This is a genomic window from Thermocaproicibacter melissae (assembly GCF_024498295.1).
GTDB lineage: Bacteria > Bacillota > Clostridia > Oscillospirales > Acutalibacteraceae > Thermocaproicibacter > Thermocaproicibacter melissae.
Genome location: NZ_CP101827.1, coordinates 1,823,163 through 1,938,505, shown reverse-complemented (window position 1 = coordinate 1,938,505; position 115,343 = coordinate 1,823,163). Strand labels below are relative to the sequence as shown.

Annotated in this window: 115 protein-coding genes, 3 tRNA genes, 2 other RNA genes and 3 pseudogenes (2 of these 123 cut by a window edge); 72 read left to right on the top strand and 51 right to left on the bottom strand. The window is 46.8% G+C overall.

The genetic code is table 11. The features are described 5' to 3' along the window. From NOG13_RS09365 to NOG13_RS09320, 10 genes are all read right to left on the bottom strand, one after another. Window positions 1–39, bottom strand: the beginning of a protein-coding gene (locus NOG13_RS09365) for an ADP-ribosylglycohydrolase family protein (RefSeq protein ID WP_283110274.1). The gene continues 816 nt to the left of window position 1, outside the view; the window shows 39 of its 855 coding nt (coding positions 1–39); its start codon is at window positions 37–39; the stop codon falls past the left edge of the window. A 107-nt stretch (window positions 40–146) separates the two neighbouring features. Beyond that, a complete protein-coding gene (locus NOG13_RS09360; RefSeq protein WP_283110273.1) occupies window positions 147–764 on the bottom strand; it encodes a CPBP family intramembrane glutamic endopeptidase in 618 nt (205 codons plus the stop codon). 130 nt (window positions 765–894) lie between these two features. Further along, entirely contained in the window at window positions 895–1,539 is a 645-nt protein-coding gene (locus NOG13_RS09355; RefSeq protein ID WP_283110272.1) for an ABC-2 transporter permease, read from the bottom strand. Beyond that, window positions 1,536–2,396, bottom strand: a complete 861-nt coding sequence (locus NOG13_RS09350; RefSeq protein WP_283111190.1) for an ABC transporter ATP-binding protein — start codon at window positions 2,394–2,396, stop codon at window positions 1,536–1,538. Before NOG13_RS09350 ends, NOG13_RS09355 begins: the two co-directional genes overlap by 4 nt. 2 nt (window positions 2,397–2,398) lie before the next feature. Further along, window positions 2,399–2,776 carry a GntR family transcriptional regulator gene (locus NOG13_RS09345; RefSeq protein ID WP_283110271.1) on the bottom strand — a complete coding sequence of 126 codons (378 nt, stop codon included), beginning with the start codon at window positions 2,774–2,776 and terminating at the stop codon, window positions 2,399–2,401. A 135-nt stretch (window positions 2,777–2,911) separates the two neighbouring features. Then, entirely contained in the window at window positions 2,912–3,337 is a 426-nt protein-coding gene (locus tag NOG13_RS09340) for a PHP domain-containing protein (protein ID WP_283110270.1), read from the bottom strand. After that, window positions 3,330–3,923 (bottom strand): DUF1287 domain-containing protein, encoded by a 594-nt coding sequence (locus NOG13_RS09335; RefSeq protein WP_283110269.1) that lies wholly within the window; start codon window positions 3,921–3,923, stop codon window positions 3,330–3,332. Before NOG13_RS09335 ends, NOG13_RS09340 begins: the two co-directional genes overlap by 8 nt. A 115-nt stretch (window positions 3,924–4,038) precedes the next feature. Further along, entirely contained in the window at window positions 4,039–4,527 is a 489-nt protein-coding gene (locus NOG13_RS09330; protein WP_283110268.1) for a hypothetical protein, read from the bottom strand. A gap of 341 nt (window positions 4,528–4,868) precedes the next feature. Then, window positions 4,869–5,705 (bottom strand): sugar phosphate isomerase/epimerase family protein, encoded by an 837-nt coding sequence (locus NOG13_RS09325; protein ID WP_283110267.1) that lies wholly within the window; start codon window positions 5,703–5,705, stop codon window positions 4,869–4,871. Window positions 5,706–5,738: 33 nt separating this feature from the next. Then, the gene (locus tag NOG13_RS09320) at window positions 5,739–6,635 is read right to left on the bottom strand and encodes an alpha-hydroxy acid oxidase (protein ID WP_283110266.1); all 897 of its coding nucleotides are present in this window, start codon (window positions 6,633–6,635) and stop codon (window positions 5,739–5,741) included. Window positions 6,636–6,914: 279 nt separating this feature from the next. On the opposite strand from NOG13_RS09320, the gene NOG13_RS09315 reads away from it, so the two are divergent. From NOG13_RS09315 to NOG13_RS09300, 4 genes are all read left to right on the top strand, one after another. Next, complete coding sequence (locus NOG13_RS09315) at window positions 6,915–7,496, top strand: NAD(P)H-dependent oxidoreductase (RefSeq protein WP_283110265.1); 582 nt, start codon at window positions 6,915–6,917, stop codon at window positions 7,494–7,496. 480 nt (window positions 7,497–7,976) lie between these two features. Continuing rightward, a complete protein-coding gene (locus tag NOG13_RS09310) occupies window positions 7,977–9,023 on the top strand; it encodes a nucleotidyltransferase family protein (protein ID WP_283110264.1) in 1,047 nt (348 codons plus the stop codon). A gap of 50 nt (window positions 9,024–9,073) precedes the next feature. Next, window positions 9,074–10,234, top strand: coding sequence for a glycosyltransferase family 4 protein (locus NOG13_RS09305; RefSeq protein WP_283110263.1), 1,161 nt, complete (start codon window positions 9,074–9,076; stop codon window positions 10,232–10,234). Then, a complete protein-coding gene (locus tag NOG13_RS09300; protein WP_283110262.1) occupies window positions 10,234–11,274 on the top strand; it encodes a glycosyltransferase in 1,041 nt (346 codons plus the stop codon). Before NOG13_RS09305 ends, NOG13_RS09300 begins: the two co-directional genes overlap by 1 nt. A gap of 60 nt (window positions 11,275–11,334) precedes the next feature. Here NOG13_RS09300 and NOG13_RS09295 read toward each other — a convergent pair whose 3' ends face one another. The 14 genes from NOG13_RS09295 to NOG13_RS09230 all read right to left on the bottom strand — a co-directional run bounded on the left by NOG13_RS09295 (window position 11,335) and on the right by NOG13_RS09230 (window position 22,594). Further along, a complete protein-coding gene (locus tag NOG13_RS09295; protein WP_283110261.1) occupies window positions 11,335–11,853 on the bottom strand; it encodes a GNAT family N-acetyltransferase in 519 nt (172 codons plus the stop codon). Between the two features lie 51 nt (window positions 11,854–11,904). Beyond that, window positions 11,905–12,060, bottom strand: a complete 156-nt coding sequence (locus tag NOG13_RS09290; protein WP_283110260.1) for a hypothetical protein — start codon at window positions 12,058–12,060, stop codon at window positions 11,905–11,907. A 187-nt stretch (window positions 12,061–12,247) separates the two neighbouring features. Next, window positions 12,248–12,601 carry a hypothetical protein gene (locus tag NOG13_RS09285; RefSeq protein ID WP_283110259.1) on the bottom strand — a complete coding sequence of 118 codons (354 nt, stop codon included), beginning with the start codon at window positions 12,599–12,601 and terminating at the stop codon, window positions 12,248–12,250. A gap of 327 nt (window positions 12,602–12,928) precedes the next feature. Continuing rightward, window positions 12,929–14,023: a glycerol dehydrogenase gene (locus tag NOG13_RS09280; RefSeq protein WP_283110258.1), complete on the bottom strand. Its 1,095-nt coding sequence runs from the start codon at window positions 14,021–14,023 to the stop codon at window positions 12,929–12,931. A gap of 214 nt (window positions 14,024–14,237) precedes the next feature. Continuing rightward, complete coding sequence (locus NOG13_RS09275; protein ID WP_283110257.1) at window positions 14,238–14,900, bottom strand: HAD family hydrolase; 663 nt, start codon at window positions 14,898–14,900, stop codon at window positions 14,238–14,240. Between the two features lie 486 nt (window positions 14,901–15,386). Then, a complete protein-coding gene (locus NOG13_RS09270; RefSeq protein WP_283110256.1) occupies window positions 15,387–15,776 on the bottom strand; it encodes an arsenate reductase ArsC in 390 nt (129 codons plus the stop codon). 9 nt (window positions 15,777–15,785) lie between these two features. Next, entirely contained in the window at window positions 15,786–17,522 is a 1,737-nt protein-coding gene (gene arsA / locus NOG13_RS09265; protein WP_283110255.1) for an arsenical pump-driving ATPase, read from the bottom strand. A 1-nt stretch (window position 17,523) separates the two neighbouring features. Further along, window positions 17,524–17,919, bottom strand: a complete 396-nt coding sequence (gene arsD, locus NOG13_RS09260) for an arsenite efflux transporter metallochaperone ArsD (protein WP_017551002.1) — start codon at window positions 17,917–17,919, stop codon at window positions 17,524–17,526. Between the two features lie 46 nt (window positions 17,920–17,965). Further along, window positions 17,966–19,024 carry an ACR3 family arsenite efflux transporter gene (gene arsB / locus NOG13_RS09255; protein WP_283110254.1) on the bottom strand — a complete coding sequence of 353 codons (1,059 nt, stop codon included), beginning with the start codon at window positions 19,022–19,024 and terminating at the stop codon, window positions 17,966–17,968. After that, window positions 19,021–19,572, bottom strand: a complete 552-nt coding sequence (locus NOG13_RS09250; protein WP_283110253.1) for a DUF2703 domain-containing protein — start codon at window positions 19,570–19,572, stop codon at window positions 19,021–19,023. The genes arsB and NOG13_RS09250 overlap by 4 nt, the downstream gene beginning before the upstream one ends. Further along, window positions 19,559–19,894 carry an ArsR/SmtB family transcription factor gene (locus NOG13_RS09245; protein WP_028845449.1) on the bottom strand — a complete coding sequence of 112 codons (336 nt, stop codon included), beginning with the start codon at window positions 19,892–19,894 and terminating at the stop codon, window positions 19,559–19,561. Before NOG13_RS09245 ends, NOG13_RS09250 begins: the two co-directional genes overlap by 14 nt. A 185-nt stretch (window positions 19,895–20,079) precedes the next feature. Next, window positions 20,080–20,523, bottom strand: coding sequence for a hypothetical protein (locus NOG13_RS09240; protein WP_283110252.1), 444 nt, complete (start codon window positions 20,521–20,523; stop codon window positions 20,080–20,082). A 284-nt stretch (window positions 20,524–20,807) separates the two neighbouring features. Beyond that, window positions 20,808–21,176 carry a hypothetical protein gene (locus NOG13_RS09235; RefSeq protein ID WP_283110251.1) on the bottom strand — a complete coding sequence of 123 codons (369 nt, stop codon included), beginning with the start codon at window positions 21,174–21,176 and terminating at the stop codon, window positions 20,808–20,810. 230 nt (window positions 21,177–21,406) lie between these two features. Next, window positions 21,407–22,594, bottom strand: a complete 1,188-nt coding sequence (locus NOG13_RS09230) for an IS256 family transposase (protein WP_135661204.1) — start codon at window positions 22,592–22,594, stop codon at window positions 21,407–21,409. A 54-nt stretch (window positions 22,595–22,648) separates the two neighbouring features. On the opposite strand from NOG13_RS09230, the gene NOG13_RS09225 reads away from it, so the two are divergent. From NOG13_RS09225 to NOG13_RS09210, 4 genes are all read left to right on the top strand, one after another. Then, complete coding sequence (locus NOG13_RS09225; RefSeq protein ID WP_283110250.1) at window positions 22,649–23,455, top strand: DMT family transporter; 807 nt, start codon at window positions 22,649–22,651, stop codon at window positions 23,453–23,455. Window positions 23,456–23,487: 32 nt separating this feature from the next. Continuing rightward, window positions 23,488–23,652 (top strand): hypothetical protein, encoded by a 165-nt coding sequence (locus NOG13_RS09220; protein WP_428849323.1) that lies wholly within the window; start codon window positions 23,488–23,490, stop codon window positions 23,650–23,652. A gap of 88 nt (window positions 23,653–23,740) precedes the next feature. After that, the gene (locus NOG13_RS09215) at window positions 23,741–24,928 is read left to right on the top strand and encodes an IS256 family transposase (RefSeq protein WP_135661204.1); all 1,188 of its coding nucleotides are present in this window, start codon (window positions 23,741–23,743) and stop codon (window positions 24,926–24,928) included. Window positions 24,929–25,183: 255 nt separating this feature from the next. Continuing rightward, complete coding sequence (locus tag NOG13_RS09210) at window positions 25,184–25,654, top strand: helix-turn-helix domain-containing protein (protein WP_283110249.1); 471 nt, start codon at window positions 25,184–25,186, stop codon at window positions 25,652–25,654. Between the two features lie 343 nt (window positions 25,655–25,997). On the opposite strand, the gene NOG13_RS09205 is transcribed toward NOG13_RS09210, so the two are convergent. The 3 genes from NOG13_RS09205 to NOG13_RS09195 form a co-directional block, all read right to left on the bottom strand. Beyond that, window positions 25,998–28,505 (bottom strand): DEAD/DEAH box helicase, encoded by a 2,508-nt coding sequence (locus tag NOG13_RS09205; protein ID WP_283110248.1) that lies wholly within the window; start codon window positions 28,503–28,505, stop codon window positions 25,998–26,000. After that, window positions 28,506–30,551, bottom strand: coding sequence for a site-specific DNA-methyltransferase (locus NOG13_RS09200; RefSeq protein WP_283111189.1), 2,046 nt, complete (start codon window positions 30,549–30,551; stop codon window positions 28,506–28,508). It abuts the gene before it with no gap. Between the two features lie 171 nt (window positions 30,552–30,722). Further along, window positions 30,723–31,055, bottom strand: coding sequence for a response regulator (locus NOG13_RS09195; protein ID WP_283110247.1), 333 nt, complete (start codon window positions 31,053–31,055; stop codon window positions 30,723–30,725). 315 nt (window positions 31,056–31,370) lie between these two features. Here NOG13_RS09195 and NOG13_RS09190 point away from each other — a divergent pair, with 315 nt between their 5' ends. The 5 genes from NOG13_RS09190 (at window position 31,371) to NOG13_RS09170 (ending at window position 35,530) form a co-directional block, all read left to right on the top strand. Further along, entirely contained in the window at window positions 31,371–31,595 is a 225-nt protein-coding gene (locus NOG13_RS09190) for a hypothetical protein (protein WP_283110246.1), read from the top strand. A gap of 2 nt (window positions 31,596–31,597) precedes the next feature. Beyond that, complete coding sequence (locus NOG13_RS09185) at window positions 31,598–31,789, top strand: hypothetical protein (protein ID WP_283110245.1); 192 nt, start codon at window positions 31,598–31,600, stop codon at window positions 31,787–31,789. Further along, window positions 31,782–32,228 carry a glycoside hydrolase family 66 protein gene (locus NOG13_RS09180; RefSeq protein WP_283110244.1) on the top strand — a complete coding sequence of 149 codons (447 nt, stop codon included), beginning with the start codon at window positions 31,782–31,784 and terminating at the stop codon, window positions 32,226–32,228. Before NOG13_RS09185 ends, NOG13_RS09180 begins: the two co-directional genes overlap by 8 nt. A gap of 10 nt (window positions 32,229–32,238) precedes the next feature. After that, window positions 32,239–33,921: a glycoside hydrolase family 13 protein gene (locus NOG13_RS09175; RefSeq protein ID WP_283110243.1), complete on the top strand. Its 1,683-nt coding sequence runs from the start codon at window positions 32,239–32,241 to the stop codon at window positions 33,919–33,921. A 70-nt stretch (window positions 33,922–33,991) separates the two neighbouring features. Further along, window positions 33,992–35,530 (top strand): alpha-amylase family glycosyl hydrolase, encoded by a 1,539-nt coding sequence (locus NOG13_RS09170; protein ID WP_283110242.1) that lies wholly within the window; start codon window positions 33,992–33,994, stop codon window positions 35,528–35,530. A gap of 142 nt (window positions 35,531–35,672) precedes the next feature. Here the strand turns inward: NOG13_RS09170 and NOG13_RS09165 are convergent, their stop codons facing one another. Next, a complete protein-coding gene (locus NOG13_RS09165; RefSeq protein WP_428849322.1) occupies window positions 35,673–36,074 on the bottom strand; it encodes a transposase in 402 nt (133 codons plus the stop codon). Between the two features lie 24 nt (window positions 36,075–36,098). On the opposite strand from NOG13_RS09165, the gene NOG13_RS09160 reads away from it, so the two are divergent. Then, window positions 36,099–37,289: an IS256 family transposase gene (locus NOG13_RS09160; RefSeq protein WP_283110241.1), complete on the top strand. Its 1,191-nt coding sequence runs from the start codon at window positions 36,099–36,101 to the stop codon at window positions 37,287–37,289. Between the two features lie 433 nt (window positions 37,290–37,722). Here the strand turns inward: NOG13_RS09160 and rlmD are convergent, their stop codons facing one another. The 3 genes from rlmD to spoIVB form a co-directional block, all read right to left on the bottom strand. Continuing rightward, window positions 37,723–39,090 carry a 23S rRNA (uracil(1939)-C(5))-methyltransferase RlmD gene (gene rlmD, locus NOG13_RS09155; RefSeq protein ID WP_283110240.1) on the bottom strand — a complete coding sequence of 456 codons (1,368 nt, stop codon included), beginning with the start codon at window positions 39,088–39,090 and terminating at the stop codon, window positions 37,723–37,725. A 512-nt stretch (window positions 39,091–39,602) separates the two neighbouring features. Then, entirely contained in the window at window positions 39,603–40,379 is a 777-nt protein-coding gene (gene spo0A / locus NOG13_RS09150; RefSeq protein WP_283110239.1) for a sporulation transcription factor Spo0A, read from the bottom strand. Between the two features lie 117 nt (window positions 40,380–40,496). Next, the gene (gene spoIVB, locus NOG13_RS09145) at window positions 40,497–41,729 is read right to left on the bottom strand and encodes a SpoIVB peptidase (RefSeq protein ID WP_283110238.1); all 1,233 of its coding nucleotides are present in this window, start codon (window positions 41,727–41,729) and stop codon (window positions 40,497–40,499) included. Window positions 41,730–42,157: 428 nt separating this feature from the next. On the opposite strand from spoIVB, the gene NOG13_RS09140 reads away from it, so the two are divergent. The 10 genes from NOG13_RS09140 (at window position 42,158) to NOG13_RS09095 (ending at window position 49,885) form a co-directional block, all read left to right on the top strand. Then, window positions 42,158–43,012, top strand: a complete 855-nt coding sequence (locus tag NOG13_RS09140; protein WP_283110237.1) for a pyridoxamine kinase — start codon at window positions 42,158–42,160, stop codon at window positions 43,010–43,012. 95 nt (window positions 43,013–43,107) lie between these two features. Next, a complete protein-coding gene (locus NOG13_RS09135) occupies window positions 43,108–43,242 on the top strand; it encodes a hypothetical protein (protein ID WP_283110236.1) in 135 nt (44 codons plus the stop codon). A gap of 12 nt (window positions 43,243–43,254) precedes the next feature. Beyond that, window positions 43,255–43,407, top strand: coding sequence for a hypothetical protein (locus tag NOG13_RS09130; RefSeq protein WP_283110235.1), 153 nt, complete (start codon window positions 43,255–43,257; stop codon window positions 43,405–43,407). 164 nt (window positions 43,408–43,571) lie between these two features. Continuing rightward, on the top strand, window positions 43,572–44,042 hold the full coding sequence (locus NOG13_RS09125) for a helix-turn-helix transcriptional regulator (RefSeq protein WP_283110234.1): 471 nt from the start codon (window positions 43,572–43,574) through the stop codon (window positions 44,040–44,042). A 111-nt stretch (window positions 44,043–44,153) separates the two neighbouring features. Continuing rightward, entirely contained in the window at window positions 44,154–44,897 is a 744-nt protein-coding gene (gene sufC, locus NOG13_RS09120) for a Fe-S cluster assembly ATPase SufC (RefSeq protein WP_283110233.1), read from the top strand. A gap of 20 nt (window positions 44,898–44,917) precedes the next feature. Beyond that, window positions 44,918–46,330, top strand: coding sequence for a Fe-S cluster assembly protein SufB (gene sufB, locus NOG13_RS09115; RefSeq protein WP_283110232.1), 1,413 nt, complete (start codon window positions 44,918–44,920; stop codon window positions 46,328–46,330). 11 nt (window positions 46,331–46,341) lie between these two features. Next, entirely contained in the window at window positions 46,342–47,439 is a 1,098-nt protein-coding gene (locus NOG13_RS09110) for a SufB/SufD family protein (RefSeq protein ID WP_283110231.1), read from the top strand. Window positions 47,440–47,464: 25 nt separating this feature from the next. Beyond that, window positions 47,465–48,649 (top strand): aminotransferase class V-fold PLP-dependent enzyme, encoded by a 1,185-nt coding sequence (locus NOG13_RS09105; protein WP_416201411.1) that lies wholly within the window; start codon window positions 47,465–47,467, stop codon window positions 48,647–48,649. Further along, window positions 48,639–49,076, top strand: coding sequence for a Fe-S cluster assembly sulfur transfer protein SufU (gene sufU, locus NOG13_RS09100; protein WP_283110229.1), 438 nt, complete (start codon window positions 48,639–48,641; stop codon window positions 49,074–49,076). The genes NOG13_RS09105 and sufU overlap by 11 nt, the downstream gene beginning before the upstream one ends. Continuing rightward, window positions 49,073–49,885: an alpha/beta hydrolase gene (locus tag NOG13_RS09095; protein WP_283110228.1), complete on the top strand. Its 813-nt coding sequence runs from the start codon at window positions 49,073–49,075 to the stop codon at window positions 49,883–49,885. Before sufU ends, NOG13_RS09095 begins: the two co-directional genes overlap by 4 nt. 178 nt (window positions 49,886–50,063) lie before the next feature. On the opposite strand, the gene NOG13_RS09090 is transcribed toward NOG13_RS09095, so the two are convergent. Next, a complete protein-coding gene (locus tag NOG13_RS09090; RefSeq protein WP_283110227.1) occupies window positions 50,064–51,611 on the bottom strand; it encodes a carboxylesterase/lipase family protein in 1,548 nt (515 codons plus the stop codon). 317 nt (window positions 51,612–51,928) lie between these two features. Here NOG13_RS09090 and NOG13_RS09085 point away from each other — a divergent pair, with 317 nt between their 5' ends. From NOG13_RS09085 to NOG13_RS09065, 5 genes are all read left to right on the top strand, one after another. Continuing rightward, a complete protein-coding gene (locus NOG13_RS09085) occupies window positions 51,929–53,164 on the top strand; it encodes an MFS transporter (RefSeq protein ID WP_283110226.1) in 1,236 nt (411 codons plus the stop codon). After that, window positions 53,157–54,692, top strand: coding sequence for a carboxylesterase/lipase family protein (locus NOG13_RS09080; RefSeq protein ID WP_283110225.1), 1,536 nt, complete (start codon window positions 53,157–53,159; stop codon window positions 54,690–54,692). Before NOG13_RS09085 ends, NOG13_RS09080 begins: the two co-directional genes overlap by 8 nt. A gap of 19 nt (window positions 54,693–54,711) precedes the next feature. Next, window positions 54,712–55,515: an alpha/beta hydrolase gene (locus tag NOG13_RS09075; protein ID WP_283110224.1), complete on the top strand. Its 804-nt coding sequence runs from the start codon at window positions 54,712–54,714 to the stop codon at window positions 55,513–55,515. Then, entirely contained in the window at window positions 55,515–56,336 is an 822-nt protein-coding gene (locus NOG13_RS09070; RefSeq protein WP_283110223.1) for an alpha/beta hydrolase, read from the top strand. The genes NOG13_RS09075 and NOG13_RS09070 overlap by 1 nt, the downstream gene beginning before the upstream one ends. A 74-nt stretch (window positions 56,337–56,410) precedes the next feature. Continuing rightward, window positions 56,411–57,940 carry a carboxylesterase/lipase family protein gene (locus NOG13_RS09065; RefSeq protein WP_283110222.1) on the top strand — a complete coding sequence of 510 codons (1,530 nt, stop codon included), beginning with the start codon at window positions 56,411–56,413 and terminating at the stop codon, window positions 57,938–57,940. A gap of 105 nt (window positions 57,941–58,045) precedes the next feature. Here NOG13_RS09065 and NOG13_RS09060 read toward each other — a convergent pair whose 3' ends face one another. The 5 genes from NOG13_RS09060 to chvE all read right to left on the bottom strand — a co-directional run bounded on the left by NOG13_RS09060 (window position 58,046) and on the right by chvE (window position 63,730). Next, complete coding sequence (locus NOG13_RS09060; protein WP_283110221.1) at window positions 58,046–59,179, bottom strand: glycerate kinase family protein; 1,134 nt, start codon at window positions 59,177–59,179, stop codon at window positions 58,046–58,048. 239 nt (window positions 59,180–59,418) lie between these two features. After that, the gene (locus NOG13_RS09055) at window positions 59,419–59,742 is read right to left on the bottom strand and encodes a hypothetical protein (protein WP_283110220.1); all 324 of its coding nucleotides are present in this window, start codon (window positions 59,740–59,742) and stop codon (window positions 59,419–59,421) included. A 44-nt stretch (window positions 59,743–59,786) separates the two neighbouring features. Continuing rightward, window positions 59,787–60,965, bottom strand: a complete 1,179-nt coding sequence (gene mmsB / locus NOG13_RS09050) for a multiple monosaccharide ABC transporter permease (RefSeq protein ID WP_283110219.1) — start codon at window positions 60,963–60,965, stop codon at window positions 59,787–59,789. Next, window positions 60,965–62,503 carry a multiple monosaccharide ABC transporter ATP-binding protein gene (gene mmsA / locus NOG13_RS09045; RefSeq protein WP_283110218.1) on the bottom strand — a complete coding sequence of 513 codons (1,539 nt, stop codon included), beginning with the start codon at window positions 62,501–62,503 and terminating at the stop codon, window positions 60,965–60,967. Before mmsA ends, mmsB begins: the two co-directional genes overlap by 1 nt. Before the next feature lie 111 nt (window positions 62,504–62,614). Next, window positions 62,615–63,730 (bottom strand): multiple monosaccharide ABC transporter substrate-binding protein, encoded by a 1,116-nt coding sequence (gene chvE / locus NOG13_RS09040; protein WP_346347656.1) that lies wholly within the window; start codon window positions 63,728–63,730, stop codon window positions 62,615–62,617. A gap of 304 nt (window positions 63,731–64,034) precedes the next feature. On the opposite strand from chvE, the gene NOG13_RS09035 reads away from it, so the two are divergent. From NOG13_RS09035 to NOG13_RS09020, 4 genes are read left to right on the top strand one after another with little or no spacing between them, the layout of a single operon-like run. Then, window positions 64,035–65,018 carry a sugar ABC transporter substrate-binding protein gene (locus tag NOG13_RS09035; RefSeq protein WP_283110217.1) on the top strand — a complete coding sequence of 328 codons (984 nt, stop codon included), beginning with the start codon at window positions 64,035–64,037 and terminating at the stop codon, window positions 65,016–65,018. Between the two features lie 21 nt (window positions 65,019–65,039). Next, window positions 65,040–66,575, top strand: a complete 1,536-nt coding sequence (locus NOG13_RS09030; protein WP_283110216.1) for a sensor histidine kinase — start codon at window positions 65,040–65,042, stop codon at window positions 66,573–66,575. Then, complete coding sequence (locus NOG13_RS09025; RefSeq protein WP_283110215.1) at window positions 66,568–68,184, top strand: response regulator; 1,617 nt, start codon at window positions 66,568–66,570, stop codon at window positions 68,182–68,184. Before NOG13_RS09030 ends, NOG13_RS09025 begins: the two co-directional genes overlap by 8 nt. Window positions 68,185–68,188: 4 nt before the next feature. Next, window positions 68,189–69,247, top strand: coding sequence for a sugar ABC transporter substrate-binding protein (locus NOG13_RS09020; protein WP_283110214.1), 1,059 nt, complete (start codon window positions 68,189–68,191; stop codon window positions 69,245–69,247). Window positions 69,248–69,374: 127 nt separating this feature from the next. Here the strand turns inward: NOG13_RS09020 and NOG13_RS09015 are convergent. The 3 genes from NOG13_RS09015 to NOG13_RS09005 all read right to left on the bottom strand — a co-directional run bounded on the left by NOG13_RS09015 (window position 69,375) and on the right by NOG13_RS09005 (window position 72,082). Beyond that, window positions 69,375–69,451 (bottom strand) — tRNA-Arg (locus NOG13_RS09015). A gap of 98 nt (window positions 69,452–69,549) precedes the next feature. Beyond that, window positions 69,550–70,812, bottom strand: coding sequence for a peptidoglycan-binding protein (locus NOG13_RS09010; RefSeq protein ID WP_283110213.1), 1,263 nt, complete (start codon window positions 70,810–70,812; stop codon window positions 69,550–69,552). Next, complete coding sequence (locus NOG13_RS09005) at window positions 70,805–72,082, bottom strand: ATP-binding protein (protein WP_283110212.1); 1,278 nt, start codon at window positions 72,080–72,082, stop codon at window positions 70,805–70,807. Before NOG13_RS09005 ends, NOG13_RS09010 begins: the two co-directional genes overlap by 8 nt. Window positions 72,083–72,326: 244 nt before the next feature. On the opposite strand from NOG13_RS09005, the gene NOG13_RS09000 reads away from it, so the two are divergent. The 4 genes and pseudogenes from NOG13_RS09000 to NOG13_RS08985 all read left to right on the top strand — a co-directional run bounded on the left by NOG13_RS09000 (window position 72,327) and on the right by NOG13_RS08985 (window position 75,284). Further along, complete coding sequence (locus NOG13_RS09000) at window positions 72,327–73,151, top strand: DUF6612 family protein (protein WP_283110211.1); 825 nt, start codon at window positions 72,327–72,329, stop codon at window positions 73,149–73,151. Window positions 73,152–73,265: 114 nt separating this feature from the next. Beyond that, window positions 73,266–73,354 (top strand) — tRNA-Ser (locus NOG13_RS08995). A 411-nt stretch (window positions 73,355–73,765) separates the two neighbouring features. Beyond that, window positions 73,766–73,891: pseudogene (locus NOG13_RS08990) on the top strand (helix-turn-helix domain-containing protein); the annotation flags it as partial. Window positions 73,892–74,576: 685 nt separating this feature from the next. Beyond that, window positions 74,577–75,284: a DUF1361 domain-containing protein gene (locus tag NOG13_RS08985; protein ID WP_283109952.1), complete on the top strand. Its 708-nt coding sequence runs from the start codon at window positions 74,577–74,579 to the stop codon at window positions 75,282–75,284. Between the two features lie 37 nt (window positions 75,285–75,321). On the opposite strand, the gene NOG13_RS08980 is transcribed toward NOG13_RS08985, so the two are convergent. Then, window positions 75,322–75,531: a hypothetical protein gene (locus NOG13_RS08980; RefSeq protein WP_283110210.1), complete on the bottom strand. Its 210-nt coding sequence runs from the start codon at window positions 75,529–75,531 to the stop codon at window positions 75,322–75,324. 272 nt (window positions 75,532–75,803) lie between these two features. On the opposite strand from NOG13_RS08980, the gene NOG13_RS08975 reads away from it, so the two are divergent. After that, a complete protein-coding gene (locus NOG13_RS08975; protein WP_283110209.1) occupies window positions 75,804–76,283 on the top strand; it encodes a DUF2975 domain-containing protein in 480 nt (159 codons plus the stop codon). Between the two features lie 11 nt (window positions 76,284–76,294). After that, entirely contained in the window at window positions 76,295–76,516 is a 222-nt protein-coding gene (locus tag NOG13_RS08970; protein ID WP_283110208.1) for a helix-turn-helix domain-containing protein, read from the top strand. A gap of 57 nt (window positions 76,517–76,573) precedes the next feature. Here the strand turns inward: NOG13_RS08970 and NOG13_RS08965 are convergent, their stop codons facing one another. Together NOG13_RS08965 and NOG13_RS08960 are read right to left on the bottom strand one after the other, a co-directional pair. Further along, window positions 76,574–76,903, bottom strand: coding sequence for a cupin domain-containing protein (locus NOG13_RS08965; RefSeq protein ID WP_283110207.1), 330 nt, complete (start codon window positions 76,901–76,903; stop codon window positions 76,574–76,576). 153 nt (window positions 76,904–77,056) lie between these two features. After that, window positions 77,057–77,623 (bottom strand): uracil-DNA glycosylase, encoded by a 567-nt coding sequence (locus NOG13_RS08960; RefSeq protein WP_283110206.1) that lies wholly within the window; start codon window positions 77,621–77,623, stop codon window positions 77,057–77,059. 421 nt (window positions 77,624–78,044) lie between these two features. Between NOG13_RS08960 and ffs the strand changes: the two genes are divergently transcribed. The 11 genes from ffs to NOG13_RS08905 all read left to right on the top strand — a co-directional run bounded on the left by ffs (window position 78,045) and on the right by NOG13_RS08905 (window position 87,762). Then, window positions 78,045–78,143: signal recognition particle sRNA small type (gene ffs / locus NOG13_RS08955), an RNA gene on the top strand. Between the two features lie 97 nt (window positions 78,144–78,240). After that, window positions 78,241–79,845 (top strand): DNA polymerase III subunit gamma/tau, encoded by a 1,605-nt coding sequence (gene dnaX / locus NOG13_RS08950; RefSeq protein WP_283111187.1) that lies wholly within the window; start codon window positions 78,241–78,243, stop codon window positions 79,843–79,845. 15 nt (window positions 79,846–79,860) lie between these two features. After that, window positions 79,861–80,208: a YbaB/EbfC family nucleoid-associated protein gene (locus tag NOG13_RS08945; protein WP_283110205.1), complete on the top strand. Its 348-nt coding sequence runs from the start codon at window positions 79,861–79,863 to the stop codon at window positions 80,206–80,208. Between the two features lies 1 nt (window position 80,209). After that, on the top strand, window positions 80,210–80,812 hold the full coding sequence (gene recR, locus NOG13_RS08940; protein WP_283110204.1) for a recombination mediator RecR: 603 nt from the start codon (window positions 80,210–80,212) through the stop codon (window positions 80,810–80,812). Window positions 80,813–80,833: 21 nt separating this feature from the next. Continuing rightward, on the top strand, window positions 80,834–81,298 hold the full coding sequence (gene smpB / locus NOG13_RS08935) for an SsrA-binding protein SmpB (protein WP_283110203.1): 465 nt from the start codon (window positions 80,834–80,836) through the stop codon (window positions 81,296–81,298). A 4-nt stretch (window positions 81,299–81,302) separates the two neighbouring features. Then, window positions 81,303–81,662, top strand: a transfer-messenger RNA (tmRNA) gene (ssrA, locus tag NOG13_RS08930). Window positions 81,663–82,025: 363 nt separating this feature from the next. Next, window positions 82,026–83,213 (top strand): IS256 family transposase, encoded by a 1,188-nt coding sequence (locus NOG13_RS08925; protein WP_135661204.1) that lies wholly within the window; start codon window positions 82,026–82,028, stop codon window positions 83,211–83,213. A 278-nt stretch (window positions 83,214–83,491) separates the two neighbouring features. Beyond that, on the top strand, window positions 83,492–84,550 hold the full coding sequence (locus NOG13_RS08920) for an LCP family protein (RefSeq protein ID WP_283110202.1): 1,059 nt from the start codon (window positions 83,492–83,494) through the stop codon (window positions 84,548–84,550). Between the two features lie 556 nt (window positions 84,551–85,106). Beyond that, a complete protein-coding gene (locus NOG13_RS08915) occupies window positions 85,107–85,856 on the top strand; it encodes a hypothetical protein (protein WP_283110201.1) in 750 nt (249 codons plus the stop codon). A gap of 77 nt (window positions 85,857–85,933) precedes the next feature. After that, complete coding sequence (locus NOG13_RS08910; RefSeq protein WP_283110200.1) at window positions 85,934–86,812, top strand: carbon-nitrogen hydrolase family protein; 879 nt, start codon at window positions 85,934–85,936, stop codon at window positions 86,810–86,812. 50 nt (window positions 86,813–86,862) lie between these two features. After that, window positions 86,863–87,762: an alpha/beta hydrolase gene (locus NOG13_RS08905; protein WP_283110199.1), complete on the top strand. Its 900-nt coding sequence runs from the start codon at window positions 86,863–86,865 to the stop codon at window positions 87,760–87,762. 281 nt (window positions 87,763–88,043) lie between these two features. Here NOG13_RS08905 and NOG13_RS08900 read toward each other — a convergent pair. Continuing rightward, window positions 88,044–88,580, bottom strand: a pseudogene (locus NOG13_RS08900) (manganese catalase family protein); the annotation flags it as partial. Further along, entirely contained in the window at window positions 88,570–89,991 is a 1,422-nt protein-coding gene (locus NOG13_RS08895; protein WP_283110198.1) for a recombinase family protein, read from the bottom strand. The gene NOG13_RS08895 and the pseudogene NOG13_RS08900, both read right to left, overlap by 11 nt. 110 nt (window positions 89,992–90,101) lie before the next feature. Here NOG13_RS08895 and NOG13_RS08890 point away from each other — a divergent pair, with 110 nt between their 5' ends. The 3 genes from NOG13_RS08890 (at window position 90,102) to NOG13_RS08880 (ending at window position 92,505) form a co-directional block, all read left to right on the top strand. After that, window positions 90,102–90,335, top strand: a complete 234-nt coding sequence (locus NOG13_RS08890; RefSeq protein ID WP_283110197.1) for a hypothetical protein — start codon at window positions 90,102–90,104, stop codon at window positions 90,333–90,335. Between the two features lie 87 nt (window positions 90,336–90,422). Then, a complete protein-coding gene (locus NOG13_RS08885; protein WP_428849330.1) occupies window positions 90,423–90,890 on the top strand; it encodes a cupin domain-containing protein in 468 nt (155 codons plus the stop codon). A gap of 229 nt (window positions 90,891–91,119) precedes the next feature. Further along, on the top strand, window positions 91,120–92,505 hold the full coding sequence (locus NOG13_RS08880; RefSeq protein ID WP_283110196.1) for a LysM peptidoglycan-binding domain-containing protein: 1,386 nt from the start codon (window positions 91,120–91,122) through the stop codon (window positions 92,503–92,505). 69 nt (window positions 92,506–92,574) lie between these two features. Here the strand turns inward: NOG13_RS08880 and NOG13_RS08875 are convergent. The 3 genes and pseudogenes from NOG13_RS08875 to NOG13_RS08865 all read right to left on the bottom strand — a co-directional run. Next, a pseudogene (locus NOG13_RS08875) lies at window positions 92,575–92,670 on the bottom strand (manganese catalase family protein); the annotation flags it as partial. A gap of 17 nt (window positions 92,671–92,687) precedes the next feature. Then, window positions 92,688–92,927, bottom strand: a complete 240-nt coding sequence (locus tag NOG13_RS08870) for a spore coat protein CotJB (RefSeq protein WP_283110195.1) — start codon at window positions 92,925–92,927, stop codon at window positions 92,688–92,690. Beyond that, window positions 92,924–93,133, bottom strand: coding sequence for a spore coat associated protein CotJA (locus tag NOG13_RS08865; RefSeq protein ID WP_283110194.1), 210 nt, complete (start codon window positions 93,131–93,133; stop codon window positions 92,924–92,926). Before NOG13_RS08865 ends, NOG13_RS08870 begins: the two co-directional genes overlap by 4 nt. 217 nt (window positions 93,134–93,350) lie before the next feature. On the opposite strand from NOG13_RS08865, the gene NOG13_RS08860 reads away from it, so the two are divergent. Further along, window positions 93,351–93,426, top strand: a tRNA-Pro gene (locus NOG13_RS08860). A 308-nt stretch (window positions 93,427–93,734) separates the two neighbouring features. Here NOG13_RS08860 and NOG13_RS08855 read toward each other — a convergent pair. The 3 genes from NOG13_RS08855 to metF are packed head-to-tail and all read right to left on the bottom strand — an operon-like array spanning window position 93,735 to window position 97,622. Further along, window positions 93,735–96,110 (bottom strand): homocysteine S-methyltransferase family protein, encoded by a 2,376-nt coding sequence (locus tag NOG13_RS08855; protein WP_283110193.1) that lies wholly within the window; start codon window positions 96,108–96,110, stop codon window positions 93,735–93,737. Next, window positions 96,107–96,757, bottom strand: coding sequence for a vitamin B12 dependent-methionine synthase activation domain-containing protein (locus NOG13_RS08850; protein WP_283110192.1), 651 nt, complete (start codon window positions 96,755–96,757; stop codon window positions 96,107–96,109). The genes NOG13_RS08855 and NOG13_RS08850 overlap by 4 nt, the downstream gene beginning before the upstream one ends. Before the next feature lies 1 nt (window position 96,758). Continuing rightward, window positions 96,759–97,622, bottom strand: a complete 864-nt coding sequence (gene metF / locus NOG13_RS08845; RefSeq protein ID WP_283110191.1) for a methylenetetrahydrofolate reductase [NAD(P)H] — start codon at window positions 97,620–97,622, stop codon at window positions 96,759–96,761. Between the two features lie 480 nt (window positions 97,623–98,102). On the opposite strand from metF, the gene NOG13_RS08840 reads away from it, so the two are divergent. From NOG13_RS08840 to NOG13_RS08755, 18 genes are all read left to right on the top strand, one after another. Next, a complete protein-coding gene (locus NOG13_RS08840; protein ID WP_283110190.1) occupies window positions 98,103–98,498 on the top strand; it encodes a DUF4430 domain-containing protein in 396 nt (131 codons plus the stop codon). Beyond that, window positions 98,495–99,022: a hypothetical protein gene (locus NOG13_RS08835; RefSeq protein ID WP_283110189.1), complete on the top strand. Its 528-nt coding sequence runs from the start codon at window positions 98,495–98,497 to the stop codon at window positions 99,020–99,022. Before NOG13_RS08840 ends, NOG13_RS08835 begins: the two co-directional genes overlap by 4 nt. Window positions 99,023–99,072: 50 nt before the next feature. Further along, entirely contained in the window at window positions 99,073–99,957 is an 885-nt protein-coding gene (locus tag NOG13_RS08830) for a DMT family transporter (RefSeq protein ID WP_283110188.1), read from the top strand. Between the two features lie 449 nt (window positions 99,958–100,406). Then, window positions 100,407–101,543: a hypothetical protein gene (locus NOG13_RS08825; RefSeq protein WP_283110187.1), complete on the top strand. Its 1,137-nt coding sequence runs from the start codon at window positions 100,407–100,409 to the stop codon at window positions 101,541–101,543. Beyond that, window positions 101,524–101,778: a TIGR04197 family type VII secretion effector gene (locus NOG13_RS08820; protein ID WP_283110186.1), complete on the top strand. Its 255-nt coding sequence runs from the start codon at window positions 101,524–101,526 to the stop codon at window positions 101,776–101,778. The genes NOG13_RS08825 and NOG13_RS08820 overlap by 20 nt, the downstream gene beginning before the upstream one ends. Window positions 101,779–101,789: 11 nt before the next feature. Further along, window positions 101,790–103,202, top strand: a complete 1,413-nt coding sequence (locus NOG13_RS08815) for a T7SS effector LXG polymorphic toxin (RefSeq protein ID WP_283110185.1) — start codon at window positions 101,790–101,792, stop codon at window positions 103,200–103,202. A gap of 27 nt (window positions 103,203–103,229) precedes the next feature. Continuing rightward, window positions 103,230–104,147, top strand: a complete 918-nt coding sequence (locus NOG13_RS08810) for a hypothetical protein (RefSeq protein ID WP_283110184.1) — start codon at window positions 103,230–103,232, stop codon at window positions 104,145–104,147. Window positions 104,148–104,179: 32 nt separating this feature from the next. After that, the gene (locus tag NOG13_RS08805) at window positions 104,180–104,725 is read left to right on the top strand and encodes a hypothetical protein (RefSeq protein ID WP_283110183.1); all 546 of its coding nucleotides are present in this window, start codon (window positions 104,180–104,182) and stop codon (window positions 104,723–104,725) included. Between the two features lie 24 nt (window positions 104,726–104,749). Further along, the gene (locus NOG13_RS08800; RefSeq protein ID WP_283110182.1) at window positions 104,750–105,169 is read left to right on the top strand and encodes a DUF5082 family protein; all 420 of its coding nucleotides are present in this window, start codon (window positions 104,750–104,752) and stop codon (window positions 105,167–105,169) included. 40 nt (window positions 105,170–105,209) lie between these two features. Then, window positions 105,210–105,659 carry a hypothetical protein gene (locus NOG13_RS08795; protein ID WP_283110181.1) on the top strand — a complete coding sequence of 150 codons (450 nt, stop codon included), beginning with the start codon at window positions 105,210–105,212 and terminating at the stop codon, window positions 105,657–105,659. Between the two features lie 195 nt (window positions 105,660–105,854). Beyond that, window positions 105,855–106,148, top strand: coding sequence for a WXG100 family type VII secretion target (locus NOG13_RS08790; protein WP_283110180.1), 294 nt, complete (start codon window positions 105,855–105,857; stop codon window positions 106,146–106,148). A gap of 712 nt (window positions 106,149–106,860) precedes the next feature. Further along, on the top strand, window positions 106,861–107,214 hold the full coding sequence (locus NOG13_RS08785; protein WP_283110179.1) for a hypothetical protein: 354 nt from the start codon (window positions 106,861–106,863) through the stop codon (window positions 107,212–107,214). A gap of 401 nt (window positions 107,215–107,615) precedes the next feature. After that, complete coding sequence (locus tag NOG13_RS08780) at window positions 107,616–108,725, top strand: FHA domain-containing protein (RefSeq protein WP_283110178.1); 1,110 nt, start codon at window positions 107,616–107,618, stop codon at window positions 108,723–108,725. A gap of 17 nt (window positions 108,726–108,742) precedes the next feature. Beyond that, window positions 108,743–109,507, top strand: a complete 765-nt coding sequence (locus NOG13_RS08775) for a PP2C family protein-serine/threonine phosphatase (RefSeq protein WP_283110177.1) — start codon at window positions 108,743–108,745, stop codon at window positions 109,505–109,507. Between the two features lie 19 nt (window positions 109,508–109,526). Further along, window positions 109,527–111,215 carry a serine/threonine protein kinase gene (locus tag NOG13_RS08770; RefSeq protein WP_283110176.1) on the top strand — a complete coding sequence of 563 codons (1,689 nt, stop codon included), beginning with the start codon at window positions 109,527–109,529 and terminating at the stop codon, window positions 111,213–111,215. Window position 111,216: 1 nt separating this feature from the next. Further along, the gene (locus tag NOG13_RS08765) at window positions 111,217–111,756 is read left to right on the top strand and encodes a hypothetical protein (RefSeq protein WP_283110175.1); all 540 of its coding nucleotides are present in this window, start codon (window positions 111,217–111,219) and stop codon (window positions 111,754–111,756) included. Beyond that, a complete protein-coding gene (locus NOG13_RS08760; protein ID WP_283110174.1) occupies window positions 111,753–112,241 on the top strand; it encodes a DUF1295 domain-containing protein in 489 nt (162 codons plus the stop codon). The genes NOG13_RS08765 and NOG13_RS08760 overlap by 4 nt, the downstream gene beginning before the upstream one ends. Then, a protein-coding gene (locus NOG13_RS08755) for a hypothetical protein (RefSeq protein ID WP_283110173.1) crosses the window boundary here: on the top strand, window positions 112,228–115,343 show its 5' portion. It continues 2,866 nt past the right edge of the window; 3,116 of the gene's 5,982 nt are visible here — the first part of the coding sequence; its start codon is at window positions 112,228–112,230; its stop codon lies beyond the right edge, outside the window. Before NOG13_RS08760 ends, NOG13_RS08755 begins: the two co-directional genes overlap by 14 nt.

The following is a 115,343-nucleotide window of genomic DNA, read 5'->3' as shown; positions in this document are numbered from 1 at the left end:
GACAGAACCAACAATGTCGCCGATTATTGCGCCAAGCATGATGTTCAGCCTCCCTTATATGCCGCCATTTGTTTCAATACATCCTCCGCAATTGCAGGCTTCTTTGTAGGAACATCCTGTGCAATGCAAATCGCATCTTGCGTGTACTAAGCACACAGAATGATGTTAGCCCCGTTTCCGATTAGGTTTACAATGAAATGCGCAGCCATCATCACTTCGATGTTTTTGTGCCTAAGATATGCCAGCCCGAAGGCTATTCCCAAAATCGTATATGCAGCAATGCCGAATGGAGCGATGGCGTGTTCTGCCGCAAAAAGAACGGAACTAAAAAGCAAAGTCAATACGGTGATTCCAATGCCATGCCCTTCAACGATTAAATATTTTCGATAAAACATCTCCTCGGCAAGCGGTGGAAAGAAGATGGTTTGAACCGCAAAAAGGAATACCTTAAAGGGTGTGTCGAACTTGAGCTTAATTGCACCAACCGGAATCTTTGGAAATGCATGCTGCAATGCTAACATGAGAAAGTACCCTATGCAGAGGATGAGAATTGTTAAAAATACGTCTTTCCAAAACTTTTTCTGCTTGACCTGCCCTGCAATTCTGGTGAAGGAATACTCACCTCTGAAGGCAAAATATAAGGTCAGCAGAAGGTAGAAACAGAAATTCAGATATATGGTGTCAGCCTTTGAGAAGATAACTGCCGCAAGGAAAGCAGATTCAATGATTAGAGGGATGATGTTCTTTCGGAGATATCCAATCATGAACACACCTCTGTTCTTGTCATTTACAAATAATGGGTTTTGTACAATTCTATCACTATCCTATGAGATTGACAATTCCAAATAGTAGCAACAAAAAATTCGGAGGGTAAGGAATAACCCTCCGAATCGTTTAAAGATCTTTTTTCAAAAAAATTCGGTAGCTGATTTGGAACATTCCGTAACACCAGACGAATGCGATAATGGGGGAGCAGCATAGCAGAATGTAGAAATGTTGTTCTGTGAATTGCACTCCCGCCATAACGAGAAGCTTATAGATTCCCGCAACGATAAAGGTTGGAATGAAATACGACACTAACATCATCAGACGGCCTTTTTCCGCGCCGAATTTGAATAAAAGCGGAATTGATAGGGCACCGAAGATAATTGAAATTACCAATGCCGCCAGAGTAATCGTCAGCAGCTCTCGGATTCCTGCAGAATCAAGGGTAATTTTATTCGCTGCAACCCCGCAGATGGACCCAATTATCAATCCGAACAGGCTTCCGACTGCACAGAAAATTATCAGCACAATAAACTTTGCAGCGACGATATCTTTTTTGGAGACAGGCATTATCACCGCATACCGCGTCCAGTTGGAATTATCGTCAAATGCGAATGTTGTTATAATCATGGCGCTGCATAGAATCGCGCAGATAAAGATGTATCCGGATACCTGAAAAGAAGAAATAAAGCAGGCAAATAACACGAGAAGGAACAGCATGGATTTTGCATTGTGGCCGATATTATATAAGTCTTTCAAAATCAAGCTTTTCATTTGGGCTGCTCTCCTTTCACATACAGAAGCATAATATCGTCAATGGTTGCATCATCCACGACAGCGGTTTTGTATTTCCGTCTGGCAGTTTCCTTATCAGCGACGAGCACATTCCATTGATAGTCGTCTTTGCGGTAGGTGAGGATATCGCCTTTATCAATCTGGTCGAAAAGGTCTGTGTTGCAGCGAATGATGCCATAATTGTATCGCAGTTCGTCTTTTGTTTTGCAAAAGAGGAGTTTGCCATGATGGATAAAGGTAATATAATCCGCGACTTTCTCTAAGTCGGTGGAAATATGAGAGGACATTAAAATGGAGTGATTTTCGTCCTGCACAAATTCCAGAAAGACGTCGAGAATGTCGTCGCGCATCACGGGGTCAAGACCACTGGTGGCTTCGTCCAAAATCAGCAGTTTGGGCTTGTGGGAAAGTGCTGCGGCGATGCACAGCTTCATTTTCATCCCTTTGGAAAGCGCCTTGATTTCTTTGCCGCTCGGAATCTGGAAGCGTTCCAGATAGTTTTCGTACAGGCGGTCGTCCCACTGCTGATAGGCAGCCTTGAAAATTTTCCCGACGTTGGCGGGAGTCAGTGTTTCGTAGAAATTGATTCCGTCAAATACAACGCCGATGTCCTCTTTTAACTGTTTCGATGAGGATAATTGCTTCCCCCAGAAGGTAACTTTGCCGCCGTCTTTATGAATCAAGTCGAGAATCGCGTTGATGGTCGTGCTTTTTCCGGCACCGTTCTCGCCAATCAGCCCCATGATGGTACCTTTGGGAACAGAAAAGGAAACATGGTCCAACTTAAAACCGGGGTATTGCTTCGTTAGGTTTTCTACCTGTAAAATGGCCTCCAACATTAATCCACCTCTTGATAAAACATCGTTAATAGTTCAATCAGCTTTTCCAGCGATATTCCACTTGTCCGTGCAATATCGGCGGCTTTCTCTAAATGCTCTTCCGCCAATCGCTGCTGTTCTTCCTGATAAAAGTCTTTCTTCAGTGCCGAAACAAAGCTGCCGCGGCCGATTGTCGTTTCAATAAAGCCGTCGCGCTGCAAATCTTCATACGCTTTTTGAACGGTGATGACGCTTACATGAATGGACTTTGCCAGCGCCCGCATTGAGGGGATGGGGTCGCCGGGTTTTAGTTCGCCGCTCATTATCATGGCTTTTATCTGTGAGGTTATCTGCTCATAGATCGGCTTGCTTGTGTTGCTGCTTATGATGATTTCCACGATGGCCCTCCTTTGTTAAACAGTGTACTTATAGTACATATACATTATATTCAATTAAAACGCTTTTTCAAGATGTTTGAAAAATTTTTTTGCAAAAAGAAAGGGAGCCGCTTTTATTTGGCTCCCATAGAATTGTTATGTAGGAAATTGGAATTTGTCATTTTCCGTTAACTTGAGAAGCTTTACCCAGAGTTCAAAATCTTTGTGTGCGGCTTCAAGCCTTGCCGGGGTATGTGCATCGGAACCGAGGTAGAACTTGCAGCCGCACTCTTTCGCAATCCGGTATGGCCGAAGAATGATGTCAAGTTCTTGCTCGTTATATCGGTGAATCGGTGCGTTCAGTTCAATCCCAATTCCGACTTCTGCCGCTTTCTTGAATAAATCGGTATAAACGGCGTCCGATATTCCGCCGAACAGTTTTAAGTGATTGCTCCATTGGTTCTCGTCATATCCGGCTGCGAGCGGACATGTGATATGGGCCAGCCCCATTTTGTGAAACGGATAGTGCTGCTCCAGCAGATGAAAGGAACGGTTCACTACCAGTTCTCGCCGCTTATCCATGCTGTCCCATTCTTCGTCGGTAATGGTGAAACCGCGCATGTGCAGATGTGTCGTCGGAACGATGATGAAATCGAACAAGTCGAAATTTTCTTCCGCAAGTAATGTCCCCGCCCTGCCACTGCTCAATCTCGGAAGTATCCGTTGTGAGCTTGATGGCTGTATGCGCGAAATATACTTTCAGGTTTCTTACCCGCCGGAAATCAATATTGGCGTCCGGCACATCGATGTGATAATCCTCAGGATTGCTTGTAATGTCTTCCTGAACCAGTTTCATAAGGTCATATCCGGCGCTGCGTAAGGCGTTTGCGACCACATCGGTGCATACGCCGTATCCGTCGTTCGGGTAACCCGTTTGATAATATTTGCTTTGATATTTTGGCTTTGTGGCAACATAGCTTAATGCGCCTTGCAGGATATCCACTTGGTCATCGATGCCGTCGTTGTCTTTATCGACGGAACTATGCAGCTGTTCAATATGCCCTGCATATTGATTCGGTATCCGTTCGGGACGAAAGCGCAGGCAAATCAGAATGATACTCGTGACGCAAACACATACGGCAATTATAATCAGTATCTTCTTTTTCATCGATTCGCCCCTTTTCCATCGGACGATATTTCTCACGGCTGCGGCATGTGTTTGGTGCGGCAGTCTGTTCAAAAAGAACGAGGTCTAGGTAAGCGCAACGTCTTTGTGTGGTAATTTACTTATTGTGGTTCAGCGCGTCTACGACAATTTCAATTCCTTTTTTGGCGAAGTTAATCTTCCTTTCGCTGAATACTGCTCCGGCCTTTGAAAGTGAGACTTTTGCAATACAGAACTGGTCATCCTCGGAGGGTTCCGGATTTCCCATCAAGGTTGTCCAGCTGACATCGACATCTTCTTTTGCTATTGGCTTATCATAATCCAGCGTATATTGCATATCTTCCGAAAGCGCGGAATTTGAACTGGCTTTGACGGTGATTTTGTTATTATCATCTTGGTATATTTTAATGTAGTAATAGACCACGCCTTGCGAAGATGTAACATATGCTTCATTCGGGGACACGGTTTCCTCATAAATCAGCTTTGCGTTTATCGTTGGGATCAAATTTGAACCTTTCTCTGCGCTTTTCGACGAACAAGCGGCGAAAATTAACAGGAAACTCAAAAAAATCGCAGCAAGCGGAATGTTTTTCTGTTTGATATTCATTTTCTTGGCTCCTTGATTTTCTTTCATTGTTTTGGAGAGATGTTATAAATCACCTGTTGCCGGAATTGCTGTTCTGAGCGAAACGTTTCCGCTGTGCAACGGAATACAAGGGCCGCTGGTTCATTTCATTCCATACTCTCTCAAGTCGTCTCCCTAGGGAGAACTGCAGTGGTTTTGTTGCTTTGCTTACGTTTGCTGAATATGGATTCAATATATTTCAGAATGAAATCTTTTTCAATAACTTTATGATTAATCCTCACAACAAGAAAAAGGGTTTCCGACTTCTCTGGCAAAACAGAGATTCGGAAACCCTCTCTTATATGTTATTGCGCCAGCAAAAATTAGTCTGTTTTCACGCCGGCTAAAGCGGCCTGTTCCCTTACATAAGACGCCGCCTGCATGTAGCTTTCAAAATCGGGCAGATGTTCCACAAATAATGTTGTATCCGGCCCCAATGACTCGCAGAGTCTTGCAACCTTTTGATAATTTATGATTCCTTTCCCCGGCATGGTTTCATGGATTAGTGTTGTGTAGGCATTCTCCATGATGACGTCTTTGCCGTGGATGCTCTTAATGTAAGGTCCGAGTTTCTGAAAGCATTCCTCAATGAATTCGTCGCAGAAGAGATAACGTTTGGGGCAGTTAATCATGTTGACATAGTCCAAATGTACGGCAAACGCTTTCCTGTCGACGTCATGTATCAATTGAAGGTATTGGTCCGGAGAGTCGGGTACCATCCAGGGCAGACTCTCAACCGTGTAAAAGGTTCTCGTGGGCTTTACGCTGTCGATAATTTCCCGAATTGAATCAACAACCAAAGCATAAGTGTCCTCAGCGTAATTTTCCCGATAACCGCCGTCCCAAATTTCACCCCTGCTTCCCGGTACGTTGACACAGCAGTTTGCGCCCAGTTCGTCTGCCAGTGCAAGCTGATTTTTGGCGTACTCCATCGCCGCCTTCCGTTCCGCATCATCAAGGGCGAGAACGTTTTTCCACACGCCGACTTCTCCAATGACGAGGTCGTGTTCCTTGGCGCATTTTAAGTAAGCCTGCTTCTCTTCTTTGCTTGCACGATAGTCAATTGGCGCCAAAACCGCCCGGTATCCCAATTCCTTTACGAATTGATACCATTCTTCCGGGTTGCTGTAGGGCTTTTCAATTGCTCCGCCGATTCTCAAAATGATCTCTCCTTTTTATTAACAATAAGTGGATTACCAGCCGTTTCTTTGCCAGATTACGGATGGGTCAATACTCTTTAAGTCTTTCGAGCAGGTTTTTGCCATTACTCCAGCCAGTTCTTCCGTCATCTTAAGGATCTGGTTTTTTACGCCTTCTGCGCCGTCTGTTTTGAGCGGCTCCATAATCGCTCTGCCGACACAAACGGCGTCAGCCCCCAGCGCAAGCGCTTTGAATACATCCATTCCGCTCACAATACCGCAGTCAACAATGATGGGGATTCGGTGATTGACGACTTTTGTAATCTTCGGCAGGATGTACAGCGGAGGAACGGCGTAATTCATAATTCCGTGATGATGGGAAACAACGATTCCCTTTGCTCCGGCTTCTAGGGCTTTATAGGCATCCTGCTCACTCAGAACACCTTTGATAATGAAAGGTACTTTTGAATATTTAATAAATTCCTTTATCTCCGCGAGCGATTTCGATTTCATCTTCTCGCCCATAACGACGTCATATTGTCCGTTTGCGGCAAAGGAATGGTCTACGTCCATGCCAAGAGCCATGACCCCGCAGCGTTCCGCATGTTCGATTCTCCGAAAAATATAGTCGTTGTCGGCATACGGCTTAATGATGTTTATGGTGCGGGCACCGGTAGCCGTTATCGCCGCAATTTCCGCTTCGTCTCCCATGCCTGCCCAGGCAACAGCGTTTGCCGCATGGGCACCTTTGGCCATTTCCACCATTCCGTTTTCCCGTATCTTACCCAAATGTGACAGAGCTGCCGTCATAATGGGCGTATCAAAGGTTTCCCCATATAATTCAAACTTTGTGGAAGGGATAACCGAATCGATATGCCTCATTTCCACGAGCAATGAGTCAAAATAGTCTCTTGTTATCTGGTCGGAATCCCATGGCTTGCTGTGTTCCATATTCGGTACTCCTCTCTTTTTATGCATAAACCATTGAAATGGCTGCCTGCTTAGGTTTATTATTGTAACAATTTGCTATGGAAATCACAATACTTTTCCATGTTTTTTTATACCGGCGAAACAGGCTGATACAGAAAAAATGCCCTCGATAAGAAAATTCCTATTGAGGGCATATACGCTTGACAGGAATATGGCACACAGAATTTCGATTCTTGTAAATAATTAAGAAGAATGTATAATAATTACAATCAAAACAGCTCGATTTGGAGGTGAAAGATTATGAAAACGGTTATCGTTTACAATCACCCGTACAAGAAGAGTTTCTGCCACGCTTTGCTGGAATCTGCAAAGGAAGGAGCAATCCGTGCGGGGCAAGAAGTCGATGTAATTGATCTTGACGCTGACAAATTTAATCCGGTCATGAGTGCGGAGGACCTCAACGGCTTTGTTCATCATCAAATGGTGGACCCGCAGGCGAAAGATTATTTCCGCAGAATCCGAGACGCGAATCACATGGTTCTCATCTTCCCAATTTGGTGGGAACTCATGCCGGCCATGATGAAAGGATTCATAGATAAGGTCGTTTTCCCCGGCAGTTTCTATGACCAGTCTGCCAGCGGTGACATGTCGACTCTTCTGCCGAACCTGAAGATTACATTAGTTACGACCATGAACACACCGGCAGAGTTATACAAGAACGTTTACGGAGATGCAATCTATAAGGCAGTTGTTAAGGGTACCTTTGAAAAATTAGGGATAAAGGATGTCAAATGGGTCTGCTTCAATATGGTCAAGGACAGCACAGCGGAGAAACGCAAACAATGGCTTGAACAAATCGCACAAATTGTTGCAGAGAGATAAAATCGGAAGGAAAATGAAAGGCATGTGCCATGGGCACATGCCTATTTTCGTTTGGCTATCCAACAAATTTATATTCATTCATTTACACGGTTTATAATCTTCATCGCATCCTGAGTGCCAAATGTTCGGCGGATGACACTCTCTGCATATCTTTTGATTAATTCAGTATTCTTGCAGAACGAAAAGATGCGTAATACCCTCGTTTGATTAAACCAGACAGTCTTGACAGGGCGAGCGGGCTTTTGCGGATCCTGCCGATTGTTAGTGTGCCGTGCAGCGGCCGCGGCTGAATTCTTGACAAAAGTAGAGTTCTTTTATAAAATAATATTAGCACTCATTTACATAGAGTGCTAAAAAGTGCGTTTTTTCTTTCATCTTTTGATATATATTAGTGACGTTAACGTTATTGGTATCTATCTGAAGCGAAGGAAGAGAAACGCATTTTTTCATTCTGCAAAAAATTCTAGAGGAGGAATGCATATGAAAGCATTATTTTTAGCAGGTGGATTTGGAAGCCGGTTAAGACCCATTACAAACTACTTGCCTAAACCAATGGTGCCGGTTATGGGCAAGCCTCTACTCGAACGAAATATTGAGAGATTAAAGCAGTATGGCGTGGATGAGATTGTTTTGAGCACATGCTACAAACCCAAAATCATTGAGAAATATTTTAAGGACGGTAAAAATTTCGGGGTAAAGATCAGCTATATTACGGAAGACCAGCCTTTGGGGACAGCAGGTGCAATTAAAAACGCACAGAAGTTCTTTGATGACACTTTTTTAGTGTTTAATGCAGATATCTTAAGCGATATTGATATTTCCGACATGATACGGTTCCATAAGGAGAAGAAGGCTGTGGCAACCATAGCGGCAACGCAGGTTGAGGATACTTCGGCCTATGGGGTCATCGAATATGACGAAAATGGCTACATTACCGCATTCAAGGAAAAGCCGAAACCCGAAGAAACCACTTCAAACCTGATTAATGCGGGAGTTTATATTTTTGAACCGGAGGTCTTAAATGAAATTCCTGCCGGAAGGGCGGTGTCCGTTGAACGGGAAACATATCCGCTCCTTCTGCAAAAGGGTGCCAGTATGGCGGTGTATAACCGCTGCTCCTATTGGCTGGATTTGGGTACTCCTGCAAAATATCTGCAGGCTCATAAAGATATTCTGGCTGGGTTATTCCATATTGGAAATTGCGATTTTCGCAGAAATCCACTCTATATCAGCAAAACGGCCAAAATCAGCCGCGGCGTAAAAATCATGGAGCCGGCTTACATCGGCGACCATGTGCAGATTGACGCCCATTCCGTCATAGGCCCCGGCACGGTTTTGTGCGATCATTCTTCCGTTGGCAAAGAGGCCCAGATTGTCGGAAGCGTGGTGTGGGACCATGTACAAGTCGAAAGCGGAGCTTCCGTTGTCAACTCGGTGGTTATGTCGAATTGCACCGTCAATCAAAACAGCAGAGAGCGCAATACCATTTTGACAGGAACCCTCAGCCAACCGATTGCGGCTGTATGAATGGGGTTCTTTAGAAGTTTGATATCACGACTACAGGAGGTATATTAAGAATGAGAAACGTGGCTTTTTTAAGCACTTATCCTTCAAGAGAATGTGGCATTGCAACCTTCACCCAAGACTTGGTACGGGAACTTGACAAGATAAAGCGATTGAATCAGCCCAAAGTAATCGCTGTAAGCGACGACAATTATACTTACAGTGACCGAGTCATTATGGAGCTCCGGCAGCACGACAGACAAAGCTATGTCAGCACAGCCCAAGCCATCAATCATTCGGATATCGACCTCCTTATGATCGAGCATGAGTACGGCATATACGGCGGAGAATCGGGGGAGTACATTCTGGACCTTGCAGATAACCTGGAGATTCCGTTTATTACCACGCTTCATACCGTGCTTCCGAACCCCACTGCAAAGCAGAAGGAAATTTTGGAGCATCTGGGCAAAAAGAGCACTCAGGTTGTTACGATGGCGGAGAATACAAAGCCCATTCTTCAAAGCGTCTATAACATCGACGCTTCAAAGATAAAAGTGATTCATCACGGAGTGCCGTCCAGGGCATTTGAATCACAAGATGTGCTGAAGGCAAAGCATGGCCTTGCAGGGAAAAGCGTTGTCAGTACCTTTGGACTGTTAAGCCCCGGAAAGGGTTTGGAATATGGAATCGAAGCCATTGCCAAGGTTGCAAAGAAGCATCTGGACATTGTTTACCTTATCCTCGGACAGACGCATCCTTGCGTCAAGAAAGAGTCCGGTGAAGCATACCGCGAAAAGCTGATGAACATGGTGGAAACCCTTGGCATCAAGGACCATGTGCGGTTCGTGGACAAATACCTTACCAAGGACGAAATCATTTATTATCTGCAGCTGTCGGATATTTACATGACGCCCTATCTTGGCAAGGATCAGGCGGTCAGTGGAACCTTGGCCTACGCTGTGGGATATGGCAAAGCAATTGTATCGACCCCCTACAGCTACGCCAAGGAGATGCTCGCAGGCGGCAGGGGACTTTTGGCGGAATTCTGCGATGCGGATTCGCTTGCGAAGGCGATTGCGTATATTCTTGAAAACCCCAAAGCCAAAAAAGAAATGGAAGCCAGAACGCTGAAAGTCGGCAGGACAATGATGTGGGAAAATATTGCAAAACAGTATGCAGACCTTTTTTTCAATACATTCGCTAATATCAATCTTGCAGACAGTATGGTGATATAATGGATTCAGCTTGCAATGACTTATTCAAGGACGACTATATCTTCCGGATGACGGACGATACAGGAATGTTCCAGCATTCCAAATACGCCTTGCCCGATCCGAATCATGGTTATACCACAGATGACAACGCCAGGGCTTTGATTATGGCGCTGATGCTCTATGAACGATATGGAAAAGAGAAATATCTTGACCTTGTCTACCGCTATGCGACGTTCTTGCTGAGTGCGCAAACCCGTAACGGAAAGTTCCGCAACTTTATGCGGTACGATAGAAATTGGCTTGAGAAGGAAGGTTCCGAGGACTGCTTCGGGCGATGCCTGTGGGCTTTGGGATTTGCCCTTTCTCACCCGTGCACGCCCAAGGGCGTCAAGGAGAGCCTTTCCTACATAATGCAGAAGGCAATACCTCATGTGTCCGCTCTGCATTTTCTCCGCTCCAAAGCATATTCCATTCTCGGCCTTGCCAGCCTTGAAAGCGACGACGCAAAAAGAATCGTTTCGGAAACTGCTGAGTCCCTGTGCAGTCAATATGACGGGTGCAAGGACGGGGAATGGAAGTGGTTTGAGGACACGGTTACATACTGCAATCATGTGCTCCCTTGGTCTCTGATAGAGGCCTATAAGGTTACCGGGAAAGACAAATTTCTTCAGACAGCCGAGGAAAGCCTTGATTTTCTGAGCAAGGTAACCTTTAGAGAAGGGTACTTCAAGCCGGTCGGGTGCAACGGCTGGTTTGTAAAAGGGAAGACCCCGGCAGAATTTGATGAACAGCCGGTAGAGGCCTGCGAAGGGGTATTCACCTATTTGGCGACCTATGAGGCAACCGGCAGCCGCAGCTACCTGCAAAAGGCAAAACAATGCTATGAATGGTACCGAGGATTCAATTCCAAGAAAACAAGCCTTATTGATAGCGAATCAGGCGGCTGCTACGACGGACTTAAGGAAAACGGCTTAAACCGAAATATTGGGGCGGAAAGCCTTGTTTCTTATGTTATGGCTTTCTTGAAAATTTCCAGCATAGCGGGCGAGGAAACCAATTGATGCAAACAAAGGATTCCTGCAATCGGTGTTACCGAAAGGCAGGAATCCTTTGTTTTTGTGTCATGAATCAATTTGGCTGTCTCTTGTTATAGCATAGACCTTCGTCATTTCATTTTCGCTGTCACGGTATTCCTCGACCAGAGACATCCCAATGGATTGAGCAGTTGCGCAGGAAGCGATATTATCCGCTTTCATGTAGGAGTATAAAACACGGAACGGCGTGTTCTGGAAGGCCCAGTCACGGACGGCGGATGCAGCTTCTTTCGCATACCCATTGTGCTGCATATCGGCGCGGATATGATATCCAATTTCAGGGCGAATGAAGTTGTTGATATTCTGCATGGTAAGACCACAGTCGCCAATCATTTCTCCTGTTTCTTTTAGGCAAACGGCCCATAAGCCGAATCCAAATACCCGGTACCGCTCCTTGTTTTTTGCAATCCAGTTGCGGACACGGGTTTCGTCCAACTTATATGGATAGTGCCGCATGATATCAGAATCGCCTAGCACAGCATATAAAGAATCAAAATCGTCGTCGGTTAGCTCTCGCAGAACCAGTCGTTTTGTATGCATTACCATTTGTATACCTCATTAACTATTTTATATTTTGTATATATGTCGTTTATTGTTTTATTTTGTTATTTCAATAGCAGCATCCAGTATATTTGCATCAATGGTTACGCCATAAGATTCAGGATCGATCACCGCACCTAATTTGATTGGCGTTTTTCCATCGTTTATCTTTTTTGTTGTTTCAAGAAAAGATGTAAAAGTGAAGAAACTCATATCCTTCGCCCTTCCTATTTTTTATGAAATTCATTATAACTTTTACAGTAGGGAATTATTTTCTTATCTTAAATAAAAATATTTTTCACTTTCCAAAGTTTCACGCAAAAAGATACCCTAGATATGTTGTTACACATATCTAGGGTATTCATGAGATTATTTTTTCCGGCGTGCCGGTTGATGATTATTATTCCCCTAACAAATCTGCTTTGTACTCCAATACTTTCAGGCCGGCCGTACATGCAGGGCAGTCACACCATTTTGCGCCTTTTGCCTTAATTTCCACAGCATGGGAATAGATTTTGTTTGCCATTTCTTCGCCGAATTTTTCTTTTGCCTTATCGCTTCCGAACAGACTGATAACGGAATCAATATCGGTGACGGCATCTTCCAGCGCCGAAACGTATTTTTTGGACGCTTCAGCTTCCTTTTCCGTGCCGACGGCATCGAGCCACTGCTGTGCTGCAGTTCTCAATCCTTCGTAGCAGTGTGTAGCCAGTAATTCCTTAGTCCTCTCAATGATAATTTCCTGATTTTTCATAGTATCATTCCTTTCCTAATTAAAAGCGGTTTCTTCGACTGGCGAACCGCTTAAGTGCTTGATGATTCGAAGGAACTTATCAATAATATACTATATATTCTTCAGGAAAACAAACAGGAATTCTTATCTCATAATTTTTTTGATAAGGCACCAAATTCATTCTTGTCGTTTTTCCCCTTGCCGAATCATCCCCTCACGGGTAAAACCGCACTTTTCAAGCACCTTCCATGATCCGATATTTCGCGATACTTCAAGCGCAGTAAAACAAAACCCGCAGATTCTATACAGAATCTGCGGGTTCCATCGGCATAGCAGCGCCGAGAATTCTTATTTGAAATATTCCTGTCCCAGCAAGTCGGCTGCCAGCAATGCGTCGTACAGCTGGTCCGGTGTGACGTCTCCTGCCATATTATGAATGGATTCGCCCGGAGCACAGGCCTTTTCCGCTGCAATGTGGACACGTTCCACATCGGTTACTCCGACTTCCTTCAAAGTAACCGGAAGACCTACGCTGTAGCAGAAATCCATAACTTCCTTGATTTCTTCCTTCGGAGCATTCTCAAGGATTAGCTGAGCGATTGTGCCGAATGCTACCAGAGAACCGTGCATGGTCTTTTCACATTCGAGCAAAGCCGTAAATCCATTATAGACGGAGTGTGCAACAGCAAGACCACCGTTATCGGCACCGACACCGCTTAAGTAGGTATTTGCTTCAATGATGGCTTCCAGTGCCGGCGTCACCAAATGTTTTTCACAAGCCAGCTTCGCCTGATATCCGCATTTTAGCAGCGTTTTATAGCACAGCTCGCAAAGTGCCATGGAGGAGAGGGTAACTCCGCCGTTTTCAAGGCTGGGGGAATCGGTCCTTAAGCATGCTCTGGCTTCAAAATAAGTTCCGAGCGCGTCGCCCATTCCAGCCACCAAAAACTTAGTCGGTGCATTTGCAATGATTTCACTGTCGACAATGACAGCTTCCGGATTCCTCGGATAGAACAAATAGGAATTAAAAGTTCCGTCATCGTTATAGATTACGGAAAGACCGGTGCAGGGAGCATCTGTGGCGCAAACGGTAGGAATGATGGCAACCGGACGCTTTTCATAATAGGCAGTTGCCTTGGCCGTATCAATCGCCGAACCGCCGCCGACACCGACAACGACCTGAATGTTTTTATCGCGTACGATTTTTCTCATTTTGTCGATTTCGCCGTTGGAGCTGATTCCGCCGAAAATTTCAAAATACAGCTTGCAGTCTGTACCTTCAAAGCTTTTTTCAATCTTGTCCTTGCAGTTTTTATAGCCGCTGTTGCTGCAAATGAACAGATAGGACGACCCCAGATCCTTTGTCTCGTCGTAAAATTTATACAAGGCGCCCTTTCCCTGTACATACTTTAACGGTGCTCGGAACAATTTCATAACTGCCATAAAATACCTACTTTCTTAATTGTTTGTTATTTATCTATCAATCTTAGACAATATTATATCGAATTTGTACGATATTCGCAATGGTACCCATTGCCAATCAGACTAGAAATGATATATGCAGGAAGACGTTTGGGTGCATCATTCGTATTGAATGGATGAACCAAATCAATAAAAGAAAGATGCACCGGGATTTCAATTCCCGGTGTATCTTATTTTAGATCTCATTATCTCTGGTCTGAAAAAATCCAATTACATCGTATAATGAGTCAAATACTGCGGCTGCTTTCATTTGATGGTTCATATCCGGTTTCTTGATGTCTGGAATACAAATAACAGGTATACCTGCATTTACCGATGCCTCGATGCCTGATTCGCTGTCTTCTAGGACAAAACAGTCATGAATGTCTACTTGGAGCTTTTCAACAGCCTTCAAAAACACATCCGGATTCGGTTTGCTTCTTGTAATATCTTCCGCAAAAACGAACTCGTCGAACAAATCATAGATGCAATGGTCTTTCAGAATTTTAACAGCCCTGTCCTTCGTACTTGATGTTGCAATGGCAGTCTTATACCCATTCTCTTTCAGAAAATGCAGTAAGTCTATGGCCCCTTTTTTCAGATTGACGCCTTCTGCAAGAATTTCCTTTTCTTTATTTAGCACCTTCTCCATGCCTTCTTCCAGACCCCATGGAAGTTTATAGGTGCTAATTAAATTCCTTACATTGTTTCTTTCTGTTTTACCACTGTAATTTTGAGCATAGTCCTGTATCGTCATTTCATAACCATATGGATTGAGCAATTCCTTATACACTCGATAGGAAATAATTTCGGTATCAACCAATAGACCGTCAAAATCAAATATGACTGCTTTTCTCATCTTCTCCTCCGCTGATTAAATTTTATTCCAAGATTAGAACGTTTCTTTGCAAAATACTTGATATATACAAATTTTACTACGTTTTTCCACTCTCATCTCTTTTCAACGACTTCTCTTTTAATAATAAAATAAAGGTTTCCGGACATTTTTATCTCTCCGCAGAATAGCCGAGAGAGTAGATTTTTGTCCGGAAACCTTATCTTTACATTTAAGTTTTCTATTTATCGATTCTTAACATCAGACATTAACGTCAACGACCCTTTGGGTTGAGTAGATAAGCTGGACGCTTACACCCTTGACATCAATACCACGCACTCAAATGGTTTGTGTTGATTGAATTGATGTCTATGGGCCATTTTGACAACCATTTGTTCATGAGAACATGTCAATGGGTTTTTCGGTCATTTTTGAAAAACCGCCGTTTGCGGGAACATGTCAATTAACAATAACGCCAACCACTGAATGTGCAATTGGCATTAATTAATTTTATGTCAGTTTCTTCTTCAATTCAATTATTCGGGCTTCAATTATTGAAATAACTTTTTTAAATTCCTCATCACTCTTACCCGTAGGATCATCCAGTCCCCAATCCTCTCTATGCTTGCAGGGAAGGTAAGGGCATTCCACATTGCATCCCATTGTAATAACAATATCTACCGGCGGGATATCATCAAGCAACTTTGGATATTGGTTTTTCTCCATATCTATATCATAAAGCTCTTTCATTAAACGAACGGCATCCTGATTGATCTGTGGCTTCGTTTCAGTTCCTGCCGAATAGCTTTCAAAAGTATCACTAGCAAGATGCCGTCCCAGTGCCTCTGCAATTTGACTGCGACAAGAATTATGAACGCAAATAAAAGCGACTTTTATCATTTTACTCTCCTACAGCGCCAATAAGCGTTCACCCTTGATATCCTCAGGACTCCATGAAATCAGTGCGAACTTCCCATTTGCATGTTCATTGATGCGGTTGAGCCATTCTATTTCACCAGCTGCCTTAGCCTTCAGTATGTGATTTGTCGTATCCGTGCCATAAAGTGACTGATTGACCACCCACCACTTAGCGGCGATGCCCGCGCGCTTTAAATCATCTTCAAGACGGAGAGCCTCATAAACGGGAGTCGCTTCCGGTAGGGTCACAATAATGACCTCGGTTTCGTCTGATTTCAGTCGTGGTAACAGTCGTGCCACCGATTCAGGTATTTCTCCCTTAGTACGTTGTATTTCGTGATTATAACTCTGTGTGGACTCCAACAGGAGCAGGGTGTGACCTGTAGGAGCAGTGTCTATAACTACCACCTGATCGTCTGCCATGTCAACTAATTCCGCAAATGCACGGAAAACAGCGATCTCCTGTGTGCAGGGTGAGCGAAGATCTTCTTCGATATAGGCAATATCCTCGTCACTCATACCGGATGCGCGTGCCTTGGAGAGCACCTCTTGCTGATACTTTTTAAGCTCCTTAGCTTCATCAATATGGCTCATGGATATACCGCTTGTTTCGTCTATCACAAATTTTAAATGTGCAGCCGGGTCAGTAGTGGTAAGGTGGACTTTCTTTCCTCGCTTTGCAAGTCCTAACGCAACAGCAGCCGCAACGGTGGTCTTGCCTACACCGCCTTTTCCCATCGTAAATATTACACGCTTGCCTTCTGCTGCTAATTCATCTATCACATCGCTGAGCGAAGGAATATGGTCAGTATTCAACTTTCGCGGCTCAGTAGGGACATAGTCGGTGGTAAGCAAAGCACGCACATTTTCCAAACCAGTGACATTATACGAGCGTAAAGGTACCATATAGATTGGAAACGCTTTTAAGGCTTCCGGCATATTAGATATAGCTGCCTGCTGTTTTTCGTAAAGGCTGGAAGAAAGAGCATCAGTATGCTCCATCAATAATCCATTGATAACCAGCATCTGATTGTTAACACCTAACGCAAACAATTCATTGGAAGCACGTTCCGCTTCTTTAAATGGTGCAGTTTCCGGTCTGGTAACAAGTATTAATGTAGTCTGACTGCCGTCCGACAATGTTTCCACAGCTTGCTGATAAATCGATTTTTTGCTCTCTAAACCTGATAGTTGACCGAGGCAGGATGCGCCATGCGTGCTTTCACTTATGAACCTGCTCCAAGCAGAAGGAAGCTGAAGCATTCGTAGGGTATGGCCAGTAGGAGCAGTATCAAAAATAACATGATCGTATTCCTGCTGAACCTTTTCGTCTGTTATGAAATTAGAGAACTCGTTGAATGCTGCTATTTCTATTGTGCAGGAGCCAGAAAGCTGCTCCTCCATATTTGCGATAACAGAAGCGGGCAACTTGCCTCGATAAGGCGCGATTACGCTCTCCCGATACTCAGCTGCGGCCTGTATAGGGTCGAGGTTAGCCACATATAGATTAGGCACACCGGGGATAGGCGTACCTTTGTTGGTCAGTTCCATCGAGAACACGTCTTGAAGATTGGAAGCCGGGTCGGTGCTGATGAGCAACACACGCTTGCCTTTATCCGCAAGAGAAACAGCGGTGGCACAGGCGATGCTGGTTTTGCCAACGCCACCCTTGCCGGTATAGAAAAGATATTTCGTTAAATGGATGTTTTGTGGATCAAATAAATTCATTTTAACAGCAACCTCCCTTGCAATTACAGCCGCCAGAATTTTTCTTAGAAACCTTCACCTTGACGGACGTGCTCTTCACTCCCAACACATCTCCGGGAAGATCAAGCAGCTTGGTGAACTCTTCATTGGTAGGGTAGCGGCCAGTAATAACAATCTCATCATCAACCATAACTACCGGTAATCCCTCTGTTCCTTTTTCATTGATATAGGCATTGATGGTCTTATTTTTGATAAATTCAGCAGGTGCACTGTTAAGGTTGAAGCGATCAACAATTACACCATGTTTTTTTAACGTATCAAGCACTGTAGAGATACGCAAAAGTTCAGGGTCTACTCCCACGCCACAGAGTCCGGTTGGGCAGCACATCGCAGGTTCAAATATTTTCATTTTTTTCATGAAGAACAACTCCTTTTATATAGATGATTTTTCAGCTGAAGCAATATTAATCACTCCTTTCCGCAGGGAACCAGTGCCTTGTATTATTCGCTATCTTCACTAATATCAACATAACAGGTACTTCCGTCAGAACCCCTACAATGGTGGCAAGTGCAGCCGGACTTTGTGTTCCAAATAATGAAATCGCGACGGCAACTGCCAGTTCAAAAAAGTTTGAGGCACCAATCATACCGGCAGGCGCTGCTATCTCATGGGGCAGTTTTATAGCCTTGCTTGCCAGGTATGCAATGAAAAAGACTAGGAAAGTCTGAAGAATCAACGGTATGGCAATCAAAACAATATGCAGTGGATTATTCAGAATTACATCGCCCTGGAATGAAAAGATTATTATTAATGTCAGCAATAGACCTATGGTCGTGATATTTCCGAACTTCGGTATGAAACTCTTTTCAAAATACTCGGGACCACGCTTTTTTGTGATGGTATTACGGGTGATTATTCCGCCAGCCAGCGGGATAACAACAAACAATACTACGGACAAAATAAGAGTGTCCCAAGGTATGGTGACACCGCCAACACCCAGAAGAAACGCAACTATGGGTGTGAAAGCGAAGAGGATGATAATATCATTTGTTGCCACCTGCACAACGGTATAAGCCGCGTTGCCACGGGTCAAATAACTCCATACAAATACCATTGCTGTACACGGTGCCGCTCCGAGAAGTATTGCGCCCGCAAGATAGTCTTTCGCAAGGTCTGAGGGGATAAAGGCCTTGAAAATGACGAAGAAAAACAGCCACGCGATGCCGAACATGGTAAAAGGCTTTATCAGCCAGTTGGTTATCCATGTAACAAAAAGCCCCTTAGGATTTTTCCCAACATTTTTAATGCTTTGAAAATCCACCTTCAGCATCATCGGATATATCATAAGCCAGATTAGAATCGCCATAGGTATTGATACGTTCGCGTATTCAAAACGTCCCAAAAATGCCGGGATTCCGGGCAAAAACTTACCAATCAGGATACCTGCTGCCATGCAAAGAAGCACCCAAACCGTTAAGTATTTTTCAAAGAAACCGATTCCTTGTGTTTTTTCTCTGCTCATATCGTATTACCGCCTTTCTCACGCCGTTCAGCTTCATCCTTGTGTTCCTTGGCTATAAAATATGTTTCCAGATTTTCAGGAAGCTGATAAGCTTTGCGCTCAGGCTCACGTTGCCCAGCGTTATATACCTCACGCAGGATGGCGTCCACAATTAATTCCTTTGGAGGGGACGTGTATTCGACTCCATTATATACCCATACACGGCAGTCAACATTATCTCCGCAAAGCGTTCCACAATCCTCACAAAGTGATTCTCTAAGTTCTACTGCGATGTCATTTCCATTCACGCGGATAGTCGGCGAACTGATAAACTGATACTTTATCGCCAACTCCTTCGTTGCAATATTTACTTTATTTACCTTAACTTCATATCCCGCCGCATTAAGCACCACGGCCACGCTGGAAACTGCTTCATCCAGTGCTTTTTCTGTGTCCTGGCATCTACCGCAAACGGTCGTATCCAGATACAGAAAATCTATGTTGATCGGTTTTTTCGGCTGCGGCTGGCAACAGTTATCGGAAGAACAACAACATTTACTCATTTTCATTACACCCCTTACAACAAATTGAGTTATCTTTGCAAATACAATTTTCCTTATTGGAAGTGATAGCACAGAAAAACTGTTTTGTTTTGCTGATAGTATCATCATCCAGAGAGTAATACGTCCATTTACCTTCTTCTCGCGCTTTTACAATCCCACATTCACACAGGATTTTCATGTGATGAGAAAGTGTGGATTGGGACATTTCAAATTTCTCCAGAATATTGCAGGCACAAAGTTCCCCGCAGGAAAGCATATCTACAATCATCGCTCTTTTGGGATCTCCCAACGCTTTAAACACTTTCGTGTTATCCAAGTAGTAATCCATAACATCACCTCAAATCTAAAAACTTCGATATGATATATTATATGCGTCAAATCGAAAAATGTCAATATGATATATGAATTTAAAATAAAATATTTCATTAACATTTTTATCGGAGCTGTTTCTTCATTTAAATAGAGAAGCATCCGCTAATTACGGATGCTTAATAACCATGTATATAAGCCTTTTTAATCCTCATTTAGATCCACTAAATTATCCTCAAAAACGAACAAGTTTTGAATTGGAATTTGTTCGCGCAAATAATATGTCAGATCAGTATCACCAACCGTCACTCCACCACAAAGTGCTCCCTTAAAATTAAGAGATTTGCCGTCCGTATCTGTAATTTCCATTTCCCAAGTTCCAATATCAGTAGCATCACAAGTCAATTGGTCACTTTCTATATACTGTGAGAAAAGCTCCAATATTTTCTTTACTGCGGATTTCCCTATATTAAACTGTTGCTTTCTAGAAATCTCGAACCGACCAAAACCATTTCCATACTTATATCCTGTAAACCATATTCTGCCACTAGCAGATATAGTCAAATGCTGTTCCACTTCGTCATCAGGAAGTGGTTCTGGACCAAAGCATATATTATTTGATATAATTCTTACTGTTTGTATTTGCAATCGGAACACCCCCTGTGCTATTCCCTTTTTAATACTGGCAAGACAGTCTCTAAATATTGCTGCCAATATCCTTCGTCATCGCCTACCATATCATGAAGCCAATAATACATAAACAGAATTTCAAATTCTTGCTTTCTGCCTTTTATAAAGGGCTTTTTCGGTATTCTTCTGTAATATACTCTTCAATACTCAGCATTTGCTCACCTCCAAAAATAGCACTGACTTATCTAATAAGGAATTAAATTCCCAACTTATGGCTGCTTGATGAATAGCTCTTTTATTAATCAGTCACTTTTCTCAATACTGTTCATTATCTCTTTCATACTGTCAATTAAATAGTCCGTTTCAGGATCTGATGCTTCGTTGTTTTCTAGTAAGCTGGTTATATAGGATTTAATAATATCTTTTGATTTTACAAAGCTGATGTTTCCAGGCAAATTGCTGAGTATCAATTGAGCGTCTATAAATGCGCCCATACTATTAATAACTTGATTCATTAATTTTTCTGCTTGTTCGATGTTCCCGTTTTTCATTGCTTCTTTTGCAGCAATACTAAGGCTACGGATGTCTTCTCCCCATATTGCATATCTTGATGGAGTTGCCTTGCAGTCTTCATCACATGAGTCAAAAATCGCTCTTTCTAGTCTGTCCATGCACATTCTTTCACTGTCGTGTTCTTTTACTCTTGTGATTACTACGGAAGCATTTCTGTTAGCTTCAAGTATTTGGGGAGGTATGTATGTTGTCGTAAAAGTAGTTGTTGCAGTCATAGCACCATTAGAACTTGTATGGATGCGTTATCTTATCGCACTTGTTGCGTTAGTATTCATTGGATTTGGCTATGTCAAGAGAAGTTCGCAATTTGGGGACTCCACGAAATGAATTAAGCTGCGCTTAGCAGAAGTGTCTGAATCGATTTGGGATTCAAATATGCTCTGGAAACGGACCAGTCTTCAGCGTATTCCATGAGATATGTTGTAACCAACCGCAGATAGGAATCTTTGTTTGGGAATATCCCGACGACGTTGGTTCTGCGCCGGATTTCCTTGTTCAGCCGTTCCAGCATATTGGTCGATGAGATTTTACGGGCATCAAGCTCGGGGAATGCATAGAAAGCCAGTGAGTCCTCCAGCCCGTCTTCCAGAAGCTCGATTGCTTTGGGAAACCGCTTCCCATATTGCTCCGACAACTGTTTTGCGCGCTGTCGCGCTAATTGGACGGAAGGCGCCAGCCAGATTTCTTTCAGTTGGACCGCAAAGGATTCTTTTTCTTTCTGCGGTATATGGGCCAGAATATTTCGCATGAAATGCACTTTGCAGCGTTGCCAGGATGCGCCGGGAAAACTTTCTCGGATGGCGGCAATCAGCCCTTTGTTCGCATCGGAAACCACCAGCAGCGGTGTTTTCAAGCCGCGATCCAAAAGACTTTGAAACAACTGGGAATAGCTCTCTTTGGATTCGTCCAGCATCGGCTCCACGGCGAGAATGTCCCTGTGCCCTTGCTCGTTGACGCCGCAGACAACCATCACCGCCATGCTGACGACACGGCCATCCATACGGACTTTTTCGTACAGGGCATCCGTCCAAATGACAGGATAACGAGTATCCGTCAGAGAACGGTTGCGAAATTCCTGTACCTGTTCATTGAGCCCTTTTGTCATCTCACTGACCTGACTGCGGGAGAGGTTCTCTATCCCCAGACTGTGAGCCAACTTTTCCATCTTCCGTGTGGACACGCCCTGCACGAATGCCTCCTGAATAACCTGTACCAGCGCCGCCTCGCTGCGTTTGCGTTCAGTGACAAAGAACGGGATATATCCATGGCTGCGCAGCTTTGGCACCATGAGATACATCGTCCCTACGCGAGTATCCAGCCTCCGGGGACGATATCCGCAGCGGTAGTCACTTCGAGACGGATTGTGCGCATTCTTTTCCGCCCCCACAAGGCCGGAAACCTCCGCCTCCATCAGTTGAGCGCAGAGCCATTCCAGCATACTGAGCATCGGGTCGGGCTCCGCCATACATTTCAGTAGCAATTCCGTAAGATCTGTGTTATTCTTTCCTTGAGTCATTGGGACCAACTCCTTTTTGAATGTCTTGACACCATTCATTTTAAAGGAGTCCCAATGGCTTTTCTATACTTTCTCGAAATTGCGAACTTTATTGTACTCTATCTTGGATTTGTCACTAAACAAAAATGGAAAATTAAAAGGAAACATATAGGGATAATAATTGCAATTTCGATTGTAGGATATGTCATTTCTATTGTTACTCAAGAAACAGGTACCATGCTTTCTAGTGCACAAATGGGAGCTATTATCACTGCTACTACACCTGCATTTATGGTTGTGTTTGCTAGTTTAATTCTTAAAGAACGTCTAACTTTTAAGAAAGCTATTTCTGTATGCTTAGCGACTATTGGTGTCATTATTATCGTTGGAATTGATGATATTAACATGTCTAGTATGCTAGGAGGCATCTCGCTTATTATAGCTGCATTAACATGGGCATTAATGTCCGTTATTATAAAATGCTTGCCTAGTGATTATTCGCAAATTGTGATAAATACCTATGCTACTTTAATTGCTTTTGTTGTTCTAACTCCTTTTGTTATCACAAGATTACCTAAATTAAACATTAATGAATTAACAAGCCCTACCATATGGGGAGGATTGTTATATTTAGGGATAGTATCAACAGCTATTGCATTTCTATTGTGGAATCGTGGTCTACAAATGCTAAATGCCTCTGGTGGAGGAGTTTTCTTCTTTTTCCAACCTGTTGTTGGAACATTATTAGGTTGGTTGATACTAGGTGAAACCATTAGTTTCACATTTTGGTTTGGTTCTTTCTTGATTCTTCTAGGAGTATTAATTGTAATAAAAGATAGGCAAGAAGAACAGTATCAAACTCAATCCAATCTCAATATGTAAAAGAATATACTCAAATTGGTGGAGGAATTAAAATGGCAACTTTTGACGATTTTCAAAAAATAGATATGCGTGTCGGAGAAATTATTAGAGCAGAAGCGTTCCCTAAAGCAAGAAAACCAGCATATAAATTATGGGTTGACTTTGGAGAAGAAATAGGGATTAAACAAAGTAGTGCTCAAATAGATAGAGTACAATAAAGTTCGCAATTTCGAGAAGGTATAGAAAAGCCATTGGGACTCCTTTAAAATGAATGGTGTCAAGACATTCAAAAAGGAGTTGGTCCCAATGACTCAAGGAAAGAATAACACAGATCTTACGGAATTGCTACTGAAATGTATGGCGGAGCCCGACCCGATGCTCAGTATGCTGGAATGGCTCTGCGCTCAACTGATGGAGGCGGAGGTTTCCGGCCTTGTGGGGGCGGAAAAGAATGCGCACAATCCGTCTCGAAGTGACTACCGCTGCGGATATCGTCCCCGGAGGCTGGATACTCGCGTAGGGACGATGTATCTCATGGTGCCAAAGCTGCGCAGCCATGGATATATCCCGTTCTTTGTCACTGAACGCAAACGCAGCGAGGCGGCGCTGGTACAGGTTATTCAGGAGGCATTCGTGCAGGGCGTGTCCACACGGAAGATGGAAAAGTTGGCTCACAGTCTGGGGATAGAGAACCTCTCCCGCAGTCAGGTCAGTGAGATGACAAAAGGGCTCAATGAACAGGTACAGGAATTTCGCAACCGTTCTCTGACGGATACTCGTTATCCTGTCATTTGGACGGATGCCCTGTACGAAAAAGTCCGTATGGATGGCCGTGTCGTCAGCATGGCGGTGATGGTTGTCTGCGGCGTCAACGAGCAAGGGCACAGGGACATTCTCGCCGTGGAGCCGATGCTGGACGAATCCAAAGAGAGCTATTCCCAGTTGTTTCAAAGTCTTTTGGATCGCGGCTTGAAAACACCGCTGCTGGTGGTTTCCGATGCGAACAAAGGGCTGATTGCCGCCATCCGAGAAAGTTTTCCCGGCGCATCCTGGCAACGCTGCAAAGTGCATTTCATGCGAAATATTCTGGCCCATATACCGCAGAAAGAAAAAGAATCCTTTGCGGTCCAACTGAAAGAAATCTGGCTGGCGCCTTCCGTCCAATTAGCGCGACAGCGCGCAAAACAGTTGTCGGAGCAATATGGGAAGCGGTTTCCCAAAGCAATCGAGCTTCTGGAAGACGGGCTGGAGGACTCACTGGCTTTCTATGCATTCCCCGAGCTTGATGCCCGTAAAATCTCATCGACCAATATGCTGGAACGGCTGAACAAGGAAATCCGGCGCAGAACCAACGTCGTCGGGATATTCCCAAACAAAGATTCCTATCTGCGGTTGGTTACAACATATCTCATGGAATACGCTGAAGACTGGTCCGTTTCCAGAGCATATTTGAATCCCAAATCGATTCAGACACTTCTGCTAAGCGCAGCTTAATTCATTTCGTGGAGTCCCCAAATTGCGAACTTCTCTTGACATAGCCTTTTTGTATTATGATATAATATGTTGTAACAATCGAGAAAAAGCATTGCAATTTTTTAGATTTTAGTTTGAATCACATAATATTTTGTCAAAGGGGCGGGATTTATGTTTGAGTTTAAAATAACTTTAAATGATACTCACCTTATGTCCTGTTCATTTGGTGCCCTTAAAAGGATAATACAATTAAACAGATGTCGGAGGTATTGAATTATGAAACAGGAAGATATAGGTGCTTTCATTAGGATGATGCGGAAAGAAAAAGGCATGACACAGGAGCAGCTTGCTGAAATGCTTGGTGTCAGTCAGAGGTCCGTTTCTCGTTGGGAAAACGGGAAAACAATGCCTGACCTTTCTTTGTACGAGCCATTGTGTAAGGCGCTTGATGTGCAAGTATCTGAACTGCTGTATGCTAAAAAAATGTCCGATGAAGAAAAAACAGAGCACGGGGAAAAAACAGCATTGAGCCTGCTCACTACAAAGTCACAGCTCGAGACATTTGCAATTTTTACGGAAGTGTTGATTGTTGTAGGGATTATTATTTCGATAACGCTTACTAAAGTTCTTGCTGATACTGTTCCGGAAATGATAATTACACTCGTTTGCGGATGGTTTGTTTGGGGAATCGGTTTAGTGCTAAGAGTAAAAATACGAAAAGCTATTCTTAAACTTGAAGAGAGTTAATTTCCCGTTTGCAGGGCACTGTAAACAATGGAGAAAACGATAGATAATTTCACACATACAAAACGGAACAGAAAATGAGCAGTTAAGACGTCTTAACACATGTTGAGTGCGTCACATTGATGTCAAGGGTTAAGAAATAAAGAACTAAAAAGCTTGTAAATAAAGGGTTTCCAGACATTTAGCTTTTCTCGAGGCCGATCTGCTGGATGTGGCAATGTCAGGAAACCCTTATTTTTATTGTTTGCGGGAACATATCAACCGTCGCGAAAATTAATAGTTGAGTTACCAGATTAGATAACCCCCTTTTTTATAGGGGGTTGAGGATACGGGATGGATGTATAATTTAATCTTCTCGCTCAGCATCCGTATCAAAAATTCTATCAAGTTCCTCGTTTGATGTAATGCCACGAACTTTATTTCTAACAGCTACTTTTGCCATATCAAGTCTATAGAAATGTTCACGACCGTCTAATCCTTTCTTTTGCCGGATAAGTTGAATTCTTCCAAATTTATCCCAATGTTTCTCTGCGAATTTTGCTAGGCCAACTGCCTTGGGACAATTGTCCTTACGGCTGGGGTCGTGTGGTTCTAGAATATCAAAAATGTAACCTTGTGCATCAGCTCTCACTACCACTAAATCAGGAAACATAGAAGTGATAACACCGCCGACCTCATATGGGATTTCAAGTGACCACTTTTTACGATCAAGATTACGTAACCAGCAAACGGCACCGTTTTTTAGTTCTTCTTCAATAACTCCCTTTTCCCATGGGTTTAGTGATGCTTGGAATGTTCCATCCTCAGAACAATAGAGGTGTCGATCAATTTTTATACTGTTATCTGAAACTGAAAAATCGATTGAATCTGGCAATACCCAAGGAATAGCTATTGGTTGAACGGAAGCATTTATTAATCTTTCATAGATGTTTTTTCGAGCCTCATTTAATCTTGCAATAGAGCGTTTATTATTCTCATATAGACTAATAAATTTCTCTTCTGCAAAGGCGTTTATTCGCTCCATAGCAGCAGTATCACTTGTAAGCACAATGACTTCAATCTTTACTTCGATATGGTCTCGGGTACTGTGGCGAATCCAATACTCCTTATGTAAGCCTTCTCCCAATATCCTTCCAGCTTGTTCAAAATGTCGAGAAATGTCAAATTCGGTAACAGTCATGGTTTGTGTAGCTTCATCAAATGAATAAGCATTTTCTCCATAGTCAAATGTTAGCGTATTAACAGCAAATCCAGTGATTGAAGCAACTCGACCATCAAAGTCACCACTTTCTTTTATGCGAGCAATTTCTTCGTCCATTTTTGATAAAACTGCATTTTTAACGGCTTTTTGTGCTTCCAAATCAATACCATCCATTGTTAATGCTCTAGAAAGCTGTATTAATAACTTAAGCGGTGCTTGCTTGCGGGATGAATCCAGGCGGTATGTAATGAGCTTATCCATTGAATCAAACACATCAGAATAAGCGAGGTTGCGCCCGAGTGTTATAAGCTCTTTATTTGTACCAGTTTCAGTGGGCATAACCGATTCACTATCATGTAGAGCATTAACAACATTTTTTACTGTATCTTTATCAAAGTATGGAAGAAACAGACTTACATTATTAAGTTCAGCATCGGAGGCAATTCTTCTTGCCAAAGGAGTGCGAATCATACGCCCCAAAAGCTGTGCTATGTAGGTATAGTCCTGCGCGCTACGAAATGACATCATTGTTTCAGCACGAGGACAGTCCCAACCTGTGGAAAGGTTCATTTTAAAGAATACAACTTTCACATTTTCTTCGTCTTCGATTCTAGAAGCTTCAATTTGATGAATTTCAACGTCACGCACTTTGATCGTACCATAATCATTAAAGGTATGTACCACTTCACCGGGCAATAACTTGCGTCCCATTGCCTCTTCCAACAAATCGATGCAAATCCCTAAATCGGTACGGGTTATTTCTCGTTCATTACCATCCTCAACTTGGACGACAAGGATAGGGTTTACCATTTTCTCATTTTCATGTTCACAGTAAGCTTTCCAGTGAGCACATTTTTTAAGCCAATTTTCGACTGCACCTTTGAACATTGTCATATCGGCACCAAGTTGGATATCTGGGTAATGAATAATGATTCTGTCCTTTAAAAGCCCCGATTCACGTACTTGTTCAGGCGGAACAATAACTTTTTGTACTGTCGAAGTAGTCCCAGCAATTAAGTTATCAAATCTCTGGGGTGTTGCGGTCACGCCGATAACTAAAGGCATAATACAAAGTCCATCTTCTTCGCTACCTTTGATGAATTTTTGCATGATGGATTGTGCTTTATTTTCTGCTTGAGCAGATGTATAAGTCCCTCTATGTGCTTCATCAATGACCACATAGAACTGTTTGGGAATGCGTTTAGCTGTATTTGTGAGTGTTTCCCAAATTGTATATTGCCTTGTATCGGACTTAGTTGTTAATAACTTGTCAGAACCGAGTTTTTGTGTGTTAATAAAATAAATACATCCACCCTCCAAATACTCGGCATTAAAGTTTGAATCTACAGTTACTAAGTCCCGTACACGAATTTTGTCTGATTTGCTTTCAATTTTTAATCGCGTTTGCTCGTTAAGTTCTGGCGAATCGGAAAGCCAAACAAACACTGAATTCGGATCGCCGATATTATCTGAACCTCCATATAGGATTTCTTCAAAAAGTGCAGTCATAATTATAGTTTTTCCAGAACCCGTAGGTGCGGAAAACGATATTACCTGAGGGTCTTTTTCGCTCCACATTAAATGAGCTTTATTAATTTTCTCATGCAATTCTGCAAGAGCCGTTTCCTGAAATGGAAATAAAGTAACTCTCATTTATGAATCCCTCCTACTTCCCAACACAAAGTTATCAATGTAATCGCGGTATAGTTGGTATGTATTTTTTATTTTTATGCCATCAGTCATTTCGCGGAAAGCTTCCTCCGAGTTTGTTACAAAATATACCACTTTAATATTATTTTCTTCTGAAATCTTTTTTGCAAACTCAGCATACTTTGTTTCATCAACCAGAACTGCAAAGCCGTTTTGAGGAAGAATTAACATATCTGGTTCTTCATCGCTGTTTATTTCTGGCCTCCGGCCGATAGCACCGGATTTTAGCCAAAGCAATGGTAATATTTCGCGGAATTGTTGGCCTAGTGATACACTGTTTTTATCTAAAAAACCTAGTTTAAAATACTCAACATTTGCAGGAAAACCATCGCTCATGGGACGTTTAACTTGCAATGTTACATTCATTGGACCGAGCAAGTTTGATACCTGTGCTTTAATTTCCTTGAAAGTGGCAGCAGATTTTACCACTATATAAAAGTCTGTGATGTGGTCCTGATCTTCTAAAGCTTCCAGCCATTCATTGACAGCATTTACATCAAACAAAATCGTCGCCGAATGTTTATCCGAAACAATGAATTTACTATCTGCTTTGACTAATGATTGTGGTAATTGTTGTTTGCCATCCTTATCGCGGAGCAAAGAAACAAGCTGTTTTTTGGCAGCAGTTGTTAGTTCTGTGGGATTATCTATGAAGCCAAGTTGATAGAATGAACGCTCGACTTCTTTTGATACTATCTGGTTTGTGAAATATTCTCCAGATAGAATTGTACCGTCATCGCGTTTTCCAAGTATGCTATATTTAGTTCTAGGCCAAGTAACTGAGCGACATATACCATGTTTTTCCCATTCGGGGTCGCCAGGTTGATAACCTTGTTCGCGCAAAATTTTTGATTCTGCCTCTGATACCTCGTTATTCGTTACTAATATACAGCGACGATTTCCATTATCTTCTATGTTTAGCAGATTTACTGCATGGAGTGTTGTTCCGCTACCAGCAAAGAAATCTACAATAAGGGCATTTTTATTATTGCCTACAATTGCTGCAATCGCATCCTTTGTGGAATAGAGTGATTTTGGGAAAGAAAATGCTCTTGATTGTCCAAGTATATTTGAAACTAGGTCGGAGCCATATGCCCCCGCATCATGCATACTTCTATGCCAGACAGTCATAATCTGTTTTGATTGTAAATTTGCAAATTCCACTTCAACAACATTTCTAACTTCATCGCGTCCAGTAATAATAATTTCACCGTTCTCTATTTGTTGTTGATATTTCTGACTAAGGTAAGATATGCCCCATGTCTTTCGTTTTGGATCATATTTTCCAAGCTTAGCATAGCCTTTTTCTATAAGGTTGTTAAGTGTAGAATTACTTAGCATCCAGCGCCCCTCAGACAAATCACTTCTTATAGGCCAAACGACATCATAGCCTTCAATTTTTGCATCTAAATCTGGTTTTTCTGGATATGGTAATGGTTCAAGGGCCTTAATTAATTTATTTTTTTCTACATCAATTAAAACCGGGTAAAACTGGTTTTTACTATCTTCACGACGAGAATCTGCTCCGGAACGCAATAGCCCCTTCCAACGCGGTTTTATAGAAGGTTTTTTTATCTCCCCTAACAAAGGATCGGAACCTGCTATTACATAAGCGTAGGGCATAAAGCAAAAAATAGCATATTCTTCGACTCTTGAAAATCTACCTTGCGTTACTCCTTTTGGATTAATTACAATGGTTACCATTTGGATATATGCTTCAGGGAAAAGTTCTTCAAGCAAAGTTCGAAGATGATGAACCTCATGTTCATCGATTGTAACTATCAATACACCAGTATCTGGATTCAATATTCTTTTCGCAATTTTAAGTCTTCTTTGCATCATGGAAAGCCATTTGCTGTGCCTCCAGTTATCAGAGGAATCTACATAGTCATTGTTATATTTCCAATCTTTCGCTCCTGTGTTGTACGGGGGGTCGATGTAGATGCAGTCTACTTTTTTTGGATACAAATATTCTAATAACTGGATCATATTGATCAATTATTTGCTGCAAACGCTCAATTTCCTGATTCATCTCTTCGCCTAAAATTTCTCTAATTTTCTCATGAAAATATTCAATCTTTTCAAATGCTGCTATATTAGCATTTGGGAAAAAGTGTAACAATGAATCAAATTCACTTGCGATTTCGGCCTTACTATCAGCTATATTGCTCGTAATAGCATTAAGCCTGTAATTTCTGCCTGGGTTTCTCTTTTATGTATTGTGTTAATAATAGTCAATATTGACTTATAAAATTCATTTTCATTGATTGGTTTTAGGATATAATTAACCGCACGAAGCGAAAGAGCGGTTTTAACATATTCGAAATGATCATATCCGCTAAAGAAAAGAATTTCTATATCAGGATAAATATCACGGGCTTTTGTAGCCAGTTCCATTCCGTTAATAAAAGGCATTTTGATGTCCGTAAGAAGTATATCTACAGGCTTTTCTTTCAGTATGTCCAATGCTGCCTTCCCATTATCTGCCTGCAATGTATGTTTAATTTATATTTTTTTATTAAAAAAAGGATAACTTCACGTTCGCTTTTTTCATCATCAACAATTAATATAGTATACATAAAATCCCCTGCCTGATGTTTTTCTAGTTATAGTATATAATTTTTACATTTTATAGACAAATAAATAAAAAAATTCAGGGAAAAAGTATTCTAAATGTGGAAATTGTATCATTTACGGAAATTAAATTTACCCATATACTAAAAAAGAATTAAATAATGATAATCAATGGCCATTGATTAGTATGAGGAAAAATTGCAATTAAGTCAAGACTGTAAAGTGTAAGGATAATTGGAAGGAGGAAAACATGATGAAAGCATTAAAAAAATATTTGTTATATTGCTGGCAACTGTAATGACCATATCTTTGGCAGCCTGCAAAAAAGACAATGAAAGTCAGAAGGAAAGCGATACATCAAAATCTGACAGCACTGGTTCCATAAATATTACTGATAGTGAGGATAATTCAAATGCATCAGTAGATCCTTTTGGAGCCTATGAGAATGAAATACTGTAACAATGGGAAGACAGACCCTTCAAAACCCGAAATTGCCGGAAGGGGATACATATGAGGATAATGCCTATACCCGTTGGGTGAAAAATGAACTTAATATTAAAATCGTAGATGAATTCGAAGCCAATGGGGATGATTATGACAGACAGGTATCATTAGCAATATCATCAGGTGATCTTCCTGATATTAATGGATGAAGAATTGCAGAATAAAATGAAAGATATGGCCGATTTTATTGTGGCATATGAAAATATATTGAGGGACGGACAGCGGACAACTGATAATATGGTAGATATAGAAGGATTTGCCCATAGTTCTGACGGAATATCCAATACCATCTGGACCTATACCAGAGCAGATGCTCAATATGAAATACTCCATTTAGTTAATTTATTAGGTACCGATAACCAATGGAGGGATGAACGGGGCAAAAAAGAGGCTCCTACCGAGGTCAGCGACATTAAAGTAAAATATTATACAGATAAAAAAATCAGTAATGTTTTTATCGCATCTCCTGATATCAATGACTGCAAAAGCGAAAGACTGGATTTTGAAGAGGGAGAGGACGGCAACGGAACGTATATACAGTTTACTGTATCTGGTTTAAAATACTGGGATATGATATATATGAAATGAGGAGGTTAAAGTGAAACAAACAAGCGATACATACAAGTGGTGGAAAAACGCAGTGATATATCAAATCTATCCGAAAAGCTTTCAGGACAGTAATGGCGATGGTATCGGTGATATTCCGGGAATAATAACAAGGCTGGATTATTTGAAGAAGCTTGGTATAGATGCAATCTGGCTTTCACCGGTATATCGTTCTCCGCAATATGATAATGGCTATGATATTTCCGATTATAAAGATATCGACCCCATGTTTGGCACAATGAATGACATGGAAAATCTTATTAAAGAAGCAAAAAAAAGAAATATACGCATAATTATGGATTTGGTTCTTAATCATACTTCGGACGAACATTATTGGTTTCAGGAAGCTAAAAAAAGCAGGTCAAATCCCTATCATGATTATTATGTGTGGAGAAACGGCGTTGAAGGAACCCCTCCCAACGATATGAAATCTACTTTTGGAGGTTCTGCATGGACATGGGTACCTGAAGTACAGCAATATTATTTTCATCAATTTTCTGAAAAGCAACCCGATTTAAACTGGGATAACCCTAAAGTACGCCGGGAAATTTACGATATGATACTCTGGTGGATGAATAAGGGGGTCGAGGGCTTTCGGCTGGATGTAATCGATCAGATAGCGAAAGAACCGGATCATAAAATAACGGTTAATGGACCGAAATTACATGAATATATAAGGGAATTATCGAAAGAGACATTTCAAAAAGGAAAAGACATCATAACAGTAGGTGAAGCCTGGGGAGCCGATCCGGAACGTGCGAAGATGTACAGTAATCCTGATAACAGCGAATTTTCCATGGTATTTCAGTTTGAGCATATTTGCCTGGATCAGCAGGAAGGAAAATCAAAATGGGATTTGGCACCGTTAGATTTGGTCAAATTAAAAAATGTTTTGGCAAAATGGCAGAAAGAATTGTACCAGACCGGCTGGAACAGCCTTTTCTGGAATAATCACGATCTGCCGAGAATTGTTTCAAGATGGGGAAATGACGGCAAGTATCGTGTAGAATCAGCAAAAATGCTTGCAACAATACTTTATGGTCTGCAGGGAACTCCCTATATTTATCAGGGAGAAGAACTTGGAATGACAAATGTGCGTTATAATATCGAAGATTACCGTGATATAGAAACACTGAACTTATATAAAGAACGGACAGAAAATGGATATTCAGTTCAGGAAGTAATGAATTCCATTTATGCAAAAGGGCGTGACAATGCCAGAACACCGATGCAATGGGATGACAGCGAGAACGCCGGATTTACAATAGGAATTCCGTGGATTAAAGTAAATCCGAATTATAAATATATTAATGCCCGGAATGAGATGAAAGATGAAAAATCTGTATTTAATTACTACAGAAAGTTAATTCAGTTAAGAAAATCAAACGATATATTTATAAAAGGCAGATTTGAGCTTTTATTTGAAAAACATCCCGAATTGTTCATATATACAAGAACGTGGAATGAACATACCCTATTAGTTGTTGCAAATTTTTACGGCAGAAGAGTACAATTTTACCTGCCACCAGAGTATGCTGATACCGGAAATTGCCTTATTAGTAACTATGAGGAGCATGAAACGGGATATTTACAACCGTATGAGGCGGCCATGTATTTAATTAATGATAATTACAAAATAATCCGTTCAAAGTTGTTAAATCATAATAACTTTTAAAATGTATATTGTAATGACGGCGCATAAAAAATTTTAAAAATACATTACATGGTAGTTAGGAGGAAATTTAATGAGCAAACATCCCGACTGGTTAGATAACGCTGTATTTTATGAGATTTATCCGCAGTCTTTCTTTGACAGTAACGGTGACGGTATTGGTGATATTCCGGGTATAATCAATAAACTGGATTACATTGCAGATTTAGGCTGCAATGCCATATGGATGAATCCCTGTTTTGTATCGCCTTTTCTTGATGCCGGTTATGACGTGGCTGATTATTACAAAGTGGCGCCACGCTATGGGACAAATGACGATTTAATCAGACTGTTTGAAGAGGTACATAAACGCAGGATGCATATTATTCTTGATCTGGTACCGGGACACACGTCATGGGAACATCCATGGTTCAAGGCTTCGATGAAGGCTGCAAGAAATGAATATACCGATCGGTATATATGGACCGATGACCTTTGGGATAGCCTGACCGGTTATGGTTTCCTTCGCGGCATATCTGAAAGAGAAGGTTCTGTTATAGTGAATTTCTTTTCCCATCAGCCTGCACTGAATTATGGCTTTTATAAACCCGAAAAGCCGTGGCAGCAGCCCATGGATGCAGAAGGGCCACAAAAGACCCTGCAGGCTATGATGGATGTAATGCGTTTTTGGCTTTCCCGTGGCTGCGACGGATTTAGAGTGGACATGGCGGGCTCTCTGGTCAAGAACGATCAGGAAGGAAAGGGCAATATTGCCTTGTGGCAGAAGGTTAGAGCTTTTCTTGATGAAGAGTTTCCGGAAGCCGCAATAATTTCGGAATGGGGAGAACCGGACAAATCGCTTCGGGGAGGATTTCATATGGATTTTCTGCTTCATTTCGGCCCTTCCCATTATAACGATTTATTCCGCTGCGATGAGCCTTATTTTTCCGCCCGGGGAAAAGGTAATGCGGCTGCCTTTGTTGAAAAATACATGGAATACTATAACAAATCAAAGGATAGAGGACTTATTTGCATTCCTTCGGGAAATCATGACATGGACCGTCTGGCAAGATCATTACACGGTGATGAGCTTAAAATAGCCTTCGCTTTCCTTCTTACCATGCCTGGCGCACCTTACATATATTATGGTGACGAGATCGGCATGCGTTATGTGGAAGGGCTGAATTCTGTTGAAGGCGGTTATAAGCGAACCGGTTCCCGTTCTCCCATGCAGTGGGATGACAGCAAAAACGCCGGTTTTTCCACTGCTCCGGAAGAAAAACTTTATATACCGCTTGACAATGCAGCGGACCGTCCCACTGCCGCTGCCCAGATGGCGGATCCGAATTCCCTCAGAAGCGAGGTAAAAAGGCTTATTAACATGCGAATGCAACATCCTGCCCTGCAAAATTACAGTGAAATTAAGTTTGTTCATACAGGTTATCCTTTGATGTATACCCGTTCTTCCGGTGACGAGACCTTGCTGGTTATTCTTAATCCTTCGGCTGAGGAACATAAGGTGGATTGTTGTAAGGCACTGGGCACCTGTATTTATCAATTAAACGGTTCCGCAAGGTATGAAGATAACGGCATTGTTGTCCCGGCTCAGTCCGCCAGTGTATTTGTGATTTGAGACGGGATGATTATAAACATATATAATTGAGTTTTCATTTTATGAGGGTTATGCTGCAGCATAATCCTTTTTATTTTATGTACAGCGTTTTTTGTAGGCTATGTCAAGAGAAGTTCGCAATTTGGGGACTCCACGAAATGAATTAAGCTGCGCTTAGCAGAAGTGTCTGAATCGATTTGGGATTCAAATATGCTCTGGAAACGGACCAGTCTTCAGCGTATTCCATGAGATATGTTGTAACCAACCGCAGATAGGAATCTTTGTTTGGGAATATCCCGACGACGTTGGTTCTGCGCCGGATTTCCTTGTTCAGCCGTTCCAGCATATTGGTCGATGAGATTTTACGGGCATCAAGCTCGGGGAATGCATAGAAAGCCAGTGAGTCCTCCAGCCCGTCTTCCAGAAGCTCGATTGCTTTGGGAAACCGCTTCCCATATTGCTCCGACAACTGTTTTGGATAACGTATAATAAGTTTCGCAAAATTAATTGAAGCAAAAAAGTAGACATAGTCGATTGCCGTCGGTAAAATAAAGTTACCATACAAAATCTACCAAGGAGGCAATAAACTATGTCTGATAATATTATACAACTAAACGAAGACCTGATAAAGAATAATCTTAAAGATCTTGTCCGTAGTAGTGTGGAAGAAACACTGAATGCACTACTCGACCATGAAGCTGATGAGCTTGTTAATGCCGAGCGATATGAACGCTCTGGCGACCGAAAGGGGTATCGCTCCGGCCATTATGAGCGAAACTTTTCTACGACATCCGGAAATGTAAAACTCAGGGTTCCAAAGCTGAAGGGTATCCAGTTTGAGACAGCCATTATTGAACGCTACAAACGGCGGGAATGCTCTGTAGAAGAAGCGCTGATTGAGATGTATCTCGCAGGTGTTTCAGTACGCCGTGTGGAAGATATCACTGAGGCTCTCTGGGGTACAAAGGTGTCTCCGGGAACAATTAGTAATCTTAACAAAAAAGCCTATGGACATATTGAACAATGGCGTCAACGTCCTCTTTTAGAGGAGTATCCGTACGTTTATGTTGATGGTATTTATCTCAAGCGCAGTTGGGGTGGCGAAATACAGAATGTGTCTGTACTCGTTGCCATTGGCGTAAACCGTCATGGATATCGAGAAATCATTGGCGCTGCGGAAGGTATGAAGGAAGATAAAGAAAGTTGGAAAAACTTCTTTGTCGGCCTAAAAGAACGCGGATTAAAGGGCGTTCGCCTTATTATTGGAGATAAGTGTCTTGGAATGTTAGAAACCATTCCAGAAGTCTTCCCCGATGCCAAATATCAACGTTGTACCGTTCACTTTTATCGCAATATCTTTCGTGTTACACCGAAAAACAAAATGCGCTCAGTCACGTTAATGCTCAAAGCAATTCATGCCCAGGAAAGTAAAGAAGCTGCCCGCGAAAAAGCTGCTTCAGTTGCAGCTAAACTTCGTGAAATGAAATTGTCTGCGGCAGCTAAAAAGGTCGAAGAAAGTGTTGATGAAACTCTAACTTACATGGACTTTCCAACAGAGCACTGGACCAGAATTCGTACGAATAATGTAACTGAACGCATCAATCGAGAGATTAAACGCCGAACGAAAGTAATAGGTGCTTTCCCGGATGGCAATAGTGCTTTGATGCTGGTCTGTGCACGACTTCGTTATGTGGCAGCTTCTGCATGGGGAACGAAGAGGTATCTCAACATGGAACACCTATTCCAGATGGAACTGATGCAACAACATTCTGCTAGCTAGCTACTGGCAAACTGACGGCCAAACTGACGGCATAGATTGATTTTGCGAAATTTTCTTGACACGGGGCTTTTTACACCATTATATAGACTTAATCTAAAAACAATCGCTTAAAAAGTTATATTGTATCAAGTAATGCTTTTTAATTATTACCTTCATTAACTGTTAAAGAACATTTCTAAGTGTTCCAATAAAATAAGGACTGTTTGCAAAAACATACTATTAATTACTTCAGTATAACATCTATCTTGTCTCCTCAACCCCCGAAAAAATAGCCGTTATCTAATCCGGTTACTCAACTCTATATTTTCATGGCAGTTGATATGTTACCGCAAACAATAAAAATAAGGGTTTCCTGACATTATCTCTTCCGGCAAAGTAACCGTGAGAAAAACCTAATGTCTGGAAACCCTTTATTTACAAGCTTTTCAGTTTTTTATTTCTCAACCTTTGACATCAATGTCACGCACTCCACATGCGCCGTCCTTGGGAACATGTCAACAGGTGTAGCTTCCATGACCTTATATCCGTGAAGCGCAAACAGCTTGATGTCGCGGGCCAAAGTGGCGGGGTCGCAGGAAACGTAGACAACGCGTTCCGGCGCCATTTCCGCAACCGTCTCAATCAGCGCGGAATCGCAGCCCTTGCGCGGCGGGTCAAGAACAATCACGTCGGGACGAACGCCGCGGTTTTTCAGCATATCTGCCGCTTTTGCAGCGTCAGCGCACAGAAATTCCGCGTTTTCGATGCCGTTTTCCTCAGCGTTTTTCTTCGCGTCTTCCACGGCCTGCTCCACAACTTCCACGCCGATTACATGTTTGGCCTGCTTTGCCATGGAAAGCCCGATGGTTCCGGTGCCGCAATAGAGGTCCAGAACCGTTTCCTCACCGGTCAGTCCGGCGTATTTTCCGGCCAGATTGTAGAGACGTTCCGCCTGACGCGGGTTCACTTGATAGAACGATTGGGGAGAGATGCGGAACCGCAGGCCGCAGAGAATATCGGTAATGTAGTCCTGCCCGCGAGCGGTGCGGAATTTTTTGCCGAGAATCACGTTTGTCTTGTCGCGGTTTACGTTGATGACAAAGCTTTTCAATCCCGGCACTCGCTTTTCGAGCAGGTCGGCAAGTTTCTCTTCGTTATGCACGCCGTTTCCGTTTACCACAACACAGGCCATAATTTCGCCGGTTGTCTGAGCTTTGCGCAGGAACAGATGGCGCAGGCGGCCGCGCCCGGTGGATTCATCATAGACGCTGTCGCGCGTTTCGCCGGCCCATTCGCGGAAAGCCTTCATCGCCGCGGTGAATTCCTCCGGCTGGAGCAGGCATTCTTCGCAGTTGATGATGCGGTGGCTGTGTACGGCATAGAAGCCGAGCGAAATGTTTCCGTTTGTCCCTTCTCCGATGGGAAGCTGCGCCTTGTTGCGGTAGCGGTCCGGTTCATCTGCGCCGATGATCGGCTTCAGCACGGCATAATGCAGACCTCCGATGCGTTCCAGAGCGTCCTGCACACGCTGCTGTTTTGCGGCCAATTCCGCCTCATACGAGATGTGGCGATAGGTGCATCCGCCGCACCGAGCAAACTGCGGGCAATCTACGGGGATTCGGTCCTTTGAGGGAGAAATGATTTTTTCAATCTTGCCGTAAGCATATGATTTCGCAACTTTGAGGATTTTCACTTCCAGCTTGTCGCCTGCTGCGGCGAGCGGCACAAAAATTGCTATGCCGTGGTAATGGCCTACGCCGTTGCCTTCTGCCGTATATCCTGTAATATCCAATGGGATAATTTGATTTTTTTTGAGTTCCATATATCCTCCAGCTTATGTGTTTTCTCCTAGTTTACCATTGCCGTCGCGGGATTACAACTGTATGTGCACAGGAGAAAAATAATAGAAAGTGAACGTGTCATATGATTATGCAAATTATCAAATATAAGAAAATTACAACGAAAAAAAACATTCTGAGAAACGCATTTTATACAAAGGGGAGAATCTGGCGGAATGGCATGTTAAAGTGTTGACAGGTTACGCAGGGTGCCTTATAATGTGGTCAGAAAATCAAGCTTAACCTTGATGTTTCCTAGCTTTATATGAGTACAAGTCCTGTGGCATGGAGCCACACCTTTTCAATACAACTCCTCCCCAAAAACAAAAGCCGGTCATGGACCGGCTTTTGTTTTTCCTCTGAGTATAATGAAATATACGAAATTAACGTCGATTCAATACAAATTTTATTTATTCTTACAGATATAAGAATGGCTCCCTTGCTTGACAGGGGGTTCCGATCAAACAAGGGAGCTAGTATGGGTTTGCGCACAGCGTTAAGCTGTCTTCATATGCAAACGAAGTCTGTCTGAAATCATCGCAATGAATTCGCTGTTGGTCGGTTTGCCGCGCGTGTTGTGGATTGTATAGCCAAAATAGGAGTTGAGAACATCCACATCGCCGCGGTCCCATGCCACCTCAATTGCGTGGCGGATTGCCCGTTCCACACGGGAAGCAGTTGTCCCATAGCGCTTTGCAACGCCGGGGTAAAGTTGCTTTGTCACAGCGTTGATGATATCTGGGGTTTCGATTGCCATAATGATGGAATCGCGCAGATAGTGGTAACCCTTGATGTGTGCAGGAACACCGATTTGATGCAGAATCTCGGTGACCTGAATCTTGAGCGTGGGTTCTTCCTCTGCCGGCGATTCCTGAGTTTTTGCGTGCGGCACTTCATTGATGCCGCAAAGCTGCAGAATCCTGTCGGCAAGGTCGGCTGCGTCAAACGGTGCAATCGCAAAATAGGATGCACCGGACATCATAACTTCACGCTCCAGAGTTGGGCTTGTAAAGTTTGAGACAATCACGAACATCGGCATATGGTCGGGCTGCTTCGCACGAACAGCCTTCATTACGCCGATTCCATCGAGCCGTGGCATGAAGAGATTAGAAAGAACAACATCTGGGCAAGTCGTCTTAATTTTTTCCAGCAATTCCATTCCATCTTTCGGCACATAGGATACTTCCATGCCAGAATTCTCGAAAACACGACCGATGTCGTTGCGAAACTCAGCGGTATTGTTTGCAATCAGTAATTTAATGCGCTTTTCCATCTTTGTCTCCCCTTACATGTTTGTTTATGCTGTTATAATACCATATATTGGTAAAAATGGCAAGAGTTATTTCAATATTTTTTTGATTTATGGGGAAAAATCCAACTGAGAGACAATTTAAGAAGCGAGATCGCTCTGCTGAGCGGCAATCGACCTAGATTCTACAAGCATGTTTTCGGCAAAGATGCCGTAGCCGTGCGTCGGGTCATTGACAAAAACATGGGTCACTGCACCAACGAGTTTGCCGTTCTGGATAATTGGGCTGCCGCTCATGCCTTGGACGATACCGCCGGTTTGCGTGAGGAGCTTCTGGTCGGTTGCGCAGATGACTAGATTTTTGGTTTTCACGTCATCGCGGTAGTCGATTTTTTCAATTTCAATATCAAAATACTGCGGTTTGTCACCGCTGATTGTTGCATAGATTTTCGCCGGGCCTGTTTTTACATCCTGTTTCATGGCGACTTTCATCGTCTGACCATGAACAGGTTTTTTCATGAGCCCATAGACACCTGTTTCAACATTTGCGCAGAGGCTCCCTTCTGCCGTTTCATCGGTGAAGTACCCCCGAAGTTCTCCCGGCGTGCCTTTTGTGCCTTTTGTCACACCACTGATTGTAACGGGGACAATGTCTCCACTGAGCAGCGGCATCAGTTTGCCGGTGTCAGCGTCACAAATGCCGTGCCCGAGGCCTGCAAAGCAATTGCCAGAAGGGTCGTAAAATGTCAAAGTTCCAATTCCTGCGGTGCTGTCACGTACCCAGAGACCGATTTTATATTGCCCGTCCGATTCGGAACGGACCGGCCGAACGGTGGCTGAAATTTTTTTGCCGTCGCGGTTGATCGTGAATTTCAGTGGCTGACCGTTGGAATTTTCTATGGCCTTCTCGACTTCAAGGTTGGTATTCATTGTTGTGCCGTTAATGGAAAGAATGATATCGCCGGTTTTCAGACCGGCTTCCGAGGCCGGATTCATGGTTCCGACAGACGTTTTTACATCAGCCATGCCGACAACGACGACGCCGTTGGTAAACATTTTTATGCCAAACGGCATGCCGCAAAGAACGACTGAATTGCTGTCGACTACGTTAACGGTTACGGTTTTAATCGGAATCGTATTGTAAAGCATGAGCTGCGCAGAATAAGTCTTGGGATACGTGTCTCCTGTGCTGGCGGAAGCCTGCACGGGACCATTTTTCAAAAGAGAAAAAGCTCCCGAACCCCAAGTGGGGCTGGTTCCTTCCACAACTGTGTAGGAGTCGGGCGTGAGATAATCCGCCGTTCCGAGGACTGCCGTAAAAAGAAGCCCAAGGGTTACAGCGGATGCGGTCAGTTTTTTTAATGCTTTTTTCAAAACTTCACCTCCCTGCACCGCGTTATTACTCTGCCCGACGAATATTGATTTATGATGTCAGCGATTTCATCTGCAAGAACAATCCGGCAAATCCGCAGGGAAAATGTGTTTTTGCTTTTCGATTGCGGAAATAAAAAGAAAATATTTGCACGCATGAAATCGAAAAGACAGTACCGGCAAAGACAAAAAAGTGCCGCCAATTTTATTTCTCCCAAGCTAAATTGGAAACAGCACCTGCAATTTCACACAAAAATAGGGAGAATCTGACTGGGTTTGCAGCGGCAGGCAGAAATTAATAAGCTGTACTGGTAAAATTTTTATAAACTGCGGCTTTTCACCAAGTCAGTTTTTCATTATGATGGGAAAAAGAAAAGCGCTTGCCAAAACGAAGGCAAGCGCAAATTTACACGGAAAGCCGTGATTTTTCCATGAATTATCAGAAACGAGTAATGGCCATCCATGACCTTTCCTGCTTCGGAAAGTGTTCTCTGACGGTTGCGCTGCCGATTCTATCGGCGGCAGGGGCGGAAACAGTGGCCCTGCCGACGGCAGTTCTCTCCACGCACACCGGCGGTTTTACCGGATATACCTTTCGCGACCTGACAGAAGATATTCCCGCCATTGTGCGGCATTGGAGTTCTCTCGGTTTGCAGTTTGACGCCATTTACACGGGCTATCTCGGCTCCTTTGAACAATTGGAGCTTGTTTCACAGATTATTTCCGAATTCCGAAACGAACATACGCTTGTCTGCATTGACCCCGTCATGGCGGACGGAGGAAAACTGTATGCGTCGTTCCGCAGCGATTTTCCGCAGGGAATGGCGAATCTCTGCGCGAAAGCGGACGTTATTCTGCCGAATTTGACGGAAGCGGCATTTCTTCTGAACGAGCCTTACCGCGAGGGACCATACGACAAAGCATATATCGACCATGTCCTGCACGGCCTTGCTGACCTTGGGCCGCGCCGCATCGTTCTCACGGGTGTCTGGACGGAACCGGAGCACCTCGGCTGTGCGGTTTACGATGCGGAGTCCGGCGAGACCGGATACGCCATGAGCCGGCGCATCGAAGGCTCCTACCACGGTACGGGCGACGTCTTTGCCAGTGCCCTGCTCGGCGCTTTCCTCCGCGGCCTTTCGCTTCGCGACTCGGCGCAGATTGCCGCAGACTTTACGGCCGAAAGCATCCGGCGTACCAAGGAAGCGGGGACGGACATTCGCTTCGGTGTGAATTTTGAAGCCGGTTTGCCGGAATATACGAAACGCCTCGGCCTTTTGAAATAAAAAGCAGCATCGCTGAATTTTCTGCCGAAAAATGCCGATTGCCCGGGAGAATAGCCGGCACGCCGGAGTGAATACTATCCGGCGGAGGTGGTTGCATGCCGAAAGACAGTCAGCCGGACCCGAAGGGAGTTCGGGAGGAAAAGGCGAACGGGCAGACACCGCTGACGCGCGAAAATCAAAATCGTTCCAAAACAGCGAAAAAACAGTCAGCCCCGCGTCACGATGTGTAAGGAGGCAGAATCATGGCGAAAGCTGGAATGAGACGACCGGACCCGAAGGCACCCCACGGCACCAAGAGCAACCGGATTACACATTTCCCGAAAAACGAAGTACCTCCCGTGCCGGAAATTCAAGGGAAGGCGAAATCCGGAAAAAAGAAAGCAGGACTTATGTAAAACACAACAGCGGCGGGATGTATCGCGGATACATTTTCGCCGCTTTTTCGTTCGTTTCTGCCACAAAAATGCACGTTTTGCGATGTGTTTTCGGTATTGCGGAATTGTGCTATAATACATTGGCATAATGGCATAATAAAGAAGTGAAAAAGGGGACTGCCCGTATGAGTGAAATCGTCACCATTTACAAAATCAACTGCTATTCCTCGCTCGACCCGACCTGCGTGGGAGAAAGCGTTTCTCTGCTGCCGTGGGATGATTCCGACCCGACCAGCCGCGGAAAGGATGATGGCGGCCACGATTATGTTCTGCCGAAACATTACCGCCTCGGTACGGATGCGAACGGTCGCCCGGTGATTCAGAGGGAAGACGGAACTGCCTGTGAGCTGATGCTTCACAACGGGTGCCCGCTTTTGATTGACCGGGAGAAGCACATGGCGCATTTGCTCGAGCGCTACAAAAAATTGGAGATTTACCGCACCGCAGCGGGAATGACAAGGCAAGAACTCGCACAGCGCATCGGCGTCACGCAGCAGGAACTTTTTTCCTGGGAAAATTACGAAAAGAGCCCCACGCGCGAACAAACGGAGAAGATCGCCGAAATTCTGGGGTGCGATGCGTCAGAAATCCCCTGAAAAACGAATATTCCGCTGTTTCTCGCTTGAAATGCAGGGATTTCCTGCTATAATGAAAACGTACATTAATTTAGTATACATTAAAGGGAGAAATCCCATAGAGGTGCAGATATGTTGCTGGAAGTAAAGAATTTAAAAGTAAGCGTTGATGGAACAACGATTCTGAACGGGCTGAATCTGAGCGTGGGCGAGGGCGAAGTGCACGTTCTCATGGGCCCGAACGGAGCGGGAAAATCTACGCTAGTAAATACCATTATGGGCCATCCGCAGTACAAAGTGGAGGAAGGCTCCATTGTGTTCGACGGGAAAGACATTACCCATGCGCCGGCAAACGAGCGCGCAAAGGCGGGGCTGTTCCTGTCGTTCCAGAATCCGGAGGAAGTGCCGGGCGTGACGCTCGAGAGTTTCATGCGCACTTCGCGCCTTGCGCTGACGGGCAAGCCTGTCAAGCTGTTCGCCTACAAGAAAGAGCTTGCCGAGAAAATGCAGATGCTTAACATGGATGCGGAATACGCATCCCGTTACCTGAATGTCGGCTTCTCCGGCGGCGAAAAGAAAAAATCGGAGATTCTTCAGATGCTCATGAGCAATCCGAAGCTCGCGATCCTTGACGAGACCGATTCCGGCCTCGATGTTGACGCTGTGCGTACTGTGTCGCAGGGCGTTGAAAACTATATGAACGATGGGCAGCATTCGCTCCTCATCATCACGCACAACACAAAGATTCTTGAGGCTCTTACGGTGGACTATGTGCACATCCTGATGGATGGTCGCATCGTCAGAACCGGAGACAGCAGCCTTGTGGATGAAATCAACCGCAACGGCTTTCAGCAGATTTCCGCTGCGGCGGTCTGAGGGCCTGGAGGAAAGACAGCATGGAAAGAAAAAAGGCAGCGGTCCAAGATATTGACCGCACCATTTATGATATTAAAGATAAAGTCAATGCAGCTTATCAGGTGGAAGGCGGCCTGACGCCGGAAATCGTTTCCGAAATTTCAGACCAGAAAAACGATCCCGACTGGATGCGCGAATTCCGCCAGAAGTCGCTGAAGATTTACAACAGCATGGAAAATCCGAATTGGGGCCCTTCGCTGGAAGGCCTCAATATGGATAATATCGTTACGTACATCCGCCCCAACACGCCGATGCGCGGAAATTGGGCGCAGGTGCCGGAAGACATCAAGAACACGTTTGAACGCCTCGGTATTCCGCAGGCGGAACAAAAGTCGCTCGCAGGCGTCGGCGCGCAATATGACTCGGAAGTCGTGTACCACAACGTCCGCGAGGAGGTCAAGCGTCAGGGCGTCGTTTACACCGACATGGAATCTGCCATCCACGACCCGACGTACGGGCCGATGGTGCGCGAGCATTTCATGAAGCTTGTACCGCCGACCGACCACAAGTTTGTTGCGCTGCACGGCGCCGTTTGGTCCGGCGGTTCGTTCGTGTATGTCCCGCCGCATGTGAAGGTGGAAATTCCGCTGCAATCCTACTTCCGCCTCAACGCGCCGGGAGCGGGGCAGTTCGAGCACACGCTGATTATTCTCGGCGAAGGCGCAGACCTTCACTTCATCGAAGGATGCTCCGCACCGAAATACAACGTTGCGAACCTTCACGCCGGCTGCGTGGAGCTTTATGTTGCAAAGAACGCGCGCCTGCGCTATTCTACCATCGAGAACTGGTCCAAGAATATGTATAACCTCAACACAAAGCGCGCGCTAGTGGAAGAGGGCGGAACCATAGAATGGGTTTCCGGTTCGTTCGGTTCCCATGTTTCCTATCTGTACCCCATGAGCATCCTGAAGGGGGAAAACTCCCGCATGGAGTTTACCGGCATCACGTTTGCCGGAAAGGGACAAAACCTCGACACCGGTGCTAAGGTTGTGCATGCCGCTCCGCATACCTATTCCAACATCAACACAAAGTCCATTTCCAAAGACGGCGGCGTCTGCACATACCGCAGCTCCGTTGAGGTGCTGCCGCAGGCATACGGCTGCCGTTCCGCCGTCAACTGCGAATCCCTCATGCTCGACGACATATCGCGTTCCGACACGATTCCGGTCATGGATATCCGCAATGACGACGTTGAAATCGGTCATGAAGCAAAAATCGGCCGCATCAGCGACGAAGCGATTTTTTACTTAATGAGCCGCGGTATTTCCGAGGAAGACGCGAAGGCGATGATTGTTACCGGTTTTGCGGAGCCTATCGCCAAGGAGCTTCCGGTGGAATATGCGGTGGAAATGAACAACCTCATCAAGCTGGAAATGGAGGGTGCCATCGGCTGAGCGGTGGACGAATGATTATGGACCTTGCTTTGAAACAAATCAACACCCTGCCGACCCCAACATGGAACCGGCTGGGTATCAATTATCGGAATCTTGAAACAAAAGACCTCAGTTTTGCGCCATATTCCGGAGAACCGCTTTCCGCACTTCCGGACGGCGTGAGCGTTTCCGTTCTGCCGTTCCCGAAGCCGGAGCTGGAAACGGGCATGGGGGAAAGCGCGGAGGATTTCGTGCGTTCCAACCAAACCTACGGTCTTTCGCTGCGCGTCGCGGCGGGAGTGAAAGCCTCGGAACCCGTAAAACTGGACTTTTGCCTGAACGGGGAAAACCCGACTCTTGCCGATGCCGTTGACATTACGGCGGAGGAAAACAGTGAACTGACCGTTGTGATGAGCTACCGCTCCGAGGGAGATTTCGCGCAATTTCACGGTGGCCTCACGAGGCTTTACGCGGCGAAGGGCGCTGTGATTCACCTCGTGCAGGTGCAGCTTCTCGGCGAATCCTGCACGCATTTTGACAATGTTGGTGCCTTCGCGGAAGAAGGCGGAAAAATCGACGTCATTCAGGCTGAGGTAGGAGGCAAAACAGCGCTTTCCGGCGTGAAAACGCGGCTGGATGGCGAAAAAAGCAGCCTTGTCATGGATACGATTTATTTCGGCGACGGAAGCCGTTCCATTGACATGAACTACGTTGCGGAGCATTATGGGCGCAAAACCAATAGTGAAATCCATGTAACGGGCGCCCTGCTCCACGAAAGCGAAAAGACGTTCCGCGGAACGATTGATTTTAAGCGCGGCTCAAAACGGGCCGTTGGACATGAGAGTGAATACAACCTGCTGTTCAGCCCGAAGGTGCGCAACAAAACCGCTCCGCTGATTTTGTGCGCGGAGGAAGATGTGGACGGGCGGCATGGCGCTTCCACCGGAAAAATCGGTGAAAATACGCTGTTCTACCTTATGTCGCGCGGCCTGAGCGAGCTTGAGGCAAAGAAGCTGTTGATTGAAGCGCAGTTCCGCCCGGTTACCGACAGAATCCCGGACGAATCGCTTCGGACGGCAGTGATGGAGTATGTGCAAGGGAGGCTGAGCGGTCTTGAATCCATGGGTTAAGGATTTTCCAATCCTGAACGAGTCAATGAACGGCCATCGCCTCGTTTATCTCGATAATGCCGCAACCAGTCAGCGGCCGCTTCCGGTCCTGCATGCGGTCGAAGAGTTTTACCGCACGCAGAACGCCAACCCGCACCGCGGCCTCTACGGCCTAAGCGTCGAGGCGACCCAGCGGTATGAAGACGCGCGCCATACGGTGGCGGAGTTTATCGGCGCAGAGAAAGACTGCGAAGTCATCTTTACCCGAAACGCGAGCGAGTCGCTGAACCTTGTCGCTTACAGCTACGGCTTGACGTTCGTAAAGGAAGGCGACGAAATCATCCTTCCCGTCAGCGAACATCACAGCAACCTTGTGCCTTGGCAGATGGTTGCGCGGGCAAAGGGTGCGAAGCTCGTTTATCTCTACCCAGACGAAACCGGAAAACTTTCCGACGAGGATATTGAGGAGAAAATCACTTCCAAAACAAAAATCGTTGCCCTTGCGCATGTCTCGAATGTGCTCGGCACGGTTTACCCCGTAAAGAAAATCGCCGAGAAAGCACATTCCGTCGGTGCCGTGGTCGTTTTGGACTGCGCGCAGAGCATTCCGCACATGCCGGTCAACGTGCAGAAACTCGGAGCGGATTTCATGGCGTTCTCCGGCCATAAAATGATGGCGCCAATGGGTATCGGCGTCCTTTACGGCAGAGAAGAAATTCTGAACAACATGCCTCCGTTCTTGAGCGGCGGCGAAATGATTGAATATGTGCATGAGCAGGATGCAACTTTTGCACCCCTGCCGCAGAAGTTTGAAGCCGGCACGCAGAATGTCGGCGGCGCAGTCGGGCTGGAAGCTGCTATCAAGTACCTTCAGTCCGTCGGATATGAGCGGATTCAAAAGACCGAGCAGGAGCTTTTGAACTACGCGCTCGACGGAATGGCGAAAATTCCGCACCTCACGGTTCACGGCGGAACGGACAACCGCAAAAACCGCTGCGGGGTGATTTCGTTTAATGTGGACGACGTTCATCCGCACGATGTTGCGAGCATTCTCGATATGAACGGCGTTGCAATCCGCGCCGGCCACCATTGCGCGCAGCCTTTGATGGAATATCTGAAAGTGAACGCAACGTGCCGCGCAAGCCTGTATTTTTACAACACAAAAGAGGATATTGACATTTTCCTCGATAGTCTTAAGAAAGTCAGGGGGTGGCTTGGCCTTGGAGCTTAACCAGATTTATACGGAAATCCTTACCGAGCACAACAAATCGAACCGCAACAAGCACCACATTGAAAATCCGACAGTCACGCTGAAGGGTGTCAACCCGAGCTGCGGCGACGAGATAACGCTCGAGCTTCGCGAGAAGGACGGCGTCATTGAAGACGCCGGTTTTACCGGAATCGGCTGCGCGATTTCGCAGGCTTCGGCTTCCATTATGATTGACCTCATCAAAGGCAAGACGACGGAAGAAGCGCTGAAGCTTGCAAAGACGTTTTTCGGCATGATTAAAAATGAGATTACCGACGAGCGCGAGCTTGAAGTTCTTGACGAAGCCATTGCCCTGCGGGATATTTCGCACATGCCCGCACGCGTGAAATGCGCTGTGCTGGGGTGGCATACACTCGAGAATGCTATAACGGGGGAGAAAGAGTCATGAAAATCGTTTCGTTTCGTCCAAATCCAGAAAGTAACGCCCAAGTGATCGGTTATCTGCACGATCCGATTCCCGATGAAATGCCGCAGGGCGTTGACCGCCCGTGTGTAGTCGTTTACCCGGGCGGAGCTTATCAGTTTCTGTCGCAGCGGGAGGCCGATCCGCCCGCAATGGCTTTGTTTGCGCGCGGCTATCAGGTGTTTATCCTGTACTATTCCATCCGCGACAATGCCAGTGACCTTCGCCCGCTCATCGACGGCTCTCTGACTTTGATGAAGATTCGCGAGAACAGCGCGGAATGGCATGTGATTCCGGACAAAATCGCGGTTATGGGCTTCTCGGCAGGCGGACATGCTGCTGCCAGCCTCGGAACCCTGTGGGATGCACCGGAACTCAAGGCGAGAATTGACACGAAGGGCGGCAAGAACCGTCCGGACGCGATGATTCTTTGCTACGCCGTGTTGACCTGCGGCGAAAAGACCGAGCATGATACGGCTCACAATGTCTGCGGGCAGGACATGAGCCCTGAAATGGTGGAACTCTTCTCACTGGAAAAACACGTTACGCCCAACACACCGCCGGCCTTCCTCTGGCACACGATTGAAGATGAACTCGTGCCGGTCGAAAACGCAATGATGTTTGCGGAAGCCCTCCAGAAGAATCACGTTCCGTTTGAGTGTCACCTCTTCCAGAAGGGCAGACACGGATTGTCGATGTGCAATGCGGAAGTAGGCAGTGAAAATCCGCACGCAGCGCATTGGTTTGACCTCGCGGCCGAATGGCTGGACGATTTGTTCCAAATTTTCCGCTGAAATGCGAAGAACGGTTTGAAATACATAAGAAAAAACTCCCAAGAACGCTGAATGTGTTCTTGGGAGTTTTTTGCATGGAAAAATCACGAAGAAAACGGTATCTGTGTTGGGGCAGATACCGTTTTCTTGGGATAAGTTTGATAAGTAAGAAGCCATCGGCTCTTGAGGGAGAAACAGTTTATATGGAAGCTTTCCACTTCTTGTAAAGATGCTCAAAGGTCAGCGTTTCCACATCACTGTAGCCTTCCGTATCCATGTGCGGCGTATCGCCGAAATACATGGCACGTTCATTGTCTTTCGTGAAGGGTTTCCATTCGGGCATCGGCGTTCCGTCGGCGTCAAGACCGTTCGGGTTGCCGGTTTTCATAAAGTTGGTCCAGTAGTTGCACATCATGCGGGCAAGGTCGTAGTGTTTTCCCTTGAATGGACGCCAGCATTTTGCCAGGGTTTCAAAGGTGAACCAAAGATCAGAAGAATGGAAGGAACCGGCGTCGTCACCCGGAATTTCCGGGTTGAACCGATAGAAGTAAATCGGTTTGCAGCCGAGTTCATAATTCAGCCGTGCCCAAATGAGGTTGCCGATTTCAAAATTGTTTATGGTCGCTTTTTGGCGCATCGTTTCCAAATCGGCATTCGGGTATCCGCAGAGTTTCAAGAATGTTTCCGCATCTTCTTCGTAATTCTCTTCCGCATACTGTTTGAACTCTTGAACGGTTTTTACCTGCGGTGTAGCAAGGAATTCCGCAAGGGTATTGCCCATCAGAATATCTACTTGGCTCCTTCTGTTGTGCAGGATAGTCTGAACCGGGTCTTCTTTCAAGAATTTGCCGTCAATTACTATGTTCCATTTCATTTCAAAGGCATGAGTGTCTTTCCTCGGCGCAGGGAACTCGACCGATTTCTGGAACAGAGTTTTGGCGTCAATTTTGCGTGCTTCTTCGATGCTGGAGACACCGAGAAATTTCAAAAATTCGCAGCCAATTTGTTCGGCCTCTTCGAGGGTCGCGTATCCCTGATTGAATCCCTTAGCAAATCCGCCGCCGCTTTGGATGATTGCCCTCTGGAAGTAGCCGGCAGACATCTCCGAGCAGATATGAGCGGTTGTACTTCCGCCTCCGGCAGACTGACCGCCGATGGTGATATTATTCGGGTCACCGCCAAATGCCGCAATATTGCGCTTTACCCATTTGATTCCTGCAAGCTGGTCGAGTAGACCGAAATTGGTGCAGCACTCGTCACCACATTCTTTCGTGAGTTCCGGGTGAGCAAAGAACCCGAAAACATTCACGCGGTAATTTACGCTGACAAATACAACACCGCGGCGCGCGATTCTTTCTCCGTCGAACTCCATTTCAGCCGGGTAGCCGCACTGTAACCCGCCTCCATATATCCACACCATAACAGGGAGCTTCTCATCGCCTGTTTTTGCCGGTGTCCAGACATTTAACTGCAGGCAGTCTTCGCTCATGGGAATATCGGGGTCAACGTGCCATTCTTTGGAGTAGAAAGCATTTGGGTCTTTGCCGGGAACCTCCTGCATAGCGATAGGGCCGAAATGGTCTGCTTTCAAGACGCCAACCCAGGGTTTGGCGGGCTGCGGAGCGCGCCAGCGCAGTTCTCCAACAGGCGGAGCCGCAAAGGGAATCCCCTTAAAAACCGTTATTCTCGGGTCCGCCGCCGGAATACCTTCTACAACGCCTGTTTCTACCGTAACTTTTCTTAACAATTCGATGCCTCCCTAAAATAAACGATTTAGCAAATTAGCGCTTTACGTTCTTGAGTTCTAATATCATGCAAAAATTTACTATGTATGGAGCAAAATTATACCTGCAATAATTATAGTTTAATTTTATGGTAAAAGTCAATAAATTTTTTAATATTTTGCAGTAAATTATACAATTTTTAGAAAAACAATTGCGATTTGTTTTGCAATCCAGTATAATATCTATTGAAATGTGCTAAACAATACCGCTAAACATATCCTTACAATTCACAAAACTCTTTAGCAACTGATTTCTATTACAACGCTGAAAGGATAGATCTATGGAAAAGAAAGCAAAAGAAAAACTGTGGAATGGAAAGTTCATTTTTCTCATCGTCATCAGCTGCATTACGGGATTCGGCTTCAATATGGTGTACACCATGGTGGTGGACTACTCTGTCACACACTTGAGCGCAACCCTTTCCGTTGCAGGCCTGATTTCGGGAATTTATTCCATTGCCGCATTAATGATGCGCCCATTTGCGGGTGCTGCCTCAGACTTCTACAATAAGAAAAAAATCTGTATTATTTCAACGGGTGTCATAGCATCGACTGCCCTTGGGTATGCTTTTGCGCCGAATATTCCCTGCATGTTTGCGGTGCGCATCCTCCACGGTGCAGCGTTCGGCGTCAGCAGTACGGTAAACATTGCACTCGTTTCCTTCTGTATTCCGCATGACAGAATGGCGGAAGGCCTCGGTTATTACGGCCTGGGACAGATTCTGGCGTCGGCTGTCGGCCCGGGCATGGGAGCGGCAATTCAGGAGAAGTACGGCTACGAGACTCTGTTTCTGATTATTTTTGCGCTTACGGCTGTCGCAACCATCGGACTCTGCTTTTTCCGATATCAGGAGCCTGCAAAGGAGAAGAAACCGGACTCCTTTGCTGCCATGCTTTCGCCGAAAAGGATTATCGCAACCGATGTGCTGATGTACGCCGTCATCGGGAGCTTGTTCTCGTTCTCAAACGGCGTTGTGAATGCATTTCTGAAAACGTTCTGCGAAAGCCGCAATATTCCGAATTATGCCGTGTTTTTCACCGTTTCGGCAATTGTGCTGTTTGGAATGCGCCTTTCCATTGGGAAAATCGCAGATAAAAAAGGCATTACCGGCATAGTTAACTTTTCCCTCATCGCCTCGTTTGCGGCCATGGTGCTTCTCGGCAAAAGCACTTCCCTCGCCATGCTCTTGGTTGCTGCGGCACTTAAGGCGGCAGGTCAGGGCGGCGGGCAGGTTTCGCTTCAGGCTGAGTGCATCAAAAAGGCCGGACCTGAGCGCAGCGGCGTTGCCGCGGGTACCTTCTACATCGGCGCAGATATCGGTCAAGGCATCGGCCCGGCAATCAGCGGCGTGATTGCCGCTTCATTCGGCTGCGAAGCTGCTTTCTTCTTCACCGGTGTGCTGCTCCTTGCAGGGTGTGTGTTGTTTAATTACTACCAGAAAAAGCAGAAAGATATCGCAGTGGAAAACATAGAAGCTTCACCTTTAAGTCCAGAGGGAGGAGATACTGATGCTTAGAGAAACAAATACGGAAAACGGAAGGGTGCGGGGTATTCCTGCAGCCGACCCGAGAATAACAGCTTTCAAAGGCATCCCGTTCGCAGCGCCGCCGGTGGGCGATTTGCGCTGGCGCGCTCCACAGCCGGTGAAGAACTGGGAGGGTGTGCTTCTGGCCGACCATTTCGGCCCGATTTCCATGCAGAGTACTCCCGGCCTCGGTGATCCGAATGCTCTTTACAACAAGGAATGGCATGTAGACCCCGAAATTCCGATGGATGAAGACTGCCTCTACCTGAATGTGTGGACGCCCGCCAAAACAGGAAATGAAAAGCTCCCGGTTATGGTTTGGATTTTCGGCGGCGGCATGGTAGGCGGCTACACTGCGGAAATGGAGTTTGACGGTGAGCGCATTGCGCGGCGCGGCGTGGTGTTTGTCAGCGTCAACTACCGCGTGAACGGCTTCGGCTTTTTGGCTCACCCTGAACTGACCGCAGAAAGCCCGAACCACGCAAGCGGCAATTACGGCCTTCTCGACCAGCGTGCGGGAATTCAGTGGGTGAAACGCAACATTGCGAATTTCGGCGGTGACCCTGAAAACATCACGATTTTTGGACAGTCGGCCGGCGGCCGCAGCGTCGTCTGCCATCTTTCGTCTCCGCTGAACCGCGGCCTGTTCCGGCGTGCCATTGTCCAGAGCGGCGGCGGCATCTCTCCGACCTACCGCCGCGGCGGTTATGCTCCGCTCCATGAAGCGGAAAAAGTGGGCGTAAAGTTCCTTGAATTTCTCGGCGTTCAATCCATTGCCGAAGCGCGCAGGATTGATGCCCGCACCGTTTGTGAAAAATCAATGGAATTCATGAACAAGTTCGGCTACTGGTGGGGACCGACCGTCGACGGATGGTACCTCCCCGAGGATCCCGCAGTTGCTTATCGGAACGGGCATGAAATTGATGTTCCCATTCTTGTCAACAACACAACGAATGAACTGGTTATTCAACCGCATTTCAACTCTTTGGAAGAATTCGAGGCTTATGCCCAAAAGCGCTACGGCAAAGATGCCGCGGAATACCGCAGAATCTGTGACCCGCAGAATACCGGCGACATCGCAACCATGAGGAAAAACGGAACGTACAACCTCAGTGAATTGGCCAACAAAACATGGGCCGAGATGCGTGCCAAGGATGGCAAAGCAGTTACATATGTCAGCCGGTTTGGGCCTGAAATACCGGGAGACGACGCGGGTGCGTTCCATTCTTCCGAGCTGTGGTTTACCTTTGAAACGCTGGCAAAATGCTGGCGCCCGTTCAAGGGAAAACACTATGACCTTGCCCGCATGATGTGCAACTACTGGACCAACTTTGCAAAAACCGGCGACCCGAACGGCCTTGACGCCGACGGAACGCCGATGCCTGAATGGAAGCCATACACGCTTGAAAACCCGAATTCCATGTTTTTCGGCGATGTCCCGCAAATGGAGCAGGGCGGCCCATCTCCGATTCTAAAATTCCTCATGAAACGGGAAGAAGAAAAAATCAAATCCATGTAACGAAACTGGGAGGATCATCATGGGACTTGTCAATTATTCCTTTTATTCACGCGTTCTGCTGGAGCAGGTTAATATTGCAGTCCTTTTGCCGACTTACAATCTGGCGCATCCGGAGAAGTCACTCGACGAAGTGTACCGCAAAGGGCAGAAATTCCGCACGCTTTATGTGCTGCACGGCGGTTCCGATGACTGTACCACCTATATCCGGAATACCGACATCGAGCGTTATGCCGACGAAGGACAGTTTGCCGTTGTATTCCCTGAGGTCAAACTGAGTTTTTACTGTGATATGGCATACGGCGAAAAGTTTTTCACCTATCTTTCTAAGGAACTTCCGCTTGTCGTACAGTCTGTGTTTCCGCTTTCCGAGAAAAGGGAAGACCATTTTGTGGTTGGCAATTCCATGGGTTCTCACGGAGCATTCAAATGGGCGTTGCGCTGCCCCGAGTTTTTCAACGCCGCAGGCGGGATGTCTGGGGTGAGCGGCGTGGAGGAGCTTGGCTTCTTCCGCCCGATGGGGTCCACAAACAACCCTGTTTTCAATGCATTCGGTTCGGTCGAGGAATATCGTGAAAGTGAGAATGACATGAAATTTCTTGCGAAAAAATTGGTGAAGTCCGGCCGGCCGATTCCGCGCCTGTTCAGTTGCTGCGGCACAGAAGATCAGCTGACCTACGAAGGTTCCAAGGACTTCGCAGAGTATGCAAAGCAGATTGGTTTGCCGTTAATTTGGGAAGAGGGCCCCGGGAAACACGACTGGGATTTCTGGAATCCGTGGCTGAAAAGAATTATTGACTGGATGGGAATTGGGGTGGCAGAGTAATGGGTTACATGCGTTTCAGCTTCTTGTCAAAGACGTTGGGCTTCCATACGAATGTTGCAGTGGTCATTCCGTCGGACAAACCGATGCAGCCCGGGCAGAGTCTGGAAGACGCCTGCAGAATAACGGAGACCTACCCGGTCCTCTACCTGCTGCATGGCGGCGGACAAAATGCGTTCGACTGGGTCCGTTTTACAAGTGTGGAGCGCTACGCGGAAGAGCGCGGCATCGCGGTTGTGATGCCGGAAGTCGGTGCTTCCTCCTTTTACAGCGACATGGCTCACGGATACCCTTATTTCACCTACCTGAGTGAAGAACTTCCGAAGGTTGTGGAGTCGCGCTTCCCAGTCGGAGGCTGCCGTGAAAAACGCTTTGTTGCGGGCCTTTCGATGGGCGGATACGGTGCGTTCAAATGGGCATTCCGCAAGCCGGAATTTTTCTCTGCTTCCGCCGCGCTTTCCGGTTCCTCGCTCGTCGTGGAAATCTTCAGCCAGGGGTTCGGTTCTTCCTCACCGGACGACAGATGTTCTCTTGTCAACCTGAATTGGGGCGGCCTTGAAAAGCTGCGCAACAGCCCGGACGACACAAAATATATGCTCGAGCAAATTGCAAAAGACCCGGCAAAATATCCGGCTTTTTATGTGGCAATCGGCAGAGAGGACCCAACCTACCAATACACGCAGAACTTCATGAACTATGCGAAAAAGCTAGGAGTTCCGATTACATACGAAGAAGGCCCCGGCGGCCATGAGTGGAAATTCTGGGACGCATTCCTGCCGCGCGTGATGGACTGGTGCATGGACTCTGCAAAACAGCGCGCATGAATCTTTTTCTGCCGGAACCTTGACAGCGTGAAACCGAAAGCGGATAGTGTTTTGTTGGAAGGAGTTTGATTGAAATGATTGAAATTGCAGAAGTCGAGAACGGAAAGGTCAGAGGCCTTCCCGCTTATGACCCCGAGGTGATGGTGTTCAAGGGAATTCCGTTCGCGGCACCGCCTGTGGGCGACCTTCGCTGGCGTGCGCCGCAGCCGGCAAAAAACTGGGACGGCATTCTGGATGCCTACCGCTTCGGCCCGATTCCCATGCAGGCTATCCCGGACGGCAACCATGAACACCTCTATGCGCGCGAATGGAATCTCCCTCCCGAAACTCCGATGAGCGAAGACTGCCTCTACTTGAATGTGTGGACTCCCGCGCAAAAGCCCGGCGAAAAACTTCCGGTTTTCGTCTGGTTCTTCGGCGGCGGCCTTCAGGTCGGCAGTACGGTTGAAAAGGAGTTCGATGGAGACCGCCTCGCAAAACGTGGCATAGTTGTTGTAACGGCAAGCTATCGTTTGAATGTATTCGGATTCCTCGCTCATCCGGAGCTTACGGCAGAAGCGCCGGATGCCCCCACAAACTTCGGTCATCTTGACCAGCAGTTCGCCATTAAATGGGTCAAGCGCAATATTGCGGCATTCGGCGGCGACCCGGATAATATCACCATCGGCGGGCAGTCTGCCGGTGGAATGAGCGTCTGTGCGCTGCTGACTTCGCCGCAGAGCGACGGGCTGTTCCAGAGAGCGATTATCGAAAGCGGCTTTTTCAAGAGCCCCTATGGCCGGGTTGCCATGCAGTATCCTTTGGCTGAAGCGGAGGAAACGGGAAAAGAATTCTTCCGCCAGCTCGGAGTCAAAACGCTTGCGGAAGCACGCAGCCTGAGTGCTGAGTACGTGCGTGACAAGGCAATTTCCTGCGGCGTGTTCTGGGGAACCGTGGACGACGGAGTTTTCCAGCAGGGCAAATATGAAGACCGAATCATGAGAAAGAGGCATCCGGTACCTCTGCTGTTCGGCCGCACAGATAATGAATTCACTTTCGGTGCACCCGTGAAGTCTGTTGAGGAATTCAAAAAAGCAGTCGCCCGCTATGGCGACAAAGCAGAGCGCATCTGCGAAATTTGCCATGCAGATGAAGGCATCGAGGCCATCCAAAAGTACTCGGTAATCAGTGAACTGGATGTTGCAATGCGCAGCCTGTGTGCAGCGGAAGACCGTGCAGGCATTACGATTCCGAAGTATTATTATCTGTTCGGTTCCAGGATGCCTGGGTGGGATAATCCCGGTGCGTTCCATTCGAGCGACCTGTGGTTCTTCTTTGAAACGCTCGCAAAATGCTGGCGTCCGTTCACCGGGCCTCAGTATGATTTGGCACGCGTGATGTGCAACTATTGGGCCAACTTCATCAAGACAGGTGACCCGAACGGCGTCGACGCCGATGGGACTCCGATGGCCGAATGGCCGCCCTTTACCGAAAAGAAGCCGTATGTCATGCATTTCTATGACGAGAAGGAAAAATTCGGCGCAAAGCTGGATGAGCCGGACGAACTCACCCGCATCTTTGTCGACAAAATCGCCGATGATGCCGTCAAACACGAATCCGTGTAAGATTACTGTTCGGAAGCATCTCCCCTCTTCCGAGCAATAGCAAAACAATGCCCCCGATGCAGAAATTGAACTGCTTCGGGGGCATTGTTTCTGTCTGCTGAAAATTCAGAATCCAAGACGTTTTAAAAAATGCATCAGGTTGTCGACCGTCAGCGACAAATCTTCGCGGCTGTGCTTACGGGAGGTTTCAAAGGCTTCCGCTTTGCGGTTGATGCTGAAAACAGCGGAAACACCGAGTTCGTAAAGCGGAGCCATATCTCCTTCTATGTCGCCGACTACGGCGACAACCGGAACGCCCTGCTTTTTTGCGTGGCGCGCAACACCCGAAACGACCTTCCCGCGCAGACTCTGCGCGTCGATTTTTCCTTCGCCCGTCAAGACCAAATCGGCGCCTTGCAGCTGTTCGTCGAAATGGACGAGGTCCAGAATCGTTTCGATGCCGCTGCGAAGCTCAGCATGGAAAAAGGCGGCCATTCCTCCGCCCAGTCCTCCTGCCGCCCCCGCACCCGGAAGGGCGGAAATATCCGTGCCGAGGCATTGGCGTAGAATGTCGGAATAATGCTTCAGCCCCTCGTCCAACCGCTGGACCATAGCGGCGTCTGCGCCTTTCTGCGGGGCAAAGACACATGCGGCACCGGATGGCCCGTAAAGCGGGTTATCAACATCGCACATGGCAATAATCTGAGCCCTTCGCACAGCGGGGTTCATTTCGGAGTCGTCAATAGCTGCGATGTCCGCAAGTGTTCCGCCGGTGGGAATAAACGCTTTCCCGTTTTTATCGTAGAACTTGACCCCGCAGGCGGCGGCAGCGCCCACACCGCCGTCGTTTGTGCAGCTTCCGCCCAGCCCGACGATAATTCGGCTGCATCCCTGCGCCGCCGCACGAGCGATTAGTTGCCCGACGCCATAGGTGGTGGCCTTGTCGGGGTGCAGATTATGTTCTGCCAGCGTCAGTCCCGCGCAGGACGCCGTTTCAATGACAGCGTCTCCGTTTTCGGTAATTCCGAAGCTGGCCTTCCGCCTTTCAAAATAAGGACCTCGCACGCTTACGCTGATTTTCTCTCCTCCTGCGGCGCTCAGAAGGGCATCCACCGTGCCTTCACCGCCGTCCGCCACGGGGAACGAAAGAATCTGCGCCGTGGGGTAATGTGCTTCGACGGCGTTCGCCATCAAACGGCAGATTTCCGCGGACTCCATGGTTCCTTTGAATGAATCGGGAATCAGAATGATTTTGTTCATAGAATGACGATGCTCCTTCCGTTGATTCCAATCTGCGCGCTGTGCGAAAAAGCCCGAAGCGCCCCAACCTTTATCGAATTTAATTTTAGTATAACAACTGCGGACTGGGACGGCAACATCCGGGGAAGGGCAAAAAGAAACAGCGCACGAATTTCCGTGCGCTGCCTTTTGAAAAAACGCAAAGTCTGCAAAGCAAACGGAAAGAGAACGCCGAAAAGTGCAAAGGTATCGGCTGTGTGTCAGCGCAAACGGTGTTCTCTGTACTTTTCTTTGTCAGTCCAGAGAAAAGTCACAAGGAAGTCTGCAAAGACAATAAGACAAAGAATGTACAAGAAAATCGTTGCCAGAAAATTCACATGGAAGTACTCCAACATACCCGAGGAAACAGCAAAGACACCGCCGATTAAGCAGAACCATTTGACGGTTTTGACATAGACGCCGGTGTATTTGCTCTTAATGGTTTCCGTGCGGTACACCGTCCCTTTGCCGGTGATTCCCCAGTAAATCATATACACGCCGGCAATCGCCAGCAGCAGATCAAAAGCAGAAATATACTCTTCCATATGACGCCTCGTTTTCTCTGAACTCGCTTGTAAGCATTTCGGAATTATTTCGCTTTTGCTCTCGACTTCGAGTAGATATCAAATGCAACCGCGAAAATCAGAACAAGTCCTTTTACAACCTGCTGAATGTCGGTGCCGATGCCCATGATGGACATGCCGTTGTTCAAAACGCCCATGAACAGAGCGCCGATGATTGCGCCGACCACCGTGCCGACGCCGCCGTACATGGAAGCTCCGCCGATGAAGCAAGAGGAGATGGCGTCGAGGTCATAGCCCTGGCCGACGAGAGGAGACGCAGCGTTCATTCTTGCCGCAGAAACAATTGCCGCAACCGCGGTGAGAACGCCCATGTTCACGTAGCAAAGGCACAGAACCTTATTGGTGTTGATGCCGGAAAGCTTTGCAGCACGCTCATTGCCGCCCATTGCATAGATGTATCTGCCGGGAACCGTTTTGGTAGTGAAAATGCTGTAAGCAACGACCAGAACCGTAATAATGATGAAGACGACCGGAATGCCTTCATAGGCTGCAAAGAAATAGGACAGAAGCATAATGGCCGCAGCAATCAGAACCAGTTTTGCGATGAACAGCGGCTTTGAAAGAATATTGGAAGTGTATTTTGCCTGCTGTGCCCGTTTCCGGATCTCCATGATAATCAACAGAATCGTAATGATTGCGCCGACAAGATATGCTGTAATATTTACGCTTGAACCGGTAAACTGAAAGATATCCGGAATAAATCCGGAGCTTATGTACTGGAAAGATTTGTCGAACGGGGCAAGTGTCATGCCGTCGAGAACCCTTGTGGTCAGGCCGCGGAAAATCAGCTGGCCGGCCAGCGTTACAAGGAAGCCGGGCATGCGGTAATAGCCAACCCAAAAGCCTTGCCAAGCCCCGATGCCAAAGCCGAGAAGCAGCGCAACGATAATTGCGAGCCACAACGGCTGGTGGTTTTTAATCAACATGATGCCCAGTATGGCGCTGATAAAGGCCAGAACCGAACCGACGCTCATGTCGATGTTTCCTCCGTTGATGAGGAGGAGCATCATGCCGACTGCAAGAATGAAGACGTATGCGTTTTGAAGAATTACGTTATTGATGTTCATCGGCCGGAAAAGAACGCCGCCCGTTGCAAACTGGAAAATAATCATGAGCAGAATCAGCGCAATGAGCATCGTATATTGCCGCAGATTATTTTTAACAACTTTTTTGAATGAATCCATCAGACTGCCTCCCTGTTACTTTGCATGATGCACTTCATGATTGCTTCCTGCGAGATTTGTTCGCCACTCAACTCGCCCACAATGCGTCCTTCGTTGAGAACATAGATGCGGTCACACATACCAAGAAGTTCAGGCATTTCGGAAGAAATGAAAATCACGGCTTTTCCTTCGTCGGCAAGCTTGTTCATAATGGTGTAGATTTCATATTTCGCACCCACATCAATTCCCCGTGTTGGTTCGTCGAGAATCAGCAGGTCTGGTTTTGTGAAAATCCACTTGCTCAGAACGACTTTCTGCTGATTGCCGCCGGAGAGATTGATGCATTTCTGGAATACGCTCGGGGTTTTTATGTTGAGCTTTTTGCAGAAATCTTCGGTCACATTGATTTCGGCGTTTTGGTCAATCATGTGCCGTTTTGTCAGGCTTTGAATTCCGGCGATTGTTGTGTTCTGCACAACGTCACCGATGAGGTTCAGACCGTCGCTTTTTCGGTCCTCCGTCGTGTAGGCGATGCCGTTCTGAATGGCCTGCTTTACGTTGTTTATGTGAATTTCCTTGCCGTTTTTGTAAATTTTGCCGCTGATGTTCCTTCCGTAAGATTTTCCGAAGATGCTCATGGCAAGCTCGGTTCTTCCGGCTCCCATCAGCCCCGCAAGACCGAGAATCTCACCTTTCCGAACATTGAAGCTGACATCGGAAATCACCTTTTTGTCCGCAATAATCGGGTGATAAACGTTCCAATGCTCGATGGAAAACATAACGTCGCCGATTTTCGGCACCCTTTTTGGGTAGCGGTCCGTCAGTTGGCGGCCGACCATGCCCTCGATGATGTTGTCTTCACTGATGTCGTCTTTTTCTTTGTCAAGCGTTTCAATGACCATTCCGTCACGGATGACCGTGATGGTATCCGATACCTTGGTAACTTCCTTGAGCTTATGCGAAATCAGGATGCAGGTCATGCCTTCTTTTTTCAGCTCGAGCAGAAGGTTCAGAAGATTGTTGGATTCTTCTTCGTTGAGCGAAGCGGTGGGCTCATCCAGAATCAGTAGTTTAATGTTTTTTGAGAGTACCTTTGCAATTTCAACAAGCTGCTGCTGCCCGACGCTCAATTCACGCACGATGGTGTGAGTGTCCGCCTTAAGGCCCACCTTTTTCAGAAGCTTTTCGGCTTTTTCGTGGGTCAAATTCCAGTCGATAAATCCGTGTTTCGCCTGTTCGTTGCGCAGAAAAATGTTTTCACCTACGGTTAGCTGCGGAATGAGTGCCAGCTCCTGATGAATCAGGCCGATTCCAACCTTTTCGCTGTCGCTGATTGTTTTGAATTGGCAGACTTTATCTTCAAAAACGATGTCACCGGTATAAGTGCCATACGGGTACACACCGCTTAATATATTCATGAGTGTGGATTTGCCGGCACCGTTTTCGCCGATCAAGGCATGAATCTCGCCTCGTTTTACCGTCAGATTCACGTTGCTCAGTGCCGTAACACCGGGAAATGTCTTTGTTATGTTTCTCATTTCCAGTATATTTTCACTCACGCTATCATCTCCAGTTTCTCAAAATGAGAATCACCGCTTTGCAAGAAAACTTTTTGGAACAGGTTCGGCTTGCGGTATTCCCGCAAGCCGAATCCGTGAACGTGCTGTGAATTACTTCAGCTGGTCAGCTGTGTAGTAGCCGCCCTTGATGAGGATGTCTTCATAATTGCTCTTGTCAACATATACAGGAGTGAGAAGCTCGGTCGGAACAACTTTCACACCGTTGTTATAATCGGTCGTGTTGTTCGTTTCAGGCGTGCTTCCCTGGAGCATTGCATCAACCATGGAGACAACTTTTTCAGCAAGAAGGCGTGTGTCTTTGAAAATGGACATGGACTGCTGACCGGCAATGATTGCCTTTACATTTGCAATGTCGCAGTCCTGACCGGTAATAATCGGGTATGGTTTATCGGATGTACCGAAACCGTTGCTCTGCAGCGAAGCGATAATACCGATTGCAAGGCTGTCGTTGGGGGAAAGAACAGCATCCAGTTTTGTGCCGCCGGTGTATTTGGAGGTAATCAGGTTATCCATTCTTTCCTGAGCTTTGGCGGAAGTCCAGGTGGTAATGGCGACCTTTGCAAAATCAATCTGGCCGCTTTGAACAACCAGCTTGCCGCTCTTGATGTACGGATTCAAAACGTCCATAGCGCCGTTGTAGAAATAATGCGCATTGTTGTCGCCGGGATCTCCTGCGAAGATTTCAATGTTGAAGGGGCCTTTGCCCTCTTTCAGGCCGAGCTTTGTTTCCAAATACTGGCCCTGCATGGCGCCGACTTTGTAGTTATCAAAGGTGGCATAGTAATCGACATTCGGCGTTTTCATAATCAGACGGTCGTATGCGATTACTTTGCAGCCGCTATCCTTTGCTTTGCTTAACACATCGGTCAGAGAAGACCCGTCGATTGCGGCTATGACGAGAACCTTGCAGCCTTTTGTAATCATGTTTTCAATCTGCTGAACCTGTGTGTTTACATCGTTGTTTGCATACTGGAGTTCAACCTTGTAGCCCTTTGCTTCGAGCTTCTGCTGCATGTTGGAACCGTCCTGATTCCACCGCTGGAGCGACTGGGTCGGCATCGAGACACCGATCATCGTGCCAGAGGCAGCCGCATTGTTATCTGTCTGTGCGGACGAGGTTCCTCCGGTACTTTTGCTACAGGCAGACAGAGAGAGAATCGTTGCGCACGCCAACAAAGCCGCCAGAACTTTTTTTGCTTTTTTCAAGTCAAAAACCTCCTTTATATTTTCTCAACCGGACAAAGTTCCGTAACTGTCCGCTGGGTTAAGGAAGAATCATTCTTCCCTTTCAACAATTGATATGTTATAATAAAAATCGAAAAAAATCTCTGCACGAAATTATGAAATTCTTACAATGTTTACGAACTTTTCTGGTTAGGCAAAGCAAATAGCAATTTTTTGTGCATAAAATTTTCTAGATAGATTCGTGCAATTTACAGGTAAATTTCAATCGGATTTCCGACAGATTGAAGGTTGATTTGCTTTGTGGCATGGAAGAAAGAATTGCGGCATGAAACGTGCGTTCAAAATTTCTGCCTGCGTTCTTGCTGCCGTTCTGTGCGCCGCGCTGTCCAGCTGTTCTGGCTGGAACGAGCAGAACCATGTCAAAATGATTGATGAGGCTGACAGCGGCGGCCAGCAGCTCCGGTATCATTTTGCACTGATTGCTCAGGACATGGGGGATCCCTTTTGGCAATCCGTAAAAAAGGGCGCCTTAAAAGCGGCAGAACAGGTTCAGGCCGCAGTGGAATCGGATGGCCCCGTAGTGCAAGATGTGGATGCCGAGCTCAAATATTTCAACATTGCCATCGCCGCAAAAGTAGACGGGATTGCCGTCTATGTTCCAGACAAAACAAAATTCCGGCCGCTCATCAATGAAGCAGTCGGAAAAGGAATTAAAGTAATTACGATTGAATCGGATGATAATGAGAGCAACCGTGAAGCATACATAGGGCCCGACAGCTACGATGTCGGCCAAGCTCAGGGAGATTTGATTGCGCAGATCGGGAACAGCTGCCCGGCACTTATTCTCGGCGGCAATTATTCGCTGAACAGCAGCATGAGCAACTCCCTACAAAAAGGCCTTCAAAACAGCCTGCGTCGGAAACTGAATATCAGTCTGCAGTCTGTTCATAACTCCGGCGGAGGTTACTTCAAAGCGGAGGAAATCATCCGCCGCATCCTTTACCAGTACCCGAAGGTCAATACCGTGATTTGTACAAGCGAAAATGACACGTTGGAAGTCGTCCAGGTGCTGATTGACCTGAACAGAACCAAGGACATCAATGTCATAGGTTACGGGAATTCCATGCAGATTCGTGAATATATCCGCAACAGCATTGTATTTGGTTCGGTTTATGAAAGCCCGGAGGAAACAGGCGCAAAGTGCATTCAGTGCCTCGCTGACCTGATGAACGGGAAAAAAGTACCTCGGGTAATTAAGACAAGCGTGTATTCCATCACAAAAAACAATCTCGTCAATTATCCCGGATAGCTGAATGGAGGGTGACGGAAGTTGAAACTTCGACCTTTCGCAAAAGGGCAAAAACGCGCACGAAATGTTATCCGGAAAAAGCTTTTGCTTTTCTTTTTTATAACTTTTTTTATCGTAAATACCATCAGCCTATTTACATACTACACGACCAGAGTATTGACGGAAGAAATGAACGATATTTTCAGTAACGACAGCCTCCTCACAAACCTGAGCAACACATTGAATTCCGTCGAATCCAGCCTTAAGGACTACTTGACAACCAGTCGTTCGAGCGACCTGTATGATTACCTCAACGCAAGCAATGACCTTCGAGATATGTCGCTGAACCTCAAACCGAAACTTTCCAACAAAGAGAGTGATATTCTGCTTTCCAACATCAAAAATCTCATGGTGACGTACCTAGAGACTACGGATTTTGCGGTGCAGGAAAAGCGTGGTCGCGATATAGCCGGCTATACCCAGCAGTTCAACAAGGCGACACAGGTCTACGATTATACAAGCGAATACATTGATAAGCTAAAAATCTATGAGTTCAAAGAGAATAACGCCTATTATGTTCAGGCCTCCAGGAGACTTGCCTCCCTGCAGGTGTTCAATATCGCGGTTATCATTCTCGCAACGATTGTCGATTTTGTCCTGATTATTTTGTTCTCCTATCGTATGACGGAACCGATTATCCGCCTTTCCAAGGCCGCCAGTAAAATCGCGCAAGGCAACTACGACGTTCCTCCGGTCAAAGTCCGTTCGAACGATGAGGTGAAAACGCTTGCACTGTCTTTTAATCACATGGCGGAGAGCATTAAGCGTCAGGTTGTTGAGATTCAGGAAAAGACGAGAATTGAAAACTGCCTGAAAGAACAGGAAATGCAGAATCTGAAAATGAAATCCATGCTGAACGAAGCGGAACTGCGTTCTCTGCAGGCACAGATTGACCCGCATTTTATGTTCAACACATTAAATGCCGCCCTGCAGCTTGCCATGTTTGAAGGTGCTGACCGAACGCAGTTGTTTCTAGAGAATTTCTCCGGACTGCTTCGCTACAACATCGGCAACATGGGGATTCCGTCTACCTTGTTGGATGAAATTGGCAATGTTGAGAGCTATGTCTATTTGCTGAATGAACGCTACGGCAATAAGATTTCGTTTACGAAGGAAGTAGATGAAAATATCTTCAATGTGGAAATGCCGCGTATGACGTTACAGCCTATCGTCGAAAATTCCTTCATCCACGGCATCAACTCGCTGGAAAGCGGTGGGCAGATTAAGGTAGCGGCACATAGAAGTGGGCAGGCCATCCGAGTAGAAATCTCCGACAACGGCCGCGGGATGAGCAGGGAAACCATTGAGCAGATCCTTGCCGGTTGCCCGTTTGAAACCGCGGGGCCAAAAGGAAAAGATGGTTGGAGCATCGGCTTGAAAAACGTAATCAGCCGGCTTATGCTTTTTTACCATGTTGAAGATGTAAACAAAATCGTAGAAATCGAGAGTCAGGAAAAAGTCGGAACCTGCGTTGCAATCATACTGCCTATTGGAGAGCGGGAAAGTAGCTATGTATAAACTTTTGGTCGTCGATGATGAACAAATCGTAACGGATTCCATTGAGTATATGGTCAAAAAGTTCATGCATACCCCGATACAGACGGAAGTTGCTCATTCCGGGCGTGAAGCAATTGAGAAAGCTGCCACCGGCCATCCGGATTTTGTAATCATCGACATAAAAATGCCCGGAATTAACGGCTTGGAAGCCATCCGGGAGATTAAAAGGGAGAACCCCGGGACCCTGTTCATTGTCATTTCCGCCTTTGCGAAGTTCGATTATGCCAAAGAAGCAATTCAGCTCGGCGTGATCGAATATCTAAATAAACCGCTGACCCGCAAAAGCCTCATTGATGCTCTTGAAAACGCAGTGAATCGAAAAGAGCAGGAACAGATTAAGCTGAAGACGGAGCTGGATTACCGAGAGAAAATCGCCTATGCACGCCCGGCTCTTGAGAACAGCCTGATTCACTGCATTACCTTCCCGGGAAACCACGATGCGGAGATTGCTTCCCTTGAGAAAATTCTCGATATCAGCGGCGGCGGTTATATCATGACAATTGAAATCAGGCCGGGGGAAGGCGCCGCAGAGATTTCACCCGACCTCGGCGAAAGAAAAGTCTATCCGCTTCTTCGCGAAATACTGAAGGAAGCCAATGCGGCATGTGTGGTCGGCCCGCTGCTGGTGAATCGTGTTTCCGTTTTTGTTCCGTGTGCGGAGGGCAGTACATCTGGGCAGAGGGACAACATCATGTCCTTTTCCGCCGAGGTTTACCGTCAGCTTTGTAAAAACATCGCCGGCCGGAATTTCCGAATCGGCGTGGGGAACAAATACACATCTTTACAGTGCCTGTACAAATCGTATGAGGAATCAATCAAAGCAATCCTCTCCGAGAGTAATCAGCCGGTGATATTCTTCCGGGACATTTCTGACAATTCAAAGCAGGAGAAACATTTTCCGCAGGAAGAAGAAAAGTCCATTCTGAAAAAGATTTCCTGCGGAGAAACGAATGCGGCTCTTGCCTCTTTTGAGAATCTCTTCGGGTGGATGATAAACCGATACGGTGCAGATCTGAGCGCTCTGAAATCGGCGATGCTCCCGCTTGTGGTACTCATTTTCAATGTTTCGGGTTCAAAGAGTTTTGAGAGTGAGGAGAATTACGGCAGCAATTATGTGAACAGTTTTCTGGCGCTGCAGAATCAGGAAGCAGTCCGTGTATGGGTGAAGAATCTGATTCAACAGGTCAGTGCCGCGATGACGGAAATTCGCGAAAAAGGCCTTTCACCCGTAATTAAAATTGCGGTCGACTACATTGCCCAGAATTATAATAAAAATATCACCTTGGAAGATGTGGCCGGTGCGGTCAACGTGAGCCCCACCTATTTCAGCAAGGTATTCAAGGAGGAAGTGGGCAGCACATTCATCGACTACCTCACAATGCTTCGCATCAAAAAGGCAAAACAGCTCATCGCTGAAGGACGGCTCAGTAACAAGGAAATCTGCAATATCATCGGTTATTCCGACCCGAATTATTTCAGCAGGGTATTCAAAAAGACCGTGGGGGCGACGCCAACAGAATATCAGTTCCTGCTGTCGGCCCATAAGGCAGACGAAATCATGGGAGGTTAGCAGCATGTTCAGAAAAGTATGCCGGCTTTTTATCATTCCATCGGTTTTGGCCATGCTGCTGATGGTTGGGTGTTCCCCTCGCCATGAAACCTCTCCTACGTCCCAAAAGCGGCCGCTGATTGGCTTTTCCATGGATACCCTCAAAGAAGAAAGATGGTATCGCGACAAGGAAATCTTTGAGGAAGAGGTCAAAAGGCAAAATGCGGATATCCTCGTCAGCATCGATTACGAGGACTCCGCAAAACAGCTCCAGCAGGTGAAGCAGATGGTCTCTCAGGGCATCGATGTACTGGTGATCATTCCACACGACGCGGTCGATGCGGCATCCGCTGTCAGTTATGCCAAGCAGCACGGCGTGAAAGTCATTTCGTATGATCGGTTGGTCCGCAACGCGGGCGTCGACCTTTACATATCCTTCGACAATGAAAAGGTGGGAAATTTGCAGGCGTCCGCCATCACCCAAAAGGTCGGGAACGGAAATTATGTCATTATTAAAGGGCCTGCGTCTGACTACAATACCGTTGTGATTAAGCAAGGAATTATGAGTGTGCTCAACCCCTACATGGCTTCCGGGAACATCAAAGTTGTAAAACAGGTTGAGGCCTATGATTGGATGGCAGATGAAGCATATGACTGTATTCTAAGCCTTCACAATGAAGGAGTGAAAATTGACGCGGTGATTGCGGAAAATGATGCGCTCGCGGGCGGAGCAATCGACGCGCTTTCGGAATGTCAGATGATACCTTCCGTTCCCGTAGTGGGAATGGATGCCGACCTCGCCGCCTGTCAGAGAGTGGTGGAGGGTCAGCAATATATGACCGTTTACAAGCCGATTCGCACGCTTGCTACCATGGCGGCGAAAATCGCGGTCAAAATGGCAAAACAGGAAAGCATTCGGGCTGACGACCAGATTCATGACGGCACGAAGAACGTTCCGTACATCAAGATAGAGCCGATTGCGGTTTACAAAGACAATATGGTTTCCACGGTTATCAAGGACGGTTTCCACACGATGGAAGAGGTTTACATGAACGTCCCGAAGGAGCAGTGGCCTCAAAACTGAAAAAATGTCTGGCGGCCTACTCTATTGGGATGGGCCGCCTTTTCATGTAATGGGCAAAGAAATTTACGGAATGGTATATTTAAGCAAAAGAAGAAGCCGCAAACCTATTTTGGTTTGCGGCTTCTCTTGGTGACCTCGGGCGGATTTGAACCGCCGGCCTACCGCTTAGGAGGCGGTCGCTCTATCCAGCTGAGCTACGAAGTCAAGTTTAAAAGGCACTTTCCAATTATAGTTGACGCAGGTCGTTTTGTCAATGAACAATCGTTCCCGTCGGCTGATTGCCGGCGGGAACGAGAGGAAAATCAATTGGTACGTTTTACAGCACTGTCTGAGAACATTTTCTGCAGTGTTACCGGGTCCGCAATACCCGTAGCGGGGAGTCCATTCAGGTACTGGAAGTCCTTCACAGCCTGCTGGGTTCCTTCTGCGAACAACCCACTGGGTTTGACGAACATGTAGCCAAGCTCAAGCAGACGGTTCTGCATGGTCAACACATCGTCATTCTGCATGCCTATCTTCAAAGTCTGGTTCAGGTTCATTCCGGCGGAGGAAGAGGATGCCGCAGACGATGCGGAACCAGAAGAAGATGCTGCCGCCGAGGAAGTCGCTGCCGAAGAAGCTGCTGAGGAAGAAGACGCAGTCGAGGACGAAGGAGCTACGGAAGAAGTGCTTTGGTTCAGCTGCGGATATACGGTTCCGGCCATAAACGAAACAGCGTTGATAATCTGCTCGCCCTGGAGCTTCATCATAGACGGGTCCATCTCATAAACGCGGTTGGATTTCACCGCATCAAGCTGTTTTAGCTGTTCCGATGCAAGCAGCGCTTCTTTTACGCCTTTTGCACAGAAGATGTATTGGGGGTTTGCCAGAAGAAGCTCGTCTATGCTGAATTCGTTGTTCTCCGCGCTTTCCGCCACATTCTGCATACCAGCCGCGGAAACGAGACTACCCGCAATCGTGTCACCGGTGGCGGCATGTCCCATGGCATCATAAAGATAAACGCCGGTAACAGCCGTTTTGCTTTTCGGAATCTCGCGCGTGATATCGTCGATGGTTTCCCATATTCCGGAAGCAATCGTTTGGCCTTTTTCATAGCCGGTCACGGCACCTTTTAGCGCTGCACCGACTTCTGAATAAAGCCGTGCTAGATCAGCGCGGGAGGTTGCCGGAGAAAGGGTTAAAACGGTAATGCCATTATCCTGCATCGCTTTTTGTTGTTTTTCTGTCAGCTTGGTGTCAGTAAAAACGACGTTTGCACCGGCTTCTTTGATTTTTCCCGCATCGTCAGCCGTAACATTCGGCAGAGCCTCAAGGTCACTCTGCGTGCAGTCTGCACTTTTTGCCTTCAGGGTGATTTCATAGCCAAGAGCGAGGATAACGTCGGCTACATTCGGGGATAAAACAGCGGCCCCGGTGGGTTCGCTGTGAATTGTCACTTCACCAATGGTAACGGGGAAATCCTTGTTTCCCACGCCGGATGAAATATCATTCTGTTTTGTGCATGCAGAAAGCAGTGTCATCGTTGAGAGGACAGACAGAACAACTGCTACCCATTTTTTAAACATCGCTATCTCCTTTCACGTCGACGCAGGGAGAAGAGTTCTGTTTCAGACGTGCTTCCACACTGCGAATGTACTGTTTTGCGCACCGCGGTGATCTTCCTCCGCGGGCGATGGCCCATTTTTCCGCCCCATCTTCGAGCTCGCTCGTGTCGATTTTCAGGCCGCGCTGTTCCGCAAGCCGCCGGACGATGGAGAGGTATTCCTCTTTGCCGGGAATCACAAAATTGATGGCAAGACCGAACCGGTCATAGAGCGAGAGACTTTCCTGTATCGAGTCGCCGCGGTGGATTTCGTCGCCTTCGCGGTCAGAGAAGGTCTCGCGCACAAGATGACGGCGGTTTGAGGTCGCGTAGATCAGCACGTTGTCCGGGCGGGCGGCGAGTCCGCCTTCCAGAACAGCCTTCAAAGAGGCATAGGTGTCGTCTTCGCGGTTAAAGGAAAGGTCATCAATAAAGATGATGAATTTCACGGGAAGAGCCGCAAGCTTGTCGGCAAGAATCGGAAATTCCGAAAGAGATTCCTTCGGCATTTCAATCATGCGAAGCCCCATCGGGTAATACTCGTTGAGCAATGCCTTCACGGTGGAGGATTTGCCGGTTCCGCGGTCTCCGTAGAGCAGGCAATTGTTGGCGGGATAGCCTTTGACAAAGGCTTCTGTATTTTCAATCGCCAGCCTGCGCTGCAATTCATAGCCTTTCAGGTCCGAAAGACGAATTTTGTCCGGGTGAGACACGGGGGTAGTTTGCCCGTTACGCCAAATAAACGCGTGGTAACGGCTGTAAATGCCGCATCCGTTTTTGCGGTAATAGCAGGCGAGGTTGTTGAGAAATTCTTTCGGATTTCCGTCAAGCTCCGGAATCGGTTTTCCGGTGTTCCATTCCGGCAGATGCAGCGATGCCGCCTCTGCAGCGCAGGGAGAAGCCGCCAGAATATCGTTCGGCGTAAGCGCCGAGAGTTCGTGGATGGTTTCAACATCTCGTTTTGCTGCGGCAAGCAGTTCGGGAGAAAATGATGTCTCTCCGTTTGCCGCGGCAAGCGAAAATGCATTTTCATCATAGAGAAGCGTTTCTGTCAGGCAGCGCGCAAAACTGCCGCAGCTGCCTTCCTCACAAAGGGCAGAAACAAACTCTCCCCAGGCGAGAAAAAACTCCTGCCCGCCTTTTTCCGCTGTGCAGAGCAAGCGGTAAAAAGCTTTTGGGACAGGCTGGGACAAAATTCCCCGGAAAACAGAAAGGGATGCCATCGCAGCGGCAGCCCGGCTAATCTGATTCATGGATCTCCCCAGTTTCTAAGTAGTTTTCAGCTTGAGCCATATTTTTCGATTATTTTCTTTTTATTTTACGCTGTAGGAACAGTGGCTGTCAAGATAACGGCAGGATAACGGCTTGCGGAATGATATGGAATTTGCTAAAATAAAACGAATGAAGTCAGTAAAGGGGCAGATAAGTGGATCCTTGTCTGCCAGCGAACATTTGAGTGTTTGGGTCCGGAAATATAGGAAAGGAATCGTTTCAGTAATGAAATATGTTAAACGAATTTCTTTGATGCTTGCAGTTTCCCTAATTATGCTGCTGATGACTTCATGCAGCAGTACTCCAGATGCAGGTGTTTTGGTTCGTGAGGCAAAATCCGAAATTTCCAGTGCCAAAAGCTGTAGCGCATCGGTTAGCAATCACCTGACTTTTACGGTAGACGGCACCCGCCATGTTTTTGAGACAAAGAATGAATCAATTTACTGCGCCGACCCCTTTGCACTCAAATCTTCTCTCACTTCCAACAACGACGGTTCCTCCAGCACCAGCGAGACTTACACGGTTACCGAGAACGGGAGTGTGTATTTTTACTGCAAAACATCCACCGGTTGGCAGAAGACAGCGGTAGAGAATCTCGATACTTCTCCTGCCGCGCAGATTTCGGTTTTGCAGTTGCTGAACAATGTGGAGGACCAGAAATATGTGCGCCAGACGGAGATCAACTCAAAGAAAGTTCATAAAATAGAACTGAAGTTGAAAAACGAAGTACTGAGCAGTATGATCGAGAATATCGTCACGGCGTCCGGCATCGGAAGCGGGTCCGAAACAATCGTTCCGGCGCTGGTCGACAGTGCACCCACGGTTTACGGTTACTGCTATGTTGACGGCGACACCGGAAAGCTGGTGCGCCTGGAACTCGATGCCACAGATGCCTTGAATCATATCTTTCAGAATATCGAGGGAAACGAAGTTCAAATTACCGTACAGAAAGGCGATGTTTCCGGCGATTTTTCGGGCATCGACAGCACCCCAAAAGTAGAGCTTCCTGCTGAAGCAAAAGACGCCACTTCCGTGGAAGCCGCAGGCTGACGGGGAACAATAACTCTTGACATTTCAGGTGCTTGCCGTTAAAATGAGAAAGTACGTCAGCACGGAGCTATACCGTCTTTCTTTCCTTTTCGGCGAGCACCTATTTATATTTATGGAAGCGTATCGAAGTGGTCATAACGGGCCTGACTCGAAATCAGGTAGCCCGCAAGGGCTCGTGGGTTCGAATCCCACCGCTTCCGCCAGCAGACTGAGCCTGCACGCAATTCACGCTCCTCACATGATGGGGAGCGTTCTGCTTTGCGCGCTTTTGTGCCTGCATCTATTTTGAACTAATACAAAATGGGACCGAGCCAACCGGCTCGGCCCTTTTTTCGTGGTGAGCAAGAACTCAGAGTGCTGAAGCCACTTTGCCGTAAATTGGATTGATATATTCAAAGATGTTATAACCTGGGTGTTCAAATAAGTGCTGGCAATGGCACAAACCAGACAGCCATCCCTGATATGGAGCAATAAAAAAACGGTAAAATCATTCAACCGCAGGTTGAACGGAAGACGCGAAAAGTCAAATACGCCTCCATTGCGGAGCCTTTGGGTATCGGATATACTAGTATGCAAAGGAAAGGCCTTCCTCAAGTGGAAAGTGAGGAATCTATATGCAGTTATCCATTGGAAAAAATATTCAGAATAAACGTAAAGCCATGGGGCTGACGCAGGAGCAGCTTGCCACGGCAATCGGTGTTTCTGTCGCCGCGGTATCGAAATGGGAAACCGGAGTTTCCCAAAGTTAAGGAAACCACCACCAACTCACGCTGACCTTGCCTGTGCAGTACACCCGAAGGGCTATTAACAATACCCGGCGGCATTCGACCCATGAAGGGGCTGAATACCGCCGGGTATTTTGCGGGGTTCCCAAAGGGGGCACCCCCTTTGGCACACTCACTTTGCGAAGCAAAGTGTAGTGTGTTATACGCTCTGGCAGCGTTTCCGTTTCAAATGCCAATGCCGCCGCGAAGGGCAGGGACGTTTGAAGCAGAAAGGAAGCGGATGTGAATTTGCGGCAAGAGCGTATATGAAAAATGTGAATTAGGAAATTTGTCCGGTTGGAGAACAGGTAATAGATACGGAGGGATCAACTGTTGTGATAGGAATAAATCCCAATTTTTTAGACATGGAAGCTGACATGTTTGCGGTTCCGCCACTTTTCCAAGTACGTTCATTTTTATAAGTCCAGCCACTTGCAATCCTATGGCTGGTGCTCATCCGATTTACCCACGCGGAAGATCTGTTGTAACCAAAATTTGCAGTTAGCGTTATTGAGTGAAAAATAAATTGGTTCCAACGGATAAGACTGGATTAAAGTAGTCTATTTCGATAATTTCAGGAGGTCAGTGGATTTATGATCCTCTGACCTCTTTACTATATATTTTTTAAGTAGTAAAATGAAACAAATAAGGAGAGGTCGGTATGATAAAAGTTCAGCATTCAAGGCCGCATTTAATTTTCTTTATACTGTATTCGCTATGCAATTTTGTACTATGGTATTTATCAGATAATGGCGGCCTTTTTATTATGTTAGTTTGGAATGCCTTTTTATCATTTTTACCTGTGCTTTTTTCACAATTTACTGTTTCTTCTTTAAGTAATCATAAGCGTTTTTGGATATTATGGGCATTACTTTGGATTATTTTCTGGCCCAATACGTTTTATATGGCAACAGATATTGTTCATTTTACAGGAGATGCTTTTTTTCAAGTAGTAAAAGGTATTCCCTATGTTGAACAGCCTCAGATCATATATTCAGATAATCTTCTATTATGGTCAAAAGGAGTCATAATTGTTTTAGGGATTTTATATGGAATTATGAATGGAATTAATTCAGAAATGATTTTTGAAAACATCCTCATAAATAAATATGGGAAAGGTAAAAATCTACTATTACGTTTTATATGCTCAATTTTGGGTGGAATAGCAATTTATATAGGACGATTTTTGCGATTCAACTCGTGGAATATTTTTAATCCGATCAGAATAGTGACCGGTTTCCAGCTTTCTGGGCATGAGTGGAGATTCGTCTGTGGCTTTGTAGGAATATTTGCTGCATTTATACTGTGCATATTGAGTTTTGCAAAAGCCTTTTACCGGCAAAAATACAAAATTGATACATTAAGTTGAGATATTTTCTCATCAAGTATATCTTGACTTTGATTTTTCAATCGTCCTGTTTCAACTCGTCAATAATTCCGCGCTGTTTCAGCAGCCAGCCGATGAAATCCCGTTCCGCCATTTTCCCGGCCTTGACCTCGGCCTTGCGCCGTTTGGCCTCAATGCGAAAGTCCTTCATAGCCTGCTCCGCCGCCGCGATCCGTTTAGGATCGGCGGCATTCTTTTTCATGTGATCCACACCGCGCAGCCAGAACATATACGTGTTTTTGTGCTCCTTCTCATAGTCCAGTTCCCGCGCCTGCTCGTCAAACTTTTGTTTGTTCCGCCGCCCCTGCTCCCGTTTGCACTTCTCGCTGCAAAAGGTGGGGATATTGGCGGTTCTGGCAAGGAACAGCTTGCCGCACAGCTTGCAATGCTGGAAGTACAGCTTGGAATAAATATTTATTGAAATACAATAAATATTTATTGACTTATCCTTTGCAATGTCATATAATACTGGTAAACTTATGATAGAAAGGATGTTGGCTTATGGATCAGGTACGGCTTTCCAGATGGCTGAAAGCTATCATTATCGGGACTGGCATTTGCGGCACGGTGATTTATTTTCTGGTCTTTCCGATGATTGGAAAAGACATTGTATCCGATTACCCGGAGTTTCACTCATGGTATTGGCCGTGGCTGATTTTTCTGTGGATTACGGCTGTTCCATGCTACATCGCGCTTGTGAGCGGATGGAAAATTGCGGCAGACATCGGAAGAGATCGTTCCTTCAGCTTCGAAAACGCAAAGCGCCTCAAACTGATTTCAATCCTTGCGGCGGCTGATGCTATCCTTGTCTTTGCAGGAAATCTTATTTTTTTGTTTTTGAATATGAGCCATCCGAGTGTGTTTCTCATGGCGCTGCTCGTTGTGTTTGGCGGGATTGTGTTATCCGTAGTATTTGCGGCACTTTCCCACATGGTTCTGAAAGCTGCAAAGCTGCGGGAAGAAAATGAACTGACGATTTGAGGGAGTCTGCCATGATTGTTTTTAACATTGATGTCATGCTTGCCAAACGCAAAATGAGCGTGACGGAGCTTTCCGAAAAAGTCGGCATTACGCTGGCAAACATGTCCATTTTGAAGAACGGAAAAGCAAAAGCCATTAAGATTGAAACGCTCAATAAAATCTGCAAAGCCCTAAATTGCCAGCCCGGGGATATCTTAGAGTGGAAAGACTGTGACGAAATTCCGAAAGAATAGAGGAAGGAAAACGCGGAACATGGGGATGACTGCTCCATGTTCTGTTTTTTAATGAAATTAAAACACGACGACCAAAAGCATCTTAAACTGTTCCAGTCCGTAAACGGCATGCGGATGCTTTGCCGGCATAACAATGGATTCACCTTGGTGCAGTTCATACGGCTTTCCGTCGATTGTAAGTCTGCCGACACCGTCTAGGCATGTTACGAGAGCGTCTCCGCCGGATTCGTGTGTGCTGATTTCTTCTCCCTTGTCGAACGAAAATACCGTGATGCTGACGGCATCGTTTTGAACCAATGTTTTGCTGACTACCTGCCCGGGCTGATAATTAACCAAGTCCTTCAAAGCAAGAACTTCTGCTTTCTGAATATTTTTCATCTTATCCATCTTTTATCACTCCTTCTTTTCCTTATATATCATAGCAGAATGAAACCCCAAAATACATTCCTTAAATAAGCGTTGACGCAGATTTATACAGAGTTAATATGAAAAGGCAGGAGCAAAAAAAGAAGGAGCAGCGAAACACTGCTCCTTTTTTTCTTAAGAGATTCCGAGTTCATCCATCTTTGCCCGAAGTTTGAGGAAATCCTCAAATGCGGCGGGCTTGTTGTTCGGGTTTCGCAGAAGGGCGGCGGGGTGAAGGGTTGCCATCATCAGAACTCCGTTTTTCTCGAAGAACTGCCCGTGCTCTTTCATAATGTGAAAATCGGGGCGTATGAGCTTCATGGCCGCAATTCTGCCCAGACAGACGATAATCTTCGGGCGGATAAGTAGAAACTGGTTGCGCAGCCAATCAATGCACATTTCCTGCTCTTCGGGCAGCGGGTCGCGGTTTTTCGGTGGACGGCATTTTACAATATTCCCAATGTAGATATCCTTTTCGCGGTCAAGGTCAATTGCCGCCAGCATCTTGTCCAGAAGCTGCCCGCTGCGGCCGACAAACGGTTTTCCCTGCAGGTCCTCCTGTTCGCCCGGACCTTCGCCGACGAACATCACTTCAGCATGCGGATTTCCCATTCCGACAACTACATTGGTGCGCCCTTCACACAGCCCGCATTTTGTGCAGTTGTGGCACGCATTTTCAAGTTCTTCCCATGTCGTATACATGGCGGCAGCGCCTCCCGAGGATTTTCAGTCCCGTTCATTATATCATAAATCGACATGGCGGAAAAGCGGCCGGAAGCTTCCAATATGTGCGAATAAAAACGCCAAAACCGCGAATGTTGTTTTTATGCGATGGATACCGTCATACCCAGAAATAGAAAGAGATTCCAAGAGTGATGACAAAAATACCTAGAATACGCCCGATAATAGCCGATTTTTTCAGCCCATGCAATTGGACGGTCTGCGGTGTGCAGAATGGGAAGGCGAGCAACACACATCCCAGTGCAACTATGGCGAAAAAGAACCATTGTCAACATCGCAAGAAACGGTTGCCTTTTTCGGGGAAAACGGGTATAATAAGAAAGCTGAAATCGTCCGATTCCAGCTAAGCAAGGCAGAAATGCGTGCGAAAAGATATGCGGGCGGGCGGGCTCTGTGCGGCAGGGCACCGTGAACCATGTCAGGCGGGGAACCGAGCAGCATTAAGCGGATGTCCCTGTGCGATGCAGTCGGTCTGTTCGTCCGCATATCTTTTCGCATGAACCGTGTTAGCGGTCTGTCTTGCTTTCCGTTTGTTAGGATTAATTTTTGGAAAGGCGGTGGCGGAAGGCTTGTATCAGGTGTTGTATCGGAAATGGCGCCCGAAGCGGTTTTCCGATGTCGTTGGTCAGCCGCAGGTCACCGTTACGCTCAAAAACGAATTAAGGTCCGGACGGATTGCGCATGCATACCTGTTTACGGGTTCGCGCGGAACGGGCAAGACGACATGCGCAAAAATTCTTGCAAAGGCGGTCAACTGCCTGAATCCGCAGGACGGAGACCCCTGCGGGGAGTGCGAGATTTGCAAGGGCGTTGAGAACGGTTCCATCATGGACATCGTGGAAATCGACGCCGCCAGCAACAACGGTGTGGAAAATATCCGTACCCTGCGCGAGGAGGCACATTTCACGCCTGCCGCCGCAAAGTACCGTGTCTATATCATTGACGAAGTTCACATGCTCTCCGTCGGTGCGTTCAATGCGTTGCTGAAAACGCTGGAGGAACCGCCGGCGCATGTTATTTTTATCCTTGCGACAACGGAAGTTCATAAAATCCCAGCGACGATTCTTTCCCGATGCCAGCGGTTCGATTTTCACCGAATTCCACCGCAGGAGATTGCCGACCGCCTGACTTATGTCGCCGAGCAGGAGAACGCAAAGCTTGACCCGCAGGCGGCTCTGCTGATTGCTCGTCTGGCGGACGGCGCCATGCGTGACGCGCTTTCCATCCTGGACCAGTGCTTTGGCCGCAGCAAAAATGTAACCGAACAGGTTGTTGCGGAAACGGCCGGCCTTGTCGGGCGGGAGCATCTGCTTGCTCTTGCGGATGCCGTCAAAGCGGGAAATTCCGCCGCCGCGCTTGAAATCGTAGACAGGCTTTACCGTTCCTCAAAAGATATGGCCCGCCTGTGCGAGGAGATGTCCTCGCATTTCCGCGGGATGATGCTGATAAAAACCATGAAGAACGCGCGGGAGATTCTCGCGGTTCCCGAAACGGAATTCGTGCAGATGGAAAAACAGGCCCTCTCCACGCCGCTTCCCGTGATTCTGCATGCAATTGATACCATGCAGGAAACACTGGAGAAGATGTACCGCGGAGGCGACAGGCGCACGGTGTTTGAAATGGCGATGATTCGCCTCTGCACGCCGCAGCTGGATACTTCAGCCGAGGCGCTTCTGCGCAGAATCGAAGCGCTTGAGCAGGGTGCACCCCAGCGTGCTCCGGCTCAGACAAAGGCGGAAAAGCCTCAGACCCGTGCCGAGCAGATGCCGCCTGCGCAATCGAAACTCGAACCGCAGGAAAGGGCGGAGAACGCGGCAAAGCCGGCTGAGGGGAAAAAGGACGCCGAGCAGCTCCAAAAGGAAGCCAAGCAACTGGCGGAGTGGCCGGAGATTCTTCAAATCATCAAATCGTTTTCGCCGGCGGCGGGGGCTGCCTTTACGGGCTCCACGGCGTATATCAGCGGAAACTATGTTCTAATCGATGCGCCGAATCAGCTTGCACTGAAATTTCTTCGCCAGCCGAACCAGCGCGAAAATATCCGGCAGGCCATTAAACAAGTGCTTGGAAAATCCTACAGCCTTGGGCCATATCGAAAGCCCGAAAAGAACGAGGCGGAAGAAGATCCGCTTGCGGTTTTGGCAAAGAAGGCCGAAGCTGAGGGCATCGAAGTTATTAAAAAATAAACAGGGGGATTCCATATGAAAGCAAGATTACCGAAGGGATACGGCGGAGGGCCTTCCAACCTGCAGCAGCTCGCACAGCAGGCACAGAAACTGCAAGCACAGATGACCCAGCTCACCGAGGAACTGGAAGCAAAGGAATATTCCGCGGCCTCCGGCGGCGAAGCGGTAAAGGCTACCGTTACCGGCAAAATGGAACTGAAATCGCTGGAAATCAAACCGGAAGTCGTTGACCCCGAAGACGTCGAGATGCTTTCCGATCTTGTAATCGCTGCCGTAAACGAGGCACTTCGCGCTGCGGAGACCGATAAGGCGGAACAGATGGAGAAGATTTCCGGCGGGCTGAGCATGCCGGGGTTGTTCTGATATGTCTGAGTTTCATATTGCGCCGCTGGCACGGCTGGTGGAACAGTTCCAGCGGCTGCCCGGCATCGGTTATAAAAGTGCACAGCGGCTGGCATATTATGTTCTAGGCCTTAGCGACGGCGAGGTCAAACAGCTCACCGATGCCATCCTCGAGGCGCATGACAAAATCCATACCTGCAAGATTTGCTGCAATCTCACGGACCAGGAGCTTTGCTCCATTTGCCGCAACGAATCGCGCGACCATGCCACCATCTGCGTGGTGGAAAATCCGCGCGATGTTGTTGCCATGGAGCGTACGCGCGATTACAACGGCGCTTACCATGTGCTGCATGGAGTCATCTCCCCGCTCAATGGTGTCGGTCCGGAGCAGCTCCGAATCAAGGAGCTGCTGGATCGCGTGAAGTCCGGAACGGTGAAGGAAGTCATCATGGCGACCAACCCCACGGTCGAAGGCGAGGCAACAGCCATGTATCTTTCCCGCCTGCTCAAGCCGATTGGGGTAAAGGTGACGCGCCTTGCTTACGGAATCCCCGTCGGCGGAGATTTGGAATACGCTGATGAGGTAACGCTCTCCCGCGCGCTGGAGGGGCGCAGTGAACTATAACTTTCAGAACGGAGGCTCTTCATGGCGAAGGAATCGCTGAAAACGATAGCCAAAAACAAAAAAGCATATCATGATTACTTCGTGGAGGAGTCCATGGAAGCAGGCATTGAGCTGCGTGGCACGGAGGTGAAATCCGTCCGCAGAGGGCAGGTAAACCTCAAGGATTCTTGGTGCTCCATCGACGGAGGAGAATTGCGGGTTAACGGCATGCACATCAGCCCGTATGACCATGGTAATATCTTCAACCAGGATCCGATGCGCGTGCGCCGCCTGCTGATGCACAAGCGAGAAATTATGCGTCTGTTCGGCCTTGTGAAGCAGGACGGGTATTCGCTTATTCCGCTGTCCATTTACCTGAAAGGTTCGCTTGTGAAGGTACAGGTGGGTTTGTGCAAAGGCAAAAAACTCTATGACAAGCGGGCAGACATGGCTGCGCGTGCCGCAAAGCGGGATATTGAAAGGGCGCTCAAGGAACGTAATCGCTGAATATGGGGATGTAAAGGCTTCGACGGGGGCTGTGAACCAAGGCAAGCGAGCAGCGAGGCGGAACGCTATAATTTCGCAAAGCAAAATAAACGACAACAATACTAACGCCAATTATAGAATGGCGCTCGCAGCTTAATTAAGCTGCCGTCCTTACCGGGAGCACCGCGGCCCGGATAAGGGCGTCGACTAGCGGTGAACGTGAGCCGGGGGACGCCTTTACCCCGGCCATGACTTGAAAGGCTACCAAAGTGAGAAGCCTGCCTTTGGGCGTCACACTGCGGGAAACTGAAAACATAGGCTACGCTCGTAGAAAACCTTGGCAAATTACCCTCGGACACGGGTTCGACTCCCGTCATCTCCACCAGTAAAAAAGGAGCACGCTACAAAGCGTGCTCCTTATTTATAGAACACAGAGACCCGAAGGGGAGCGGTGCGCCTGCCGTCATTCAGCCAGACAAATCATTCATGACGTTCCCCTGAAGCAGCGGAAGATGAACTTACTGAAGCCGAGAACAGCTTCAAAATAGAATCTGCTTAGCGGAAAGGCACTTCACATCTGTGAAGTGCCTTTTTTAGTGCCAAACAGTTTATTGATTTCTCGATATTACATGTTTGCAGAGATGGGATAGAGTACAATAAAGTTCGCAATTTCGAGAAAGTATAGAAAAGCCATTGGGACTCCTTTAAAATGAATGGTGTCAAGACATTCAAAAAGGAGTTGGTCCCAATGACTCAAGGAAAGAATAACACAGATCTTACGGAATTGCTACTGAAATGTATGGCGGAGCCCGACCCGATGCTCAGTATGCTGGAATGGCTCTGCGCTCAACTGATGGAGGCGGAGGTTTCCGGCCTTGTGGGGGCGGAAAAGAATGCGCACAATCCGTCTCGAAGTGACTACCGCTGCGGATATCGTCCCCGGAGGCTGGATACTCGCGTAGGGACGATGTATCTCATGGTGCCAAAGCTGCGCAGCCATGGATATATCCCGTTCTTTGTCACTGAACGCAAACGCAGCGAGGCGGCGCTGGTACAGGTTATTCAGGAGGCATTCGTGCAGGGCGTGTCCACACGGAAGATGGAAAAGTTGGCTCACAGTCTGGGGATAGAGAACCTCTCCCGCAGTCAGGTCAGTGAGATGACAAAAGGGCTCAATGAACAGGTACAGGAATTTCGCAACCGTTCTCTGACGGATACTCGTTATCCTGTCATTTGGACGGATGCCCTGTACGAAAAAGTCCGTATGGATGGCCGTGTCGTCAGCATGGCGGTGATGGTTGTCTGCGGCGTCAACGAGCAAGGGCACAGGGACATTCTCGCCGTGGAGCCGATGCTGGACGAATCCAAAGAGAGCTATTCCCAGTTGTTTCAAAGTCTTTTGGATCGCGGCTTGAAAACACCGCTGCTGGTGGTTTCCGATGCGAACAAAGGGCTGATTGCCGCCATCCGAGAAAGTTTTCCCGGCGCATCCTGGCAACGCTGCAAAGTGCATTTCATGCGAAATATTCTGGCCCATATACCGCAGAAAGAAAAAGAATCCTTTGCGGTCCAACTGAAAGAAATCTGGCTGGCGCCTTCCGTCCAATTAGCGCGACAGCGCGCAAAACAGTTGTCGGAGCAATATGGGAAGCGGTTTCCCAAAGCAATCGAGCTTCTGGAAGACGGGCTGGAGGACTCACTGGCTTTCTATGCATTCCCCGAGCTTGATGCCCGTAAAATCTCATCGACCAATATGCTGGAACGGCTGAACAAGGAAATCCGGCGCAGAACCAACGTCGTCGGGATATTCCCAAACAAAGATTCCTATCTGCGGTTGGTTACAACATATCTCATGGAATACGCTGAAGACTGGTCCGTTTCCAGAGCATATTTGAATCCCAAATCGATTCAGACACTTCTGCTAAGCGCAGCTTAATTCATTTCGTGGAGTCCCCAAATTGCGAACTTCTCTTGACATAGCCAGAGATGGAAAATGTGTAATGGTTAGATTTATGGAAATCTATTGACAAATAATCTTATCAATTTTACCATAGTGTTCAGTGCAGTAATATTTGAAAAGAATTTTCATGGTATTTTTCTCGTTAAGTAGTCCTTGCCTTCTCAGAAGAATATTTTTTGGATTCGGCCAACAACACAGCAGCGCAAAAGATTCATGTTGTTTGGTTCCATTCACAAGATAGGAGAAACATAAAAATGAAAAATCAAAAGTACCGTTATGCTACATCTAATCGGGAAAAAAGCATTAAACAATTCCTCGATTCCCGGAAAGGAAAAGTCTTATTTTCTTTGCTTTGTGTTGTGCTGATTCTCGTGGGCAGTGTCCTCACAGTAGGCGGCTACTTCTTGTCAAAAATCGGATATACTCCTTTATCAGATTTTGAACTGGCAAGCAGTATTCCTCCGGAAGAAAAAGATGCCGGTACGGAAGGAATTACCAATCCCGATGCAATGCAGTTTGCAAGCGGTGATCTCAAAAGCGATCCGAATATCAAAAATATTCTTCTCATCGGCTCCGATACACGCGGGGGAGAGAAGTATGGACGTTCGGATTCCATGATGCTCCTTTCCATTAACAGCAAGACGAATCAGATCAAGTTGGTTTCATTCCTGCGGGATATGTATGTCAAAATCAACGGCATGCGAGATACCCGCATCAATGCCTCTTATGCTTACGGCGGCCCAAAACTCCTAATTGACACGATTCAGAATAATTTTCGCGTTAAAATCGACAATTACGTTACCATTGACTTCCAATCCTTTGACAAAGCTGTTGACATTCTGGGCGGTGTTTCAGTCACCCTAACGAAGGCTGAGGTAAACGAATTAAATAACCATCCAGATTATTTTGTGACCGGCAATGTTCAAAAAGTTACAGTCGGCGTGAATCATCTGAGCGGCAGCGGTGCATTGGCATATTCCAGAATCCGTTACATCGACAGCGACTTCGGTCGAACCGGGCGTCAACGTAAAGTTATCAGTGCAATCTTGTCTTCGCTGAAACATTCCAATCCGGCGCAGCTTATGAGTATTGCCGATTCCGTTTTGCCTTTGGTGAAAACAGATTTAGACGACTCACAAATTGTTGCTCTTGCTACCCAAGCCTCTGCGATTCTCAACAACGACACCCAGCAGCTTGCGATTCCTGTGAAAGGAGCTTATAAATCTGAGAAAATCCGCGGTATGTCCGTGCTGGTGCCTGATATTGAAAAAAACAAAGCGGCCCTTTGGAAATTCCTCTATAATATCGAATAGTCTTTTTGTGGGCATTGCCGGCTGATTCCATGTCACGCCTCCGCTTTGCTGGAGAGAAAATCTGCCGGTGCCTGCGCAATAAAGGTCGTTCTGCAAAGTCAATGCCTGAAAATCAATGAGAACAATGTCGCCAAGATTTGTGAGGTGCCCCGATAACAGGGGCCTTTTTTCTATTATGTCATTAGATGATATTCCAAAGCTGTTCATCGGATTCCGGTTGGTTAGCATCCGCCATGTGGATGGCTGCTGTTTTTGAGAAAGAGAGACGGCAAACGCAATTTCATTCTGGATAGAATGAGAATTGGCATGAGGTGAGTTGTAGACCATTTCATGAGCTAGTGAAGAACAGTTACACGGAGTTCGTCAAATACATACAGTAAGTGGGGAGCCGACAAATGAAATTGGTGATTCGTGGACTCAAAAAAAGCTTTGATGACAAAGAGGTACTTCGCGGAGTGTCTTTTACGTTATATTTTCTCGTGCAATCGGTATCGGGAGATTTGCAAGGAGATTTTAACACCCGAATATCTATCCCTTGGAGAAAATAACGTGCTCAATGAATCGGAAAATTACGCTGAATAAAGCGCAGGTCAACAACAAAACTGGTTACCGATATTTCAATGAGCTGTTCATGAAGCGCCATGAAAAGCTGCTCACCAAGAGCACGAAACACATTACAATTGCTATGGCAATCTTTTTTGTCGCCGCTGTTATTGCTTGTAAAGTTTTCCCGAATTTTAACAGTGAAGTCAACAAAAATTTGCTGAACCTCCTGCCGTTTTTCCTTTTTGTCATGTACCTTATCAATCGAGGCAAGGTTATCACAAAGGCCATGTTTATGAACTGTGACCACAGTATGCTCGCTTACCGCTTCTACCGTCAGCCGAAAACGATTGTCAGTCTGTTTGTGGAGAGGTTAAAATATGTGGTGCTGATTAACCTCATGCCCGCGGGTGCGATTGCCGTGTCTCTTCCACTTCTGCTATTCATCTCCGGGGGGACAGACCAGTCGTTGAATTACTTTATTTTGTTTCTTTCCATCATTTCCATGTCCGTCTTTTTCTCGGTTCACAACATCGTGATGTACTACCTTTTCCAGCCCTACAGTGCAGATATTGAAACGAAAAGTACCACTTACGGAACAGTTAACTATCTCACTTACTTCATTTGCTATCTCGTAGCCAGAAGAAGGGATTCCGCTCTTGTTTTTGGCACGATGTCTACGGTTTTCTGCCTCGTTTACATTGTGGTTGCAATCCTTCTTGCTTACCGGTTGGCGCCGAAGACCTTCCGCCTCAGAAAGTAATTACGTTTTAGAGCGTCCGTAAGACGTTTTCCTTCAGGGCGAAAATCCGAAATGATGGATAACAAAGAGGTGTTTGCATGGAAAATTTGAAAGTTGCGCTGCTGCAGATTCTGCCTACCGGCAGTTTGGAGGGAAACCTTCAAAAAGGGCTGGAGTATTGCAGAAAAGCAAAGGAAATGGGCTCCGATATCGCCCTTTTCCCCGAAATGTGGAGTGTAGGTTACCGAATACCGGCAGACATCTCCGAACTGGAAAAGAGCGCCATCGAGAAAGATGACCCATTTCTCCAATCATTTGCCGAGGCTGCCAAAAATCTCAGCATGGCGGTTGGGGTTACGTTCCTTGAAAAATTCGAGCCGCTGCCGAGAAACAGTTTTTGCCTGTTCGACCGCTTCGGAACGAGAAAACTTCTTTATGCCAAGGTCCACACCTGCGATTTCGGCGAGGAATGCAGGCTTACGCCGGGTGATGATTTCTATGTCACGAAACTTGATACAGGCCACGGCATGGTGAAAATCGGTGCAATGATTTGCTATGACCGGGAATTTCCAGAAAGCGCCAGAATTCTCATGCTGAAAGGTGCGGAAATCGTTCTGGTGCCCAATGCCTGCCCAATGGAAATTAACCGTCTTTCTCAATTGAGGGCAAGATCTTATGAAAACATGATTGGCGTTGCAACCGCCAATTATCCTGTTGGTCAGCCCGACTGCAACGGCCATTCCTCAGCCTTTGACGGAATCGCGTATCGTCCTTCCGAGCCGGTTTCCCGCGATATGCTCGTGGTGGAAGCCGGCGAGCGAGAGGGCATTTACATCGCAGATTTCCCTGTCGATGAACTGAGAAATTACAGGCAGCGGGAAGTTCATGGCAATGCTTACCGCCACCCTGAAAAATATCATCTTCTGGTTTCGAAAACGGTAGAAGAACCCTTCCTCCGGTCGGATGCCAGAAGATAGCTGCTTTTTCCATACATGGCCGAACAAATAAATATGAAAGGAACAGAAACATGGTTGATTACGAAAGATTTCCGGAAGATACAACATTCGTCGATGGTATGAAAACGCTCGAGAGCAGTGACGATGATTTGGGGACCGCTTACATACCAAACATCGAATATGAAGACGTGGGTGGGACAAAGCGCGTTCTGCAAATTATCACCCCTTACAAGCGTACTCCTCACAAATTTCCGCTTCTTGTGTACATTCAGGGGTCTGCGTGGATGAAGCAGGACGTTTACGCCCAGATTCCGCAGCTCGGCTATCTGGCGCGGAAAGGCTTTGTTGTCGCTTCCGTGCAGTACCGGGAGAGTGAGATTGCTCCGTTCCCGGCTCAGGTGCAGGATGTGAAGGCGGCAATCCGATTCCTCCGGAAAAATGCGGACAAATACAATATTCAGGAGAACAACGTCTTTGTGTGGGGTGATTCCTCGGGCGGCCACACCGCCCTGCTGGTGGGCCTGACGGAGCATTGCAAGGAACTCGACACGGATCTATATCCGGAGTATTCCTGCCATGTCAACGGCATCATCAGTTTTTACGGCGTTATTGATATCCGCATGACAGACGGTTTCCCGAGCACTGACAATCATCAGCAGCCCGATAGCCCCGAAGGGATGCTCCTAAGCCGAAAGAATGTGCTCGAGAATCCGGAGCTGGCCGCCAAGACGCTTCCGTTTGCGTATCTTGACGGACCTGTGCCGCCGATCCTTCTGATGCACGGCACAAAAGACCGCATTGTTTCCTTCAAGCATGGCGTTCGTATGTATGAAGCGCTGAAGAGGGCCGGAAAAGAAGTGGAGTTTTACCGCGTAAGAAATGCAGACCACGGCGATCCTGCTTTCTTCCGTGATTCCACACTTGACATCGTTGCTGACTTTATCCGCCGCCATCTGCAGCCTGCAGAATGATAGACCGCGTGAAGAATTCATACAGCTAACAACAAAAACCGGCACTGCAATTCATGCGGTGCCGGTTTTTGTTTATCTTCACCCTGCATCAGTGGGCTTTTGGAGATGGGTTCTGAGGCTGTTTTGCTGCCTTAAACGACATTTTCATTGAACACAGAAGAAGTTCCGACGGAAACGATGGGTGCTTCGTCCATCGTGCTCACGGGTGATTCCGGTGCAGGTGCCGAAACAGGCTCCGCTAGGGGTTCCGCTGCCTCCGCCGAAACAGCGCGCGCCTTCGGTTTGTCAAAAGCCGGGTTGAACGCGTAGAAGTTGCGGTCGTCAAGATGGTCCGTAATAATGCGCAGGCCTTCACCGAAGCGCTGGTAGTGAACGACTTCGCGCGCCCGCAGGAAGCGTATTGCGTCGCGGACATCGGGGTCATCCGTCATGCGGAGAATGTTGTCATAGGTAGAGCGCGCTTTCTGCTCTGCTGCCATGTCTTCGTGGATATCGGTGATTGGGTCGCCTTTTACCTGAAGCGTGCTGGCCGTGAAGGGAACTCCGGTCGCATCGCAGGGGTAAACTCCGACGGTGTGGTTTACAAAGTAAGCGCCGAAATTGCCTTCTTTCAGCTGTTTTTCGGTGAGATTCCGGGTCAGCTGATGAACAATGGTTCCAACCATTTCCATGTGGGCCAGTTCTTCGGTGCCTATGTCGGTCAAAATCGCTTTCAGCTCCGGATACGGCATAGAATAACGCTGACTCAGGTAACGGAGAGAGGCGGAAATTTCGCCGTCCGGTCCGCCATACTCCGTTTTGAGATGATTACGCGTAATAGAAAATTTCGAGCGATCTCGGCGTTTGGTAAAAAACGATTTTCTGCACAAAGCTGCGAAGCAGCACATTCTTTTCGTCCGCCGGCACATTCGGGTCCCGCAGCAGCTGCATGACGTTTTGTTTCTGAGCAGCCAGCGGGGTGCGGGGCGGCTTTGCAATTTTGGAGCGCGTAAGCTCAAGCTGGCGCAGGCACTCGGTAATCTTCTGTTTGCGGATGCGGTATTCCTCCAAAGAGTCCACTCCGTTTTCATACGCTTCCCGCACACGTACGAGCTTCAGCTTTTCCCGCTCGATTTGCCGGGAAACGGTCGCGGCGATTTCTTCCGTATCGGAAAGAGCCGTCGGCATTATGGAAATTGTGCTTTCATGCAGATCGGCGTCCAGCGCCGCAAGAACCATCTCTTCCAACGCCGCAGCGAGAATGCTGTGGGACTCGTTGCATTTTCCGTGAGCGTATGCTTGGCACTGCATAGAGCCTCCTCCCGAGGCCGTAAGCGTGCATCCGCAGGCGCTGCATTTTACGAGACCCCGAAGCATTCCGGCGGATGAGTTTTTCGGCACGGCGTCGTTTTCAGAAACGGATTTGCTTTTTGCCAAGCGTTTCTGAGCCTTCTCCCAAGTTTCAGTGTCAACGATAGGTTCATGGGTGCCGTTTGTGATGAGAATATCCGGGTCATTGTAATTCCGTCGTGTCTTTCGCTTCGGGTTCCAGCGAATTTTCCCGATGTAAACAGGATTCCTCAGAACATATTCCACGGTGCGGTTCTCCCACAGCCCTCCGCGCTGGGTGGGTACTTTCATGGCATTGAGTTTCTGCGCAATGGTGCGGCACCCCATACCCTCAATGAAGTCCTGAAAAATCATTTTGACAAGCGGAGCGGCGACGGGGTCGATTTTGTATTGTTTCTCTTGAATCGTGTAGCCGAAAGCCGGAATCGAAACCGGCTCGCCGCGCATGACTTTTTCATTCATCCCGCGCCGTACTTCTTCCGCCAGGTTGATGCTGTAATATTCGTCCATCGCTTCAATCATGGCTTCCACAATAATGGACATCTTATCGTCACCCAGCTGTTCCGTGACGGACAGAACGTCAATCCCGCACTGCTTGCGCAGCATGGATTTATAGACAATGCTGTCCTCTCGGTTTCGGGCAAAACGGGAAAACTTCCACACGATGATTACATCAAACGGTTTGGGCTTCTGCTTGGCGGTGCCGATCATGCGCATAAATTCCGGCCGCCGTTCGGCTTTTTTTCCGCTGATTCCCTCTTCCTCTCGGAAGATGTATTTTTCGGGCAGAATCATATTGTTTGCCGCTGCATATTCCCTAATTTTTTCCAGTTGACTGTCCGGGCTGTATTCGAGCTGGTCGTCTGTTGACACACGAATGTAAGCAGCTGCGGTCTTCATGGATGTTTCCCCCATAGCAACAGTTTCGCCTGGAGTATTTTTATGCGGGTTCGATGCGCAGTTTTGCATAGGACAATCTGCTGACTCCATACAGATGCAGCGGTGGTGTTATGGAGAATTCATACACAGTCGTTTCGTACTTTGTAAACCAAGACGGACTGGTGCAGGAAAAAGGGAAAATGACGTTCCTGCAAAGCCGAGAGCCTGACAGTTCCTTTCACTCGGAACTGCTGGAGCTTGAGAACCGAATGCCGCAAGAACAGTGGGAAGCCTTCCTTCAGCAGATGATGGAGCACGCAGGGGAAACCATATCTGCTTATCTTTCTGAGCATCCGGAGAAATGACACTTTTGGAGCCTCAAGAGGCGGAAAAGAGTGCCGGCTCCGTACTGCGGCGGGATAATTCATTCTGCACATTTCCCGAATCGGTTCATACAATGGCATAGAACCAATAGAGGAGAGTGCCATTTTATGCAGAATAATAATGAATTGAGGGATTATGGGCCTTTTCCCATTACCGTGAACATCGAGCGTGCAACCGAACGGAATAACAACTTTCGTACGGCCCTGTGGACGGGCAAATACCTGCAAATTACCTTAATGAGCATCAATCCGGGGCAGGACATCGGTGCAGAGGTACACCCCTACACGGATCAGTTCATCCGCATTGAACAAGGCGAAGGGCTTGCGAGGTTCGGCAATCGGAGAGACAACTATACATTCCAGCGCAAAGTCGGGCCGAGCGACGCGATGGTGATTCCGGCGGGAACATGGCATAATCTTGTAAACATCGGCAAAGTTCCGCTGAAAGTATATTCCATTTATGCTCCGCCGCAGCATCCCCGTGGAACGGTGCACAAGACAAAGGCAGATGCCTTGGCTGCCGAAAAGAATCATTGAAAAAGGAAACGTTCAACCGCCCGAATGGGCGGTTTTTTATTGCGAGTTGCATGGAATAGGGTAACAGAACGGCAGAAAAGCCGGTAGTATGGAAAGAGGTGAGAGTAAGACAAATCAGCAGAGATTTAACACCATACCGCCGTTTGCTTACGGCATGGCGCGGAGCAGGCGGCGGAAGCGAAACAGATATCTCGTATACGCAAATTTAAGCGAAAGGTGGGGTATATGAATGCCTGAAAATTGGATTGATGTTTCCTCCCATAACGGAGTGATTAACTGGAAACAGGTAAAGGAGTCCGGAATTGTCGGAGCAATCATCCGCGCGGGATACGGCAAAGACGCGTTCCAGCAGGATGCGCAGTTTTCTGCCAATATAAAAGGTGCCATTGAAGCAGGGCTGAAAATTGGCGTTTACTGGTTCAACTACTGCTGCAGCTTGGAGGACGCGAAAAAAGAATGGGAAACCTGCAAGAAGATTATTGAACCGTACCGCGGAAATATCTGTTTTGTAGCTTCTGATTATGAGTACGACAGCGTGCGGTATTTCACCTCTGTCCGCGGAACAGCGCCGACAAACGAATTGATTAACGACATGGTTAACGCCTTCCTGAATTCGGCAAAAGCGGATGGCTGGGGAACCATGCTTTACACGAATAACGATTACCGCCGCAATGTTTTTTCCAAAACAACGCTTGCCGCGTGGGACATCTGGCTTGCCGATTACACCGGTGACCCCGACATTCCCTGCGCAATTCAGCAGACCAGCAGCGCCGGGAGGGTCCCGGGTATCTCCGGCAATGTCGACACGGATTTGTGCTATAAAGTGTTTGACGCACCGCAGCAGCCGTCTGTGCCGGTATCAGCGGCTCCGACAACTTCGGCCCCCAAAACTCCTACCGCGTCAACTTACACGGTAAAAGCGGGCGACACGCTTTCCAAAATTGCCGCGAAGTTCGGAACCACCTATCAGGAGCTGGCAAAAATAAACGGAATCGCAGACCCGAACAAAATCTACCCGGGGCAGGTCCTAAAACTGACGGGTTCCGCTGCAGCTTCGACTTCCAAGGCCTCGGCCCCGAAAACTCCTTCCGCGGTGACTTATACCGTAAAAGCGGGCGACACGCTTTCGAAAATCGCCGCGAAGTTCGGAACCACCTATCAGGAATTGGCGAAATTGAACGGAATCGCAGACCCGAATAAAATCTACCCGGGGCAAGTCCTGAAACTAACGGGTTCCACATCGGCGGGAAATTCAACTCCGGAAACTTCAATTCCCAAAACTTCTGCCGCTTCAACCTACACCGTGAAAGCGGGCGATACGCTCTCGGCAATCGCCGCGAAGTTCGGAACCACCTATCAGGAGCTGGCAAAAATAAACGGAATCGCAGACCCGAACAAAATCTACCCGGGGCAGGTCCTAAAATTGACGCGTTCCGCATCAACGGGAAATTCGGCTCCGAAAAGTGCTGTTGCGGCAACCTACACGGTAAAAGCGGGCGACACGCTCTCGGCAATCGCCGCAAAGTTTGGGACGACATATCAGAAACTCGCCGCTTTGAACGGCATTGCAAACCCCAATCTGATTTACCCGGGGCAAGTGTTGAAAATCAGGTAACAAAAAGGGCATTGCGAACCGAACCGCGATGCCCTTTCTTAACAGAAGCAGCCATCACAAAAAGCAGTATGGCCCGCCATACTGCGCAATGATGATCTGAGCGAGCTTCGGGTTCGTCGTTTTAATGTTTACTGGATATTGCAAACGCTTTTCATAAGTCCACATTCTACGTTACTCCTCTCTCAATCCCATGGCCATGGCTCGGAAATCCAAGCCCAACGGCTGGTGTACTGTTGTGATTGGTTCAATGGACCGTATGCCGATTCGTATTTTGCTACGAGCGCGGCTGCCATTTTGCGGTATTCTTCTAGTTTCGATGCAGCGTTGCAATCTCCCGGGTGTGAATCGAGGTAAAGGTGTAGGTCCAGCATAGCAAAGCGCACTGCACCAAGCTGATTCAAAAGCTTTTCCCGTTCTGTCATTTCATCATGCCTCCCCACGGTTTATCAAGGTCGGGGAAAATTGTTCCTCTTTGGTATCCTTTTTCAGGTGGATAGAGTTCGCCAAACTGCTGAAATGGGATATAAGCCATCGCGACCGGAGTCTTCTTCGGGAAAGGAGTGGGATTTGAAGTGCAGTCCTTTCTGGAAACACCGGCACGCGAGAGAGCATCGGCAGATGTTTGCATGATAATCTCCTTTCTTTTTGCGGTGAAAAATCTTAATTTCATCTTCATAATATGCAGAAGGAATTGACAGGGAACCATATTTGCAGGGATAAATCATACCCAGGATTTTTTGGAAAAGAGAAATTTTTTCGTCATTCGTAAGGGAGCAGGAAAAGCGAAAATTTGCAGTCATCTCTTGCAAGATGCAGCAGAACATGATATACTATTAAAGTTGTTTCCGGGTGTGGCGCAGCTGGTAGCGCGCTTGACTGGGGGTCAAGAGGCCGTGGGTTCAAGTCCCGCCACTCGGACCAAAACAAAAACCCGTATGAGTGCTGAAAAGTTCAGTATTCATGCGGGTTTTTCGTATTTTTAGGCTCGTTTTCTTGTTAACAAAACGTAAGCAGGAAATGCAATAAAATTAACAAAAAGTAAACAAAAATTAAATAAAAGGGGACATAGAGGGGACAATCTGTTTCCACGATAGGGAAAGAGGTCACCGAAGAAGTCATCAATCCAAAATTAAAGCAAATGATTTACAGACAATTCCGTTAACGGAAAAACGCAAAGACCCGCATGATATTTCATGCGGGTCTTCCTTTTATGCTATGGCGGAATCATCTCAAGGCTGTTGCTCAAAAACCTTCTGGGCAAAACGCACGGAACCCATGGCGTCTTTTGAATAAAAATCCGCGTGGATTTTCTTGGCGTATTCGGGCGTAAGCACAGCACCGCCCACCATGACCTTGCAGTCCGGCAAAGCCGCGTGCAGCTGGCGGATGGTTTCTTCCATATTCACAACGGTCGTTGTCATGAGGGCGCTCAAACCGACCAGCTTCACATTCTGCGCCCGCGCCGTTTCCACAATTGTCTCCGGCGGAACGTCCCTGCCAAGGTCGATAACGTCAAAGCTGTAGTTTTCCAGCAAGACCTTCACAATATTTTTGCCGATGTCGTGAATATCGCCCTTGACGGTTGCAAGAATGATTTTCCCCTTTTTTGCCGTTTCTCCTTTTTCACGCATCTTCGCGCGAAGAACCTCGAATGCCGCCTTTGCGGCTTCCGCACTCATCAGAAGCTGGGGGAGAAACAGCGTTCCTTTTTCAAAATCCACGCCAACCCGGTCCAAGGCGGGAATCATTTCCGTGTTGATGATGTCGAGCGGCTCCTTTTCTGCCAGAAGTGCGGACGCTGCCGTTTTCGCGCTGTCCTTGAGGCCGCGGTAAATCGCCTCAGGCAGAGAAACCTGCGTTCCGGAATCCGGCTTGGCTGCGGCTTCCTGCTGACTGAAGTGCCCGATGTAGTCCATGCACTGCGCGTCTGTCCCGTTCAATGCGCAGAATGCGTAATAGGCGTTGAGCATCGCGGTGGAATTCGGGTTGATAATTGCCGCGTTCAGTCCGTTCTGGAGGGCCATGGTGAAGAACGCCGCGTTGAGGTGCTCCCGGTGCGGCAAACCGAACGATACGTTGGAAACGCCGAGCGATGTGCAAAGGCCGAGACGTTCGCGCACCATGCGCAGCGCCTCCAGCGTAACAGCCGCGTTTTGCTGCCCCGCGCTGATTGTCATGACAAGTGTATCCACAATGAGGTCTTTTTTGTCGATTCCGTAAGCCTCAGCGGTTTTCATGATTTTCTTCGCAATGGCGAAGCGCCCTTGCGCCGTATCGGGAATTCCGTTTTCGTCGAGCGTCAGGCAGATTACAGCGCCACCGTATTTTTTCACAAGGGGGAAGACGGCCTTCATGCTTTCCGCTTTGCCGTTGACGGAGTTGACCAGCGGCTTGCCATTGTAGATGCGCATGGAGGCTTCCATCGCCGCCGGATTGGAGGTGTCGATTTGGAGCGGCAGACTGACAATCGCCTGAATTTCCTGCACGGCCTTCCGCAGAACGCTGACTTCGTCGATTTCGGGAAGCCCCACGTTGACGTCAAGCACGTGGGCTCCGTTCTGCTGCTGGGTTACCGCTTCCCGAAGAAGATAATCCATATCGTTATCCCGAAGCGCCTGCTTCAGCCGTGATTTTCCGGTCGGGTTGATTCGTTCGCCGATCAGAACCGGTTTCCCTCCGAAATAAACCGCTTTCTGTGAGGAGGAAATCACCGTGAAATTTTTCTTTTCAATCGGCTTCGGGGTGATGCCGGCGCAAAGGTTCACCATGGCGCGGATATGCGCAGGAGTCGTGCCGCAGCATCCTCCGAGCAGCCATGCGCCGCCTTCCGCCATTTTTTTTGAATCGGCTGCGAATTCCTCCGGGCCTACGTCAAACACGTTTTTGCCGTTTACGTCGTGCGGCAGGCCTGCGTTCGGATTGATGATGATTGGAACGGAGCAGCACTCCTGCAGCTGCGGAAGAAATTCCAGAAGCTGATCCGGCCCTAGCCCGCAGTTCAAACCGAGGGCGTCTACGCCCAGACCTTCCAGCATCGCAACAGCCGCCGGAATGTCTCCGCCCGTGAGGAGTTTGCCGCGCTCGTCCACAATAAGTGTGGCAAACACGGGCAGGTTTGTGTTTTCCTTCGCGGCAAGCACAGCGGCCTTACATTCGTAAGTGTCGCTCATGGTTTCGACCAGAATCAAATCGGCACCGGCCTGTTCTCCCGCTTTTGCCGCTTCGCCAAACAGGAAAACGGCATCCTCAAAGTCGAGGTCGCCCATGGGCCGAAGCAGTTTTCCCGTGGGGCCGATGTCCATGGCGACAAGAGCGTCTTTTTCCGCCGCAGCTTTCTTGGCAAGTCTGACTGCCGCCGTAACGATTTCGGAAACGCTGTGGCCGCAGCCGCGCAATTTTGCCCTGTTTGCTCCGAAGGTGTTTGTTTTGATGATGTCCGCTCCGGCATCCAGATAGGCTCGGTGAATGTCCTCGATGATTTCCGGATGCTCCAAATTCCACAGCTCCGGCAGTTCTCCGGCTGCAAGGCCTTTCTCCTGCAACAGGGTACCCATGCCTCCGTCGAAAAACACCAGCCGTTTTCCCAGAGTTTCAAACAGGTTCATTCGTTGCCTTCCTTTCTGAACGGGCAGTTTTTGTTGCTGCATCCCATGCATTTGGCAATGTGGCAGCCGGTCGGATCTGAGGTCAGCCCAATCACGGCAGTCACCGATTTGGTCGGTACCAGCATATAGCTTTCCGTCATGGAAAGCCCGATGCGCTTCGGGCAGTCCAGTGCGTTCAAAATATCCTTCTGCAACTGAATGGGAAAATCCCCGTAGCCGGGGCTGTACCGCGGCCGGAGGAAAAGTCCGCGGTCGGCAACCTGCTCACGGATTTTCTTCTCTTCTTCGTCGCAATAGCTTTCCATCATGGCGGCGGCAGCAGCCTGAAGCACAGCGGCCCTGCTCATATCCATGTGGCTGTACCGCTCCAGCAGGATGTCCGCCTGAATTCCAATCGTTGCGGCAAACAGTACGGCTTCTTTGCACCCGCGGATATGTTGCCGCAGGTCGTGCCCTTCTACTGTAATGTTTCCCAACTGTACGCAGTTCTCACCAAAAGTTACCGGAAAAAGCCGATAGACGCTTCGCGGGGTGGCGACCCGCTCCACCTCTTCCGCACAGGAAAGAATCATTTTGTGCAGAGCGGCATCGGGCTGTTTCCCGCGGTATCCCAGATATCGAAGGATTTCACTTTCTTGCAATTTCATCTCAGCCGATTATCTCCGAAAGGTTCTCCATGATTTTTCCCGCAACTTCGGGCTTATTCATGGTATAGATGTGAATAGCGTTTACACCGTTTGAAATCAGGTCAATAATCTGCTCTGTCGCGTAGGCGATGCCTGCCTGCTTCATCGCCTCTGGCTTGTCGGAGAACTTATCGACAATCGCGCGGAAACGGGGCGGGAGGGTCGTGCCGGAAAGCGCGCAGATTCGCTTAATCTGCTTGCTGTTTGTCACAGGCATGATTCCCGCAACCACCGGAACATGAATCCCTTTGGCCATGATTCGGTAAAGGAAATTGTAAAGCACGTTGTTGTCAAAGAACATCTGGGTGGTCAGAAAATCACAGCCCGCGTCCACTTTTTCCTTGAGGTAGCCGATGTCGTCATCTTTGTGTTCGCATTCCACATGCCCGTCCGGATAGCAGGCCGCGCCGATGCAGAAATCGCCGGCTGCCTTGATTTCGCGGACGAGCTCGCAGGCGTGCTGATATTGCCGCGGAGTCGGAAATTCCACCCCGGGGGGAATGTCGCCGCGCAGGGCGAGCACGTTTTCTATGTGGTTCTCTTTCAGCTCCTGCAGCACAGCGGCGATTTTCTCTTTCGTGGCGCAAACGCAGGTCAGATGTGCCAGCGCGGGAATGCCCAGCCTTTGAACATCGGCAGCGATTTTCACCGTGTTCTGTGAAGTCCCGCCGCCGGCACCGTAGGTGACGCTCAGAAAGGCAGGATTATAGGATGCGATTTGGCGAACGACCTCCTGCACCTGTTCCAGGTCCACCGCTTTTTTCGGCGGAAAAACTTCGCACGAAACCGTGACCTTCCCGCTCCCCAATATCTCGCTGATTTTCATGGCGTCCTCCTTCATGCAACAGAAAATTCCGTCTAATAAAAAATCCCGTCTTCCCTAACAGAAGACGAGAATTGCTCCCGTGTTACCACTTCAATTCATCCCGCCTCACGGCTCGGGACCTCCGTAAGTACGCCGGAATATACCCGGATACTCGTTTTCTGTAACGGGAAACACCCGTCGCAGCCTAAATGGAATTCTCCACATCGGTGCGCCACTCGGAAGCCATCTTCAGTCGCCTTCGCGCCAGTTTCCTTTCAGCCAACGGGAAACATCTCTGTTTGGTGTTCACGGGACCTACTCTCTTCGTCATTGTGTTTCGAATATTTATTGTTACAATTATAAGGTATAAAATTCAGCCCGTCAATTCGTCTTTGGAAAATCCGTATTTCTTGCTTTCTTTTGCTGAAGTGTCGTATAATGGAAAACAATTGAAACTCTTGGTTTGTCACCAATCCATTGTGCGGAAAGGAACATGCTTTCATGAAGAGAAAAATCGGCCTGGCTCTGCTGGTGCTTGCGGCCGCCGCTCTGCTCCTTACAGGGTATTTTCATTTTCTGGCGCCGAAGCCGCAGGCGGGAACAAAGTCGGTGACTGTGCAGGTAGTCATTCCGAAAAGCAAGATCAATCAGACGTTTCACTTTACATCCAGCCGTTCCACCGTGGCCGATTTGCTAAAAGACGAGCAGGATGCTTTGAAACCTGCCACAGAAAACGGCCCGTACGGTTTGTACATAACCGGGATGCTCGGTGTGCAGGCGGATTCATCGAAGGAATATTTCAATATCAAAGTGGACGGAAAGGATGCGACTGTGGGCGTTTCGGAACTTCCGCTGGAAAACGGAAAAACCTATCGGTTCACCCTGACTTCGCTATGATGAAGAAAGGAAAAGTTACAATACGAGATATCGCCCTCGTCGCCGTCTGGGCAGCGCTCACGTTTGCGGCCAAACTGGTGCTTGCCCCAGTTGCCAACGTGGAGCTGGTATCGCTTCTGCTGGCGGTTTTTACCGTTGTCATGGGGCTGGAGCGCGGCGTCTGTACCGCTCTGGTTTTCGCCACCCTGTCCGTCGTTGAGAGTACCTACTACGGAGCCGGAGACTGGATTGTTCTCTATTACATCAACTGGCCGCTGCTGACCGTGCTGGTGAAGATATTTCTCAGGAAAACATCAGGCGAAATACGCGCGGCAGTTCTGCTCGGCTTGTTCGGACTTCTGTTCGATGTTCCCTCCGCGGGAATTAAACTTGCGCTTTTCGGGCCGGCCTATGCCGCAACCTATTTTGTCAGCGGTATTCCGTTTGATGTAATGCACGGGGCGGCGAATTTCGTCACGGCGCTGTTCCTTTACCGTCCTCTCGTTCGGCAGCTGGAAAAGGCACGGCAGCACATGGAACGATGAACGGCAGAATGGGAAATTGACAGCCAATCCAATTGGGAAAGAGGATACCTGTGAAAAAGGATAAAGCAAAATTAATCTCAGCAATGACCATCTTCGGAACAATCGGGCTGGTGCGAAAATATATTCCTTGTTCCTCGGCACTTGTTTCTTTTGTGCGCGGCTTTATCGGCGCGTTGTTCCTTTTGGCCCTCCGCAGGGTGAAGAAAGAAAAATTCGACACAGCGGCCATCAAGAAAAACGTCGTGAAGCTGCTAGCATCCGGCATTGCGCTCGGCGTGAACTGGATCCTGCTTTTTGAGGCCTACCGCTACACGACAATTTCTGTTGCGACAATCTGCTATTACATGGCTCCTGTTTTTATTATTTTGACTTCACCTTTCTTTTTTCGGGAAAGAATCACGCTGCAAAAAGGATTGTGTTCCGCTATCGCCGTGTGCGGAATGGTTTTTGTTTCCGGAGTGACGCAAACAGGCGTCTCTGGACTGACGGGAGTCTTTTATGGGTTGGGGGCTGCCGTCCTGTATGCCGCCGTTGTTACGCTGAATAAGAAAATGGTCGGTCTAAGTGCAAGCGACAGAACAATCTTGCAGTTGGCGATTTCGGCAATTGCGCTGTTGCCCTATGTATTGCTGACAGACGACATTTCCGCTCTTAAAATGGATGCGTTTTCTGTCTTGATGCTTTTGGTCGCGGGCGTGGTTCACACGGGAATTGCCTATTCCTTATATTTCGGGAGCCTGCGCAATGTTCCGGCTCAGACGGCGGCGCTGTTCAGCTATATCGATCCAACCGTTGCGGTTCTTATTTCGGCCTTAGTGCTGAAAGAGGGAATCACCGCTGAGGCGATTGTGGGAGTCGTTATGGTAATCGGCGCGGCAATGGCAAGTGAAATCGACTTCAAAAAAGTTAAGATAAAGGAAAAGTGCGGGGTGTGAATACACTTCCCGCACTTTTTCTGTTTGTGGAGTTCATTTCGTAATGAGAACCAACCCGACTCCCAACGACTACCAGAATCGGCCAAATCATATTCCACATAAGTTACCCTCCACAAAAAATACCGCACAAGGCAACCTTGTGCGGTAGGTGCTCACCCGATTTATGACATTAGTATTATAAATTATAAAAGTACAATTTTCAACTGAAACTTCGGCATTTCGCCGTTTTTGACAGTAAAAACTCGGAATCCGGTGCATTCCGCATTCCGAGTTTTTTGCTGTAAAGCAGATTTTCTATTGGAAAAATATTCATATGTTTCAAGTATTTGATTGACAAATGATAGCAAAAGGCCTATTATCATAATCGGAATTATCATAAGGAAAAATAAGCGTAGAGCATAGTGGGCTTCTGAAAGGCTCTATTTTGCTGAAATCTTGGATGTGGTGAAATGGGTCAAAGTTCGAACATCCGCGTTTTTCTGAATCGTTTCGATTACGGGAAAAGCGCGTATTTTACCTTTGCATTTCCCTGTGGGTTCTGCTGCGGGAATGCCGTCTTTGAAAAAGGCGGTACGCCAAAAGCGGTGAACCAAGCCTTCCCTGAAATCTTTGCGAATTACATATCGCTTTACGCTGACAGGGAGTGTCAGAAAAAACTGCCTTTCAAAATTTTTCGTAATGAAATCCTTTTTCTCAGTACTTCAAGTCTTGAAGCTTTCAGCGAGAACATGGAAAAGATTCATTTCATTCTGTTCTACATGGAGCCAAGTGAGGAGATTTTCAATTTAGCAAAGGCCAACGCAATTTCTTCCATGAAAAAAAGATATGCGGAAATTCGCTACCGCGCTTTATATAAAATGTTGGAATTTTCAGAAAGCGAAAAAGGATTTCGCTTTTCTAAACTGGCAAGAGATATGCAAGAACTCGATTTTGCCGAATTCAGCAGATATCAAACATGCTTTATTCAACCGGAAAACTGTACTCTGTTGGCAGCAGGCAATTTTGAGAACATACCTTCGGAACTTCGCTTGAAAAAACGGGAAAAAACGTGCGAGGTACCTCGCTTTTGCTTTTTCAACCGGGAAATCAATTTTGGAAACGACTTTCATGTAGTCCAGCCGGATATTCTGGACTATTCCGCCGGCTGTATGAAATTCTTTTTTAAAGGAAAAGACGTTTCCGCGACGGAACGGTATTTTCTCCTTTCCCTTCTCGCAGCGGTTCTGTTTCAAGAGGATTACGACGTCCACGTCGATGCTGCCGATGCAAGTATTATCTACTGGAACCGTATGGTTTCCGAATATAAATACCGTTTGGCAGATGCACTGAGTGATCCGAAAATATGTGACGTCTCTGGCGGGATCCTTCATGCGCTTTATTCCATGCAGACTAAACAGCCGGAGAATTTTCTGGCTCTATGGAGCAGCTTGATGATGAATGGGATAAATCTACAGGAGTATATTCATCTTCTGGAGGCATGTTCCTGTGAGGGAGCCTTAAGACTATTCAAGAAATCTGATCCTATCGTCTGCGAAGGCGGCGTATTTTTAAGAGCGGGTGATACAGATGAGCCAAATCATCATTAAGCCTGAAGAACTGGAAAAAGAAGCGGATAATTACGAAAAAGTTTCGAAAGCGATTCAGGATGTTAAGTATCCTTTTTCCGGAATTCAAACCAACATTTCAAGCATTCAAAAATATCTTGAATGTATTCAGAAAATGCAGAACGCCATTGCTGCATTTTCCGATTTGTCGGTCAAAGACGCCGAAAATCTTCGTAAGGTGAAGGACGATTGGATGCATCTGGATAGCGGTATGTGAGAGGTGGAACTATGGCTGTCTTTTTGAATGAGGAAATCCAGCGTATAGCAGACGATGCAACAAAGTACTGCAAAGATCTGGAAGAAGCGCTTTATGATCAGTATAAATCTGCTTATTGCCTCGTCTATAGCAACAATTTTTACGGAGGCAGTGCAGACTCTTACAAAGAATATATCGAAAAGGTATCGATTTATTTTATCAATCGCTTTCTTAACACGGTCGATGAAATGGGGCAGGTTATTGGCTCAATCAAAGATTTGATAGCTTCTTATGAATCGGATTCGAAAGGAATTGTGGACCAGAAGACCGTAGAAAATGTCTCAAAACAATTGTCGGCAAAAATGCGCAGCTTTTCTGCTCTGGCAGATGAAATTCAGTCAATCGATTCCGAAGCGGCGTCCTATATTTCGGTTATTTCCCCGTCGTTTGAAGCCGTTGAAGGCGATTTCAATAAAATTCAAAAAAATCTGTCCAAAGTCCAGAATGATTTTGTTTTGATAAACAGTCAAGCGGAAAAGAAGGCATCTTCGCTTTATGACCACATCGCCAAGCTCGCTTCCGATGTTGCAACGGTTGATAACAGCTACCATTATGCCGGCAATGACCGAATCAATTATGACAAGCTGGCGCAAATCACTTCGGAAAAGTGGTATCAGCCGGAAAGCAACACGGTGCTTAACCGACTGCTGACGGAAGACCCGTTTTCTTATCAGGCAGGTCATGCGGCTCGTTACGAAAATCAGTGGGCAACGGGGCTTAACCGTGATATTTACGCTTATGCCGGTGCCAGTTTTCTGAGTGGAAATTATGAATCCAAGCATGATGACGGAGTGTATGAATTTAATGCAGACGGTTCCGTTTTAAGCGGTAATGCATACGCACAGGCGACAGACTGGGCTCGGATTTCAGCTGAAGCGAGTGCCGTCAGCGGCAGTGTCAAGGCAAAAGCCGGATGGTCGGATAAATACAAAGGATTTCGTGTAGAAGGCGAAGGCGCCGTAGCAAAAGCGGAAGGTTCTCTTAAGGTAGGTACCGATGACTTTAATGGCTACATAAAGGGCGATGCGGAATTCTGCAGCGCAAATGGATATGTAACTTGTGAGTTCAAAGATAAAAACAATTTTAGTATTGGCTTTAATGGAGAGGCAGCATTTGCAAAAGCAGAGGCTTCAAGTGGTTTTTCGTTTCTAAATTTAAGAGAAACAGAAAAAGATAAAAATGGGAACAAAGAAGAAATTAATCTATTTAGGTTCCATGTAAGTGCAAAGGCAGAGGGTGGCGGCAGTATCGGAGCAGGCATATCAAGTAAAAATCTCTATGATAGTTCATTTGTTGATATAAACGCAGTCACAGTGCAGTTTAATTTTGCTGCATTATTAGGCTTCTCAATTAATGCAACAATACCTGTGCTATCCTTCGGGTAACTGAAGAAAGGAGATTCAATTCACACAATGGAAGTGTTGAAAAAATCATGGTGGCTGTTTAGTTTACTTGGTATCGCCTCAGCTTTTTTGAATCCCTATATTGGCTTGTTTGCTATAATGCCAGCGATTATGTATTTCATTGATGGTGTGCTCATAGGAATTGGTCGCATACAATGCCGAAATAAAACTCGTGAAGGTTTTCAGAGAATTGCAGCGATTCAATCGTCTGGAATTTGGTTTGTGATACTTTTCAATATTGTCATTCAAGGAATCATTATCAAGGCTTTCGCCGACATATTAAATTATCCTCAAAAAAAGAATATGGGATTCATCCCTATGGAAGCATTTAATTTATCCGTATGGGTTCCGACAATGTGGATCCTGTATATCATTTTCGCAGTGATTTCTTTAATTCTGTTTTTTCTGCGGACATATGACCTTTATTATAATAAGAATTACACTATGAAACCCAGGAGAATACAGTTTGGATATTTAAAACAGGTAGACACAAATTCTTTTTGGTTCCGCATCTGGAGGGGATTAGGGAAAATATGGTTTATCTTTGCCGTTTGTTCTTTTGTTGTGGGAAGTCTTAATTTTCCATATCCGGCGTTTACCTGTTTCCGCTTCTTTTTCTTTTTCCCGTTTGGAATTTCATGGATTAATATTCGATATTTTTCTAGATTATTGCGAATATATGCAAACAAAGAAGGAGACTTTTATGCTGACTGCAGAGCAAGATTTCAATATCAGTTAGATTTGTTTCGTAAAAAAGGAGTGTTTCTCACAAATATATTTGCATTATGCTTTATAGAAGCCATGTTACTCCTTGGGGAATGCATGTCGGGAGCGGCTCCGCTTACCCTGTTTTTATCTATTCTTTGCGATGCCCTATTGATTTCTTCTATGAGTTATCATCTCTGGAGACTTGCTGAAAAACGGTAGATTTATTGATTGCGATTGGAAGGAAGAGTAATATGAAAAAAGTGATTGCAGCTTTCATGACCTTGTTGATGCTTACATTTACAGGTTGTGTTGTGCACATTGGCCCGAGTGACAGCAGTTCTCAAAGTTCTTCAAGCGGGAAGCCGCTAACCTTTGAAATTCCAAAGTCGATGCAGGAGGAAGGCTATTCCACCGAAAATTTAGAGAGTTTGAAAACGCTTTCCAATTTGATTTCGGAACATCCCTACATCGGGGCGGAAAACGATATTTCCGTTTTGTATTCGGGTGAGCAGTGGCGAAATTCAAACGGCGGCCAATATACGGTATTTTTTGTCGTGAATCGAACGGATAAAACCTTTAAAAATATGTCTTTTAATCTTACTATGAAAGTAGCGGATGATACGATACTTGATGGGAAAGAGATCGTCCTTACGGAAGATGATTTCGGTGAACTGAAACCCTATGTCGCAAAACCGCTTTATATCAATTTGGATAGTGAACATTATAACTATCTGAAGAATGCCGATAACAGCAACGTGAAGATGTCAATGTCCAATTTCAAAGGAGATTCCCAGTAATCGAGTTACAGGGGGGAAAACAATATGTTGCTGAGCTGGCTGTATGAACGTATTCATGAAATAGAAAGGGAAATCCAACGTCTGAAAAACCAGAATCAACAATATCGGCAAAAAATCCGCCAAATTGAAAAAATCTACGATAAAATGCAGAGCGCAAAACGGAGCCTTATAGCCCAGAAAAACGATTTATCTTCCTTTTCAAATGAAAGTCTTCCCAACTGGAAAGGGCACCTACATACAACGGAGTTTGTCAATCCCGTGCAGCAATGGTTGGTTTCCAGCAGCTACCCGCAAGTCATACGCCAAGTAGACGCAAACATGGATGCCCTGAATGACGCGAAAACAGATTATGAGAACCGTATTTTGCACAACTACGGCATTATCGGAGACCTCGCCGCAAGGATCAATTCTTTAGAGAATGAAATTGAAAACCAGTTGAATTAAAATATTCGGTAAATCCGAGATTTGAAGAAATGGAGCAATTATGGAACAGGCTGTAAAGATTGTTTTACCGAGACACCGTGAAAATCAGGTAGATGCGGATGTCCTGCATGAGCTGCAGGACGTGCAGAGCTATTTTGACAAGGAAAACATTGACCTTGGCGACAGCGAACTTGTTTTTGTCCCCTTGAAGGGAATTTATCGGCACATCACCCGTAAAATGACTATGGTCGGGGTGTGGATCAATCACTCACCCCATGATGTTACGGCGATTCAGTGCCGGCTGAAACTTCAGTTTCGCAATACACCGGCAAGAATTGCGGAAGTGCATCTCCGCCTGCCGGATGAATTCGTCGGCAAGTTGCAGCCGGAGGAAGGCCTCTTGCTCCATGTGGATATACCGGTGCAAGGCCTGCAGGAGGATCGGACCTTCGAGCAATCTGAGATAACCGGAGAGCTGTCTGACGTAGAATTAAAATATCTGAAAACCTGATAGGATTCCAGTGCCCGGGATTCGGTAAATAGCTGAGTTTCGGGCTTTTTGTCTAAGAAGAACAAACCAGCTTTCTTCATTTATCACCTGAAATGGAAAAATATTCTTTTAATTCAATAATTTGATTGACAATTTCTTACAAAAGCGTTATTATCTAAATTAGAATTACTATAACGAAAAAAGGAGAGAAAAATTATGGCAAACCAGATCAGAATGACGCCGGAAACAATGCGCCAACGTGCTAATGAGTATCGTAAGGAAGCTCAAACCGTTGAGGAAGTCATTAGCAGAATGGACAAATTGCTGCAGACCCTTCAGCAAGAATGGGAAGGCGCGGCAAGCCGAGCTTACGCGCAGAAGTTTTCTGAATTGAGACCTGGGTTTGTAAAAGCAAAAGATCTGATTAATGATATTGCAGCTGCACTTGACAAGACAGCTCAGATCGTCGAACAAACTGACGCTGATATTGCAAGCCAGTTTAGAGCGTAAGAGTACATAAGCAAAAAGAGCCTCATGAAACCACAGAGGCTCTTTTTGCTCATTTATTTTTGTTTTTCAGCGGGTGAGCAGGGGGCCTGCAGCATGGGGCTCAAAGTACAGTTATAAGCTCAATACTTGGTAAGTAAATGCTTGGAGAACGTTCAACCGATATCACTGATGTCGAGAAGAAAGGTTTTGTGTTGGATTAGCGGAAAAAGCAATTGGCAGAAATGAAGGCATACTTTTCATCACGAAGCGTGTGGCAGTGGACGCCCTTTCCTATACAGCTTCCTATTCTGCGGGAAAAGTGGCTGAAAAGGCAGGCCTTCCCCCCGGAAATCAATGTCCTGCTTTCACTTGGCCTTGGCATTACAGCAACCAAGGTTGCGGGAAAATATATTACGGTTAGTAAAGCTGATAGATTAAGAATTGATAGATGGAAGTATAGGGTATACTGATGTTACTAAACGAGGTGATTATTGGTATGCTATAAAAGGTATTAAGTGATGGGGTACTGGTATAATTTCTAAGTTCAAATTGGCGGATTTTGTGATAAGCGTTATTAATTAAAAAAGAAATGGAGAAGTCTAACATGAAAGAAGGTGATATGGTATTCGTGAAAACGGCTTCGGAAGGACATGTATGATATATTACAAAATTAAGTATAAAATGAGGCTGGTATCTTATCAAATAATTAATGCCATGAAAGGAGAATATTGGTATGGGGTTTGAGTTAAATCCTACAGAGAAAATGGCAAGTGATTTTTGCGATATGGCTCGAAGAAGACTGGGAAATAGAGTGAAAGACTTTCAAATTCTTGACGTGATTGATGATCCAAATTATAGGTCATTTAGCGTAATATTTGAGGCATATAACTATTTTATTGTTAGAATGAACTACGACAGAGGTTCATTCGGATGCTGCATCTCGACAGGAAAGCATGGAATATCCCTTCCCAATAGCCAACAGTGGTATGACAAAGCGGATTTCAACGTCTTCTTCAGAGAATTACAAGAGCAGCTCGAACTGCGCATTCCGGATAAGTTTTTGAGAGCACATGGTTGGCTGAAATGATCATGATTGAGACCCAATGCAGAACAAAAAACTGATGCAGCTTATAGAATAAAATACCCAATGCAGACCTTTAAGGAAAGCATTGGGTATTTTTTTTATTACGAAGCAGCGCTCTAGTAACGGAAAAAGAAGAGACCGCATCCCTAGATAAATTAAATATCCAAAAATGACTCAAAAAGGTAAAATTATCTATAAGTGTTGAATTATGTATCTGCTCAGTGCTATAATGATAAAAATAATTATTCTAGGGAAATACAAAAATCACACGAATGAAGCATATAGATTGACTGAGTGGAAATTACGTTCCCAAAAGAAAATGGATTGGAATTTCACAGAAATTCTGGTCCGTTTCTCTTTCAGTCTTCTCAAAGAGAATGAAAGAAACGGGATGGTGTTGACGGTTGAAAATCAAGGTTAAGAAGAAACGGGACCGCATTCTTGTAAAAGTGAAGTTTTCTTCCACTGATCAAATCAGCCAACGAGAACTGAATATCTTATCCAGAGGCAGCCGCGATTTTCTTTTGCCGAAAAAATTACGTCATAAGGCCATTCTCTTCTCCGGCAAACAAGGAATACCGCTGAACCGGTTTTTGAAAACACCTCTTACAAGATATGAATTTTATTTTATCATGGCCCAAATTGCAGATATCACGCGGAAAATCGAATCTAACGAGCTGTTCCTCCATAATATTATTTTGGATTTGAGGTATGTCTTTATCAACCAGACGACGAAAGAACTGCAGTTTCTCTACCTGCCAATCCTTTCCAATCATGTCTGTGTTGATGTGCGCGGATTTATGGAGTCTGTGATTTATGCCGCAACTTTTGACCAAAACGGGGGAACGGACTATGTTGCTCAGTTTGCCGATTTCCTGAGAAATATGCCGCAGTTCTCTTCTGACGTAATTTGTGACTACATACAGAAGCGCGAAAAGAACATCGTGAACCGAATCGGCAGGGGCAGCCAGAGCGGATTCTTTACAGACAAGCCCGCAGATTATTATTCCCATTACGGAGTCCCGGGGGGTTCAGAAGACACCTGCCTGCTGCAGAATGAAGAGACGACTTTGCTGAGCGACGACAGCGGGGAAGCGACGCTGCCAAACGAACAGGGATACAGCGATTCGGAAGAAACGGTTCTTTTAGACGATGAAGCGACCACCCTGCTGCAGGATAATGATGCTCCGCAAAAGGAGAACCCGGCGCAGGAAAATCGTTATCCCTACTTGATTCGTGTGTCGGCCAATGAAAAAATAAGCCTTTGCAAGCCGGTGTTTCGTCTTGGAAAGGAGAAGGACAGCGTCGATTATTTTGTTTACGGCAACAATGCGGTAAGCCGTGCCCATGCCGATATTGTAACGCGCGGAAGTCGTTGTTTTGTTATCGACTGCAATTCCACCAACAAAACTTATATCAACGACAGAGAGGTGCCGCCAAAAATCGAAACAGAAATCCATGACGGGGACATTTTGAAGCTCGCGAACGAAGCGTTCGAGTTTCATCTTTCCTGATGTGAGGTGGAAGAAATTTGCATTATCTGGTTACAGCGGATACCGATATCGGTATTCTAAAATCCACAAATCAGGACAGTACTTGCATAAAACATGCGAATACATCCCTAGGGGAAATCGTCATGGCAGTCATTTGTGACGGAATGGGAGGCCTGGCAAAGGGCGAACTTGCAAGTGCAACAGTCGTCCGAACGTTTTCCGACTGGTTTCATAAGGAACTTCCATTTGAACTCGCTGCACCGGATCTTCAGGTCATCGGGGGAAAATGGGAGATGATGCTGAAAGACCTCAATCATCGAATCTTGGAATACGGCAAGGCGAACGGCTGCAGCCTCGGGACGACTTTCACCGGAATCCTGATGGTACAGGATCGGTATGCAATCGCACATGTCGGAGATTCGCGGGTGTATTATCTCGGCTCTGACCTATGCCAGCTAACGGAGGATCAGACGGTTGTCGAAAGAGAGGTCCGTTCCGGCAGGATGACGGAAGAACAGGCAAAAAAGGATTCCAGACGGAATGTGCTGCTGCAATGCGTGGGTGCTTCTAAAACGATTGAACCTCAGCTTGTTTTCGGAGAAGTGCAGGAAGGCGTTTACCTTCTCTGTACAGACGGGTTCCGGCATGAAATCACTCCAAAGGAAATTTGCGGTTCCCTAAAACCGTCGCGTTTGAAAAATCAGAACGAAATGCATCGAAGTACACAGGCACTGATTCGTCTTTCGAAGAAGCGAAATGAGAAAGATAATATTTCCGCTATCGTTATAAAGGCGCAGAAGTAGAGAAGGAGGATTTTTTACAGTGGCGGAGGTAGGCACCGTTATTGAGGGAAAGTACGAAATTCTGAAACAGATCGGAAAAGGCGGAATGTCAACGGTCTACCTGGCAATGGATAAACGCCTGAATAAACAGTGGGCAGTCAAGGAGATCCGAAAACAGGGCAAAACAAAAAACGACGAGGTAGTCATAAACAGCCTGATTGCGGAAGCAAACTTGATGAAAAAGCTCGATCATCCGGCGCTGCCGAGAATCGTTGACATTATTGATAACGGTGAGACGATTTATGTCGTTATGGACTACATCGAAGGCGAGTCGCTGGATAAGATTATCAATGATTATGGCCCGCAGCCGCAGGAACTTGTCATCGAATGGGCAAAGCAACTCTGCGATGCGCTGGATTACCTACATTCGCAGCATCCTCCAATCATTTACCGCGATATGAAACCGGCAAATGTTATGCTTAAACCGGAAGGAAATGTCAAAGTTATTGATTTCGGAATTGCCCGCGAATATAAGGAGAATAGCTTGTCCGATACAACCGTGCTCGGCACGAGGGGATATGCTCCTCCGGAACAGCATGGGTCGAGGCAGACGGATGCCCGTTCCGATATTTACGCGCTTGGCATGACGATGCACCACCTGCTGACCGGCGTCGATCCGCGTCCCGCCGATTACGTCTATAAGCCGATTCGCCAGTGGAATCCGGAGCTTTCCGGCGGTTTGGAACGAATCATTGACAAATGCACCGCGCTTGACCCCGACGACAGATATCAGAATTGTTCCGAACTGATGTATGCGCTGGAACATTATGAGGAGATTGATGACCAATACCGCAAAAAGCAGAAGAAGAAACTGGCAACTTTCCTGATTGCTTTCGGTTTTGCCGTTATAACGGCATTGGGAGGAGTGGGCTGCAGGTTTGCGGCAAAACAAATCAACAGCAGCAACTACGATGCCCTCCTCTCGGTCGCCGATTCAACGGATTATGAGAAAAAGGTAGCGTCATACCGGCAGGCAATTTCCATCTATCCTTATGACCCGAGAGCCTATGAGAAGCTGCTTGAAGCGTATGAAGAACAAGGAAAATTCGGTAAAGCGGAGAACGACGAATTCCTTGCCCTATACAATGCCAACCAAAGCGGATTTAATCCTGCCGGGAGAGATTTTGCCGAGCTGAATTACAAAATCGGCAGAATGTATTTCAACTACTATACCAATGACGACGGTACAAGCAGCTTTGCAACCCGGGTGCAGAAGGCGTATTCGTTTTTCAAAGCCAATCACGAAAATGCGCCGTCCGACTTTGCCGAAAAGGAACTTTCGGACTGTTACTATGAAATTTGTACCTTCTACCGCACATACATACTCAGTTCCGCCAACGTGGAGGAAGCTTCCAATGACAGCTATCAGAAGCTGTTCGCCTCCATTCAAAAAACACTTGAAAGTGTCAAAAAGGCAAGCGCGTACGATAAGCTGACGTTATACCACGGTGTCTTAATGCTCCTGTATGACCAGCGAATCAACCTTGCTAGCGTTCATGTCGACGAAAGTACTGTTCAGAATCTCCTGAAGACCGTAGAGCAGGGGGCACGGAGCTGTTCCGTGCAGAAAGTTCAGTCGAAGAAACTGCAATCTGACATTATCAATCATTACGAAGAGTATGCGGCGGCGATTGAACGCGCGTATCACAATACGGAGGAGCGGAAATAACATGGCGGAACTTCTAATGAAGATTTCTTGGGCCCTCTTTGCATTGTCAGCAGCCGCGCTGATATGTGCCGTCGTTTTTTGGGTCAAGTTCAAAATTCCCAAAATTATTGGGGACCTTACGGGAAGGACAGCAAAAAAAGAAATTGCAAAGATGCGGTCCGAGAATGAAAAAACAGGAAAAATGACATTACAGCCGCAATTTGCGGCACGAAACAGTAGGGGCAGATATCCAACAGTTACACACCTCTCACCGGTCAGCGCAGCGGTACGCAACAGCAAGAGCGCGCCGGTTACGCTGCAGGCGGAAGCAGGGCAGACTGGGATTCTTGCCGATAACTGGGCACAGGGTCCTGCCAATCGCGCGGAGGAGACTACTATGCTCAGTAATACCCTTAATAAGGAAGAAATGGCAGAAGAAACCACAGCGCTGCTGTCTCCTCCTGAACGGCAGCAGGCAGTTGTTGTAGCAGACAGAAAGTCGGTTCAGCTAGAAATGCTGGATGACGAAATCAGTGTCCATACGGATGAGGTAATTCCATGAAATCAGATGTGAAAAGAAATTTGTTCTTCATTCTTTCGGCTATTAGTTTTCTGCTGATGTCTGCTACGATTCTTGTCATGCCGTTTGCTTATGAGAATGAAATCGAACTGAAAGCTACTGGTACAGCTTTTTGGTTGTTTTTGATCCTCGGTTTTCTATTTAATTTTCTCTCGGACCGTGCTCAAAAGGCATACCAAAAAGAGTTGCCCGAAAATGCGGAAAAAATGGAAGGCAGGGTTGGACTTCTCTCCTTCTTTTCCAATATTCCCGCATCCATCAGCGACGCGGTACTGCTGGCGGGCATTCTTGCTGCATTTTGCATGGAACTGTTCCGTCCTTCGCTTACGACGACGTATGCAGTGTATGTTCTGCTGTTTTTCATTCTTCTTTCGTTTTGTATGCATTGCTTATTCAATGGAAAGAAGTTCAGATTTATCCGTAAATCAATTCATGTGGGGAGCGGGCGCAATTATGCAAAAAAATAAACTGCTTACAAAAAAGATTACGGCGTTCTTTTTGGCCTTTACGATGATTGCATATTTAGTGTCACCGCCTCTTATTGAGACGGCAAAAGCGGCGACCGAAAGTTATCCGAATGCCTTGACGATTACCGTCGTGGACGAGAACACCCAGCCGATTGCCGACGCGAGCATAACCGGCACACTGAAACTCATCAGCGAAACCGGTGCGTCGACGGATGTCCCTGTCGATGTCAAGACCGATTCCAACGGTGAAGCGGTTATTGCAGAGGCGGCCGACATCGCGGACTATGTGCCCCAAGACGGAATGAAATGTGCTCGGCTGGACGGCTTTACGATCTCCGCTTCGGGCTTCATTACGGATACTTCGATTGACAAATTCGTTGTTGCTTCAACAGAGCAGGATTTGAGGGCCACGCTGAAATCATCGACCATTCATGCGACCGTTACCGCAACCGATGTTCCTTATGACGGCGCGGCTCATCCGGCTGCTACGGTCAGCGGAATCCAAGACGGTGATGTGATTCAATATAGTCTCAATAACGGGGAATGGCAAAATGAGATGCCGACCATCACGGAACCGGGGAGCTATACCTTGACTGTTTTCATTAAAAGGACCGGTTGTGAGGATTTCACGCAAACCGTAACCCCGGTTATCAGGAAAGCAGTTTTGAACCTGAATGTGACGGAGTATAACGGAGATTACGACGGAAATTACCACCCTGCACTGACGGTCTTTGGGCTGCTGCCTTCCGACACGGTGACTTATCAGCTCAACGGCGGGGCGGAGCAGTCGGACATTCCGCAGGTAAAAGATGTGGGAACCTACTCCGTCAAGATGCGTGTAACGCGATATGGGTATGAGGACTACGAGCAGACTTTTTCAAATATAAAGGTCAATGCAACGGAAATTTCAGGAATTTCTGTTGAACCTTATTCGGGTACCTACGACGGAATGGAGCATCCGGCTGTTTCGGTCAGCGGCACACGATGGGGCGATACCGTACAATATCAGCTGGGGAACGGAGAATGGTCTCCATCAGTTCCGCAAATCAAAAATGCCGGAACATATTCCGTCAAAGTAAAAATTTCAAGAAAGAATTTTCTCGATAAGGTTATTCCCGTCAGCGCATCCATTCAAAAAGCAAAGCAGTCATTAACCTTCGATAATCCAAATTATTCGGACGGCGGCCAACAAATTGTCGTCTTGGATCAGAATGACCCCACAAAAAATGTCTATTCTTTCTCGGCGCATGGAAATGAATCAGGCAATCTCATTACATATCAGGTGGAAAGCACATCCGGCGATTCCTCTGAGGCTGCGGTGATTGACGACAGCGGAAAATTGACGGTAAAAGCGGTCACATGCATTAAAGTTACCGCCATGTGCAGCGGCAACGAAAATTACAGTGATACCTCCATTAGCTACATTCTCGCCGTTCAAGCTCCCAGTGAAAACTTGATTCGGTTTGAAACCGAGTCGCAGTCTTATATTTTGGGAATGAACAACGGCATAGCAGCAAATCAAACTGCCGTAAAAACGTACAACGAAGATAACGGAAGCGTTTCATATTCCATCGACCGGAATGACATCGGGCTTGCGATGGATTCTACTACCGGAAAGCTGACAGTATCTGACTATGACAAGCTTGGTCAGGCGCTGACTGCCGGCGGAGGTTCGGCAAAGGTAACGGTAACGGCAAAGAAAAATGCGGGAACCATGCCGAGTTTTGCACCTTTGCCGGATTATGAAGCGTATCCTGCTGCCATAGCTTCCTACACTGTGACGGTTTCCTTCCTGCCCGCTCCAGACGATGCCTACCAGCTTACCGGAACGAAAGGAAGCAACGGCTGGTATATCTCCCAAGTGGTCGTTATGCCGAAAAATCCATCCGCTTATACCATCTCCCGTGTATGTAATGCGGCAACTTTCGGCGACTCTGTTACCTTCAGCGACCAGGGAGAAGGAACTCGGACGGTGTATCTGAGAGAATCCGACACCGGAGGCATTACATCCGCCATTCCGATTACAGATTTGAAAATTGATACGCAAGAACCATCTGTAAATCAGATGCATATTTCCTATTCTGTTTCTGTCTTTGAATTGTTTCTAGGGGCTACTTTTTGGTGGTTTTATCAACCGTCTGTCACAGTGACTTTTACCGCTGCCGACACAGTTTCCGGCATCGACCATTTTGACTGGAGCTACACGAAGCAGGCGGGTACTGGTTCAGGCATCCTGCCTTCTCAGACGGGTCGTGTTCAAGTTACAAATGTAAAGGGAGGCGTTGCCTCGGCGGAAATAACTTTAACTGCCGACCAAGCCGCCCAGTACCGAGGCAGTCTGTCATTTACTGCCACGGATTCAGCCGGCAACGTAAGCGATGTTTTGACCGATGACGGCAATGTAATTGTCATCGATACAATTAGCCCAACGAGAACTGTGGAAATCAGTTCCCCAAAAAAAACAATTGGAAAACATCTCTATTTTGACAGTGATGCAACCATTACGCTTTCGATCTGTGAAGCCAACTTCTTCGCGGACGACGTGTTGGTGCAGGTATCGAAAAACGGCGGAACACCCTATACGGTCACTCCGATGTGGACCGATGGGGAAGACGATATCCACACGGCCACTTTGACGCTCCAAGCACCTGCGGATCATTCCGGTGACGGCGATTACATTGTAAAAATGACCTATAAGGACCGCTCCGGAAATGAGATGGAACCCTACACTTCGGATACAATTACCATAGACACGACGAAACCGGTAATTGGATTTACGTATGACGCGGCGCACCAGACCGCAAAGATTGAGGTCACGGAGCACAATTTTGTACCGGATAATATTTCCGTCGCTGTAAGCGCCAAGGATATTGATGGAAAAAGCGTTGATGTGTATGATGTAACGGCTTATCTGAGAAGTTGTACTTGGACGAAGCAAGGGGACGTTCATACTGCTACAATCTCAAACTGGGCCGATGGTATTTACGATTTAAAAATTGACTATCAGGACATTGTCGGCCTGTCGGCAGAACAAGTCGAAGCTCCCGAATTTACGGTTGACCATACCGCACCGGATAAGCTGAGTGTGACCTATTCACAACC

Coding starts and splice junctions, on each gene's coding strand:
- NOG13_RS08895 (WP_283110198.1), bottom strand. CDS start 89,991: ATGAAGACCGCAGCTGCTTACATTCGTGTGTCAACAGACGACCAGCTC.
- NOG13_RS08815 (WP_283110185.1), top strand. CDS start 101,790: ATGGCTGTCTTTTTGAATGAGGAAATCCAGCGTATAGCAGACGATGCA.
- NOG13_RS08825 (WP_283110187.1), top strand. CDS start 100,407: ATGGGTCAAAGTTCGAACATCCGCGTTTTTCTGAATCGTTTCGATTAC.
- NOG13_RS09065 (WP_283110222.1), top strand. CDS start 56,411: ATGATTGAAATTGCAGAAGTCGAGAACGGAAAGGTCAGAGGCCTTCCC.
- NOG13_RS08760 (WP_283110174.1), top strand. CDS start 111,753: ATGAAATCAGATGTGAAAAGAAATTTGTTCTTCATTCTTTCGGCTATT.
- NOG13_RS09310 (WP_283110264.1), top strand. CDS start 7,977: ATGAAAGCATTATTTTTAGCAGGTGGATTTGGAAGCCGGTTAAGACCC.
- NOG13_RS09250 (WP_283110253.1), bottom strand. CDS start 19,572: ATGAAAATGAGTAAATGTTGTTGTTCTTCCGATAACTGTTGCCAGCCG.
- NOG13_RS09290 (WP_283110260.1), bottom strand. CDS start 12,060: ATGAGTTTCTTCACTTTTACATCTTTTCTTGAAACAACAAAAAAGATA.
- NOG13_RS09330 (WP_283110268.1), bottom strand. CDS start 4,527: ATGAATATCAAACAGAAAAACATTCCGCTTGCTGCGATTTTTTTGAGT.
- NOG13_RS09160 (WP_283110241.1), top strand. CDS start 36,099: ATGTCTGATAATATTATACAACTAAACGAAGACCTGATAAAGAATAAT.
- NOG13_RS09020 (WP_283110214.1), top strand. CDS start 68,189: ATGTTCAGAAAAGTATGCCGGCTTTTTATCATTCCATCGGTTTTGGCC.
- NOG13_RS08980 (WP_283110210.1), bottom strand. CDS start 75,531: ATGTTCTGGCTGCGCGGTGTGGATCACATGAAAAAGAATGCCGCCGAT.
- NOG13_RS09340 (WP_283110270.1), bottom strand. CDS start 3,337: ATGGATAAGCGGCGAGAACTGGTAGTGAACCGTTCCTTTCATCTGCTG.
- mmsB (WP_283110219.1), bottom strand. CDS start 60,965: ATGGATTCATTCAAAAAAGTTGTTAAAAATAATCTGCGGCAATATACG.
- NOG13_RS08785 (WP_283110179.1), top strand. CDS start 106,861: ATGGGGTTTGAGTTAAATCCTACAGAGAAAATGGCAAGTGATTTTTGC.
- NOG13_RS09305 (WP_283110263.1), top strand. CDS start 9,074: ATGAGAAACGTGGCTTTTTTAAGCACTTATCCTTCAAGAGAATGTGGC.
- NOG13_RS09130 (WP_283110235.1), top strand. CDS start 43,255: ATGGCGAAAGCTGGAATGAGACGACCGGACCCGAAGGCACCCCACGGC.
- NOG13_RS08790 (WP_283110180.1), top strand. CDS start 105,855: ATGGCAAACCAGATCAGAATGACGCCGGAAACAATGCGCCAACGTGCT.
- NOG13_RS09060 (WP_283110221.1), bottom strand. CDS start 59,179: ATGAACAAAATCATTCTGATTCCCGATTCATTCAAAGGAACCATGGAG.
- NOG13_RS09205 (WP_283110248.1), bottom strand. CDS start 28,505: ATGAGAGTTACTTTATTTCCATTTCAGGAAACGGCTCTTGCAGAATTG.
- NOG13_RS08855 (WP_283110193.1), bottom strand. CDS start 96,110: ATGAACCTGTTTGAAACTCTGGGAAAACGGCTGGTGTTTTTCGACGGA.
- NOG13_RS09070 (WP_283110223.1), top strand. CDS start 55,515: ATGGGTTACATGCGTTTCAGCTTCTTGTCAAAGACGTTGGGCTTCCAT.
- NOG13_RS09025 (WP_283110215.1), top strand. CDS start 66,568: ATGTATAAACTTTTGGTCGTCGATGATGAACAAATCGTAACGGATTCC.
- NOG13_RS08970 (WP_283110208.1), top strand. CDS start 76,295: ATGATTGTTTTTAACATTGATGTCATGCTTGCCAAACGCAAAATGAGC.
- NOG13_RS09180 (WP_283110244.1), top strand. CDS start 31,782: ATGGATGAAGAATTGCAGAATAAAATGAAAGATATGGCCGATTTTATT.
- NOG13_RS09275 (WP_283110257.1), bottom strand. CDS start 14,900: ATGAGAAAAGCAGTCATATTTGATTTTGACGGTCTATTGGTTGATACC.
- metF (WP_283110191.1), bottom strand. CDS start 97,622: ATGAAAATCAGCGAGATATTGGGGAGCGGGAAGGTCACGGTTTCGTGC.
- NOG13_RS09360 (WP_283110273.1), bottom strand. CDS start 764: ATGATTGGATATCTCCGAAAGAACATCATCCCTCTAATCATTGAATCT.
- NOG13_RS08960 (WP_283110206.1), bottom strand. CDS start 77,623: ATGTATACGACATGGGAAGAACTTGAAAATGCGTGCCACAACTGCACA.
- NOG13_RS09095 (WP_283110228.1), top strand. CDS start 49,073: ATGAAAATCGTTTCGTTTCGTCCAAATCCAGAAAGTAACGCCCAAGTG.
- NOG13_RS09010 (WP_283110213.1), bottom strand. CDS start 70,812: ATGTTTAAAAAATGGGTAGCAGTTGTTCTGTCTGTCCTCTCAACGATG.
- NOG13_RS09215 (WP_135661204.1), top strand. CDS start 23,741: ATGACTCAAGGAAAGAATAACACAGATCTTACGGAATTGCTACTGAAA.
- NOG13_RS08910 (WP_283110200.1), top strand. CDS start 85,934: ATGGAAAATTTGAAAGTTGCGCTGCTGCAGATTCTGCCTACCGGCAGT.
- NOG13_RS08890 (WP_283110197.1), top strand. CDS start 90,102: ATGGAGAATTCATACACAGTCGTTTCGTACTTTGTAAACCAAGACGGA.
- NOG13_RS08915 (WP_283110201.1), top strand. CDS start 85,107: ATGAATCGGAAAATTACGCTGAATAAAGCGCAGGTCAACAACAAAACT.
- NOG13_RS09140 (WP_283110237.1), top strand. CDS start 42,158: ATGAATTATCAGAAACGAGTAATGGCCATCCATGACCTTTCCTGCTTC.
- NOG13_RS09080 (WP_283110225.1), top strand. CDS start 53,157: ATGCTTAGAGAAACAAATACGGAAAACGGAAGGGTGCGGGGTATTCCT.
- sufC (WP_283110233.1), top strand. CDS start 44,154: ATGTTGCTGGAAGTAAAGAATTTAAAAGTAAGCGTTGATGGAACAACG.
- NOG13_RS09200 (WP_283111189.1), bottom strand. CDS start 30,551: ATGATCCAGTTATTAGAATATTTGTATCCAAAAAAAGTAGACTGCATC.
- NOG13_RS08765 (WP_283110175.1), top strand. CDS start 111,217: ATGGCGGAACTTCTAATGAAGATTTCTTGGGCCCTCTTTGCATTGTCA.
- NOG13_RS09225 (WP_283110250.1), top strand. CDS start 22,649: ATGGCTTTTCTATACTTTCTCGAAATTGCGAACTTTATTGTACTCTAT.
- NOG13_RS08865 (WP_283110194.1), bottom strand. CDS start 93,133: ATGCAAACATCTGCCGATGCTCTCTCGCGTGCCGGTGTTTCCAGAAAG.
- NOG13_RS08985 (WP_283109952.1), top strand. CDS start 74,577: ATGATAAAAGTTCAGCATTCAAGGCCGCATTTAATTTTCTTTATACTG.
- rlmD (WP_283110240.1), bottom strand. CDS start 39,090: ATGGAACTCAAAAAAAATCAAATTATCCCATTGGATATTACAGGATAT.
- NOG13_RS09280 (WP_283110258.1), bottom strand. CDS start 14,023: ATGGCAGTTATGAAATTGTTCCGAGCACCGTTAAAGTATGTACAGGGA.
- NOG13_RS09210 (WP_283110249.1), top strand. CDS start 25,184: ATGAAACAGGAAGATATAGGTGCTTTCATTAGGATGATGCGGAAAGAA.
- NOG13_RS09105 (WP_416201411.1), top strand. CDS start 47,465: ATGAACGGCCATCGCCTCGTTTATCTCGATAATGCCGCAACCAGTCAG.
- NOG13_RS09355 (WP_283110272.1), bottom strand. CDS start 1,539: ATGAAAAGCTTGATTTTGAAAGACTTATATAATATCGGCCACAATGCA.
- NOG13_RS08880 (WP_283110196.1), top strand. CDS start 91,120: ATGCCTGAAAATTGGATTGATGTTTCCTCCCATAACGGAGTGATTAAC.
- NOG13_RS09170 (WP_283110242.1), top strand. CDS start 33,992: ATGAGCAAACATCCCGACTGGTTAGATAACGCTGTATTTTATGAGATT.
- smpB (WP_283110203.1), top strand. CDS start 80,834: ATGGCGAAGGAATCGCTGAAAACGATAGCCAAAAACAAAAAAGCATAT.
- NOG13_RS09245 (WP_028845449.1), bottom strand. CDS start 19,894: ATGGATTACTACTTGGATAACACGAAAGTGTTTAAAGCGTTGGGAGAT.
- NOG13_RS08850 (WP_283110192.1), bottom strand. CDS start 96,757: ATGAAATTGCAAGAAAGTGAAATCCTTCGATATCTGGGATACCGCGGG.
- NOG13_RS08805 (WP_283110183.1), top strand. CDS start 104,180: ATGAAAAAAGTGATTGCAGCTTTCATGACCTTGTTGATGCTTACATTT.
- NOG13_RS09135 (WP_283110236.1), top strand. CDS start 43,108: ATGCCGAAAGACAGTCAGCCGGACCCGAAGGGAGTTCGGGAGGAAAAG.
- NOG13_RS08920 (WP_283110202.1), top strand. CDS start 83,492: ATGAAAAATCAAAAGTACCGTTATGCTACATCTAATCGGGAAAAAAGC.
- NOG13_RS09000 (WP_283110211.1), top strand. CDS start 72,327: ATGAAATATGTTAAACGAATTTCTTTGATGCTTGCAGTTTCCCTAATT.
- NOG13_RS09110 (WP_283110231.1), top strand. CDS start 46,342: ATGATTATGGACCTTGCTTTGAAACAAATCAACACCCTGCCGACCCCA.
- NOG13_RS08820 (WP_283110186.1), top strand. CDS start 101,524: ATGAGCCAAATCATCATTAAGCCTGAAGAACTGGAAAAAGAAGCGGAT.
- NOG13_RS09035 (WP_283110217.1), top strand. CDS start 64,035: ATGAAACGTGCGTTCAAAATTTCTGCCTGCGTTCTTGCTGCCGTTCTG.
- NOG13_RS08925 (WP_135661204.1), top strand. CDS start 82,026: ATGACTCAAGGAAAGAATAACACAGATCTTACGGAATTGCTACTGAAA.
- NOG13_RS09005 (WP_283110212.1), bottom strand. CDS start 72,082: ATGAATCAGATTAGCCGGGCTGCCGCTGCGATGGCATCCCTTTCTGTT.
- NOG13_RS08800 (WP_283110182.1), top strand. CDS start 104,750: ATGTTGCTGAGCTGGCTGTATGAACGTATTCATGAAATAGAAAGGGAA.
- recR (WP_283110204.1), top strand. CDS start 80,210: ATGTCTGAGTTTCATATTGCGCCGCTGGCACGGCTGGTGGAACAGTTC.
- NOG13_RS08840 (WP_283110190.1), top strand. CDS start 98,103: ATGAAGAGAAAAATCGGCCTGGCTCTGCTGGTGCTTGCGGCCGCCGCT.
- NOG13_RS08945 (WP_283110205.1), top strand. CDS start 79,861: ATGAAAGCAAGATTACCGAAGGGATACGGCGGAGGGCCTTCCAACCTG.
- NOG13_RS08905 (WP_283110199.1), top strand. CDS start 86,863: ATGGTTGATTACGAAAGATTTCCGGAAGATACAACATTCGTCGATGGT.
- arsB (WP_283110254.1), bottom strand. CDS start 19,024: ATGAGCAGAGAAAAAACACAAGGAATCGGTTTCTTTGAAAAATACTTA.
- NOG13_RS08835 (WP_283110189.1), top strand. CDS start 98,495: ATGATGAAGAAAGGAAAAGTTACAATACGAGATATCGCCCTCGTCGCC.
- arsA (WP_283110255.1), bottom strand. CDS start 17,522: ATGAATTTATTTGATCCACAAAACATCCATTTAACGAAATATCTTTTC.
- sufB (WP_283110232.1), top strand. CDS start 44,918: ATGGAAAGAAAAAAGGCAGCGGTCCAAGATATTGACCGCACCATTTAT.
- NOG13_RS09270 (WP_283110256.1), bottom strand. CDS start 15,776: ATGATAAAAGTCGCTTTTATTTGCGTTCATAATTCTTGTCGCAGTCAA.
- arsD (WP_017551002.1), bottom strand. CDS start 17,919: ATGAAAAAAATGAAAATATTTGAACCTGCGATGTGCTGCCCAACCGGA.
- NOG13_RS09295 (WP_283110261.1), bottom strand. CDS start 11,853: ATGGTAATGCATACAAAACGACTGGTTCTGCGAGAGCTAACCGACGAC.
- NOG13_RS08975 (WP_283110209.1), top strand. CDS start 75,804: ATGGATCAGGTACGGCTTTCCAGATGGCTGAAAGCTATCATTATCGGG.
- NOG13_RS09230 (WP_135661204.1), bottom strand. CDS start 22,594: ATGACTCAAGGAAAGAATAACACAGATCTTACGGAATTGCTACTGAAA.
- NOG13_RS08965 (WP_283110207.1), bottom strand. CDS start 76,903: ATGGATAAGATGAAAAATATTCAGAAAGCAGAAGTTCTTGCTTTGAAG.
- NOG13_RS09315 (WP_283110265.1), top strand. CDS start 6,915: ATGAAAACGGTTATCGTTTACAATCACCCGTACAAGAAGAGTTTCTGC.
- NOG13_RS09335 (WP_283110269.1), bottom strand. CDS start 3,923: ATGAAAAAGAAGATACTGATTATAATTGCCGTATGTGTTTGCGTCACG.
- NOG13_RS09125 (WP_283110234.1), top strand. CDS start 43,572: ATGAGTGAAATCGTCACCATTTACAAAATCAACTGCTATTCCTCGCTC.
- NOG13_RS09220 (WP_428849323.1), top strand. CDS start 23,488: ATGGCAACTTTTGACGATTTTCAAAAAATAGATATGCGTGTCGGAGAA.
- NOG13_RS08795 (WP_283110181.1), top strand. CDS start 105,210: ATGGAACAGGCTGTAAAGATTGTTTTACCGAGACACCGTGAAAATCAG.
- NOG13_RS09235 (WP_283110251.1), bottom strand. CDS start 21,176: ATGGACAGACTAGAAAGAGCGATTTTTGACTCATGTGATGAAGACTGC.
- NOG13_RS08870 (WP_283110195.1), bottom strand. CDS start 92,927: ATGACAGAACGGGAAAAGCTTTTGAATCAGCTTGGTGCAGTGCGCTTT.
- NOG13_RS09300 (WP_283110262.1), top strand. CDS start 10,234: ATGGATTCAGCTTGCAATGACTTATTCAAGGACGACTATATCTTCCGG.
- NOG13_RS09075 (WP_283110224.1), top strand. CDS start 54,712: ATGGGACTTGTCAATTATTCCTTTTATTCACGCGTTCTGCTGGAGCAG.
- spo0A (WP_283110239.1), bottom strand. CDS start 40,379: ATGGAAAAGCGCATTAAATTACTGATTGCAAACAATACCGCTGAGTTT.
- NOG13_RS09055 (WP_283110220.1), bottom strand. CDS start 59,742: ATGGAAGAGTATATTTCTGCTTTTGATCTGCTGCTGGCGATTGCCGGC.
- NOG13_RS08810 (WP_283110184.1), top strand. CDS start 103,230: ATGGAAGTGTTGAAAAAATCATGGTGGCTGTTTAGTTTACTTGGTATC.
- NOG13_RS09285 (WP_283110259.1), bottom strand. CDS start 12,601: ATGAAAAATCAGGAAATTATCATTGAGAGGACTAAGGAATTACTGGCT.
- NOG13_RS09185 (WP_283110245.1), top strand. CDS start 31,598: ATGGGAAGACAGACCCTTCAAAACCCGAAATTGCCGGAAGGGGATACA.
- NOG13_RS09085 (WP_283110226.1), top strand. CDS start 51,929: ATGGAAAAGAAAGCAAAAGAAAAACTGTGGAATGGAAAGTTCATTTTT.
- NOG13_RS09320 (WP_283110266.1), bottom strand. CDS start 6,635: ATGGAACACAGCAAGCCATGGGATTCCGACCAGATAACAAGAGACTAT.